General features: G+C 36.9%; 106 protein-coding genes, 2 pseudogenes and 1 other annotated feature (1 of these 109 running past the window's edge). Of the genes and pseudogenes, 82 read left to right on the top strand and 26 right to left on the bottom strand.

Annotation, left to right across the window (positions count from 1 at the left end; translation table 11 throughout):
• The first annotated feature begins 380 nt into the window (after nucleotides 1–380).
• The 6 genes and pseudogenes from ltrA to AC2CGN_RS15970 all read left to right on the top strand — a co-directional run bounded on the left by ltrA (nucleotide 381) and on the right by AC2CGN_RS15970 (nucleotide 9570).
• The gene (gene ltrA, locus AC2CGN_RS15945; protein WP_484515028.1) at nucleotides 381–2219 is read left to right on the top strand and encodes a group II intron reverse transcriptase/maturase; all 1839 of its coding nucleotides are present in this window, start codon (nucleotides 381–383) and stop codon (nucleotides 2217–2219) included.
• Between the two features lie 100 nt (nucleotides 2220–2319).
• Nucleotides 2320–4773: pseudogene (gene addA, locus AC2CGN_RS15950) on the top strand (helicase-exonuclease AddAB subunit AddA); the annotation flags it as partial.
• An 85-nt stretch (nucleotides 4774–4858) separates the two neighbouring features.
• Complete coding sequence (locus AC2CGN_RS15955) at nucleotides 4859–6025, top strand: DUF418 domain-containing protein (RefSeq protein ID WP_484514881.1); 1167 nt, start codon at nucleotides 4859–4861, stop codon at nucleotides 6023–6025.
• 125 nt (nucleotides 6026–6150) lie between these two features.
• Nucleotides 6151–7053, top strand: a complete 903-nt coding sequence (locus tag AC2CGN_RS15960) for a fumarylacetoacetate hydrolase family protein (RefSeq protein ID WP_429980407.1) — start codon at nucleotides 6151–6153, stop codon at nucleotides 7051–7053.
• Nucleotides 7054–7189: 136 nt separating this feature from the next.
• Nucleotides 7190–7558, top strand: a complete 369-nt coding sequence (locus tag AC2CGN_RS15965) for a YisL family protein (RefSeq protein WP_286925374.1) — start codon at nucleotides 7190–7192, stop codon at nucleotides 7556–7558.
• Between the two features lie 518 nt (nucleotides 7559–8076).
• On the top strand, nucleotides 8077–9570 hold the full coding sequence (locus tag AC2CGN_RS15970; protein WP_484514884.1) for an alpha-amylase family glycosyl hydrolase: 1494 nt from the start codon (nucleotides 8077–8079) through the stop codon (nucleotides 9568–9570).
• Between the two features lie 48 nt (nucleotides 9571–9618).
• Here the strand turns inward: AC2CGN_RS15970 and AC2CGN_RS15975 are convergent, their stop codons facing one another.
• Together AC2CGN_RS15975 and AC2CGN_RS15980 are read right to left on the bottom strand one after the other, a co-directional pair.
• Nucleotides 9619–10476 carry a DegV family protein gene (locus AC2CGN_RS15975; protein WP_429980410.1) on the bottom strand — a complete coding sequence of 286 codons (858 nt, stop codon included), beginning with the start codon at nucleotides 10474–10476 and terminating at the stop codon, nucleotides 9619–9621.
• A gap of 125 nt (nucleotides 10477–10601) precedes the next feature.
• Nucleotides 10602–11411 (bottom strand): Cof-type HAD-IIB family hydrolase, encoded by an 810-nt coding sequence (locus AC2CGN_RS15980; RefSeq protein WP_286925372.1) that lies wholly within the window; start codon nucleotides 11409–11411, stop codon nucleotides 10602–10604.
• Nucleotides 11412–11532: 121 nt separating this feature from the next.
• Between AC2CGN_RS15980 and AC2CGN_RS15985 the strand changes: the two genes are divergently transcribed.
• Both AC2CGN_RS15985 and AC2CGN_RS15990 read left to right on the top strand, forming a co-directional pair.
• Complete coding sequence (locus AC2CGN_RS15985) at nucleotides 11533–12297, top strand: serine aminopeptidase domain-containing protein (protein ID WP_484514887.1); 765 nt, start codon at nucleotides 11533–11535, stop codon at nucleotides 12295–12297.
• A 52-nt stretch (nucleotides 12298–12349) separates the two neighbouring features.
• The gene (locus AC2CGN_RS15990; RefSeq protein WP_103117491.1) at nucleotides 12350–12658 is read left to right on the top strand and encodes a metal-sulfur cluster assembly factor; all 309 of its coding nucleotides are present in this window, start codon (nucleotides 12350–12352) and stop codon (nucleotides 12656–12658) included.
• A gap of 219 nt (nucleotides 12659–12877) precedes the next feature.
• Here AC2CGN_RS15990 and AC2CGN_RS15995 read toward each other — a convergent pair whose 3' ends face one another.
• Entirely contained in the window at nucleotides 12878–13564 is a 687-nt protein-coding gene (locus AC2CGN_RS15995) for a Crp/Fnr family transcriptional regulator (protein WP_429980414.1), read from the bottom strand.
• A 267-nt stretch (nucleotides 13565–13831) separates the two neighbouring features.
• On the opposite strand from AC2CGN_RS15995, the gene AC2CGN_RS16000 reads away from it, so the two are divergent.
• Nucleotides 13832–15958, top strand: a complete 2127-nt coding sequence (locus AC2CGN_RS16000) for an ATP-dependent Clp protease ATP-binding subunit (protein WP_484514890.1) — start codon at nucleotides 13832–13834, stop codon at nucleotides 15956–15958.
• A gap of 44 nt (nucleotides 15959–16002) precedes the next feature.
• Here AC2CGN_RS16000 and AC2CGN_RS16005 read toward each other — a convergent pair whose 3' ends face one another.
• The gene (locus AC2CGN_RS16005; RefSeq protein ID WP_286925368.1) at nucleotides 16003–16197 is read right to left on the bottom strand and encodes a YjzD family protein; all 195 of its coding nucleotides are present in this window, start codon (nucleotides 16195–16197) and stop codon (nucleotides 16003–16005) included.
• 448 nt (nucleotides 16198–16645) lie between these two features.
• On the opposite strand from AC2CGN_RS16005, the gene AC2CGN_RS16010 reads away from it, so the two are divergent.
• From AC2CGN_RS16010 to AC2CGN_RS16020, 3 genes are all read left to right on the top strand, one after another.
• Nucleotides 16646–17584, top strand: coding sequence for a beta-ketoacyl-ACP synthase III (locus AC2CGN_RS16010; RefSeq protein ID WP_484514892.1), 939 nt, complete (start codon nucleotides 16646–16648; stop codon nucleotides 17582–17584).
• Between the two features lie 30 nt (nucleotides 17585–17614).
• Complete coding sequence (fabF, locus tag AC2CGN_RS16015) at nucleotides 17615–18856, top strand: beta-ketoacyl-ACP synthase II (protein ID WP_484514894.1); 1242 nt, start codon at nucleotides 17615–17617, stop codon at nucleotides 18854–18856.
• A 107-nt stretch (nucleotides 18857–18963) separates the two neighbouring features.
• A complete protein-coding gene (locus tag AC2CGN_RS16020) occupies nucleotides 18964–19194 on the top strand; it encodes a YuzI family membrane protein (RefSeq protein ID WP_484514895.1) in 231 nt (76 codons plus the stop codon).
• A gap of 42 nt (nucleotides 19195–19236) precedes the next feature.
• Here AC2CGN_RS16020 and trpS read toward each other — a convergent pair whose 3' ends face one another.
• Nucleotides 19237–20226, bottom strand: a complete 990-nt coding sequence (gene trpS / locus AC2CGN_RS16025) for a tryptophan--tRNA ligase (RefSeq protein ID WP_429980418.1) — start codon at nucleotides 20224–20226, stop codon at nucleotides 19237–19239.
• 115 nt (nucleotides 20227–20341) lie between these two features.
• Nucleotides 20342–20566 (bottom strand) — a binding site (T-box leader).
• A 516-nt stretch (nucleotides 20567–21082) separates the two neighbouring features.
• Here trpS and spxA point away from each other — a divergent pair.
• The 4 genes from spxA to pepF all read left to right on the top strand — a co-directional run bounded on the left by spxA (nucleotide 21083) and on the right by pepF (nucleotide 25709).
• Nucleotides 21083–21478, top strand: coding sequence for a transcriptional regulator SpxA (spxA, locus tag AC2CGN_RS16030; protein ID WP_025116803.1), 396 nt, complete (start codon nucleotides 21083–21085; stop codon nucleotides 21476–21478).
• 430 nt (nucleotides 21479–21908) lie between these two features.
• A complete protein-coding gene (gene mecA, locus AC2CGN_RS16035) occupies nucleotides 21909–22577 on the top strand; it encodes an adaptor protein MecA (RefSeq protein WP_283870878.1) in 669 nt (222 codons plus the stop codon).
• A gap of 150 nt (nucleotides 22578–22727) precedes the next feature.
• Nucleotides 22728–23849 (top strand): competence protein CoiA, encoded by a 1122-nt coding sequence (locus AC2CGN_RS16040; protein ID WP_484514897.1) that lies wholly within the window; start codon nucleotides 22728–22730, stop codon nucleotides 23847–23849.
• A gap of 48 nt (nucleotides 23850–23897) precedes the next feature.
• Nucleotides 23898–25709 (top strand): oligoendopeptidase F, encoded by a 1812-nt coding sequence (gene pepF / locus AC2CGN_RS16045; protein ID WP_286925361.1) that lies wholly within the window; start codon nucleotides 23898–23900, stop codon nucleotides 25707–25709.
• 410 nt (nucleotides 25710–26119) lie between these two features.
• Here the strand turns inward: pepF and AC2CGN_RS16050 are convergent, their stop codons facing one another.
• From AC2CGN_RS16050 to AC2CGN_RS16065, 4 genes are all read right to left on the bottom strand, one after another.
• The gene (locus tag AC2CGN_RS16050; protein ID WP_283870881.1) at nucleotides 26120–26929 is read right to left on the bottom strand and encodes a DsbA family protein; all 810 of its coding nucleotides are present in this window, start codon (nucleotides 26927–26929) and stop codon (nucleotides 26120–26122) included.
• Nucleotides 26922–27329 (bottom strand): globin domain-containing protein, encoded by a 408-nt coding sequence (locus AC2CGN_RS16055; protein ID WP_054770130.1) that lies wholly within the window; start codon nucleotides 27327–27329, stop codon nucleotides 26922–26924. The genes AC2CGN_RS16050 and AC2CGN_RS16055 overlap by 8 nt, the downstream gene beginning before the upstream one ends.
• Before the next feature lie 305 nt (nucleotides 27330–27634).
• Complete coding sequence (locus tag AC2CGN_RS16060) at nucleotides 27635–28387, bottom strand: lytic transglycosylase domain-containing protein (RefSeq protein ID WP_484514900.1); 753 nt, start codon at nucleotides 28385–28387, stop codon at nucleotides 27635–27637.
• 32 nt (nucleotides 28388–28419) lie between these two features.
• Nucleotides 28420–29019 carry a CYTH domain-containing protein gene (locus AC2CGN_RS16065; protein WP_484514902.1) on the bottom strand — a complete coding sequence of 200 codons (600 nt, stop codon included), beginning with the start codon at nucleotides 29017–29019 and terminating at the stop codon, nucleotides 28420–28422.
• 187 nt (nucleotides 29020–29206) lie between these two features.
• Between AC2CGN_RS16065 and AC2CGN_RS16070 the strand changes: the two genes are divergently transcribed.
• From AC2CGN_RS16070 to AC2CGN_RS16095, 6 genes are all read left to right on the top strand, one after another.
• Nucleotides 29207–29590 (top strand): UPF0738 family protein, encoded by a 384-nt coding sequence (locus AC2CGN_RS16070; protein WP_286925358.1) that lies wholly within the window; start codon nucleotides 29207–29209, stop codon nucleotides 29588–29590.
• A gap of 62 nt (nucleotides 29591–29652) precedes the next feature.
• Nucleotides 29653–30324 (top strand): GTP diphosphokinase, encoded by a 672-nt coding sequence (yjbM, locus tag AC2CGN_RS16075; RefSeq protein ID WP_283870885.1) that lies wholly within the window; start codon nucleotides 29653–29655, stop codon nucleotides 30322–30324.
• Nucleotides 30321–31115, top strand: a complete 795-nt coding sequence (locus AC2CGN_RS16080) for an NAD kinase (RefSeq protein WP_286925356.1) — start codon at nucleotides 30321–30323, stop codon at nucleotides 31113–31115. Before yjbM ends, AC2CGN_RS16080 begins: the two co-directional genes overlap by 4 nt.
• A gap of 1 nt (nucleotide 31116) precedes the next feature.
• Entirely contained in the window at nucleotides 31117–32025 is a 909-nt protein-coding gene (locus tag AC2CGN_RS16085) for an RluA family pseudouridine synthase (protein WP_484514904.1), read from the top strand.
• Nucleotides 32026–32379: 354 nt separating this feature from the next.
• Nucleotides 32380–33756, top strand: a complete 1377-nt coding sequence (gene mgtE / locus AC2CGN_RS16090) for a magnesium transporter (protein WP_429984434.1) — start codon at nucleotides 32380–32382, stop codon at nucleotides 33754–33756.
• Nucleotides 33757–33809: 53 nt separating this feature from the next.
• Nucleotides 33810–34211 carry a hypothetical protein gene (locus tag AC2CGN_RS16095; protein ID WP_484514906.1) on the top strand — a complete coding sequence of 134 codons (402 nt, stop codon included), beginning with the start codon at nucleotides 33810–33812 and terminating at the stop codon, nucleotides 34209–34211.
• A 65-nt stretch (nucleotides 34212–34276) separates the two neighbouring features.
• On the opposite strand, the gene AC2CGN_RS16100 is transcribed toward AC2CGN_RS16095, so the two are convergent.
• Nucleotides 34277–34801 carry a CotY/CotZ family spore coat protein gene (locus AC2CGN_RS16100; protein WP_286925353.1) on the bottom strand — a complete coding sequence of 175 codons (525 nt, stop codon included), beginning with the start codon at nucleotides 34799–34801 and terminating at the stop codon, nucleotides 34277–34279.
• 133 nt (nucleotides 34802–34934) lie between these two features.
• Here AC2CGN_RS16100 and AC2CGN_RS16105 point away from each other — a divergent pair, with 133 nt between their 5' ends.
• The 6 genes from AC2CGN_RS16105 to AC2CGN_RS16130 all read left to right on the top strand — a co-directional run bounded on the left by AC2CGN_RS16105 (nucleotide 34935) and on the right by AC2CGN_RS16130 (nucleotide 37790).
• Nucleotides 34935–35336, top strand: coding sequence for a YhcN/YlaJ family sporulation lipoprotein (locus AC2CGN_RS16105; protein WP_286925352.1), 402 nt, complete (start codon nucleotides 34935–34937; stop codon nucleotides 35334–35336).
• The gene (gene spoVAC, locus AC2CGN_RS16110; protein ID WP_286925351.1) at nucleotides 35337–35792 is read left to right on the top strand and encodes a stage V sporulation protein AC; all 456 of its coding nucleotides are present in this window, start codon (nucleotides 35337–35339) and stop codon (nucleotides 35790–35792) included. It abuts the gene before it with no gap.
• Entirely contained in the window at nucleotides 35786–36781 is a 996-nt protein-coding gene (locus AC2CGN_RS16115; RefSeq protein WP_286925350.1) for a stage V sporulation protein AD, read from the top strand. Before spoVAC ends, AC2CGN_RS16115 begins: the two co-directional genes overlap by 7 nt.
• Nucleotides 36782–36797: 16 nt before the next feature.
• The gene (spoVAE, locus tag AC2CGN_RS16120) at nucleotides 36798–37157 is read left to right on the top strand and encodes a stage V sporulation protein AE (RefSeq protein ID WP_376781232.1); all 360 of its coding nucleotides are present in this window, start codon (nucleotides 36798–36800) and stop codon (nucleotides 37155–37157) included.
• A 65-nt stretch (nucleotides 37158–37222) separates the two neighbouring features.
• Complete coding sequence (locus AC2CGN_RS16125; protein WP_286925349.1) at nucleotides 37223–37414, top strand: YjcZ family sporulation protein; 192 nt, start codon at nucleotides 37223–37225, stop codon at nucleotides 37412–37414.
• Between the two features lie 127 nt (nucleotides 37415–37541).
• Nucleotides 37542–37790 carry a stage VI sporulation protein F gene (locus AC2CGN_RS16130; RefSeq protein WP_283870892.1) on the top strand — a complete coding sequence of 83 codons (249 nt, stop codon included), beginning with the start codon at nucleotides 37542–37544 and terminating at the stop codon, nucleotides 37788–37790.
• A gap of 85 nt (nucleotides 37791–37875) precedes the next feature.
• Here the strand turns inward: AC2CGN_RS16130 and AC2CGN_RS16135 are convergent, their stop codons facing one another.
• From AC2CGN_RS16135 to AC2CGN_RS16145, 3 genes are all read right to left on the bottom strand, one after another.
• Nucleotides 37876–38304 (bottom strand): GNAT family N-acetyltransferase, encoded by a 429-nt coding sequence (locus AC2CGN_RS16135; protein WP_286925348.1) that lies wholly within the window; start codon nucleotides 38302–38304, stop codon nucleotides 37876–37878.
• A 3-nt stretch (nucleotides 38305–38307) separates the two neighbouring features.
• On the bottom strand, nucleotides 38308–38823 hold the full coding sequence (locus tag AC2CGN_RS16140; RefSeq protein WP_427538538.1) for a YjcG family protein: 516 nt from the start codon (nucleotides 38821–38823) through the stop codon (nucleotides 38308–38310).
• A gap of 83 nt (nucleotides 38824–38906) precedes the next feature.
• Nucleotides 38907–39626 carry an alpha/beta hydrolase gene (locus tag AC2CGN_RS16145; protein WP_286925347.1) on the bottom strand — a complete coding sequence of 240 codons (720 nt, stop codon included), beginning with the start codon at nucleotides 39624–39626 and terminating at the stop codon, nucleotides 38907–38909.
• A gap of 112 nt (nucleotides 39627–39738) precedes the next feature.
• Between AC2CGN_RS16145 and AC2CGN_RS16150 the strand changes: the two genes are divergently transcribed.
• Nucleotides 39739–40320 carry a phosphatidylglycerophosphatase A family protein gene (locus tag AC2CGN_RS16150; protein ID WP_283870896.1) on the top strand — a complete coding sequence of 194 codons (582 nt, stop codon included), beginning with the start codon at nucleotides 39739–39741 and terminating at the stop codon, nucleotides 40318–40320.
• A 289-nt stretch (nucleotides 40321–40609) separates the two neighbouring features.
• A complete protein-coding gene (locus AC2CGN_RS16155) occupies nucleotides 40610–40816 on the top strand; it encodes a transcription initiation factor TFIIIB (RefSeq protein WP_429988696.1) in 207 nt (68 codons plus the stop codon).
• A 220-nt stretch (nucleotides 40817–41036) separates the two neighbouring features.
• Here AC2CGN_RS16155 and AC2CGN_RS16160 read toward each other — a convergent pair whose 3' ends face one another.
• From AC2CGN_RS16160 to AC2CGN_RS16170, 3 genes are read right to left on the bottom strand one after another with little or no spacing between them, the layout of a single operon-like run.
• The gene (locus AC2CGN_RS16160) at nucleotides 41037–42836 is read right to left on the bottom strand and encodes an ABC transporter substrate-binding protein (RefSeq protein WP_429980426.1); all 1800 of its coding nucleotides are present in this window, start codon (nucleotides 42834–42836) and stop codon (nucleotides 41037–41039) included.
• Between the two features lie 15 nt (nucleotides 42837–42851).
• The gene (locus AC2CGN_RS16165; RefSeq protein WP_484514912.1) at nucleotides 42852–44348 is read right to left on the bottom strand and encodes an ABC transporter permease; all 1497 of its coding nucleotides are present in this window, start codon (nucleotides 44346–44348) and stop codon (nucleotides 42852–42854) included.
• A 13-nt stretch (nucleotides 44349–44361) separates the two neighbouring features.
• A complete protein-coding gene (locus AC2CGN_RS16170; protein WP_484514914.1) occupies nucleotides 44362–45792 on the bottom strand; it encodes an ABC transporter permease in 1431 nt (476 codons plus the stop codon).
• Between the two features lie 222 nt (nucleotides 45793–46014).
• Between AC2CGN_RS16170 and AC2CGN_RS16175 the strand changes: the two are divergent.
• The 4 genes and pseudogenes from AC2CGN_RS16175 to AC2CGN_RS16190 all read left to right on the top strand — a co-directional run bounded on the left by AC2CGN_RS16175 (nucleotide 46015) and on the right by AC2CGN_RS16190 (nucleotide 49747).
• A pseudogene (locus tag AC2CGN_RS16175) lies at nucleotides 46015–47754 on the top strand (ABC transporter ATP-binding protein).
• Between the two features lie 158 nt (nucleotides 47755–47912).
• Nucleotides 47913–48530 (top strand): thermonuclease family protein, encoded by a 618-nt coding sequence (locus AC2CGN_RS16180; RefSeq protein WP_484514916.1) that lies wholly within the window; start codon nucleotides 47913–47915, stop codon nucleotides 48528–48530.
• A gap of 81 nt (nucleotides 48531–48611) precedes the next feature.
• Nucleotides 48612–48743, top strand: coding sequence for a hypothetical protein (locus AC2CGN_RS16185; protein WP_484514918.1), 132 nt, complete (start codon nucleotides 48612–48614; stop codon nucleotides 48741–48743).
• Nucleotides 48744–48898: 155 nt separating this feature from the next.
• On the top strand, nucleotides 48899–49747 hold the full coding sequence (locus AC2CGN_RS16190; protein WP_286925339.1) for a CPBP family intramembrane glutamic endopeptidase: 849 nt from the start codon (nucleotides 48899–48901) through the stop codon (nucleotides 49745–49747).
• Nucleotides 49748–49880: 133 nt separating this feature from the next.
• Here the strand turns inward: AC2CGN_RS16190 and AC2CGN_RS16195 are convergent, their stop codons facing one another.
• On the bottom strand, nucleotides 49881–50744 hold the full coding sequence (locus AC2CGN_RS16195; protein ID WP_429988700.1) for a glycine betaine ABC transporter substrate-binding protein: 864 nt from the start codon (nucleotides 50742–50744) through the stop codon (nucleotides 49881–49883).
• Nucleotides 50745–51084: 340 nt separating this feature from the next.
• Here AC2CGN_RS16195 and AC2CGN_RS16200 point away from each other — a divergent pair, with 340 nt between their 5' ends.
• From AC2CGN_RS16200 to srtB, 8 genes are all read left to right on the top strand, one after another.
• The gene (locus AC2CGN_RS16200) at nucleotides 51085–51654 is read left to right on the top strand and encodes a manganese efflux pump (RefSeq protein WP_429980432.1); all 570 of its coding nucleotides are present in this window, start codon (nucleotides 51085–51087) and stop codon (nucleotides 51652–51654) included.
• 277 nt (nucleotides 51655–51931) lie between these two features.
• On the top strand, nucleotides 51932–52531 hold the full coding sequence (gene isdC, locus AC2CGN_RS16205; protein WP_484514921.1) for a heme uptake protein IsdC: 600 nt from the start codon (nucleotides 51932–51934) through the stop codon (nucleotides 52529–52531).
• Entirely contained in the window at nucleotides 52531–54027 is a 1497-nt protein-coding gene (locus AC2CGN_RS16210) for an NEAT domain-containing protein (RefSeq protein ID WP_484514923.1), read from the top strand. Before isdC ends, AC2CGN_RS16210 begins: the two co-directional genes overlap by 1 nt.
• Nucleotides 54028–54108: 81 nt before the next feature.
• Entirely contained in the window at nucleotides 54109–55374 is a 1266-nt protein-coding gene (locus AC2CGN_RS16215) for an NEAT domain-containing protein (protein ID WP_484514925.1), read from the top strand.
• 27 nt (nucleotides 55375–55401) lie between these two features.
• Entirely contained in the window at nucleotides 55402–56313 is a 912-nt protein-coding gene (gene isdE / locus AC2CGN_RS16220; RefSeq protein WP_484515031.1) for a heme ABC transporter substrate-binding protein IsdE, read from the top strand.
• A gap of 96 nt (nucleotides 56314–56409) precedes the next feature.
• On the top strand, nucleotides 56410–57375 hold the full coding sequence (locus tag AC2CGN_RS16225) for a FecCD family ABC transporter permease (protein WP_484514927.1): 966 nt from the start codon (nucleotides 56410–56412) through the stop codon (nucleotides 57373–57375).
• A 6-nt stretch (nucleotides 57376–57381) separates the two neighbouring features.
• Complete coding sequence (locus AC2CGN_RS16230) at nucleotides 57382–58152, top strand: ABC transporter ATP-binding protein (protein WP_429980437.1); 771 nt, start codon at nucleotides 57382–57384, stop codon at nucleotides 58150–58152.
• Between the two features lie 12 nt (nucleotides 58153–58164).
• Complete coding sequence (srtB, locus tag AC2CGN_RS16235; protein WP_484514929.1) at nucleotides 58165–58935, top strand: class B sortase; 771 nt, start codon at nucleotides 58165–58167, stop codon at nucleotides 58933–58935.
• Nucleotides 58936–59165: 230 nt separating this feature from the next.
• Here the strand turns inward: srtB and AC2CGN_RS16240 are convergent, their stop codons facing one another.
• Nucleotides 59166–59429 (bottom strand): hypothetical protein, encoded by a 264-nt coding sequence (locus AC2CGN_RS16240; RefSeq protein WP_484514931.1) that lies wholly within the window; start codon nucleotides 59427–59429, stop codon nucleotides 59166–59168.
• Nucleotides 59430–59714: 285 nt separating this feature from the next.
• On the opposite strand from AC2CGN_RS16240, the gene AC2CGN_RS16245 reads away from it, so the two are divergent.
• The 7 genes from AC2CGN_RS16245 to AC2CGN_RS16275 all read left to right on the top strand — a co-directional run bounded on the left by AC2CGN_RS16245 (nucleotide 59715) and on the right by AC2CGN_RS16275 (nucleotide 66013).
• On the top strand, nucleotides 59715–60242 hold the full coding sequence (locus AC2CGN_RS16245; RefSeq protein ID WP_286925326.1) for a YceI family protein: 528 nt from the start codon (nucleotides 59715–59717) through the stop codon (nucleotides 60240–60242).
• Between the two features lie 154 nt (nucleotides 60243–60396).
• Nucleotides 60397–61323, top strand: a complete 927-nt coding sequence (locus AC2CGN_RS16250) for an NAD-dependent epimerase/dehydratase family protein (protein ID WP_429980440.1) — start codon at nucleotides 60397–60399, stop codon at nucleotides 61321–61323.
• A 154-nt stretch (nucleotides 61324–61477) separates the two neighbouring features.
• Nucleotides 61478–62755 carry an AAA family ATPase gene (locus AC2CGN_RS16255; RefSeq protein WP_429980441.1) on the top strand — a complete coding sequence of 426 codons (1278 nt, stop codon included), beginning with the start codon at nucleotides 61478–61480 and terminating at the stop codon, nucleotides 62753–62755.
• Nucleotides 62752–63327, top strand: coding sequence for an RloB family protein (locus AC2CGN_RS16260; RefSeq protein WP_484514934.1), 576 nt, complete (start codon nucleotides 62752–62754; stop codon nucleotides 63325–63327). Before AC2CGN_RS16255 ends, AC2CGN_RS16260 begins: the two co-directional genes overlap by 4 nt.
• Nucleotides 63328–63505: 178 nt before the next feature.
• Nucleotides 63506–64276, top strand: a complete 771-nt coding sequence (locus AC2CGN_RS16265; RefSeq protein ID WP_484514936.1) for an ABC transporter ATP-binding protein — start codon at nucleotides 63506–63508, stop codon at nucleotides 64274–64276.
• A 15-nt stretch (nucleotides 64277–64291) separates the two neighbouring features.
• Nucleotides 64292–65245, top strand: coding sequence for an ABC transporter substrate-binding protein (locus tag AC2CGN_RS16270; protein ID WP_484514938.1), 954 nt, complete (start codon nucleotides 64292–64294; stop codon nucleotides 65243–65245).
• Between the two features lie 12 nt (nucleotides 65246–65257).
• The gene (locus tag AC2CGN_RS16275) at nucleotides 65258–66013 is read left to right on the top strand and encodes an ABC transporter permease (RefSeq protein ID WP_484514940.1); all 756 of its coding nucleotides are present in this window, start codon (nucleotides 65258–65260) and stop codon (nucleotides 66011–66013) included.
• Between the two features lie 72 nt (nucleotides 66014–66085).
• Here the strand turns inward: AC2CGN_RS16275 and AC2CGN_RS16280 are convergent, their stop codons facing one another.
• Nucleotides 66086–66514 (bottom strand): winged helix-turn-helix transcriptional regulator, encoded by a 429-nt coding sequence (locus AC2CGN_RS16280; RefSeq protein WP_429980445.1) that lies wholly within the window; start codon nucleotides 66512–66514, stop codon nucleotides 66086–66088.
• A 126-nt stretch (nucleotides 66515–66640) separates the two neighbouring features.
• Between AC2CGN_RS16280 and AC2CGN_RS16285 the strand changes: the two genes are divergently transcribed.
• From AC2CGN_RS16285 to ssuE, 5 genes are all read left to right on the top strand, one after another.
• Nucleotides 66641–67159: a DUF4242 domain-containing protein gene (locus tag AC2CGN_RS16285; RefSeq protein ID WP_429980446.1), complete on the top strand. Its 519-nt coding sequence runs from the start codon at nucleotides 66641–66643 to the stop codon at nucleotides 67157–67159.
• Between the two features lie 44 nt (nucleotides 67160–67203).
• Complete coding sequence (locus tag AC2CGN_RS16290) at nucleotides 67204–68262, top strand: acyl-CoA dehydrogenase family protein (protein ID WP_286925316.1); 1059 nt, start codon at nucleotides 67204–67206, stop codon at nucleotides 68260–68262.
• Between the two features lie 152 nt (nucleotides 68263–68414).
• Nucleotides 68415–70496 carry a catalase gene (locus AC2CGN_RS16295; protein WP_429986662.1) on the top strand — a complete coding sequence of 694 codons (2082 nt, stop codon included), beginning with the start codon at nucleotides 68415–68417 and terminating at the stop codon, nucleotides 70494–70496.
• Between the two features lie 272 nt (nucleotides 70497–70768).
• Nucleotides 70769–72106 carry a dihydrolipoyl dehydrogenase gene (lpdA, locus tag AC2CGN_RS16300; RefSeq protein ID WP_429984453.1) on the top strand — a complete coding sequence of 446 codons (1338 nt, stop codon included), beginning with the start codon at nucleotides 70769–70771 and terminating at the stop codon, nucleotides 72104–72106.
• A gap of 275 nt (nucleotides 72107–72381) precedes the next feature.
• A complete protein-coding gene (ssuE, locus tag AC2CGN_RS16305; RefSeq protein WP_429980449.1) occupies nucleotides 72382–72915 on the top strand; it encodes an NADPH-dependent FMN reductase in 534 nt (177 codons plus the stop codon).
• 63 nt (nucleotides 72916–72978) lie between these two features.
• On the opposite strand, the gene AC2CGN_RS16310 is transcribed toward ssuE, so the two are convergent.
• Nucleotides 72979–73131 (bottom strand): hypothetical protein, encoded by a 153-nt coding sequence (locus tag AC2CGN_RS16310; RefSeq protein WP_283870940.1) that lies wholly within the window; start codon nucleotides 73129–73131, stop codon nucleotides 72979–72981.
• 208 nt (nucleotides 73132–73339) lie between these two features.
• Here AC2CGN_RS16310 and AC2CGN_RS16315 point away from each other — a divergent pair, with 208 nt between their 5' ends.
• From AC2CGN_RS16315 to AC2CGN_RS16345, 7 genes are all read left to right on the top strand, one after another.
• Nucleotides 73340–74728, top strand: a complete 1389-nt coding sequence (locus tag AC2CGN_RS16315) for an aldehyde dehydrogenase (RefSeq protein ID WP_484514944.1) — start codon at nucleotides 73340–73342, stop codon at nucleotides 74726–74728.
• A 327-nt stretch (nucleotides 74729–75055) separates the two neighbouring features.
• Entirely contained in the window at nucleotides 75056–76522 is a 1467-nt protein-coding gene (locus tag AC2CGN_RS16320) for a UDP-N-acetylmuramoyl-L-alanyl-D-glutamate--2,6-diaminopimelate ligase (RefSeq protein ID WP_286925311.1), read from the top strand.
• A 205-nt stretch (nucleotides 76523–76727) separates the two neighbouring features.
• Nucleotides 76728–78305, top strand: a complete 1578-nt coding sequence (locus AC2CGN_RS16325; RefSeq protein WP_286925310.1) for a peptide chain release factor 3 — start codon at nucleotides 76728–76730, stop codon at nucleotides 78303–78305.
• A 263-nt stretch (nucleotides 78306–78568) separates the two neighbouring features.
• On the top strand, nucleotides 78569–81622 hold the full coding sequence (locus AC2CGN_RS16330; RefSeq protein WP_484514947.1) for an efflux RND transporter permease subunit: 3054 nt from the start codon (nucleotides 78569–78571) through the stop codon (nucleotides 81620–81622).
• A 19-nt stretch (nucleotides 81623–81641) separates the two neighbouring features.
• Nucleotides 81642–82727, top strand: coding sequence for an SDR family oxidoreductase (locus tag AC2CGN_RS16335; RefSeq protein ID WP_484514949.1), 1086 nt, complete (start codon nucleotides 81642–81644; stop codon nucleotides 82725–82727).
• A 496-nt stretch (nucleotides 82728–83223) separates the two neighbouring features.
• Nucleotides 83224–83988: a TerC family protein gene (locus AC2CGN_RS16340; RefSeq protein WP_429980453.1), complete on the top strand. Its 765-nt coding sequence runs from the start codon at nucleotides 83224–83226 to the stop codon at nucleotides 83986–83988.
• Between the two features lie 98 nt (nucleotides 83989–84086).
• Nucleotides 84087–85442, top strand: coding sequence for a TrkH family potassium uptake protein (locus AC2CGN_RS16345; RefSeq protein ID WP_283870947.1), 1356 nt, complete (start codon nucleotides 84087–84089; stop codon nucleotides 85440–85442).
• A gap of 395 nt (nucleotides 85443–85837) precedes the next feature.
• Here AC2CGN_RS16345 and AC2CGN_RS16350 read toward each other — a convergent pair whose 3' ends face one another.
• The gene (locus tag AC2CGN_RS16350) at nucleotides 85838–87577 is read right to left on the bottom strand and encodes a B12-binding domain-containing radical SAM protein (protein ID WP_484514952.1); all 1740 of its coding nucleotides are present in this window, start codon (nucleotides 87575–87577) and stop codon (nucleotides 85838–85840) included.
• Nucleotides 87578–87836: 259 nt separating this feature from the next.
• Here AC2CGN_RS16350 and AC2CGN_RS16355 point away from each other — a divergent pair, with 259 nt between their 5' ends.
• Nucleotides 87837–89258: a PAS domain-containing sensor histidine kinase gene (locus AC2CGN_RS16355; RefSeq protein WP_484514954.1), complete on the top strand. Its 1422-nt coding sequence runs from the start codon at nucleotides 87837–87839 to the stop codon at nucleotides 89256–89258.
• A 121-nt stretch (nucleotides 89259–89379) separates the two neighbouring features.
• Nucleotides 89380–89826 (top strand): MarR family winged helix-turn-helix transcriptional regulator, encoded by a 447-nt coding sequence (locus AC2CGN_RS16360; protein WP_054770115.1) that lies wholly within the window; start codon nucleotides 89380–89382, stop codon nucleotides 89824–89826.
• A 186-nt stretch (nucleotides 89827–90012) separates the two neighbouring features.
• On the opposite strand, the gene AC2CGN_RS16365 is transcribed toward AC2CGN_RS16360, so the two are convergent.
• The 3 genes from AC2CGN_RS16365 to AC2CGN_RS16375 form a co-directional block, all read right to left on the bottom strand.
• Entirely contained in the window at nucleotides 90013–90690 is a 678-nt protein-coding gene (locus tag AC2CGN_RS16365) for a hypothetical protein (RefSeq protein WP_484514956.1), read from the bottom strand.
• Nucleotides 90691–90751: 61 nt separating this feature from the next.
• The gene (locus AC2CGN_RS16370) at nucleotides 90752–91369 is read right to left on the bottom strand and encodes a CPBP family intramembrane glutamic endopeptidase (RefSeq protein ID WP_484514958.1); all 618 of its coding nucleotides are present in this window, start codon (nucleotides 91367–91369) and stop codon (nucleotides 90752–90754) included.
• Nucleotides 91370–91449: 80 nt separating this feature from the next.
• A complete protein-coding gene (locus tag AC2CGN_RS16375) occupies nucleotides 91450–91638 on the bottom strand; it encodes a YkvS family protein (RefSeq protein ID WP_054770113.1) in 189 nt (62 codons plus the stop codon).
• Between the two features lie 125 nt (nucleotides 91639–91763).
• Between AC2CGN_RS16375 and AC2CGN_RS16380 the strand changes: the two genes are divergently transcribed.
• The 3 genes from AC2CGN_RS16380 (at nucleotide 91764) to AC2CGN_RS16390 (ending at nucleotide 93363) form a co-directional block, all read left to right on the top strand.
• Nucleotides 91764–91952, top strand: coding sequence for a hypothetical protein (locus AC2CGN_RS16380; RefSeq protein ID WP_054770112.1), 189 nt, complete (start codon nucleotides 91764–91766; stop codon nucleotides 91950–91952).
• A gap of 116 nt (nucleotides 91953–92068) precedes the next feature.
• A complete protein-coding gene (locus AC2CGN_RS16385; protein WP_414674127.1) occupies nucleotides 92069–92221 on the top strand; it encodes a Spo0E family sporulation regulatory protein-aspartic acid phosphatase in 153 nt (50 codons plus the stop codon).
• A gap of 275 nt (nucleotides 92222–92496) precedes the next feature.
• Complete coding sequence (locus AC2CGN_RS16390) at nucleotides 92497–93363, top strand: NAD(P)-dependent oxidoreductase (protein ID WP_429984458.1); 867 nt, start codon at nucleotides 92497–92499, stop codon at nucleotides 93361–93363.
• A gap of 760 nt (nucleotides 93364–94123) precedes the next feature.
• Here AC2CGN_RS16390 and AC2CGN_RS16395 read toward each other — a convergent pair.
• A complete protein-coding gene (locus AC2CGN_RS16395) occupies nucleotides 94124–94516 on the bottom strand; it encodes a DoxX family protein (protein WP_283870955.1) in 393 nt (130 codons plus the stop codon).
• 150 nt (nucleotides 94517–94666) lie between these two features.
• Here AC2CGN_RS16395 and AC2CGN_RS16400 point away from each other — a divergent pair, with 150 nt between their 5' ends.
• The 6 genes from AC2CGN_RS16400 (at nucleotide 94667) to AC2CGN_RS16425 (ending at nucleotide 103352) form a co-directional block, all read left to right on the top strand.
• On the top strand, nucleotides 94667–94984 hold the full coding sequence (locus AC2CGN_RS16400) for a winged helix-turn-helix transcriptional regulator (RefSeq protein WP_054770108.1): 318 nt from the start codon (nucleotides 94667–94669) through the stop codon (nucleotides 94982–94984).
• A gap of 150 nt (nucleotides 94985–95134) precedes the next feature.
• Entirely contained in the window at nucleotides 95135–96457 is a 1323-nt protein-coding gene (locus AC2CGN_RS16405) for an MFS transporter (protein ID WP_286923886.1), read from the top strand.
• Between the two features lie 68 nt (nucleotides 96458–96525).
• Nucleotides 96526–97428, top strand: coding sequence for a chemotaxis protein (locus tag AC2CGN_RS16410; RefSeq protein ID WP_286923887.1), 903 nt, complete (start codon nucleotides 96526–96528; stop codon nucleotides 97426–97428).
• A 191-nt stretch (nucleotides 97429–97619) separates the two neighbouring features.
• On the top strand, nucleotides 97620–99173 hold the full coding sequence (locus AC2CGN_RS16415) for a Ppx/GppA phosphatase family protein (protein WP_286923889.1): 1554 nt from the start codon (nucleotides 97620–97622) through the stop codon (nucleotides 99171–99173).
• Complete coding sequence (locus AC2CGN_RS16420; RefSeq protein WP_429983937.1) at nucleotides 99163–101316, top strand: RNA degradosome polyphosphate kinase; 2154 nt, start codon at nucleotides 99163–99165, stop codon at nucleotides 101314–101316. The genes AC2CGN_RS16415 and AC2CGN_RS16420 overlap by 11 nt, the downstream gene beginning before the upstream one ends.
• 29 nt (nucleotides 101317–101345) lie before the next feature.
• Nucleotides 101346–103352: an EAL domain-containing protein gene (locus AC2CGN_RS16425; protein ID WP_429980460.1), complete on the top strand. Its 2007-nt coding sequence runs from the start codon at nucleotides 101346–101348 to the stop codon at nucleotides 103350–103352.
• A 1037-nt stretch (nucleotides 103353–104389) separates the two neighbouring features.
• On the opposite strand, the gene AC2CGN_RS16430 is transcribed toward AC2CGN_RS16425, so the two are convergent.
• Entirely contained in the window at nucleotides 104390–105016 is a 627-nt protein-coding gene (locus AC2CGN_RS16430; RefSeq protein ID WP_484514963.1) for a TetR/AcrR family transcriptional regulator, read from the bottom strand.
• A 290-nt stretch (nucleotides 105017–105306) separates the two neighbouring features.
• Between AC2CGN_RS16430 and AC2CGN_RS16435 the strand changes: the two genes are divergently transcribed.
• The 10 genes from AC2CGN_RS16435 to AC2CGN_RS16480 all read left to right on the top strand — a co-directional run.
• Nucleotides 105307–106821: a CoA-acylating methylmalonate-semialdehyde dehydrogenase gene (locus tag AC2CGN_RS16435; protein WP_429980463.1), complete on the top strand. Its 1515-nt coding sequence runs from the start codon at nucleotides 105307–105309 to the stop codon at nucleotides 106819–106821.
• Nucleotides 106822–106843: 22 nt separating this feature from the next.
• Complete coding sequence (locus AC2CGN_RS16440; protein ID WP_484514966.1) at nucleotides 106844–107605, top strand: 3-hydroxybutyrate dehydrogenase; 762 nt, start codon at nucleotides 106844–106846, stop codon at nucleotides 107603–107605.
• A gap of 17 nt (nucleotides 107606–107622) precedes the next feature.
• Complete coding sequence (locus AC2CGN_RS16445) at nucleotides 107623–108807, top strand: iron-containing alcohol dehydrogenase (RefSeq protein ID WP_484514968.1); 1185 nt, start codon at nucleotides 107623–107625, stop codon at nucleotides 108805–108807.
• Nucleotides 108808–108994: 187 nt separating this feature from the next.
• On the top strand, nucleotides 108995–109762 hold the full coding sequence (gene fadH, locus AC2CGN_RS16450; protein WP_484514970.1) for a 2,4-dienoyl-CoA reductase: 768 nt from the start codon (nucleotides 108995–108997) through the stop codon (nucleotides 109760–109762).
• A gap of 67 nt (nucleotides 109763–109829) precedes the next feature.
• Entirely contained in the window at nucleotides 109830–110069 is a 240-nt protein-coding gene (locus AC2CGN_RS16455; RefSeq protein ID WP_283870965.1) for a short-chain dehydrogenase, read from the top strand.
• A 199-nt stretch (nucleotides 110070–110268) separates the two neighbouring features.
• The gene (gene cbpB, locus AC2CGN_RS16460) at nucleotides 110269–110709 is read left to right on the top strand and encodes a cyclic-di-AMP-binding protein CbpB (RefSeq protein ID WP_054770762.1); all 441 of its coding nucleotides are present in this window, start codon (nucleotides 110269–110271) and stop codon (nucleotides 110707–110709) included.
• Nucleotides 110710–110778: 69 nt separating this feature from the next.
• On the top strand, nucleotides 110779–111666 hold the full coding sequence (ccpC, locus tag AC2CGN_RS16465; RefSeq protein ID WP_283872744.1) for a transcriptional regulator CcpC: 888 nt from the start codon (nucleotides 110779–110781) through the stop codon (nucleotides 111664–111666).
• A gap of 172 nt (nucleotides 111667–111838) precedes the next feature.
• Nucleotides 111839–114235, top strand: coding sequence for a hypothetical protein (locus AC2CGN_RS16470; RefSeq protein WP_484514973.1), 2397 nt, complete (start codon nucleotides 111839–111841; stop codon nucleotides 114233–114235).
• On the top strand, nucleotides 114228–115163 hold the full coding sequence (locus AC2CGN_RS16475; RefSeq protein WP_484514975.1) for an ABC transporter ATP-binding protein: 936 nt from the start codon (nucleotides 114228–114230) through the stop codon (nucleotides 115161–115163). The genes AC2CGN_RS16470 and AC2CGN_RS16475 overlap by 8 nt, the downstream gene beginning before the upstream one ends.
• A protein-coding gene (locus tag AC2CGN_RS16480) for an ABC transporter permease (protein ID WP_283870968.1) crosses the window boundary here: on the top strand, nucleotides 115160–115343 show its 5' end (the start). The gene runs 662 nt beyond the window's last position; the window shows 184 of its 846 coding nt (coding positions 1–184); its start codon is at nucleotides 115160–115162; its stop codon lies beyond the right edge, outside the window. The genes AC2CGN_RS16475 and AC2CGN_RS16480 overlap by 4 nt, the downstream gene beginning before the upstream one ends.

Consider the following 115343-nt stretch of genomic DNA (forward strand, 5'->3'; position numbering starts at 1 on the left):
GTAAAATTTGTCTTTATGAAACACCTTATAGTGTTACAGGCACTATCCAGCTAACAGGGTTAGAGGAATGACCTAAAAGTATTATATGTACAGATATGATTTCTTGGAACGTGGTAAGCCAACTACTTGGAGAGATTGCACTCGATGAAGGGGTATAAGGGAAAACAATTTGTATAACCTTATTTTAAGTTGGTGAAAGTGATGGCACAGTACCGTTGAAGCCGTAATAATAAGCGGTGGAGGGATAGCCATTAGTCAATTTATGGATAACTAAAACAATATTTTATAATATCAGGTTCTCGTATGACTAAAAGAAATGCAATCACCATAAAAAAGTAAGTGTGGTGAAAGTGTTGACTGATACAGCAAACGAAAAAGTTTTGAAACGACAGTCTTTACGAAATAATGAGTATTACGGTATGCAAGAAACCTTCGATAAGCTTTACAAAGATAGTCAAAGCAATAAGAAATTCAAAAATCTCTACGAACTCATAGTAGATAGGGAGAACATCTTACTAGCATATAGAAACATTAAGAAAAATAAAGGGTCATTCACTAAAGGTGTAAACGAATCTACAATCACTACTGTAGGTGAACAAGAACCTGAAAAACTTGTGAGCTATGTTAGAAAAAGATTGGAAAACTTTATTCCACATAAAATTAGAAGAAAAGAAATACCAAAAGCTAATGGCGGAGTTAGACCGTTGGGAATACCGACAATCGAAGACCGAATTATACATCAATGTATTAAGCAAGTTCTTGAACCAATATGTGAAGCGAAATTTCATAATCACAGTTATGGGTTTAGACCAAATAGAGGTACACTTCACGCATATTCAAGGGCAGTTACATTAGCAAATATTAATAAGTTGCATTATGTGGTTGATATCGACATTAAAGGATTCTTTGATAACGTCAATCATGGCAAACTTCTAAAACAAATGTGGAGTATGGGAATCCAAGATAAGAAAGTAATCTCTATTATGGGCAAACTATTGAAAGCAGAAATAGTGGGGTTAGGAAAGCCAGAAAAAGGCACTCCACAAGGTGGAATCTTATCACCATTACTATCCAACATCGTTCTTAATGAACTAGATTGGTGGATAAGCAATCAATGGGAAACGTTTGAAACGGAAAAGAACTATGAGAGAGAACGCATTATAGGTGGCAAAAAACGACTAGATCGTTCAGTAAAATACGCCACTTTAAAAAGAATGACAAATTTAAAAGAGATGTTTATCGTTCGCTATGCAGATGATTTTAAAATCTTCTGTCGTGACCATAAAAGTGCATTCAAAATATTTGAAGGCGTGAAAAAGTGGTTAAAGGAGCGACTGCATCTTGATATTAGCAAGGAAAAATCGAAGGTAATCAATTTAAGAAAAAACTTTTCAGAGTTCCTCGGATTTAAAATGAAAGTAGTGAGGAACAAAGAAAAGCATACTGTAAAATCATTTATGACTGACAAGGCTAAACAGAATGCAAAACAAAAAATTAAAGAAAACATTAAAAGAATTAAGAAAAATACCAACGCCTCAGAAGTATCCAAACTTAATGCAACAATATTAGGACTTCAAAACTTCTATCAGCAGGCGACAATGGTATCAAAGGATTTTAGTGAAATTGCATTCTCTGTCAAACGAACCTTATATAACAGCTTAAAATTTGTGTCATCTGAAAACGGGGAACTTAGTAAATATTACAAAGCACATTATAAAGACTATTTAGGCAAGAATAAAGTTTTCGTAGCCCGAGTAGCCATTTTCCCAATTGATGGCGTCAAACACAAAAACCCGAAGAACTTTACGCAAGAAATAAACAACTACACGATTGAAGGTAGAAGTCTCGTACACAAAACACAGAAGTCAGTATCAGAAAGAATTATTAGGCAACTAGTAAAAAATCCTGTAATTAATCAAAGCATTGAGTATAATGACAATCGCATCTCAAAATATATCGCTCAAAAGGGGATATGTTTCGTTACAGGTGAGCCACTTCTTCTAAATAATATGGAATTACATCATAAGAAGCCAAGAGCATTAGGTGGAAAAGATGATTATAACAACTTAGTTTTTATAACTAAAATGGTCCATAAACTGATTCACGCAACAAAAGAAGAGACGATTGAAAAATATCTTCAATTAGCAAGACTGACACAAGAAGGTAGAGACAAAGTAAATAAACTTCGAGTTATGGCTGGAAATGAAATATTAGTTTAAAGATTCATAATTGATGGAACGCCGTATGAGGGGAAACCCTCACGTACGGTGTGAATGGGGGGAAAAGCAGGAGATTACTTCAAATGCTTACCTATCCATATCAAATATGCTGCAGGAAACAATTTTACAGCTTGTGAAAACAGGTGAGGAACTAGATGGAAATCTCTTTATGGTGGGAGACGTTAAGCAAAGTATATATCGCTTCCGTTTAGCAGAGCCAAAGCTCTTTATGCGCAAATATGGGGAGTTTTTGGAGACTCCTGATACGACTGGCATGCGCATTGATTTAAATGCAAACTTCCGAAGTCGGAAAGAGGTATTAAACGCTACAAACTATATTTTTGCACAGATTATGGGTGAGCGTGTTGGAGAAATTTTATATGATGAAAAGGCCTCGTTAAAACCAGCGGCACCTTATGATGATCAGGAGGTGCCGGTAGAGCTTGTTATCATGCATCCCCCTCTGGAGGAGGAGCTGGATGAAGAGTCAGAGGATACTACAACAGAAGAAGCCACAGAACTTGAGGAATTAAAAAATTCACAGTATGAGGCTCGATTTATTATTGATCGAATTCGGCAGATGATGGAGGATGGAACGACTGTTTACGATACCAAAACAAAGACTGAACGTCCATTAAAATATAGTGATATTGTGATTTTAATGCGTTCCATGACTTGGTCAACCGACTTGGTGGAGGAATTTAAGCTTGCTGGAATTCCGCTGTATGCAGAGTCCTCTAAAGGTTATTTTAATGCGTTAGAGGTTATGATTATGCTAAATGTACTGAAAATCGTCGATAATCCCTATCAGGATATTCCTTTAGCCTCTGTACTCCGTGCCCACTTTGTTGGCTTAACAGAAAATGAACTGGCGAAAATTCGGTTAGCGGATACTAAGGCTCCATTTTATGATGCATTAAGGCAATTTATTCGCAGTGAAGGGCATGGTGTACAATCTGTCACATTTGAGAAGCTTCAACGTTTTATGCTGGCATTTGAAAACTGGCGAGATTTAGCACGGCGCGGCTCATTATCCGATCTAATTTGGAAGATTTACTTAGATACGCATTATTATGAGATGGTAGGTGCTATGCCAAATGGCAAACAGCGTCAGGCTAATCTACGAATTTTACATGATCGAGCTTTAATGTATGAGCAAACTTCTTTTAGAGGGCTATTTCGTTTTTTACGCTTTATTGATCGAATGCGTACACGTGGCGATGACCTAGGAACAGCCAAATCAATCGGAGAAAAAGATGATGTTGTACGTCTTGTTACGATTCACTCTTCAAAGGGATTAGAGTATCCAGTAGTGTTTGTTGCTGGGATGGGCAGACCATTTAACAAAATGGATTTCCATCTACCTTATTTATTCGATCAGGATTTTGGTCTTGCTGTAAAAGCAATTGATCCAGACAATCGTATTATGTATACATCCTTACCATTTTTAGCATTGAAGGAGAAAAAGGAGCTTGAAATGCGTGCGGAGGAAATGCGTGTATTGTACGTTGCGATGACACGTGCAAAGGAGCGATTAATCTTAATAGGCTCAGTGAAAAATTGGCATAAAATACGTGATAATTGGCAGGATGCACAAAGTCTATCCTTGGATGCCCCGCTGCAGGAGTATTTACGCGCAAGGGCAAATAGCTACTTTGATTGGATAGGTCCTGCAGTTGCAAGACATGCTGATTTTGCAACGATTGCGACAACTCCCTATCAACCATTGGAAGATGCCTCGCATTGGTGGATTCGTCCGATTAAAACTAGTCATTACATGTACGATATACATGCGCTAGAAAATGAGGTACAACAATTACTTGAAACGCCAGAAGATGAAGCCATGCTAACAACAATTACGACACGCTTTCAAGCACAGTATCCTTTTCAAAAATCCACAAGGAAGCGTTCGAAAACATCTGTCAGTGAAATAAAACGTTTGGAAAATTTACAAAGGCAAAATGAGCCTGAATATTATTTTACTTCACCTTCTAGGCAGCAATCTGTTGCACCAAGACCATCCTTTTTACAGCATCAGCAGCTCACAGGTGCAGAAATTGGAACAGCCATTCATACGGTTATGCAGCATATCCCTCAAAATGGTTTTCTGAATATCCAAGAGGTACAGAGGTTTGTTGCTGATTTAGTAACAAGGCAGCTGCTGACAGAGTCTGAGGGACAAGTGGTTTCTGCAGAGAAAATTTTAAATTTCTTTACAACAGAGATTGGACAGCGCTTTAAAAAAGCACGACAACTCAGAAGAGAAATGCCGTTCACCATTAGTAGAGTAGATGAAGATGGTGATGCTCAAATTGTACAAGGAATAATTGATTGCTTATTTGAGGATGAAAATGGGAATTGGGTGTTATTAGATTATAAGACAGACCGAATTCAAGCACATTTTGCAAAGGAGCCTGCGTTATCGAAGGAATTATTAGATCGATATGGCGTTCAGCTAAAGGTTTATAGTGAAGCGATTGAATCCATTCTTCAGATTCAAATTAGTGATAAAGTATTGTATTTATTTGATATTGAACGATCCATACATGCATAAACATGGCCATTGCAGTGAACAGAGCTTTCCAAGTAGGAAGTGGCTCTGTTTCACTACAGGGCAAAAAGAAAGAGGAGGTTATGTGGTGGATTTCAAACCGACAATGTTGCAGGAGCGTATTGCAACATTAGATATTTTACGAGGTATTAGCTTGTTAGGGATCCTACTCGTTAATATGTTTGCTTTTTATTTACCGATGCCATATATTGACCTGGCATCATGGTTTACAACACCGTCAGATATCGTTTGGCAGCAAAATTTAGATATATATGTACAAAGTAGCTTTTATCCCCTATTTGCAATGCTATTTGGCTATGGGCTCGCTATGCAATGGCAAAAAGCACAGAGTCGTCAGCAAAATTTTTATACGATAGGGCTACGACGACTAACAGTACTATTTGTATTTGGATTGCTGCATGCTTTGTTAATTTGGTGGGGCGATATTTTAATGATGTACGCTTTTTGTGGCGTGTTTTTATTACTATTACTGCGTCTTCAGTCAGTTTGGTTAGTAACAATCAGTGCGATCATTTTTGGTGTTTTCCAAGCCTTTATGTTACTCGTTGTAGGATTTATTCATTTTGATGCAAAGGTGGATGAATATTTAGATATTACATCCGTTGAGAAGGCAATAACGGCTTATGGTACGGGGAATTGGGTAGATGCCTTTATGCAGCGTCTAACTGATTTATCGATCCAAATGAGTATTGGCATGTGGTTTGTCTCTTTATTTACAATTTTACCGTACATGCTATTAGGTGCAGCAGCGTCCAAATGGCGTTTAGTGGAAAGAGCAAGAGAACTTAAGTGGCTATGGATGACGTTAGCGATAGGTGGGTTGGCAATTGGTATTTTTGTGAAGAGTTTACCTGTTATGTTTACGCGTACGTATCTTTTCGATTACTTAAAGGTTTACATAGGTGGCCCGATTTTATCTATCGGTTATATAGGGCTTATTGTATTACTTTGCTTACTCCCTATTGTTCCAAAGCTTCTAACTCCCTTCGCAAAAATTGGACGAATGTCGTTAACAATGTACATACTTCAATCCCTTATTGGAACGATTTTATTTTATCAGTTTGGATTTGGGTGGTATGGGAAAGTAAGTGTTGCAACGGGTGTGTTAATTGCACTAGGTATAATAATTGTGCAAATGATACTAGCGGAAATTTGGCTAACAAAATGGAGGCAAGGTCCTTTAGAAGCGATTTGGCGTAAATTAACATATAAAATAAAATTGAATGAAAGTTAAGTATTTTCTACTTCAATAGCATAAAGTATGTAGAATTAACAACAATAAAAATTGTTATCGCAAAAGTAAGGCAATTTCTATCATATTGTTGTATTATGTAGAAAAAAGAAGGAGCTCTTTAAATCATGAAAATTTTATCGTTTAAATTAGGTGGACATGTTAGTTTTGGACCGAAAGTAAAAAAAGAAGAAGCGGTATGGGATGTACTAGCTATTCAAAATGAACTTCAAGTTCTCCCTTCTTTTTCAAGTTCAATCGTGGATGGTATTGCGTTAGGCTTTGATTTTGTTGAACAGATTCGTAAATTAGTAGAAGCGGCTGAAAAATCAGACCGTGCAGATAGCTTTAAACGTGAATTCACAGTGATAGAATGGTTATCACCAATTCCGCGTACGCCGAAAAATATTATGTGTGTTGGTAAAAACTATGATGAACATGCAAAAGAAATGGGGGCAGAGGCAGCTCCGACAGATTTAATGGTATTTACAAAATCTCCAACAGCAATTGCAGCTGATGGTCAAACAATTTCGATACATGCAGGTCTTTCTTCAAAACTAGATTATGAAGGTGAGCTTGCGGTCGTTATTGGTAAACGTGGTAAAAATATACCGAAAAACTTAGCATATGATTATGTATTTGGCTACACAATTGCTAACGATATTACAGCTCGTGATTTACAAGAAAAACATAAGCAATTTTTCTTAGGAAAAAGCTTAGATGGAACTTGCCCACTTGGACCATACCTTGTGACAAAAGATGAAATTCCAAATCCACAAGATTTAACAATTGTCACAAAAGTAAATGATGAAGTGCGTCAAAATGGCTCCACTAAGGATATGATGTTCACTGTAGAATCGCTCGTATCTATTTTATCTCAACATGTAACTTTAGAGCCAGGTGATGTAATATTAACAGGTACTCCAGCTGGTGTTGGCAAAGGCATGAATCCGCCTCAATTTTTACAAGCAGGAGATACTGTAAAAGTATCGATTCAGGGCATTGGTACATTAGTAAATCATTTTAAATAATTTTTTTAATCCGCGTGAGTTTTTTTCTCCGCGGATTTTTAAGTATATTATGTGAACACTATTGTAATGTTTGAAACCCTTTCCATCCCATGATAGGATAGAATTTGATAGAAAAAAGAATATGAGGTGAAAGAAAATGAGTTTTTTAACAAGCCAAACACATGTGCATATTACAACTTGGGTAATTGCTATTGTCATCTTTTTAATTGCTTCATTTACGGGCAATAAGTCAAAGGGCTTACATATGACATTACGTTTATTCTACATTTTAGTTATCATTACTGGTATCGCACTCTTTAATGAGGGAAGAAATTATGGCATGGGAATGCTTTACGGCTTTAAATTCCTAGGCGGTATTTTAGTTATCGGTATGATGGAAATGGTATTAGTTCGCCAAAAGAAAAACAAATCAACAGTTATGTTCTGGATCTTATTTGCATTATTCCTATTCATCACATTGTTCCTGGGCTTCAAGCTGCCAATGGGTCAAGATTTCTTAGCATAATCTTTGTAAGAGTCGTGAAGTTTTCGCTTCCCGACTTTTATTTTTTGTAAAAAATCATAGAAAGTTTAGCTGAAAAATCGCTCGGGTTGGACGAGAAACTGCTCGGGTATAACGAAAAAGTGCTCGGGTTGGATGAGAAAACTGCTCAGGTATAACGAAAAATCGCTGGGGTTGGACGCGAAACTGCTCAGGTATAACGAAAAATCGCTCGGGTTGGACGAGAAACTGCTCAGGTATATCGAAAAAACGCTCGGGTTGGACGCGAAACTGCTCAGGTATAACGAAAAAACGCTCGGGTTGGACGAGAAACAGCTCAGGTATATCGAAAAACGCTCGGGTAGAGTAAAGAACAGCTTTGGTATGCCAAAAATTTGCTCAGCCAGGAAGAAAACTGCTTAGCTCCCCATTAAAGGATCTCATAAGGGAAAGTTGACACCTTTTTGTCGTAATTCATTTTGCATTTTCGGAAAATATTTTGAAATGATAGCTACGTAACTGTTTTATTTGGTAAAATGACGATGGATTGGTTTGAAAGAGAGGGAATGAAAGTGAAATTCAAGAAGTGGATAAGTGCAACAGCTGCAACGCTTTTACTAGCAACTTCGTTAATAAGTGCAATACCAGTGGCACAGGCTGATGAAGTGTCGACAAGAACAATTGCAGAAGAAAGCATCTATGATTTACTCGTTGACCGTTTCTTTAATGGTTCGGGCACTAACGATTTTGATACAAATACGCAAGACCCTTCGAAGTTTGCAGGGGGCGATTTTACAGGTCTACAAGATAAGCTGAATTTCATTGGCGAAATGGGCTATACGATTGTTTCTATTGGTCCTATTTTTTCTACGGAGAAATATGATGGTTCAATGCCAACAAGCTACTCGACAATCGAACGACATTTTGGAACTTCGGAAGAATTTCAAAGTGTTGTAGAAGCCTATAAAGCTAAAAATATGGCCATTATGGTTGATTTTCCACTCAACAATGTAAGTCCCAACCATGAGTGGGCAAAAGATTCTGCGAAACAAAATTGGATTGCTTCCACAAATAATGGGCAAGTACAGTGGGACTTAACGAACAAAGAGGTGCAAGAAGCGCTTATTAAATCAGCAACAGACTTTGTCTCTACATATGATATTGGTGGAATTCGTTTAACAAATATTGCAGGTGCTGATACAGCATTCGTTGATAAAGTTATAGCAGCATTAAAAGATGCAAAAAAGTCTCTCTATATCATTTCAAATGAAGCAAGTGATGCCAATTTTGATGCAAGTTTTTCACCTGAAACAGCCGATATTTATCGTAATATTTTCAAAAATGTTGATATGGATTCGTCCAAGCTAATGGAGCCTTTTACAGGTGATAAACCAACACAAATAATGGTGGATTCTTTAGAAACACATCGTTTTACATTTGATTCTGCAAATGAAAATATGTTCCCGCCAACTCGATTAAAAATGGCAATGGGTACTTTATTTATGTTACCAGGAACTCCTATTGTGCAATATGGTACAGAAATTGCAATGAATGGTGAAGCGAAGCCAGATACGCATCAAATCTTCAACTTTAAAACAGATGAAGAACTTATCAAATATATTAAAAATGTCCAATCATTGCGCAATAAATCTGCCACATTACGTAAAGGTGATTTTGAAGTCATCACGAATGAAAATGGTTTACTTGTGTTTACACGTACATCTGATGAAGAGAAGTGGGTCATCATGGTCAACAATACGGGGAAAACACAGCGTGTGGATTTAACACCAACCCAGCTAGGCGAAGGTAAAATGCTAAATGGTATTTTACATGAAGAAAAGGTCCGTATTAATGAAAAGGATGTTTATCCAGTTATTTTAGATCGTGAAATGGTTGAGATTTATCAAGTTAAAAATGATGAAGGATTCAATATACCCTATATGATAGCACTTGGATTAGTATGGGTAATATTTATAGGGTTTGTCTTTGTAATCATTAAACGAGGTAAAGTCCGTCGTCAGGAGCAAGATGCATAATATTAAAGACCCCTCTACACAACTTTTCGGTGTAAAGGGGTTTTTGTCTTAAGCATGATAGCTTTTATTCGTAAAGAAGATAGCGATTGTACCTGGTCCTACATGGGAACCGATAGCTGAACCAATCATTGTTACTTGTATTTCTTTAGGAGAAAATCTTTCTTGGATGGCGGCTTTTACATCGCTTGCAAAGGCAGCATCATCACTATGGCTAATACCAACAACTTTCTCAGAGAAATTCCCACCGCGCTCTTGCATTAATTCTAACATACGAGCAATTGCTTTTTTGCGCCCACGCGATTTTTCAATAGGAACAAGCTTACCATCTTCTACATTTAAAATAGGCTTAATACTTAGAAGTCCACCTAAAAAAGCACTTGCCTTTGATACACGCCCACCCTTGGCAAGATAGTCTAAATCCTCAACTGTAAAAAGGTGCTCTATTTGAGGGGCTAGGGTAATAATTCTAGCTTCGATGTCCTCAAATGGAGCTCCTAGGTCTCGAAGACGAACCGCTTCTTCGATCACTAGCCCATGACCCAATGAGGCACATTTAGAGTCAATAATCGCCAATTTAAGTGATGGATATTGCTCTTGTACTTGATTGCGAATCATGACCGCAGTACTATAGGTGCCAGATAATTCTGATGAAAAGGCGATATAAATACCTTCCTCCTCATTTTTTGCTAGATCTTCAAAGTGCTTCAGGAAAAGCTCTGGTGATACTTGAGATGTTTTTGGGCGAGCACCTTGACGAATAGCGTTGTAAATCTCTTTTGAATCAATCGACATGACATCATCATATTCATTGTTGTTCAAATGCACTCGTAATGGTAGCAGAACGATATCATTTTCTTTGTAGTAAGACTTTGGTAGATCACATCCGCTATCAGTAAAAATCTTCATCATTTTGTCCCCCTACATACATTTTTTTACTTTAATTTGAGTAACACTAGCATTTTAATAAATAGATTAACATTGCCCAAATAAATGAAGTCTATACAGTACATGTTTTTGTGAAAACTTACTAACTATGATAATTTTAAGCGTTCAATGAGTAATTTAGCAATACCGTCATCATTATTGGATGTTGTAATTTCATTAGCGATATTTTTTAAGGACGCAATCCCATTACCCATTGCTACACCTACTCCAGCATATTCAATCATTTCTAAGTCATTATCTTCATCACCGAATGCGATAATCCGATCACGTGGAATCCCTAAATCCTTAGCCACATGTGCAATTCCTACTGCTTTATTTAAGCCGCGTCGAACAATCTCAATAATATGAAGTGGTGCACCCCAGCGACGGTGCTCAATAACCTCTGCATGTACAGCCTGCAAATGATCACGTATAATCATTGAGTTTACCTCATTTGCTTGAATCAGAAGGCTTGTTGGATTTTCTAATAAGTGTGTATAAAGATCGCCAAGCGTAATTTTTGGATTCCCCATATTAAATATATTTAATATCCGCTCATCCTCTGTATGCACATAAATATCATCCTTTACTTCAGCAATAATATTTTCGTATTCATAGGTATTAATTGAATCGACGACATCATGTACAACCCCTAAATCGATTGGTGTATGCACAGTCTGCCATGCAGCATTTTTTGGATGATGAACGTAAGCACCATTAAAATTTACGATAGGTGTTGTAAGACCAAGCTCATGATAGTAAATATCACTTGCACGATATGGTCGACCAGTAGCAATCATAATCTGGTGACCCTGTTCCTTAGCCTGGAATAATGTTTTTTTTGTTTTTGCTGAAATTTGCTGTTGATCAGTTAATAAAGTACCGTCTAAATCTAAAACGATTAAATGAGGTTTCATAGCTCGTTGCCCCTTTCCTATAGTTTGAATAGTATCTCTTTGTTATCCATTCGTCAAAATTTTGTCACAGTGAAAAAAGTTTGCTAACATAAAGAGGAGACAAAAGTTGGGAGTGACAAAAATGATTGTAGAAAAAGAAGTGTGGGGAAAAATTCCGTTATTGCATATACATAATGATGATATGAATGAAGAAACCCCCGTTGTAATTTTCTTACATGGCTTTATGAGTGCGAAAGAACATAACTTACATTATGCATATCAATTAGTCGAAAAAGGGGTGCGTGTCCTTTTACCGGATGCAAAATTCCATGGTGAACGTAGTGAGGGTCTAAGTGAGATGCAAATGAACATACATTTCTGGGATATTGTTTTAAATTCTATCCATGAGATTGAACAATTATATAATGGATTAAAGAATAAACATTTATTAGTGCATGATAAAATTGGTATTGCTGGTACGTCGATGGGAGGAATTATCACGTCTGGTTGCTTAAAGCGCTATGAGTGGATACAAACCGCGGCAGTATGTATGGGGGCACCCGGCTTTGTAAAATTAGGTGAATACCAGCTACAGCAGTTTGCGAAAAACGGGGTGCAATGGCCAATGTCAGAGGAAGAAATACAGCAGGCGAATGAGCTTCTTGCCACTTATGATATCACTCTAACACCAGAAAAATTTGCGCGTCGCCCAGTACTTTTTTGGCATGGAGAAAAGGATAAAACCGTCCCTTTTAAAGAAACGTATGATTTTTATTTAACTTTATGCAAATACTATGAGACAAACCCTGAGGACCTAAAATTTATTGCAGATAAAAAAGCAGGACATGCAGTGTCACGAGAGGGCATGTTAGCAGCGACTGAATGGCTTGCACAGCATTTGGCATAATAAGATGCATCTGCTATGATAAGGTTAACACTACGCCGAAAGGAGAAATAAAATGGATCAAGATATGAAAGATAGCATGTTAGGTGCATTAGAGAATGTAATTGACCCTGAGCTTGGTATTGATATAGTCAACTTAGGTTTAGTATATGATGTGGATTTAGATGATGAGGGTGTGGCGACTGTTACTATGACATTAACATCTATGGGGTGCCCGCTCGGACCAGTCATTGTGGACCAAGTTAATACAGCTCTAGGTGAACTTCCAGAAGTAAAATCAACAAATGTCAACATTGTATGGAACCCACCATGGTCAAAGGATAAAATGTCACGCTATGCCAAAATGGCGTTAGGTGTTCGATAAATCAATTTCGCCTTGGCGTAATTGTAGCTGTCGCTTTGCTTTCGCTACAGAAAACATTTGTAGCTGTCGCTTCGCTTTCGCACAGATAAATAGCCACAGGACGTTGCGTTTTTAGACTGAGTTCCGCTATTTCAGTAGTTGTTTGGACACCTACTGAAATGAAAGAAGATAAATAAATCCCCGCTTATAACGGTAAGCGGGGATTTAACTTGTAACGATTTAATCGATACGGCATATTTGCAATGGACAATTCTCACAGGCAATTTCATCCTTTAAAAATTGTAAATCGTGAATGGTAATATAGCCTTTATCAAAAGATAAAATATGATGCTTTTTTAAATCATTGAGCATGCGATTAATCATTTCTCGGCTCGTTCCACACAAATTTGCAATTTCTGTATTGGTTAAAGGGCAATCGATAAAAATAGTGTTATTTTCTAAAAGTTTGCCATAGGTATTCGAAAGTCGAATTAGGGTTGAAAATAAAGCGCCTTTTTTACCATTTAACACTAAATCGCGTAAACGACTTTGATGCTTTAAATTTTCTGCCTGTAGCCACTTCATATACTCCACCATAAGAGTAGGTTGTTCTACTAATAAGAGCTCTAACGATTGGCGGCTTAAAACATATAGCGTAGAAGACTCTAAAACCTTTGCAGTCATAGAATTATAAGAAAGATTACAAAATAATGAACCCTCTCCAATAATGCTGTCTGGACCACATATCCGAATGGTTAATTCCTTACCGCTCTCCGTTTCTTGGCTTATTGACACAACTCCCGTTTTAATATAGTAGATTTCCTTTGCCCGTTCACCCTCTAAAAAAATTTTATTCCCTTTATTTACTTTAATAAATATTCCATGCTTTTGAAAAAGATCATGAATTTTCTCATGCATATTATCCATTAATACCATATCTTCTACACATCGCTTTCTTTTTGTAATAATTGGCTATTATCACAAAAGAATGGTGGATTTCGATATAAAAACGAAGAAACATACTATTATTATAACGCAATTTCAATTTTTAAGTGTAAATTTTTAGTGCTTTTCCTTTGTCATATTTTATAGGTTCATGTAAAATAAAGTTAGTCAAAAAAGGTCAAACATTTTTAAGGTTAAAAGAATGGGTATAGAAATTATGCTAAACATTATTGAAAAGGAGTGCTAATTATGCAGTTTCAACAAACAGATAACCAAAAGCCCTTAGAGCAATTTGGACGAAATTTAGTTGAAGAAGTTAAAAATGGCAAAATGGACCCTGTTATTGGTCGTGATGAGGAAATTCGCAATGTTATTCGTATTTTAACACGTAAAACAAAAAATAATCCTGTGTTAATCGGAGAGCCTGGTGTCGGTAAGACAGCTATTGTTGAGGGATTAGCACAACGTATTGTAAAAGGGGATGTCCCTGAGGGTTTAAAAGAATGCGTCTTGTATGAGCTTGATATGAGTGCTCTCATTGCTGGAGCAAGCTATCGAGGTCAATTTGAAGAGCGCTTAAAGGGCGTTTTAAAGGAAGTAAAGGAATCTGAAGGACGGATTATTTTATTTATTGATGAAATTCATACCATTGTAGGTGCAGGAAAAACAGATGGAGCAATGGATGCTGGAAATATGCTGAAACCAATGCTTGCACGTGGGGAGCTTCATTGTATTGGTGCCACAACATTAGATGAATATCGAATGTATATTGAAAAAGATCCAGCTTTAGAGCGACGCTTCCAGCAAGTACTTGTGCGTGAGCCTTCAATAGAAGATACAGTTTCTATTTTACGTGGCCTTAAGGAGCGCTTTGAGCTACATCATGCGGTACGTATCCATGATCGTGCTATTGTAGCGGCGGCGGAACTTTCAAATCGTTATATCACAGAGCGTTTTCTACCAGATAAAGCTATTGATTTAATCGATGAAGCATGTGCCATGATCCGAACTGAAATAGATTCTATGCCACAAGAATTGGATGCTGTGACACGTCGTATTATGCAGCTAGAAATTGAGGAGCAGGCACTGCGTAAAGAAAAAGATGAGGCAAGTAAAAAACGGTTAGAGCAATTGCGCGGGGAGTTAACAAAGCTCAAGGAATCCTCAGAAGGCATGCGCAAACAATGGGAAGCAGAAAAAGAAGCTTTACATGGTATTCAAAAGAAGCGTGAAACACTAGACAAATATCGCCGTGATTTAGATGAGGCGGAAAGCAAATATGATTTAAATAAAGCTGCTGAATTACGTCATGGGAAAATACCTACTTTGGAAAAGGAAATTCAGGAAATGGAGAAACAATTAGAGAGTGGTACGGAATCACGCATCTTGCGTGAAGAAGTAACTGCTGAAGAAATTGCTGCCATTGTTTCTCGTTGGACAGGGATACCCGTGACGAAATTAGTGGAGGGTGAGCGTGAAAAGTTATTGCGCTTAAAGGACACATTGCATGAGCGTGTCGTTGGACAAGATAATGCTGTTCAGCTTGTTACAGAAGCGGTATGGCGTGCAAGAGCAGGTATCAAGGATCCGCATCGTCCAATTGGTAGCTTTTTATTTCTTGGACCAACAGGTGTTGGTAAAACTGAGCTTGCCAAAGCTTTAGCTGCTCAGTTGTTTGATTCAGAGGATCACTTTATTCGTATTGATATGAGTGAATACATGGAGAAACATAGCGTATCACGTCTTGTAGGTGCACCCCCAGGTTATGTTGGTTATGAGGAAGGGGGACAATTAACAGAGGCTGTTCGTCGTAATCCGTATTCTGTTGTCCTTCTAGATGAAATTGAAAAAGCACACCCAGATGTAGCAAATATTTTATTGCAAATTTTAGATGATGGTCGCATTACGGATAGCCAGGGTCGTATGGTTAACTTTACAAACACTGTAGTGATTTTAACATCTAATATTGGGTCTAATTATTTAATGGAGGCGCAAGAAGGAGATGTAGCAGTTGAAGATTTAGTGATGGCAGCATTGCGTCAGCACTTTAAACCAGAGCTGTTGAATCGTATGGATGATATCATTATGTTCCACGCACTATCAGATGACCATTTCACTGCCATTGCTTGGAAATATGTTGAACAGCTGGTCAAACGAGTGGCAGAACAGGAGATTACTCTACTGGTGGATCAAGAAGTAATTGACTGGGTTGTCCAACAGGGTGCAGATGCACAATTTGGTGCAAGACCATTAAAACGCTTCGTTCAACGTTATATCGAAACGGCCGTAGCGAAGGAATTACTACGTGGTGAGGTTTTACCAGGAGAAACATTGCATGTTAGAATGCATGATGGCCAATGTGTCGTTGAAAAATAAACAAGAAAAAACCTGTTTCACGTAAAATGAAACAGGTTTTTTAATTAATGATGGTCTGTCGCTTCTGGTGTTGGCTCGTTTGGTAAAATTGCACCAATAATAAAAATTAAAATGGAGAATACAACAGAAACGATTGCACCTGATTTAAAATCAAATGGTGCACCAAGTACAGAGCTTACTACATAGTTTAACATTGATACTAGTATAAATGACCATATGAATGTTATGATATATTGCATTAATTTCACCTCAACCGAACTTTTTATATTATAAAGTTTTACTACATATTCATTATCATATCATAACATAAATCGAAAAAAAAAGAAGCTTTTCTGTGAAACATGGCGAAATTGTCACAACAAGTGTTTAGAGTTTTTTTAGTAGTATTGATTGTTCTGCTTGCATAGTGTGGTAAGTTACTTCATCACATATTTCAAGTGCTCAATAAGTGGGGGTCACATTCAAATAGAGTGGAGAGAGAAGTTACTCAACAAGAAATGTAGACGACCCATATAATAAAAGAGAGCCACTATTATTAAGACCCCATTCCAACATCTACCAGTCCCTTCCATTCATATTAGGGCAATGGGCATTAATTTTAATTCATCTTGCACCCCTCCTTCATTATGAGTTATAATTATGACCAGTTACTAATAATTGATAGTAAGAAAGCAGAGGGGTTGCTAAATGAACGCTGGTATTATAGGAATAGGCAAATACGTTCCAGAGAAGGTTATGACAAATTTTGATTTAGAAAAAATTATGGATACTTCAGATGAATGGATTCGAACTCGAACAGGGATCGAAGAGCGTCATTTTGCCGCAGACAATCAGGAAACTTCAGATTTAGCAGTTGCTGCAGCAAGAGAGGCTATTGCAAATGCAGGTATTACACCTGAAGAAATCGGTTTAATCCTAGTAGCCACAGTAACACAAGATCAAACATTTCCAAGTGTAGCATGTATGGTTCAGGAGCAAATTGGTGCAGTGAATGCAGCAGCGATGGACCAGGCTGCAGCTTGTGCAGGATTTATATATAGTTTAGTGACAGCAAAGCATTTTGTAGAAGCAAATGCTTATAAATATGTCTTAGTAGTAGGTGTTGAAAAGCTATCAAAGGTTATCGACTGGAATGATCGTAATACGGCTGTGTTATTCGGTGACGGAGCGAGTGCAGCGATAGTTGGCCCCGTATCAGAAGGTAGAGGCATATTATCATTTGAACTCGGTGCTGATGGTACAGGTGGAAAGAATCTGTATTTAACACAGCAAGATACTATTGCCATGAATGGTCGAGAAGTGTTTAAATTTGCTGTGCGCCAGATGGGTGAGTCTGCCGTTAATGTACTAGATAAAGCAGGCTTAACAAAAGAAGATGTGGACTTCTTAGTGCCACATCAGGCAAATATCCGAATTATGGAGTCTGCTCGAGAACGACTGGAGCTACCACCTGAAAAAATGTCAAAAACCATTCATAAATATGGTAATACTTCAGCAGCATCCATTGGCATTTCCTTGGTTGAAGAGCTTGAAGCAGGTAAGATTAAAGATGATGATTTATTGGTACTTGTTGGATTTGGCGGCGGTTTAACATGGGGCGCTGTTGCAATTCGATGGGGAAAATAATAAAGAAAAATGCTTGAGGGGAGTAAGACAATGAGTAAACGACGAGTAGTAATTACAGGAATTGGCGCAGTTACACCACTAGGAAATAGCATCGAAGAAACTTGGACTAACATTAAAGCTGGAAAATCTGGTATTGGCGAATTAACACGTTTAAATAAGGATCTTTTCGCAGCAAAAATTGCTGCTGAAGTGAAAGACTTTGATATTGAAAAATATATTGATCGTAAAGAAGCTCGTAAAATGGATCGCTTTACACATTATGCCCTTGCAGCGTCTATCATGGCAATGGAAGATGCACAATTAACAATTGATGAGGAGCTAGCACCACGTGCAGGTGTTTGGATTGGCTCTGGTATCGGTGGTATGGAGACATATGAACAACAATTTTTAACGTTCCAAGAGCGTGGTGCAAGACGTGTAAGCCCATTCTTTATTCCGATGATGATTCCAGATATGGCTTCAGGTCAAGTGTCGATACATTTAGGCGCAAAGGGTATTAACTCTTGCTCAGTGACTGCATGTGCTTCTGGTACAAACTCAATTGGTGATGCATTTAAAGTAATTGAACGTGGTGACGCAGATGTAATGATTTCGGGTGGAGCTGAATCACCGATCGTGACGATGGCTGTTGCAGGCTTCTGTGCCAATACAGCACTATCTTTAAATACAGATCCAAAAGCAGCTTGCCGTCCATTCGATAAAAATCGAGATGGTTTTATTATTGGTGAGGGTGCAGGTATTGTTATTCTAGAGGAATACGAGCATGCCAAAGCACGCGGTGCAAAAATCTATGCAGAAGTACTTGGCTACGGTGCAACAGGAGATGCTCATCATATTACGGCTCCTGCACCAGAAGGAGAGGGTGCTGCACGTGCAATGCTACAAGCGTTAGCGGATGGAGGCGTGGAACCTTCACAGGTTGATTATATTAATGCACATGGAACAAGCACACCTTATAATGATTTATTTGAAACACAGGCAGTAAAAAAAGCCTTTGGTGAGCACGCGTATCAACTAGCAATGAGTTCTACAAAATCGATGACAGGGCACTTATTAGGTGCTGCTGGTGGTATTGAAGCTATTTTTACAGCGTTAGCACTGAAAGAAGGTATTTTACCGCCAACAATTAATTTACATGAGCCAGACCCAGAATGCGATTTAGACTATGTTCCAAATGAAGCTAGAGAAGCAAACATTGTGTACGCAATGAGTAATTCACTTGGCTTTGGTGGGCATAATGCTAGTATTCTATTTAAAAAATACGAGGGATAATTACTAAATTTTAAAAAACGTCAGCCAAATTTTACAAGGCTGACGTCTTTTTTTCTTTTTTTTCGAATAGATGATAATGAGAAATAAATTGAAAGGATGCTGCGACCATGTTCCGTCTCTTTTTATTTTTAATGAGCTACGGTTTACTAATTCTCTCAGTAGGGAATCTTATATTGTATTTGAATTATCGAACACTTGGGTACTCCTGGATCGTTGTCTTTAAATTTATGATGCATACAACAGAATTTTATATAGCTCTAGGATCAGCTATTGTGCTAGGAGCTATTGTCCTTGATCTTCGTTTTGAAAAAATTTCTAGCCAAGAAGATAAAGTATGAACTTTAGTATACCCTAAATTTGGTCAAGCATTAAATCCATTTTTATTTACGTGTACGGCCAAGGCCCATTGCTTCTTCCATGCGTTTTAATGTAGCACTTGCAATAGCATTTGCCTTTTCGGCACCTTCATCTAAAATAATATCTAATTCGGAAGATTCTACCAAATGATAGAACTTCTCTTGAATTGGTGTCAGGTGATCAATAACTGCTGTGGCAACACCCTGTTTGAATCCACCATAGCCTACACCTTCATATTTTTTCACAAGATCCTCGATAGCAATGCCTGAAATAGCTGATTCGATTGTTAGTAGGTTAGAAACACCAGGTTTATTTTCCATGTCAAATGCGACAATACCATCAGAGTCAGTGACAGCCGATTTAATTTTCTTTTCAATATCTTTTGCTGTATCTAAAAGCTTAATGGTTGCTTTTGTATTTGGATCAGACTTACTCATTTTTTTCGTAGGCTCCTGCAATGATTTAATGCGGGCTCCTGCCTTTGGTAATTGGATTTCAGGAATCGTTAAAACGTCACCATAACGTTTGTTAAAGCGCTCTGCAAGATCACGAGTAAGCTCAATATGCTGCTTTTGATCATCACCTACAGGTACAATATTTGTGTTATATAGAAGTATGTCAGCTGCCATTAATGGTGGGTATGTTAAAAGAGCTGCTGATACACTCTCCTTACCTTGAGATTTATCCTTGAATTGGGTCATACGTTCAAGCTCTCCAATTGATGCAACACATTGTAGCATCCAGCCTGCCTGTGCATGAGCTGGTACCTCTGATTGAATAAATAGTGTAGATTTTTTAGGATCAATGCCAGTAGCGATATAGGTAGCAGCTAGATTACGGATGTTTTGACGTAATTCTTGAGGATCCTGTGCCACTGTTATAGCATGTTGATCTACGATACAGTAGATTGCATTACCCTCATCCTGTAATGCAGGAAATTGCTTGAACGCACCTAAATAGTTCCCTAAGGTTACAATTCCTGTTGGCTGTACGCCAGAAAAAATAGTTGTCATGTCATTTCCTCCTTGAATTCATTACCTCAGAGTGTTGTCTATTACATAATTACTTAGCTGAGGCTTCTTTTTTTATTCAATAAAAAAACATCATGCGTCCTCATTAGATTACTAATGAAGGGACGAATGATGTTTGAATCCGCGGTACCACCCAGCTTGCCAATTAAAGGCCACTCTACTTCGTAACGTGAAGGGACGAGCATTGCTAATAAACATACTTAGTCGTTCGCAAAGCTAACTCGGAAGTCCATTCCAGATGCTTACACGATCTGTTTACAGCAACCACAGACTCTCTAAACGTGTAAAATGCATATGTACTACTCTTCGTCAAAGTTTTTACTTCATTCAAAAAAAGTCTTTCATCTCTCTAAAGACTTATTTGATGTATTGCAAAAAATTATATTATAAAGACTTAGTGAATTGCAAGTATGTAAAGTCAGACTTTTGGCGGTGTTTTTTTGCAGAAAAAAATTATATGCTTACTAAGCATGTTTTTTATTAGAAATTGCAACCAAAATTATGCAATAAACGTCTAATTTGTACACACTGAATTGACAATATTCTCGTTTAAAAATTTTAAATGAGAACAAAAACAAGGGAAAATGGAAGGTTTAAAATGCTTTGTAAATGGGAATATTAATAGTAGTTGTTAGACATGTAAAGAAGAAGTTATTATAATGAAAGCTGTATAAATAAACAGAATATTTCGAGATAAAGGTTTGTCTTTTTTTTTATTGGAACTATATTCAAACACCATAGAGTACTGTATAATGGTTATGTAGTTTTACATTACATTAATTCTAATTTAACACACTAGTTTATAGATAACGATTAAAAGGAAGGATGTGTCAGTATGATAGTAACATTATTTACTTCACCAAGTTGTACGTCTTGTCGAAAAGCGAAAGCATGGTTAGAGGAGCATGAAATTCCATATACAGAACGGAATATATTTTCTGAGCCGTTAAGCATTAGTGAAATTAAAAAAATTTTACGGATGACTGAGGATGGTACAGATGAAATTATTTCAACGCGTTCGAAGATTTTCCAAAAATTAAATGTAGATGTTGAAAGCTTACCATTGCAACGTTTATATGAATTAATTCAAGAATATCCAGGTCTATTACGCCGTCCCATTATTTTAGATGAAAAACGTTTACAGGTTGGCTATAATGAGGATGAAATTCGACGTTTCTTACCTCGTAAGGTTCGTGCTTATCAATTACAAGAAGCACAGCGCATGGTGAACTAATTTTTCCCTTTACTGCATAGAATAAATAGTAGATGTTACAAATCCTATTGTGACATCTATTTTTTTGTGTTTTACTTATGTAAAATCCTCTATATAAAGTATAATAAATAGTAGGGAAAAGTCATATATTTCCGTTAAAGTATGTTAAACTTGATTTAAGATAAATAGTTTACTACAATTTCAATAATTCAAATATCTTCTGTGAAACGGTGTATATCCTTTTCATTTTATGACGGAACAGCATACAATAGAATTAGAGACAACTGTGAAATAAAAATTGATCGATTCATCGGTTGCTCAACAGTTTTACTGTAGTGTAGTCAAAGGTTGAAAAACAAATGGAGTATGAAGGTTAAAAAAGATGAATAAAAGCATACTAATGAAACAAAACTGTTTTTCGACAAATGACAGTGAAGGGAGATGAGGTCTAGTGGACATCGAACGTGTAAATGAAAATACACTCAAGCTCTTTATTACGTACAATGATATAGAGGATCGCGGCTATAGTCGTGAAGAAATTTGGTACAATCGAGCAAAGGGTGAACAACTTTTTTGGGATATGATTGATGAAGTAAATACGGATGATTATTTTGATGTTGAAGGTCCGATTTGGATTCATATCAATGCGTCTGAAGTAGGCTTGGAAATCATTGTCACACGTGCACACATATTAAAAGACGGTGAAACATTAGATGGTCATTCGCATTTTGATGAACAAAAAGATATGTATGCCCCTTTTGATGAAGTTGGAGAGGATCTTCTTAGCCAGCTAACTCAATTTGGTGACATAGATGAGTCAGAATTATTTACGGATACAGATATTTATGTTTATAAATTTAAAGATATTGATGAGTTAATCCCTGTAGCGAAACGTATGACAGACGAATTAGTGGATTCCTCATTGTTCAAATATGAAGGTTGGTACTATCTAGTAGTTGATTTTGCAAACGCTGACGAAGATTTAAATCGTCACGATAGAAATGCTGTTATCAAAGAATTTTTAAGTCCATCAAATTTCACAATTCATCGCTTAGAGGAATACGGTGAAAAAATTATGGAATTTAATTGCTTTGAAACAGTGCGCAAATACTTTCATTAAATAATTTACCTTTTAGGCTGTAAACCCTTGATTCAATCAAGTTGTTTACAGTCTTTTTTGAGTTTAATTTTTAAATTTCAAGAAAAAGCCGTTAAAAAGTTGTTGCTAGATAAGTACTTCCTTACAATTAGGCAAAAAGGAGACGATTTTATGTTAATTGCCTATAATGAGGAGCGGCAGCTTTTTCTCCCATATCAATATACGAGGGAAGATTTACAAAGATATAGGCGATTTATGAAATTTTATTGCCCACAATGTCAGCATCCTGTTCACCTTAAAATCGGTAAATATAATATCCCTCATTTTGCTCATCAATCAAAAAATAACTGTGCCCAGTTATTTGCCGAGGGTGAGTCACAACTTCACTTGCAAGGAAAACTACAATTATTCGAATGGCTAAAAAAGATAGGGCATAGAGTAATGCTAGAGCCTTATTTAAAAAAGCTTTCGCAGCGGCCAGATTTACTTGTAACGAGTGATCGAAGGCAGGTTGCTATTGAATTTCAATGTAGCACAATCACTCATGAAAAATGGTTATCACGTACATTGGGATATAAGAAAAATGCTATCCAGGTATTATGGCTTTTTCAGACACCTCTAAAAAATTCATCCCTACAAGGCATTCAAAAGCTCAACATTTCCCCTATTTTGCAAAAAGTCATTGCATATACAGCGCAAGACCAGCCCTATTTAATAACCTATGATGCAAAAACGGCTAGATTTATTTATTGGACGAATCTTTTGCCTGTTTATGGATATACTTTTATAGGAAAAGTTCAAGAAATAACTACTAATAAGCAGCACTTTCCATTTTATGATCCTGTAGTGATTACACTAGAAGAATTCAGGCTATATTGGCGGCTTTATAAAAGATACTGTCGGCAATTTGCCTATCAGCGGCTACTACATAATCATAAGGGTGTACAGGATGCATTTTTACGTAGTTGCTATGAATTAGGTTTTACTCTTACTGCTATGCCTGAGTACGTAGGTATACCTGTAAAAGCTAGTGAGGCAATTCCTATGTTCTCTCTCGAATGGCAAACCATTTTACATTATTTTTGCCGGGGTATTCAGCAATTGCCTCATGAACTAAATAAAAGCGAGATTCGATATTTTTTAAGTGAACAAAATATAGATATTACAGATCAAGCAGTGAAGGCTATCCAAAATTATGGAGCCATATTTGCGAAAAATTATCAAAACCATTATATTCCAGATATATGTGAGCATGTGTATGCACATTTATTTGCAATTGCCACAATATACTGAGAAAATATGAGAGTATAGGAAAAACTCACATAATAAGGGGGCTGGCACATGGCTAGTAACAAAGTTTTAGTAAGAAATGAAGTTCCAGAAGAGCTAACTTGGCGTTTGGAAGACATATTTGCAACTGACGCTCTTTGGGAAGAAGAGTTTAAGGAAGTCGCGGAAATTGCCAAGAAAGCATCTAGCTATGCAGGTACGTTAAAAAATGGAGCAGATGCTTTATTAGCAGTATTATCTTATCATGACCAGATTTATGAACGAGCAATGAAGCTTTACACTTATGCCCATATGCGTTATGACCAAGACACAACAAACAGCGTCTATCAAGATATGAATAGTCGTATTCAAACACTAGCGACTAGTATCTCAGCTGCCCTATCGTTTTTAACACCTGAGATTTTATCATTAAGTGAAGAAACAATAGAACAATATCTAAAGGAAAATAAAGACCTACAACTATATAAACAATCCTTAAAAGAGATAACGATGGCTCGTCCTCATATTTTGCCGGCGGAACAGGAAGCATTACTGGCACAAATGACTGAGGTAACAGGTACAGCTTCAAATACATTTGGGATGTTAAACAATGCTGATTTAGTTTTCCCTAAAGTGAAAAATGAAGATGGAGAAGAGGTTCAGCTTACACATGGAAATTATATTAAGTTTTTAGAAAGTAAAGATCGCTCTGTTCGAGAAAATGCTTTTAAAGCAATGTACGAAACGTATGGTAATTTTAAAAATACATTTTCTGCAACATTAACTGGGAATGTGAAAAAACACAATGTAAATGCACGTATTCGAAACTATGATTCTGCTCGCGAGGCAGCAATGTCCAATAACTTCATTCCAGAAAATGTTTATGATCAATTAGTGGAAACAATCCATAAACATTTACCAGCTATGCAACGTTATATTTCATTACGTAAAAAGCTATTAGGCGTTGATGAGTTGCATATGTGGGATTTATTTGTACCTCTTGTTAAGGAAGTAGAGATGAAGGTCACTTATGATGAAGCCAAGGATATTTTAGTGAAAGCTTTAGCACCACTTGGTGAGGAATACCAAAGCATTGTACAGAGTGGTTTTGATAATCGCTGGGTAGATGTTTTAGAAAACAAAGGGAAACGCAGTGGTGCCTACTCATCGGGTGCATATGGAACAAACCCATATATATTAATGAATTGGCAGGACAATGTGAATAACCTCTTCACCTTAGCTCATGAATTTGGTCATAGTGTACACAGTTATTATTCACGTAACAATCAACCCTTTGTCTATGGAGATTATTCCATTTTCGTGGCGGAAGTAGCTTCAACATGTAATGAGGAGTTATTGAATGATTATTTACTGAAGACTATTGAAGATCCTCAACAAAAAATATATTTATTAAATCATTGGTTAGATGGCTTTAGAAGTACTGTTTTCAGACAGACAATGTTTGCAGAGTTTGAACATCGCATTCATCAAATGGATAAGAATGGTGAATCTTTAACGGCAGATCGTTTAACAGAGGTTTACTATGATTTAAATAAACAATACTTTGGTGAGGATATTGCTTTAGATGAGGAAATCGGCTTAGAATGGGCACGTATCCCACATTTTTACTACAATTATTATGTTTATCAATATGCTACAGGAAAATCAGCAGCAACGGCATTAAGCAAACAAATTTTAGAAGAAGGGGCACCTGCTGTTGAACGTTATATTAATAACTTCTTAAAAGCAGGTTGCTCTGACTTCCCAATTGAGGTATTAAAGGCGGCAGGTGTTGATATGAACGTGGCAAAACCAATTGATGATGCATGTAAAGTATTTGAAGAACGTTTAGATGAGTTGGAAAAATTATTGTTGAATAATTAATTAGCGAGGCTGTAGGAAAATTTCTACAGCCTTTTTTTGATCATTCGCCTACCAATAAAAAAGAAAAGAATAATGATTTTTTTTGATTTCTATATGTTTGAAAGTGCACATCTTGGAAAAATACTGTCTGTAATCGCTTTCTATTTGACAAATTTGTGAATCTACTATCGGTATCATTGCTAAATTTATTATTCCATGATAAAGTAAATCTTGTGAAATAAATCACAAAACAAACATACACCCCTTTGTTTGAACGTGAACATTTCTCCCATCCCCTTTGTGAAAAAGAGGCGTCTCTATCTGTCGAGGATAGAGGCGCTTCTTTATTTATATTTAAAAATATTCATTAAAAAATAGGGACCCAACAAAAAATGTCGAGTCCCTATCTTTATGATAATAGTATAATTGCATTATTTAATACGCCAAAGTGTAGCGTGATCTGTCTGAATTCGTTCAATCTTTTGTTGCAGCATACGTTTCTTTAATTCACGTTCAGCTGCTTGCTCAGTTAATGAGTAGATAAAAGCTACTTCATTTGTTGAGATTGTATGAAATTTGGAAAATAACTCTTCTATTGTTGGTAAGGGTTGACGTACAAGTTGTTCATCTAGCATCTCTTGTAAAATATGTTCATAAACTTCATAGGAATAGCTACCGCTAACTTTAAGCCCCTCATCTTCAATGCACTCATTAAAAAATACAATACTCGGCACTTCATCTACTTCCATTTCGCGTTTTATATATAAATCGCATTGGAAGGCACGTGCAGCTTCCTTTGAACCAAAATCTGCAGTGAATTCATTCATATCTAATTGAACATCCTCTGCAATTTTTAATAGTGTAGCATAGGAATTTACATCTTCATGACTTAGTAATACATATTCTTGTAATTTCGACAAATAGCGTGCACCTGAACGTTTGCCCTGTAATTCAGCTGCTTTAATAGCGATAGAAGGCAAAACAGGGTGATTTATGTCGAGTTCAATACCTGAAATACATCCCTTTACACGCTTACTGAGACAATTTAATGACGAAAGCTCTGTGCTTAAGACAAAGCGCCATGTAAAGTAATGGTTGTATTCAAGTTGTAATTTACGAAGAATAGCATGCATACTGTAAGCTTCAGGACAAAGTGGATCTACGAAAATATACAATTCAATAGGCTTATTAGCAGTCGTAATCACTGGAGTTGGCTCTTGCAGCATTTGAATATTATTCACGTAACAATTCCCCCTCATCGTCATTTGGCGTATTAATCATGTGATGAGCTGTTAATACTAAACGTTGATAATAAGTTTCGCGGAACTTCCCTTCCAACCCAACTTCATCCATTGCTTCGGACATACATTCAAGCCATGCTTGAGCACGATCAGGTGTAATAGCAAAATTCATATGCCGTGCACGCATCATTGGATGTCCATGCTCCTCAGTAAAAAGATTCGGACCACCTAAATACTGTGTTTGAAATTGAATTTGTTTGCGGGCTGTCTCTGTCAAATCTTTCGGAAAGATTGGAATAAGATCAGGATGCTGTGCAACTCTTTTATAGAACGCATGAATAAGTTCTGACAGTTTTTCAGCTCCCAGCTCCTCATAAGGAACAGTGTATTTTCGAGTCATAAGTTAAATGCTCCTTTAATTCTTTATATCGTAAAGTACAATTTTTGTATCTTCATTCACTAGAAGACTCTCAACTCTAAAGATGATGAGATGAAAGTTTGAACGCAACGTACGATCGCCAAGGCAGAAGTAATACTTTGTCATCAGGAAAATATGAAATTCTTGTGACTACCTTCATTCTATCAACGTCTTTTCGTTAACACAAACAAAGCGCTCTTTCGAAAGGTTTTTTGCTAGAAAAGCACAAATTTCACCAGCGTGGGTGAAATTTGTTGAAAAAGACCGTAATAACAGTGATTATGCTATTAAACTGTAAAGTAATTCATTACTTTTTTGACATAATTCTGTGTTTCTTTGAAAGGTGGAACACCACCATATTTTGTAACACGTGATGCTCCAGCATTATAAGCAGCTAAAGCAAGTGTTGGATCATTATCAAATTTATCTAGCATTTGGCGTAAATATTTAGCTCCAGCCATAATATTTTGCTCAGGATCAAAGGCATTTGAAACCCCTAAATACTGAGCTGTTTTTGGCATTAATTGCATTAAGCCTTGCGCTCCTGCATGACTTAGCGCTAAAGGATTAAAATTAGACTCTTGTTTGATAACAGCAGCAATAAGCTTTTCAGGTACATTATACGTTGCTGCTGCCTTCTCAATGATTGAAGAATATTGATTTGCTCCTGATAATGAATTAGCATACGCTGTTGAACCGATCACATCATCTGAAACATATGAATCAAGCTTTGTACTAGATTGTGAGCTTGCTAATGCTGCTTGCACATAGGGAGGTATGAAAACGGCGTTAGAGCCCTTATATAATAAGGCTTGTGCGTTTTCAGATACGTTATTTTGAAGTGCAGAGGAACCATTTAATCCAAGTAGACTAGAAAGTTTTGCATGACTAGCCGTCGTAGCATCTCCAAGCAATTCGCCAATCATATTAGAGAACATCGAGCTACTGTCTGTTACAGAGTTGGAAGATGTGTTTTCTGTCGCTCCTAGTGTTTGCAATGCTTGAATTTCAAGTAACGTTTTAATTGACTGGATATCCAAGAAATTGGTCACCCTTTCCTGTTGATATTAGTTTAGCTATTCGTATTATTTTTTTCTGCTTGTAAAGCCTTCATAAAGCGTGCGATTTTCTTATCTGAAGCTTTTTTTTCAATTTGATATTGCTGTAGAAATTCGTCGAAAATCACATTTCCTTTTGTTGCATCTTTTGATTCATATTCTACCTCATAATCGTCACACTGCAAATAGAAAGAATGATCAAAAACTAGAAGACCGTCTTTATACGGTATTTCAACACGATCAGTTGTCAATGATCCAAAAACGGCTAGTTCATCAAGGGAAATATGATATTGAGCAAGTCTTTTTGCTACTTCGTGTGCATAAAAACCTTTACCCTCTATCGTTAGTTGAGCTTGCTCAGCAGTTAACACATCCGTTGTTTCTATGTGTGTGTGTGCCGCACTTTTTTCCTTTAACGTACACTCATAATAATTGTCAATTTGTCTAATTCGTAGCCCGCTTTGTCTATTTTTTATCGCTTGAGAGGGCGTGTCGAAATAATGATTAGTTTGACGATGAATAGCATTTTCTTGAATGTGAAATTCTTGTAGTAAATGCTCATATTGTTGCTTTGTCAAAAGGTTTTTAAATTCAATTTCAAGTTGTTGTGCCATTTTTGTTCACCTATCTATTTTTATTTTTCTAGTTTTGTTCATAGGGCAATTTAATTTGAATCACATTGCTGCTTAACATAGCTATTTTGAACAAAGTATTATTTCTTGATTTAACATTTACACACTGCAACTATTTACCCTGTATGATAAAATAAGAGGAAGAGTACGACGAAAAGGGGAACCGCATGTGCGTAAAATTTATACAATTGAAACATTGAATTTTGAAAACGATCATCTTCATTTTAGTTTAAACGACAATGAAGAAAATTTACAGTTAAAACCTGCTGCACAATTGATAGCAGATTCTGATGACTTTGCATTTATTTATTTACTTGATGCAGGAGAGGACTATCATTACTTGCGTTTTCCACCGAGTAGTTGGGAGAATCTTGTACATATTTTACAAAAAAAGCAAAATCCAAAGCTACAGCTAGGTGAAAAAGTGATTGAGCTTACAAATTTCTACGATGAATTAGAAATGCTCGTGTATAATATTGAAGGAAATTACAATTATGGAGCAGAATTTGTCCAAGCAGTGGAGCAACACTTTAAGACAATTCTCGCTGAATAAAAAGACAAAACGAACAGACGGTGTTGGTTTTGTTCGATACCGAATGTCGGGAGGTTTTTGCGATGGGACAATGGGAAATATTTTTAAGTCCTTATAAACAAGCAGTAGATGAATTAAAAGTGAAGTTAAAGGGTATGCGTTCCCAGTTTGGCATTGTCAATGCAAATTCACCAATTGAATTTGTCACTGGACGTGTAAAGCCTTTAGCTAGTATATATGACAAAACATTAGAAAAAGGACTAGCCTTTGAGCCCTCTAAACAATTAGGCGATGAGCTGGGAGATATTGCTGGCCTTCGAATTATGTGTCAATTTGTAGATGATATTTCGACAGTGACGGAACTTATACGCCAACGTAAAGATATGCGTGTAGTAGAAGAGCGCGACTATATTACACATAATAAACCAAGTGGGTATCGTTCCTATCATATGATTGTAGAGTATCCTGTAGAGACGATTCAGGGGAAAAAAGTAGTTTTGGCTGAAATTCAAATACGAACACTAGCCATGAATTTCTGGGCATCTATTGAGCATTCATTAAATTATAAATATAAAGGGATGTTCCCAGAGGAAATAAAAAATCGTCTTCAAAGTGCTGCAGAGGCCGCTTTCCGTTTAGATGAGGAAATGTCATCCATCCGCAGTGAGATTCAGGAAGCACAGGCTTACTTTAGTGAATACAAAGAAGCATCGAATCCTAATTTACTATCTGAGAAGGAGCGTGACACACAATGAAATTTTCCATTCAATCACGTAGAGATGCACAATCGAACGAATTAATGGAGCTAGCCAAAACATATTTACAGGATTTTGGCCTAACATATGAGGAGGAATCACCAGAAATTGTTGTTTCTATTGGTGGGGACGGTACGTTATTACATGCTTTTCACCGCTACTCACATTTATTAGATCAAGTTGCATTTGTGGGTATCCATACAGGGCATTTAGGTTTTTATGCTGACTGGAAGCCGTCTGAATTAGAAAAGCTTGTTCTCTCTATTGCCAAAAAGGATTTTAATGTAGTGGAGTATCCTCTATTAGAAGTAAAAGTAGAGCATCATAATGCGGAATCCAATACGTATTTAGCATTGAATGAAGCAACAGTAAAATCACCTGATGTCACATTGGTAATGGATGTAGAGTTAAATGGTAATCAATTTGAACGTTTCCGTGGAGATGGCCTTTGTGTATCAACGCCTTCTGGTAGTACTGCCTATAATAAAGCCCTTGGAGGAGCTATTATCCACCCAACACTAGCGGCACTTCAAATCACAGAAATTGCATCCATTAATAATCGCGTTTTCCGTACAGTTGGTTCACCGTTAATCCTACCAGCGCATCATCACTGTATATTACGTCCTGTTAATGATCAAAACTTTAATATGACTGTGGATCATTTGCAAGTCACACAAGGCGATGTGAAGTCAATTGCCTTTAATGTAGCAAATGAACGTGTCCGCTTTGCCCGTTTTCGTCCATTCCCATTCTGGGAGCGAGTGCACGAATCATTTGTCGCAAATGAATAAGATGGATACAAGATTTACGCTACGTTTTATTGCAGAAAAGGAAGGGCAAATATTGCGGGAAGCCTTACAAGAGTGGCGAATCTCAAAGCGAGCGTTAACAGCCATTAAATTTGATGGTGGCTTAATAACTGTCAATAAAGTGGAATGCAATGTCAGACATATCTTACACATTGGCGATCAGGTTGAGGTGAAGTTTCCTCCTGAAGAGAAAAGTGAAGGTCTAGCTGTTGAATATGGTAATCTTTCCATTATTTATGAGGACGATGTTATTTTAGTCCTTAATAAACCAGCCTATCAAAGTACCATTCCCTCAAGGGAGCATCCTTCTAACAGCATAGCCAATCTAGTATGCGGTCACTTTCAACAACAAGGTCTAGCATCTACTGCTCATATTGTGACGAGGCTTGACCGTGACACCTCTGGTTTACTATGCATTGCTAAACATGCTCATATCCATCATTTAACAGGACTTGCACAGCGCAGTGGGGAGATTTCCCGTCAATATGAAGCAATTGTGCATGGACATGTTGGTCAGGATATACAATCCATTATTATGCCTATCGGACGGAAGGATACAAGTATCATTGAACGAGAGGTTCGTGAGGATGGTCAATTTGCTCATACAGATGTGACCGTTTTACAGCGTTTTAATTTTAATAATAGGCCCATGACTCATATAAGATTAAAGCTTCACACGGGTCGTACACATCAAATAAGGGTGCATATGGCCTATCTAGGACATCCACTTATTGGGGACGAACTTTATGGTGGTAGTCGAGAACAGTTAAATAGACAAGCTCTACACTGTGTCTCCTTAGCTATGTTCCACCCGTTGACTGGAGAAAGTCTTCACTTTACAAGTGCATTAAATGAAGATATGCAACGATTAATTCGTGACTCCTTGGCTTGACCATAATCAGTCATAGTGTCAGTTATTTTAAGTGAAAACTATTGCTGAAACATGTTAAATAATCAAGGAGATGTTCGCGCAATCGGGCATCTCCTTATCGTTTTACTGTAGCGAGAAAGTGAACGATACGGTGAATAATTTTTTTAACGTTAGGTTTACAGAAATTATAATCATTGTAGGGTATAGTAAGATAGAATCTTCTATAAACCGGAATTGAAGTTTTCGCTTAAGATTAGTTTCAATTGTTTGAAATAAAAAAAGGGTTTGCAGAAAAGGCATCATACACTCTATTATATAGAAGGTAGATTTGCGGCAACCTATTAAAGATTAAATGCTCGGAAGGAGGGGACAAGCATGATAGAGGAAAGAAATGAAAAGGATGATGTGCAATTCGACGAAGCACATTTACGAGAAATGCTGGAAGCACATGATATTGATGCATTCCGTGAAGAGTTTTTAGAGCTTCATCCATATGATCAGGCAACGTTTTATGAGAAGGTGGAACCTGATATAAGGAAGATCATCTATTCATTCTTGGCTCCGACTGAAATGGCTGATATTTTTGAGGCAATTGATATAGATGATGATGAATATACTGCATATCTAGCAGAGATGGAACCTTCTTACGGTGCTGAAATGCTTTCACATATGTATGCAGATGATGCGGCAGACGTATTAAATGAGTTAGATACTGAGCAACGTGAAAGCTATTTAGGCATGATGGATGAGGAAACGGCTGAAGAGATTAATGAGCTTCTTAGCTATGATGAATATACAGCCGGTTCAATCATGACAACAGAGTATGTTGCAATTCCAGAAAACTCGACAGTTCGTTCAGCTATGACCATCCTACGGAAAGAGGCGCCAGATGCAGAGACTATTTATTATATATTTGTTGTCGATGAGGCGCATCGTTTAACAGGCGTTATTTCCCTTCGTGACTTAATTATTGCAGATGAGGATACGTTAATACGCTCTATTATGAATGAACGTGTTGTGATGGTACATGCAGGAGATGACCAGGAAGAAGTTGCTCAAATTATGAAGGATTATAATTTCTTAGCAACGCCAGTTATTGATGATAAGGGCGAATTACTTGGCATTATAACAGTTGATGATATTATTGATGTTATCGATGAAGAAGCTTCAGAGGATTACTCGAAATTAGCGGGTATTTCCGATATGGATAAATTCGATACGACTTCCTTACAGGCTGCAAAGAAACGCTTGCCATGGCTTGTGATACTACTTTTTTTAGGTATGCTAACAGCAAACTTAATGGGGCAATTTGAAGCAACATTAGAAAAGGTTGCGTTACTTGCAGTGTTTATTCCACTTATTTCAGGTACTTCTGGAAATAGTGGTACACAGGCTTTAGCAGTAGCAATACGAGGAATCGCAACAGGTGATGTAGAAGAACATAGTAAGCTAAAATTGCTAGCACGTGAGGCAGGCACAGGCTTAATGTCTGGGGTTGTATGTGGTTTGATTGTTATTGGCATTATCTATATTTGGAAGCAAGAGCTCTTATTAGGAATGTTGGTAGGGGCAGCGTTATGTGGTTCAATTTTAGTAGCAACACTTGCAGGCTCTTTTATTCCACTTCTAATGCATCGCTTGAAAATTGATCCAGCCGTTGCATCAGGTCCTTTTATAACAACATTAAATGATATTACAAGTATTTTAATTTACTTAGGTTTGGCAACAGCATTATTAAGTCAAATAGGCTAAGAACCAAATCACTCACCTTTGCATATTGTATGAAAAAAAGGGAAGTGAGTAATGTGGATCGTGAACCACGCTTATTTATAAAATCACCATCATATTTCCTAAATATTTCTAAGGTGTTGCATGAACTCGAATTGGAAGAAAGTACATCTGTGTATGTAAGGGATGGCTATTTTAGTGTGCAGCCTGTGGAAGAAAATGAAGAAGTGATTGAAGAAGTCCAAATAGATCCCTATTTACTAAAGCAACTTCGATTTTTAGAAAAACCATTTCGACAAAAAGCATATCAGCCATTATTAATTTGTTTAAAAGATGGTAGAAAATTAAGCGGTTCAGCGTCAGAGGTACAGATCGATTCATTAAAGCTTACTTCTTTAGAATTGAAGACACAAGAAATTATTTATTTTGAGGATATTGATCAAATATTTTGGCGAGGAAGAAAATTGCCGACTCTATGAAAAAAGTGTACAGCAGAGGATGCTGTACACTTTTTTTATGTGTAGTGTGTCAAAGGAGAAAAGATTTAGTCACATATCCCTAAGTCAACATCAGCGATACATTGTACTGCGCAGAAGCAAGATAAATCTACAGTAATACAGCTCTCAGTAGAATTCCAATCATCTACTTTACAGATTTTTTTCATGTTGACACAGCAGCCATCCCGGCTTAATAAATCTACTGTACTTTCGCTAGAGTCAAAAGAACATAAAGGCTCTAACACACGTAATGTAGCACAGCACTCATCAAACATATCTTCTACACGGAAGAAGACAGATGTACAAATACATGGATCTGCTGTTGGAGAATTAAAGAATGCTTTAAAAGGAGTACCATCTTTTGTAATTAACATGAATACACGTGTATCTGCATGAGAGCGTGCAGGACTTACAATGCCTCCAAGTGGTTCTAAGAAGCAGTTAGCTGTACATGGTTGACACTCTTCTCTCACCGCTTGATTTTGAATATCTAATATAGCGCGAACTACGTCACAAACGCAGCCTGCTGAATGGATTGGTCCAATAGGATTTGTTGGCTTACCACAACCCATATTGTCACCTCCTTTCCTCGTTACTACTTCTACAATATGTCCTTATGAAAAATGGACACGGGCTTTTGTATGTATCGGCAAATGAATAGTTTTTTTATGTATGGAGAAACTTTAAACAAAAGGAGGGAGAGACTTGAAGCTACTCGGATTAATGGTACCTCTATTAGTCAGTTTGTCACTATTAAGTGGTTGTGGTGAAAAAGAAAAATTCGTTATCTACGGTTCGTCAGAAAACAAAAAAGATGTTGAATCCATTTTAAAAGAAGACTATGTGGAAAAAACAACGGTTATTCAATATGACGATAGTATGCTTGTAGCAGTTCAAATTAAACCATGGGATAAGTGGAGAAAGACTAAATTAGAGAAAAAATTACAAAAGAAATTTGATAAAAAATTCCCAAATAAAGAAGTTTTCGTTTCAGCTGATTATAAAATTTATTATGAAGCCAATAAAATAAAAAAGGATAAAGTTGAAAATAATATACTTAGCGATAAAATCACTGAACTGAAAAAACTTGCAAAGGAGGAGACATAAGTGGAAAAAGAGCAATATAAGCAACTTGAACAAAATGTTACACCAAAGCCACCCATTTTAAAGAATGTTGTTAAGGCATTTTTTGTCGGAGGTCTCATTTGTACAATTGGCCAAGCTGTGTCATTGTTTTACATCATTTTCTTTAATTTTACGGAAGCAACAGCAGGAAATCCTACAGTTGCTACAATGGTCTTTTTTGCCATGATTTTAACAGGCTTTGGCTTATATAAAAGAATTGGTCAATTTGCTGGTGCAGGATCTGCCGTGCCTGTCACAGGTTTTGGTAATGCTGTTATATCGGCAGCTATTGAGCATCGATCCGAAGGGTTAGTACTTGGTGTTGGTGGGAATATATTCAAATTGGCTGGATCTGTCGTGTTATTTGGTGTAGTATCTGCCTTTTTTGTTGCACTTATTAAATATATTTTAGTGACGATTGGAGTGGTTTCATGGTAATTGTTTTTCAGTCGAAGCCATCCTTAATAACAGGTGGTGTTGTAGCAGGTCCACTTGAGAAGCGAAGCATATTTAGCCAATATTTTGATGCAATTTATGATGATGAGCGATGGGAAATGAAAACCAATGAACAGGGACACCGAAAAATGGTGGAGGAGGCCTGTGAATTTGCCATAAAAAAAGCAGGGGTGCAGAATCCAGATATTGATTATTTAATGGGTGGTGATTTAGTCAATCAAATGACACCAACCAATTTTGCGGCGAGAGATTTAGCCATCCCCTTTGTTGGGTTATTTTCTGCATGTGCGACTTCCATTTCTTCAGTGATTATAGCGAGTCTTTTAACAGAGGTCGGTGCAGCTAATTTATCATTAGCAGGTGCATCTAGTCAGCATAATGCTATAGAGAGGCAATTCCGTTATCCCATTAATTATGGCTCCCAAAAACCTCAAACTGCACAATGGACAGTAACAGCTGCAGGGTATGCCCTAATTGGTAAGCACCGTGAGGAGTACCCTTCTATAGAGGCAGCAACTGTCGGAAAATCTATTGATTATGGGATGGACGATCCTTTTCATATGGGTGCAGCAATGGCGCCAGCTGCTTTCCAAACAATCCAATCTCATTTAGAGCAGCGTAATCAAAAAATGTATAATTATGATCTAATTTTAACAGGCGATTTAGGTCAGCTTGGCTTGAAGCTATTAAAGGGAATGCTTGTAGATAGTGGCATAAAAAATGAAGAACTCACGATATTACGTGATGCAGGTGCAGAGTTTTACGGACAGGATGAATCATTCCAATCTGGTGCAAGTGGTGCAGGCTGTTCGGCAGCTGTTTTTTTTAGTTATGTTATCCAACAAATGCGAGCGGGTGCCTATAAGCGAGTGCTTCTTGTCGCAACAGGGGCATTACTTTCTCCACTTTCATTTCAGCAAGGTGAAACAATCCCATGTACGGCACATGCAGTTGAAATTACAATGAAATGAGGCAAAAACTATGGTAATGACATTTGTGTTTGCATTTATTGTCGGAGGTATTATTTGTGCTATTGGTCAATTAATGATGGATGTTGGTAAATTAACACCTGCTCATACGTTAAGTACATTAGTTGTGGTGGGCGCTATACTAGACGGTATGGGATTGTATGAACCCCTTATTGATTTTGCTGGAGCTGGAGCTACTGTGCCAATTACATCTTTTGGAAACTCATTAACACATGGGGCAATTGCAGAGGCAGAAAAACATGGGCTTGTAGGTGTATTAACGGGTATGTTTGAAGTAACCAGTTCGGGTATCAGTGCAGCTATCGTCTTTGGCTTTATTGGAGCATTAATTTTTAAACCAAAAGGAAATATCGACTAGACGAATAACCCTCCCATTTCTACACCGAAAACATATTATAGGTTGTAGAAGGGAGGGTTGCTTTTATGGGATATCAAGGCTGGTGCGCTCAACCATATGGAGGTAATGTTGGTAGCTGGAACAATAATTATTGCGGAGGCAATGACTATGGTGGCTATTGCTATGGAGGCTATGGCGGTGGCAATAGTTCAACATTTGTTCTAATTGTTGTTCTTTTCATCCTGTTAATTATCGTAGGCGCTACTTTCGTAAATTAATGTGGCATTAGATAAAGGGCTTTAACTTTTCTTTGGAATTTCTAAAATAAGTTAAAGCCTTCACTAGTTGCTTTGACATGCATACAATAGTAGAAACTAAACTGATTTTAATGATAGGAGGGGAAACATGAATCGCTCGTTTTTTAATTCAATTGAACAAAAAACAGGAGTATCAATGGAGGAAATTTTCGCATTAGCAAACGCTATTCAACATGCTGATTTTAAAAGTGAAAAACAAGTAAGAAAAATCGTAAGACGTGTAGCTAAGGTGTCCAATAGACAAATAACTCAAGAGCTAGAAGATAAATTAGTACAATCTATTATTCAAGATGGAGCTTCACTAGATTTAGATAAAATTACTAGAATGATGAAGTAAGATGAATGTACTATTAATCAAAGAAATATTTGTAGACAAATAAGGGTGTTACGATATGCCATGGCATTATCGTAACACCCATTTGTTAAATCTCTTTTTCCATAGCACGATGCGGAATGCCAGCATCCATAAATTCAGGTGAAGTGACTGTGTAGCCAAGCTTCTCATAAAAAGGGATAGCATAGCTCTGGGCATGAAGCTTTAATTTTTGTTTATTCATGGAAATGGCGTGTTTCTCCATTTCCTTCATAATTAAAGCACCAAGTTTTTTTCCACGTTGGTCTTGCAAAATGCAAACACGTTCAATTTTAGCAGCTTCATTTTCGATACTACGTAAACGTGCAGCACCAACAGGTTTGTTGCCCTCATACATAATGAAATGCGTTGCAGTTGCATCCTCCGCATCACATTCAAGATGAAGCGGAACACCTTGTTCTTCTACAAAAACTTTTTTGCGCACTGCAAACGCATCATCATGTTCTTCCTTTGTCTCCACTATCTTAACGTTGTACAAAACTTACTCAGCTCCAGTCAATCGGAATGTTTCATAAGTTGTCCATGAGCCGTCTTCTAATTGATAAAGTAAATGAATGCGGTCAATCGTATCTTTTTCATCAACGCCCGTCATACGTAATTGTCCAAAAATATCATCGTGCTCAGAGTCCGTCATTTTTTGTGCAATTGTAATATGTGGTACAAAGACATGCTTTGGTTCACCAAATGGTACTTTTTCTTGTATGGCTTCGTTGAATGCTACTAATTGTTCAGTGGGTTCAATGCGGAAATAAATCGCATTGGTTGTTGGGAAAAACGAACTTATGCGTGATGCATGAATGTTTAAAGGTGCATAATTGGCAGTAAGCTCATCTAATTGCTTTACGATGGATTGAATATCTTCTTCCGTAGCATCAAAGCTGTCTTTTAATGTCATATGCGGAGTAATCTGCGCATAATGAGGATCGTAACGTTTGCGATAAGTGTTCGCTAAATCTTGCAATTTTTTTGATGGAAATGCCACAATACCGTACTTCATAGTCCATTACCTCCCGAAAATAAACAATTTTTCTATTTAAGTATAACAGAAATTTTCCTTTTCGTAATTTGAATCGCCTAAGATTAATTGAAATTTTCTATCAATGCACGTCTTAAATCAGGCTTCCAGTATTTCCACGTATGATTGCCTTCAAATTCATCATAAAATGTAGAAAACCCTTTGCTAAGCAAGAGGTTATGCAGTTGACGATTAGGTGTTAAAAAATCTTTTATAGTTTTGTCCATCGTTACAACCTTATCTTCTCCCTTACCAATAATGTGATAGATAGAGATTGCCCCAGGATCTTTAAAATTTTCTACCGCCTTAAGAACATCCTCATCTACATAGGGTGATTGCATGATGACCTTGCCAAAAATACTTGGATATTTTAATGCAGCCATTAAGGAAGCGGTTGCAGCCAGCGAATCACCAATTACTGCACGACTCATTCCCATCTGGTAGGTTGCATATTCAGCATCTAAATATGGCACAAGCTCATGGGCTAAAAAACGTAGATAGGCTTCGTGCTGTTCTCCACTCGGAATATATTTGTGGCGCCGATCCTTAATATCTTTATAAGGAACGAATGCAATAATTAAATTTTCGATTTCATAGTCATCAATCAGTTCATCTGCAAGTTTTGTAATACCTCCAAGCTGGAAGTAATCCTTGCCGTCAGATGCAATCAAAATGTTATATTTATAAAGTGGTGAATAATTAGCAGGAACATAAATATAAAGCTGTAATTCCTCCTGCAATGCTTCACTATAGAACTTTAAATCCTCTACAGTTCCCTTATCCAATGGTGACACTCCTTCTTGTGTTTGTAACAAAATTGTACCATATTACCAAAGTAAAGGTATAATAGGTTGGGCTAGACCTATACTAGCAATAAAAACGAAATGAGGGTTAGTTATGCATGATAAAAGTATTCGAATACACTCTGATGAGGTAGCGAAGGCAGCCCAAGCTGCACTCATTCGTCGCGGTGTATCACTGGAGGATATTGCAGAGATTGTTTATGAAATGCAAAAATCCTATAATGAAGGCTTAACATTAGAGCATTGTGTTCATTCTGTCGAGCGGGTTTTACGTAAGCGTGAAGTTCAACACGCCTTATTAGTGGGCATTGAATTAGATGAACTTGCTGAGAAAAAATTATTATCAGCACCATTACAGCAAATAATTGAATCCGATGAGGGCTTATTTGGTGTAGATGAAACAATTGCACTCGGATCTGTTTTTACATATGGTAGCATCGCAGTAACAACATTCGGACACCTAGACAAGCAGAAAGTTGGTATTATCAAAAAACTAGACACGGAGCCTGGGCACCATGTCAATACGTTTTTAGATGATTTGGTCGGGAGCATCGCAGCATCTGCCGCATCCCGTATTGCACATCGTATGCGCGATTTAGAAGAAGAGGGCGAGACATTTGCAGACATTGAACCCGAGGAACTAGGACCAAAACCAAAATCACATAATGAAATTTAACAAGTGTTTATGAAATAATAAGGAGCCTTCTCAAATTTAATTGAGGAGGCTCTGTTTTAGTATGGTTAAAAATTCACGTTGTATGTTTATTTAAAGGGATAAAAAAGTTGTTTTAAGAATGCAAGATATTCTGTTCAACAATTGGCTATGTTTTTTAGGAAGAGTAAGAACTAGTAGCAGTAAAATGAAACTCTCAAATGAATAAAATGGAACTATTTCACAGGTTATTCGTATTATAGATAGCGGTTTATCAGAAAAATAGTTGTCTCATAAAGGGGAGGGCTTCAATTTGAAAAATTCTACGAAAATAACGGAATGTCCAAAATGTGGCGGGAAGGAGCTGGGGAGAGGTAAGCATAGTGGATATGGAACTATGTACCCAGATGGTAAGATGAGTTTAGGGTCAGATATTGAATATATTATTTGCACAGAATGTGGTTTTATAATCGAGAGCTATGTCAAAAAACCAGAGAAATTTAAGGATACACTTTTTTAAGGGAATATCGGAAATAACATAACAAAAATATTGTTGTATGAATATTCCAATATCATTCTAAACATAAAGGAATACCCTTAATGGAAGCTGAAATTAATCAAGTAATGAAAGCTAATTTTGATAATCTCCAAAGTTAAAGAACTATATGTCAAACCCCGTCCTAAATTTAGAACGGGGTTTGAGCTAATTAAATGGCTTATTTAGTTGATAGCTGAAAAATCTACTTTGCATCTTTATATGCTTTTAAAAATTCTTTTACTTTTTCGCTGTCAGCCTTAAGCTCTAATCCAGTGTTAACTAATGTTGAAACAGTGGATACAGCGGGTTTTTTATTGCCTTGATAGTAGCTTATAAATTCATCCTGGTTGATCGAGTAAAGTATCGCTTTACGTAAGTCCACTGAATCCGACACGGCACGTCCTGATGTATTCATTTGTAAATATGCTACAGCGTTACTATCAGCGGTATTTAAAGTTAATTTATTATCAGACTTTACTATATCCAGTTTTGTTTCTGGTACTGTCTGGAGTATATGGATTTCCCCATTACGTAATGCAGATAGGGCACTATCATTATCCGCGATGAAACGAACATTGATTTTCGTAATTTTTGGTTCATATTCGCTACCAACACGGTATGCAGGATTTTTCACGAATTGTGCTTCATAATCATTTTTCTTCACAAGAATGTAAGGTCCGCTTGCATATAAATGATTGTTATATGTTGCTGTACCCTCTGTTACGGTTGCTTGATCCCCATATGCGATATCCTTGTCTGGATCATAGCTAGCTACATCATAAGTATTGATACTTGTTACTTGTTTCTCAGATACAATACCGCCAGATTGGTGAGCTAAATAATTTAGCACCTGTGGGAATGGTGTCGGTGTTGTAACCTTTACAACCTGATAACTACCTGCTGTATTCTTAACAGCACCTTTATCTTTTGCTAATTTTGTTACAGAAGCAGGCAGGTTCTGAGAAAGGACATCTAAAATAGATTGATCTGATCCTGCCACTTTTTTATTTTGTAATTCAGCTAAATCTGAAACAATTTCTACAGATTCAATATTTTCATGGATACTATAAGTACGGTGATCTGGTACTGATGTTGAATCTTTTGCACGATTTAATGAGAATACAACATCTTCCCCAGACACCAATTCACCTGTATCAACGGCAGCACCATCCTTGATAGCTGCAAAGTGAATATCATCACGTAAAATAAAGTAATATTCTTGGTTACCTTCAGCAATTGCATGGTTATAAGATAGTGAACCATCTGACACGACTTCATCTGTATCCGTTAAGTTAACCAGTCGAACATACATATTAGTATTCAATGTATTAATGGAGCCATCATTACCTTTAATCGGATCAAGGGATGTTAAAGAATCTAGTGTTTGGTGTAAAATCAACGGTTCTGTCGCATTTTTAGATGCATCATTAAATGCAATGCTTTCCCAAACTTGTGCACGTGATTTCGGTAAATGAACAGTTTTTGGATTTACTAATTCTGAATAAATCCCTTGGTATTTATTAGAAATATATAAAGGGGCAATATATGCCTGATCGAAAACTAATAGCTGTTCTAATTCTTTATATTTCGCAGCAGCTTCATCACCTGTTAGTGTACTTGCTTCATCAATTAAAGCATCTAATTTCGAGTCAGCAACAACACTGTAGTCTCCACCCGTTTTAAATAAACCACGTACAGCATAATCAGGATTTCCTGTAACTGTCGTCCAGCTAGAAAGTGCTAAATCGTAATTGCCCGCCTCTTTTTGGGCAGAAAATGAACCATAATCAGGCTGAATGTTAAGTTTTACATCAAAACCATTTTTCACTAATTGATCTCGCACAATATTCATATCCTCTTCAGAAGCGGACATGCCTAAAAGTTCAATTGTTGTACTGCCTTTACCTTTCGAATCTTTACTGCCTTCAACGTCCTTTTTTGTTTGAACACAGCCGGATAGTGCTAATACTGCTATGAATAACAATATAAGTAATCTCTTCATGTAAGAACCTCCATCTTAATTTGTTTTTGGATCTAAAGCATCCCGTAATCCATCCCCTAAGAAATTAAAGGACAGAACGAGCAGCATAATACAAAGACCTGGGAAAATCGCAACATAGGAATGTGTTTCCAGGTACGTACTACCAACCTTTAAAATATTGCCCCATTCAGGGATATGTGGCTCAATGCCAAGCCCTAAAAAGCTTAGACTACTTGTTGAAATTACAGCTCCACCAATTGTTAGTGTGGCTTTAACAATCATTGGTGCTAATGAATTAGGGACGATATGCTTAAAGATGATTGCAGCATCAGAAGCACCTAATGCTCTAGCTGATTCTACAAATTCAAAATTAGCGAGTTGCATAACATTCGCCCGCATTGTACGAGCGTATGTAGGAATAGCTCCAACACTAAGAGCAATGATTAAATTAACCGTATTGGCTCCAAACGCAGCAATTATTGCAATAGCTAGTAAAATACCAGGAATCGCATATAAAATATCAAGGCTACGCATGATGATGTTGTCTGTGGCTTTGCCATAAAAACCTGAAAACGCTCCAAGCACTCCTCCAATAAGTGCTGGAATAATGGTTGAGAAAAAGCCAACAATCAACGATATTTGTGCACCGAAAATAATACGAGAAAATAAATCTCTACCATAATTATCAGTGCCTAGTGGGTATTCCAGTGACGGGGTTTGTAACAAAGCCCCGTAGTTATTTTCGGTAGCCAAATCATAGTCGAATGTCCACGAACTTGTGACAGATAATGAAAACATTAAAACTATGAAAAATAACCCGAAAACGGCCATTGTATTACGCAAAATCTTTTCCCAAATGTTTTGCCATTTTTCTATGGATGATGGATTTGTCTTTCGTGCCTTTTGAATAAGGCAATAACCTAGTAATGTGGCAAAAAGATTGCCAGTAAAAGTCGCAAATAATAACAATATACCAGGCAACAGCATCCATTTTGGAGCAGATTTTGGTGTAACAAATTTGGTACATAAAATTAGCATTACAATATAAAAGAGTGCAAGGCATAGGAAAAGCCCCATTGCTAGTAAAAAGGTATCTGTCACATACGGCTTAAACAGGTTTAGTGCTGAAATACCTATGATGAATAGTTGTGTAATAAATGCATACGCAGCAAAGGTATATTCAGCTGTCTTTTTCTTAGACACAAGCATAAAAGCAAATGACGCTGAGAAAATATTGCCCGTAGCTACTGTTAAAAATAATGGATATCCAAGGAGACGAGTGCTTTTTGGGATATCTCCTAGCTTTGCTAAATTATGTTTGATTCGAACAGTAAGAAAACCGACATAAGCGGTGGTAATCGCATTAATTATAAAAAAGGCACATACAATTGGGCGCCAGCTTTGGCTAGAGAAATTATAGCTATAAGCTAGAAACAATAAAGAGAACAGGAAGGAAAAGACAAATGTAAAATGAGCATTGACATATTCCTGTGTAATCTTCAAGAGTAGTTTGACATGTAAGTTGTTTTTCAAAGATGCTCCCCCTTTAAGACTTCTTCATTTTTGAGCGGATGCGTGGATCGAAAAATGCGTACAAAATATCGATGAAAAGGTTAACAATCGAAATTGTAATAGCAATGTATACGACCCCACCTAGAATCGCTGGGATATCGGGGATAAACTGTTTGTCAACGATATAGCTACCAATACCACTAATATTAAAAACCTTTTCTGTAACAGATGCCCCTCCCAACATGCCGCCGAAGAGAAGCCCGATCACTGTAATAATAGGGATCATGGCATTACGAATCGCATGCTTTGAAATGACTTTAAATTCATTTAAACCTTTAGCCTTTGCTGTAATAATGTAATCCTCATGTATAACCTCAAGCATGCTCGATCTAGTCATACGGGCAATAGAAGCAGTAATGGATGTACCCAAAACAATTACTGGCATAATTAGAGATAACCAGCTTTGCGGATTATACGTAGCTGGTAACCACTGTAGCTTTAGCGCGAACGTCAAAATAAAGATCAAGCCCTGCCAGAAGCTTGGAATGGATAATCCGATTAAAGCGATGAACATAAATGTATAATCCAAATAGGAATTTGGACGAACCGCTGAAATAATGCCAACCGGAATGGCAATAGCAATAGCCATTAACAATGATAGGACAGCAATTTCAAGTGTGATAGGAAATTTATTTGCAATACTATGAGTAATGTCTTCTTTCCCTGCAAAGGAAGCACCTAAATCGAAGGTGAATAGGCCAGATAAAGCATTCCACAACTGAGAGAAATAAGGTTGATCTAAGCCGTGAATAATGTTGAAATTTGCAATTTGCTCAGCCGTTGCCTCGACCCCTAGTAAATTTCTTGCGGGATCAAATGGAGACAAATACAAAATTGTAAAAACTAGTGTAGCCACTCCTACAATAACAATGAAGCTTTGTAGTATTCGTTCAATGATGAATTGTAGAAATGGATTCGCATATAAAAGGAGTACTACATAAAATAAAGCAGCAGGTAAAAACGTAAAAGTCAGGAATTTTCTATTTTTTAGTTGCTCACTAAAATACTCTAAATAGGAGAGATCCTCTATGCCTTCCTTTAATAACTCCTGCTCAATAGATTGCTGAATTTTTGCTTGGGCTAACTTAGAAGCTGTCTCCTGTATTTGCTTTTCAGATACAGTTTCATGAAAGAAAGTAGCCTTTGCTAATTCTTGTTCTGCAAATGTAGATTGCCATTTTGCCATTAAACCTTTTTCCTCGTAGTACAGCCACCGTTGTTCAAAAGCTTGTTTGTATTGTTGTGATTGTTTTCTTTTTTGATAGAAATAGTATGTAATAGGATGGACCAAGATACTTAAAAGAAAGAGCAACACATTATAGAGTTTTTGAGTTTTGAGCTTTTGATAAACCGCGAAAAAGAATACATGTTCTGTAGTTGCTGAATGATTGTTTGATATATCCATGCATTTCCTCCAAACGTAAGTTAAGTAAGGTTTAAGCAATTAAGCCTTCATTACTGATTAGTTTATGCAATATCTCGCTGACTCGTTATAGAAGTGATTGTCCTACTGACTGGATGCGGGATGACATGTTTTGTAGGATATTGTATAATTCCTATCAGTATTGTAAAGTATGGATTATACTTGTACTTAAGTCAATCACAAAATTTAAAAAGGGTGGATGGAATGAGTGAAAAGCTTCTAGAAATCAACAATCTTCGTGTGTCCTTTCTGACAGGCGAGACAGAATTTGAAGCAGTTAAGGGTGTTAGCTTTCATCTAAATAAAGGTGAAACGCTCGGAATAGTAGGAGAGTCAGGTAGTGGAAAAAGTGTTACGGCTCGTTCAATCATGCGGTTATTACCAACACCCCCTTCATTTTTGAAGTCAGGCAGTATTTTATTTAAAGGACAAGAAATAACCTCTTTGAGTGAAAAACAAATGGAAGCAATTCGCGGACAAGATATTAGTATGATTTTTCAAGACCCTATGTCATCCACAAACCCAACTATTCGAATTGGGGAACAAGTAGCTGAAAGTTTAATCAAGCATCAGTCAATGTCCAAAGCTGAAGCCTATAAACAAACAATTGAACTATTAAAGCTTGTAGGTATACGGGAGCCCGGAGAACGCTATAAGCAATATCCACATGAATTTTCGGGAGGGATGAGGCAACGTGTCATGATTGCTATGGCATTAGCCTGCAATCCGTCTTTACTCATAGCAGATGAACCGACAACAGCACTTGATGTAACGATTCAAGCACAAATTTTAAAATTAATGCGCAATATGCAAAAGAAAATGGGTACGTCGATTATTTTGATAACGCATGATTTAGGCGTTGTGGCTGGTATGTGTGATCGATTAATTGTCATGAAAGAGGGAGAGATTGTCGAGCAGGGAACAACAGAGGAGATTTTTGCGAATGCTCAACATCCATATACAAAAAAACTATTGAATGCTTTGCCAAAACTCCATGAGAAAAAGCAGCCAAAACCGAATGTAAATTGGCAAACTAGTAGCAATCAACATAAACCATTAATTGAAGTGACACATCTTTCAAAGGAATTTGAATTAGGTCGTGGTCAAACAGTAAAGGCTGTTAATGATTTATCATTTCATATATACCCAGGAGAAACATTGGGATTAGTGGGCGAGTCGGGCTCAGGCAAATCTACGACAGGACGAACGATTTTACAGCTCCATCAGCCTACACATGGAGAAGTCATATATCAAGGAATACCCATTACAAGATTAACGAAGAAACAGCTAAAGGCAATGCGTCGTCATATGCAAATTATATTCCAAGATCCATATTCCTCGTTAAATCCCCGAAAAAAAGTCGTCGATATTATTGGGGAGGCATTAGATATTCATAAGTTGGTCAAAACAAATGCAGAACGTCAACATCGTGTCGAGGAATTACTTGAGCTTGTAGGCTTAAACAAAGAACATGCAATGCGTTATCCACATGAATTTTCAGGTGGACAACGACAACGTATTGGCATTGCAAGAGCTTTAGCAGTGGAGCCTAATTTTATCGTTTGTGATGAACCACTATCAGCTCTGGATGTTTCTATTCAAAAGCAAATTGTTGATTTGTTAAAAGATTTACAGCAACGACTGGGCTTAACATACTTATTTATTGCCCATGATTTGTCTATGGTGAAGCATATTAGTGATCGTGTAGCGGTCATGTATGGTGGTAAAATTGTCGAGCTTGCAGAAAGTGAAGAGCTCTATGCAAATCCTCGGCATCCCTATACACAAGCTTTATTGCGCTCCATTCCAATTCCTGACCCAGCAATCGAAAAGCAAAAATATGTGGACACTGAAAATTAAGAAACACAACCAAGCTATGAGATTGAAAATAGTCAGCTTGTTGAGGTATCTCCAAATCATTGGGTTGCCGTTGCAGCTACATAGCTTGAATGTAGAAGCTTGATATTTTACAATAGAAGCAACGTGAAACTTTTAATTGATAGGGTTTCTTCTTTCCTAGAGATAATGAGTGGAACTAGTTGTACTTTAGGGAGGTTCCTTAAAGTGTAATGTAAGATGAATAGTTGTGAGGGACCTATAACATGAAGATGCAGGATATAAAAACGTTAATAACAAGTGGTACCATCATTTTAGCTGTTGCACTATATATGATTTTTGGTAGATCACCAGCTGAAGAAAAGGATGCAACATCGACAGACCAAAACGGCATCATTTCCATTGAACAGGTTGAAGAAAAAACCGAAAATAAACGTTTTACAGTCGATTTTATTAAAGCATACGATGGCGATACGATTCAGGCAACAATAAATGGCCAGAAGGAAAAAATCCGCTTATTAATGGTCGATACACCAGAAATGAATTACAACAAAGGTGAAGCACAGCCTTTTGCTGAAGAGGCAAAAGACTATACGATTAAATTGTTAGAAAACGCTAAAAAGATTGAAGCAGTTTACGATGTAGGACCTGAAACGGACAATTACGATCGACTGTTAGCCTATGTTTTTGTGGATGATGTGTTATTACAGGAATCGTTATTGAAAGAAGGGCTTGCGGCAGTACGTTTTATCCATAAACCAAATAATACGTTTGAGGATGAATTCAGAGATATTCAACAGGAAGCCGAACTAGAAAAATTAAATATTTGGTCACATGATAATTACTTCCAAAAAGATGGATTCCATCCGGAAGTATTGAAGTAAAGGTTAACAATCAAGGGACAGTCCCAAAAGGCAATGATTAATGCCTTTTGAGGGCGGCCCTTTTTTCGATCGTATGTAGAAATGATGGATAGAATTGCTGAGGGATTGGCGGATAGAGCAGTCGATGTAGCGGATAGAATGATTGAAGTGACGGATAGAGCAGTGAGTCGAATGTGGAATGGATCTTTTAAAATGGAAACATGGGATTTTTAACAATCTCATGTTTTTTTATTTTCAAAAAAACAAGCTTGCAAAATTCATGAAATATGTATATATTGTATATAAAGTATATATACAATGTTATGAACAGAGGTACAGAAGTTTTAAAGTACATGTACATTAAAGTTCTCAGGAAAGGAAATTTATTTATGAAATGGATAAAACTTTTATTAATAGGATGGTTAACGTTAGTTGTTAGTCTATCCCTAGCTTCTCTTTCAGGTGAAATTTCTGCACAGTTGTTTGATGCATCAAGGGATTTTCAAAATTTTATAAAGGGTCTTGTGATGAGTGGGCTGGTCGTTCCTATTGTTTTGTATTTATATCAGCATGTCTATCGAATGACTGGTAATAAACCCAGTACCCCGGTATATTCATGGAAAAGGCTGTATCACTTTTTTACTGGGGTTTTCTTGGCAATTGCCCTGGCTTCATTGGGTATCATAATTGCTGGTTATCAAGGATGGCTAATCATTGAAGACTGGCATGCCCCTAATCAGTGGTATGGTCCGTTACTGATCAATATTACTTTTGCTTTCTTTTATGAAGCTTTGCCGGAGGAATTGGGATTACGAGGATTATTATATGATGTCTTACGTTATCGATTCGCCACTTGGCTTTCAGTTTTATTGCAAACCCTACTATTTGTATTAGTTACTATTGCAGTTGCCTTGATTCAAGCACTTGTGGGATTAACCCCAGGAGTATCCATTAACATCGGTTATATTATTTTAATTCTATGCTTTGGATTATGTTTGCAGCTACTTCGTCTATGGACTGGGAGTCTTTGGACATCAATTGGTTTTCATCTAGCATATTTAGAAATCATGAGATTTGCCATCTCACCACAGCAATACGGTGTATCACCAATCATAACCTACGACGGATCAATGCCTGAGCTCGGTGCCTTAATCTGTGTCATTATGATGGTTATTGGGGGTATCATTGTCTCACTCGCTATACTAGGTGCTAAGCGTTTTATACAGAAAAGTACATAATTAGCGCGACTTACTACGATTATGACTTAAAACAAATTAAAGAAAGTCGATTCCTTTTTATACAGGGAATCGACTTATTTAGATTATATCTGTTTAGCGAATGTTTTTGGCGTTTTATATGAAACAACTGTAATTATTTTACACCCTTTGACCACTCTGTAACTTTCTCTTCATTATTTTCAATCCATTTTTTTGCTGCCTCTTTAGGATCAGCGCCTTCCATAATATCAAACATCACGCTTTCTATATCTTCAGCAGTCCAGTGGAAGTTTTTAAGAACACTGTATGCGTCTGGATTATCCTCTTTTAATCCTTTACGTGCGAATGTGCCAATATATTCCTCAGCACCATAAATACCTTTCGGATCGTCTAAATATTTTAAATCAAAAGCATTAAAAATCCAGTGAGGGGACCAACCAGTAATAATAATTTCCTCGTTTTTAGCTAATGCCTGACTAAGTGCTGCAGTCATGGCACCTGCTGATGAGGTAAGGACATGCCAGCCTTCAAGGTTATGATATTCCTTATAAGCATTTTCTGTTGTAGCCATCATATTTGCCCCTGGCTCAATACCTGTAATTGTTTGATTCGCCTCGCTTGTTAAATCTTCAATAGAATTTACATCCATATAACTTGGGACAACTAAGCCAATCTTAGCTCCTGTTAGATTTTTTCCCAAATTTTCAATTTTATTTTTATACTTTTCAACTTGAGGGGCATGCGTTTGTGGTAGCCATGCTGAAACCATACCATCAACCTCACCATTGGCAAGTGCCTCCCACATAATGCCATTGTCAAGAGGGGTTAATGTGACATCGTATCCCAAATTCTCTAAAACTTGTCCTACTACGTGTGTAGAGGCAACTTCAGTATCCCATTCAACGTAGGCTAAATTAATCGCTTTATTTTTGGAGTCATCGCTAGCTGAGCCACACGCTGTTAATAACAGCATGATTCCCAATACAAATCCCCATTTTAATAATTTATCGAACTTCATAAAATCTCTCCTTACTATAAAGTTTTATATTTTAGATAAACTGCATGAATAGTTACTTCTATTAAAATCAAAATAATATAAACTAAAAATTAACAAGTAACAACTTAAAATTAACAAAGAGTTGTTACTTTTGTCAAATCACTAAAATAGAAAGAAATGCAAGCTTACTAGCAACCTAAACTTTTTGTCCATAGGATTTTTAGGAATGAACAGGGAGAAAAGTGGGATGGGAGAGATATCTAATGACTCGCCATCAAATGCATTTAGAGAAGCCCAAAAATCAAATTTTTGCCCACATATGATAGGTGAAAATGGATACTTGGGTTTGAGGAGGCTTAGAATGCATTGGATATCCATCATTCTTATTGGTATTGCTGCTAATTTAGATAATTTAGGAATAGGTCTTGCTTACGGTGTGAAACGGGTAAAAATTCCAGCCCTATCTAACGCAGTTATTGCTATTATGTCAATGATTGTCACATTTGTTGCAGTAACAGCGGGGGGTACGATTGTTGAATATATATCCCCTCATATCGCAAATTTGTTGGGAAGTCTATTGCTTTGTACGATTGGATTGTGGACATTAGTGTCTAATCGTTTTTCTCAGCAAGGGATTGCAGAACAGCCTGAATTATTTGATGAGGATAAAAACTATATTATTTCATTTAGAGAAGCAATAACACTTGGTTTTATCTTATCTGCTAACTGTTTAGCGGGGGGTATTGCTATTGGTGCTCACGGTATTTCAGTCATCTGGACAGTGATTTCTATTGGAACATTTTCATTTATTACAGTTGCAATCGGCAGCCATTTTGGAAATTTACTAACTAAAACATTTATTGGAAAATACTCAGCGGCTATATCAGGCTGGTTACTCATAATGATTGGGGTATTGGAAATTTTAGGATAACAATGGCAATTTAAATAGAATTGTTTAAGGGATATCACAAATTTTTCATGTGATATCCCTTTTATTGTAGAAAATTTGACATATTAAGGACGAATTTGGTTTAGCAGTTGACATACGTTGGTATCAACGATTATTCTTGGAAATAGAAGTGTAATTGAGAATAATTTTCGTTTACGTGAAAATGCTTTCAATCTGAATATTGTGAACGAAAATTTTTTCAATTATAATGTTCTGTGGAAATTAAACGAATATATTCCAATAAGGAGGAGTTCAGCACATGAAGAAATTAATGATGTTCGTCATGCTAGTAATGGTATTTACCTTCAATTTAGGGTTACCACAAGCATCTGCCCAACTATCTGACGGTACTCATTCCATAAAATATCAGGTCAATAAGCCTGAAAGCAACTCGGTATCCATTGCCAATGATTATTTTGTAAAACCAGCAAAGGTCACTGTGAAAAATGGTACGGCGACAGTTCAAATTACCTTGAAAAATAGTAAATGGATTACTAAATTTCAGCCACCTGGTGGAGCAACCGTAGTAAGTGAAGATAAGGCAGCAGATACTCGAATCGTGCAATTCACAGTGAAAGATTTAACGAAACCTCTTGTGACTTCAATGAAAATTGATATTGATGATATTAATTATCACCATGAATATAGTGTTGCACTAGTTTTTGATGCGGTATCTACTGAAGGCTTAGCAGCGCCAAAAACTAATGATGTAAAAGCTTCGACAAATTCAACTGCCGAAAGTCAAGTGCCCAATCCACAAACAAGCGATACAACACCCTATCTATTAATCGTTGCATTAGTGGGATCAGCATTTTTACTTTATAGAAAAAAATTACAATCCAAAACGGAGGGTCAATAATGACTAAAAAACGTCAATCACGCGCAACAAAAATCGTCCTAGCTTCATTGCTAGCAGCATCTTTAACAGTTCCATCATTTGCATCAGCAGCAGAGGTAGTTACGACAAACACGGAAGTAAAGGCAGGTAATAAAACAGAGCAGAATGGTTCACAAGTAACTTTCCAAACATTTAAAACTGGATCAGACGAAACTGGTTATATGGATAAATATTTTGCTGAAAAAGCTGTTCTTGTTAATAAAAATGGTACATACACTCTGCAAATTGCAGCAGTTGCTGAATTTAGTAAAATGATTCCTGGATTTCAAGTAAAACAAGGTGATAAATTTGTAGATGCAAAAATTGAAGCACAAGATGATGGAACAAGTAGTATTTCATTTCCAATAGTGCCAAACGTGAAAACTCCTGCAAAAGTACATGTAGTAACACCTCAAGGTACGATGGATAAATGGTATGAATTTGATTTAAAAGCAGTAGAAAATAAAGAAGCAACGACTACAGAAGAAAATGGAAAAACTGAAGAAGTAAAAGAAGCAGTTAAGGAAGAAGTAAAAGAAGTAAAAGAAGTAAAAGAAGAAGTTAAAGTCAATGATGTAGCAATTACTGTTTACAAAAATGGTACTTCTGAAGAATCTATGATGAAGCAATATATTGCACCTAAAGTAGGCATCTCAGTAGTAGATGGTAAAAACATCGTAACGATGACATTCCCGCAAGGTCAATATGTTAAAGGATTCACAGTGGAAGGAAAAAAAGCAACTTTAGTAAGTGAAGACAAAGCAACAAATGCAAGTACGTATTCATTTGAAGTGAAGGACTTAAAGAAACTTGTGAATGCTCAACTGCATATTGTTGTGAATGAGCCAGGCGTGAACTATGATACTAACCACCAAGTACAATTTAGCTTTGCTGTGGAAGGTGCGGTGAAGCCAGTGGTTAATCCATTTAAAGATATTAGCAATGATGGGAATAAAGAAGCTATCTTAGCATTATACAGCAAGGGAATTGTGAAGGGGCAAGATAACTTCAAACCATACGACAATATTACACGCTCTCAATTTGCGTTAATGATTGCTCGTGCATTAAATTTATCATCAACAACAGATGCTGGATTTAAAGATACAGCCGCACTTGACGCTGAACGTAAACAAGCTATCAATGCTTTAGCTGAGGCTAAAATTGTTGTGAAAGCGGAGAACTTTAATCCAAATGGGACACTTACTCGCCAGCAGGCTGCTGTAATGATTTACCGTGCTGTAGCACATGTTGCAGGGAAAGAAATGAACTATGGTGACCCAAGCCTATCCTATTATGCGGATGGTGCAACTGTAACAAGCGAAGAAGCAAAAAAAGCATTTGCCTTTTTAAATGAAGGTAAAATTATGACTGGCTCTGCCAATGCTAAAGGTAAAACAGTGATTAATGCAAACAGTCCTTTAAAACGCACACAAATGGCAAAAATTTTAAATGGTGCATTACAATACATGAATAAATAGTACTATTACAGCAACTTCCTTTCTCACTTCTTTGAGGAAGGAAGTTACTGTGCTTTTCAAGAATTTGGGGGGATTTTCATAGTGATTAGCAACAAAAAAATATGCCAAGCATTTCTATTCAGCACTATTTTGCTGATGTTTTTCCCTCCCTTTAATTGGCTTCAGGTCAATGCTGAAGAAACTATAATTGAAAATGGAAGCTATCAAGTTGAACTAAGTTTTTCATCTATAGAAGGATTGGGAGAAAATATTTTTAGCGAAGTGGCAACTCTAGAGGTAAAGAATGGTCAGTATAAACTAGAGCTAACACTGGAAAAGCCATGGATTGTAACAGACATCCAAATGAAACAGCTAGATGATGAAATAACTTCCACTGTTGTGCGCGAAAATTTAGTTCAGTTTGATGTCAAAGATATACATCGGCCAATTAGGGTAAACGGTGTAGTATACACAACTACAGAGGAGTCCCTCCCTTTTTCGCAGGAACTCCACATAAATGCTCAAACACTTACGCAGCTAAATAAGGAGAATGTTCCAGATACAGATAACGAAAAAGCTACTTCGAAAGATACGGTATCTGAGGAACGGACATTGAATTATGTATTGCTGGTAGATGGCAAAAATGAGCCTTCTATAATGAATACCTATGTAAATCCACAGGCAAAGATAATAGAAAAAGATGGTATATACTATGCCCAAATGACAATATTAAAATCAGCATGGGTGACAGGAATTACTGTAGATCAACAAGGAAATCAGATAGAACCAAAGGTAGTCTCAATTGTTGATAATGTTAAAATTGTTGAATTTGCAGTGAATGATTTTGAGCAACCTATACGTATGTGGGTTAAAGTTGATATTCCTGAGCTCTCTTATTATCATCAATATTTCGTTAATCTAAAGTTTGATCAGCAGCAAGTTGCCAAACTTTTCAGTAAGCCTTTTGAAGTGAAGACTTCTGAGCAAGCTAAAGATGTGAAACCACTGGTAGTTGATAAAGAAGTTAAAAGGCAATCTCCAATAGTAATGGTAGAGGAAAGCATCTCCAAGCCAGCTCTGTCAACGCTGCCATCCGTTCAGCCAATTATGCCAAAGGAGGAGCAATTAGCATTTGACCGTACACTAGATGCTCCAACTGAAGATGATGTAAAAGAAGAAGCTGAGGAGGCAGAAATAAAGGAAGAAATCACTACTAAAAAACCAATGCAAGATTCAAAAACTGATCAGCAGCTTGCACAGCTAAACGTAGTAAAGGTTATCTTGCTTATTGGAGTTTGTATTTTATCGGGCTTACTGCTCGTTCGCCGTATCAAATATTCAAAAAAAGATGTGACTGAACAGAAATAAATAGGAGATGACAGTATGCAAAAGAAACTGAAATGGTTGCTGTTAATGGCAGCTTTGATGTCATTGTTATTACTAGTTGTTGGCTGTAATGATAGCAGTAATCAAGAAAATAAGGGAGATTCGAGTGAAAAAGAGCAAGTTTCTGCAGAGGCTACTGAGAAGGCTGAACAGCGTATCATCGCTGGTACTGTTGTTATTGCAGAAATTATGGATAAGCTTGGGTTGGACGCTATAGCAGTACCAGAAACGGAGAAAAAATTAGCAAAACGTTTTGAAGGACTACCAACTATCGGTAATGCAATGGAACCGGATATGGAAATTGTGAAATCATTAAACCCGACAGATGTGTTATCAGTATCTACGTTAGAGTATGATTTACAAGATAAATTCAAGCAATTAAATATTCCAGTCAATTTTTTAAACTTTCAAAGTGTAGATGCGATGCTTTCTGAGATTCAAAAACTAGGAGAACGCTATAAACGCGAAGCACAAGCTGAAGAATTAGTGAAGGAACTCCAAAAAAATATTGAGGCTGTTCAAAATGTAGCTGGCAATAAAGAGGGACCTCGCGTCCTCATTTTACTTGGAATTCCAGGTAGTTATTTAGTGGCAACAGAAAATTCTTATGCGGGTGATCTGGTGAAACGTGCTGGTGGTATCAATGTGATGGAAGGACAGGAAGCTGAATACTTAGCATCAAATACTGAGTATCTCCATAACAGTAATCCTGACATTATTTTACGTTTATCTCACGGTATGCCTGACGAAGTAGTAAAAATGTTTGATGAGGAATTTAAAACAAATGATATTTGGAAGCATTTTAAAGCAGTTAAAAATGGCAAGGTTTACGATTTGGAGGAGGAATTATTTGGCACTACAGCCTCCTTACAAGTACCACAAGCTTTAGGACAACTGATGGAAATTTTCTATCGAGAATAGCAATCTGGAAATGTCGCTCGTATCACAAGCATAGTCTTGTCATAGAGCGCTTTTCTTATAAAATGATGGAATTTGAAATGATAAAGGAAGTCCAATATGACAAAAAAAATAGTTAGTTTTTCAATTGTAATTGTATTATTACTTGTCTCAGCAGTTTATGCAGCGACAACAGGTAGCATTAAGATGGGCTTTTTCGAATTTATTGCAGCATTGTTTGAGGATGGAAATAATCAAATGGAAGCAATCCGTGATTTGCGATTTCCACGCATTATCGTTGCCCTGTTTGCCGGAGCGGCATTATCTGTTTCAGGGGTCCTGTTACAATCTGTGATGCGTAATCCATTAGCAGATGCCGGCGTTATCGGTATATCTTCAGGAGCAGCGTTTGTACAGCTCTTTATAATTTCCTTCTTTCCCGCATTATTTTTCATGACGCCTGTATTAGCCTTTATAGGTGGGGCATTTGCCTGTGCACTCGTATTTGCGCTGTCATGGAAGTCTGGGTTAAGTCCTTTAAAACTCATTTTAGTTGGGATTGCGATTAATGCTATGTTTACAGGACTGACAGAGGCATTTATAAGTCTAGGTGGCTCTTTAAATACATCAGTCTCAGGTGTTATTGGCTCTAACCTAACGATGCGTACATGGAAAGATGTTTCGACAATTGTTACATATGGTACTGTGGGATTAATAGCAGCTTTCGCGTTGTTTAGTTGGTGTAATCTCCTTGTCTTACAAGATAAAACAGCGAAAAGCTTAGGCTTTCCTGTTGCACGTGCTCGACTGATCATTGCTGCTGTAGCAGTATTACTATCGGCTGTTTCTGTTGTCGTAGCGGGCGTTATTTCATTTGTTGGTTTGTTAGTGCCACATATTGCTCGTCGTTTAGTTGGACATGATCATAAAGTGCTGATTCCCTTTACAGCATTAGCTGGAGCATTACTGATATTAGTGGCTGATACGATTGGGCGTACAATAGTAGCTCCTATTGAAGTACCAGCTTCAACCATTATGGCAATTATCGGTGGGCCGTTCTTAATATTCCTATTACGAAAAGAGTGACGAAACATGGACATACAAAATATTATCGTATCGCATGATAATACTCGAAATCATTTAGATGGTGTATCAACAATGATTCAAAAGGGAAAAATCACGACGATTATAGGTCCTAATGGCTGCGGAAAATCAACATTATTAAGTGTTTTATCACGCAATAATACGCCAAAGTCAGGGAATGTGTCATTAGAAAACAAGGATTTGCTGCATTACAAATCAAAAGAGTTTGCTAAAAAATTAGCCATTGTTTATCAGCAAAATGAAATTCCAAAGGATTTAACGATTGAAAAATTAGTAAGCTTTGGACGTCTTCCATATCAAACAATACTGAAAAGAAATCACGAGGAGGATGCTAAAGCTATTGAATGGGCACTAGCTTGTACAAATTTACTTGAAAAACGCAATACCGATTTAGAGGCTCTATCAGGTGGAGAACGTCAGCGCGTATGGATTGCCATGGCTTTAGCGCAGCAATCTGAAATATTATGTTTGGATGAACCAACAACCTATTTAGATATTTTCTATCAAATTGAATTATTAGAGCTTGTAAAAGCATTAAATAAGGAACATGGCTTCACAATTGTTATGGTCCTTCATGATATTAATCAGGCAATTCGTTATAGCGACCAAATTATCTTGATGAAGGCAGGACAAATAGTAGCTGAGGGAGCACCAAGAGAGGTCATTACAAGGGAAGTTATTAAAGAGGTGTATGGGGTCGAGTCGATTTTTCACGAGGATAAGCAGCTAGGATTCTACATGGTTCCCCTTGGTATTTAAGTAGGTGACAGCATGAAAAAATGGACTTCTAAGTTATTAACAATTGTATATTTAGCTATATTTCTATTTTCAGGATTTTCTTTAGCAAAGTATTTATACACGTATTATGAAACCTCTAAATCTCTGGAGGAAGTACAAACGATTTATGAATCTTCATTGGCTGCTCATGATAAAGTATCTAAAGAAGAAAAGACTGTGGAGCCTCTATCGCCCTATACTATTCGACCACAATTTGATGATTTGCTTGCTGTCAATAAAAATATCGTTGGATGGATTTCTATCGATGGTACAAAGTTAAATAACCCCATTCTTCAAAGTAACAACAATGATTTTTATTTAAATCATAATTTTAAAGATAGAGAAAGCCGTGCGGGGAGTGTCTTTATGGATTACCGCAATGATGTACAGGCTATCAATCGAAATACTATTTTGTATGGTCATGCAATGAAGAATGACACAATGTTTGGCAGTCTCAAAAATTATTTAAAGCAGGACTATGCAGATCAATATCCTATTATTTACTTAGACACACTATATGAAGGATACGATATTGAAGTCTTCGCTGCTTATGAGACAACCATTGATTTTTATTATATTGAAACAGAATTTGATAGCGATGAGTCTTTTCAAACATTTTTACACGATATTCAAGCACGATCTGTCATTAATATGAATGTAGATGTTGGCCCAGAAGATAAAATACTAACTTTGTCTACATGTAAAGATGCTGTCTTAAGTGATGATCATCGTTTTGTTGTTCAAGGTAAATTAGTAAAACGCTGATAGATAGAAGTTTTCTCAATTTAAATGGGGGAAGCTTCTTTTTGTTTGACGAAATACTTTAGAAATAAGAAAAATGCCCAGGTTGAGATAAAATTGCTCGGGTCACGAGGAAAATCGCTCAGATCGAGCCCGAAATCGCTCAGGTCCCAGTGAAACCCGCTCAGGTCGAGCCCGAAATCGCTCGGGTCCAAGAGAAAGCCGCACAGGTCGAGCCCGAAATCGCTCGGGACTCAAAGAAACCTGCTCAGGTCGAGCCCGAAATCGCTCAGGTCCCAGTGAAATCCGCTCAGGTCGAGCCCGAAATCGCTCGGGTCCCAGAGAAAGTCGCTCAGGTCGAGCCCGAAATCGCTCGGGTCCCAGAGAAAGCCGCTCAGGTCGAGCCCGAAATCGCTCGGGTCCCAGAGAAAGCCGCTCAGGTCGAGCCCGAAATCGCTCGGGTCCCATAGAAATCTGCTCAGGTCCCAAACAAAACCACTCGAGCTACTGAAATTCACCCAGCGTAGGAAACCTCCATTACGCAATTAATAAAAACTTTACCATTCATGTTGTATTAGAAAAAATTAAAATAATTACTTGACGTAAATTATTTATTAATATATAGTAGGTTACATAAAGTAATTGATTACTTTTAGTAACTATATAATATAGGATGTATAAATAAGGTAACTACAATGTTTAATCCATATTTTCTTGGGTAACATAATTAATGTAGTTGCTTCATATTTTAACTTATATCTCGAAATCGAGATAAATAATAATTCAATTGGAGGAAATTTAAAATGGCAAAATGGAATATCGATTTAGGACATTCAGCAATTAATTTTCAAGTAAAGCACATGATGGTATCAAAAGTAAAAGGTGTATTTGATAGTTATACAGCAGATATTGAAGCAGCAGATCTTTCAGATTTAACAACAGCAAACATTAGCTTCACAATTGATGCAACAAGTATTAATACACGAAGTGAAGATCGTGACAATCACTTAAAAGCGGCAGATTTCTTTGATACAGAAACATATCCAACGATTACATTTAAATCAACAAATATTACTAAAAAATCAGCTGATCAATACGCACTTACTGGTGATTTAACAATTAAAGATGTAACAAAACCGGTAACTTTCGAAACTGAATTTAATGGAAAAGGGACAAATCCATGGGGCCAAGAAGTCTATGGTTTTGAAGCTGAAACAACAATTAATCGTGAGGAATTTGGTCTTACTTGGAATGCTGCATTGGAAACAGGTGGTGTGCTAGTTGGTAAAGATATTAAAGTGACAGTTGAATTAGAAGTTAATCCCGCATAATTTTATAAACTGTGTCTGAGTAGTATACTTGGACACAGTTTTTTTGATTCAATGTTCCCCAAATCTATAAATAAAATAATCCATAAATAAGTTGCTTGCATATTTTTAGCAATAATTGCATATAAAACACCATATTGTTTTTGGGGGCGATGGGATGAATGTGTTAGTGACGGGTGGCTATGGTTTTATCGGTAGTGCTGTGGCGAGGCGATTTCATGATGAAGGTGCAAATATATATATCATTGATAATTTAAGCACTGGTCATTTACGCAATGTCGAATTTGAACATAAATCCTATCTTTTGAATGTAGAAGATGAGGTGTGTGAGCATTTTTTTAAGGAAATTGCATTTGATGTTGTTGTGCATTGTGCAGCGCAAACGAGTGTTCAAAAATCAATGCAAGAACCAGTGAAGGATATATTGACGAACATTATCGGGCTTAGTCAGATGCTTTTCTTATCGTCAAAATATAAGGTAAAGCATTTTGTTTTTGCTTCGTCAGCGGCTGTTTATGGAGATAGTCATTATCCGCCACTAGAAGAAACAGATATGAGTGAACCCATTTCTATGTATGGGCTAAATAAAAGCATTGGGGAAACATATTGCGAAAAATGGCAAAAGGATTATGGCTTACCAACTTTAATTTACAGATTTGCGAATGTATTTGGTCCAAGGCAATATATGCAGGGAGAAGTGGCTGTTATTCCTAGTATGCTAAAAAGCAGTATGGAAGGAAAACCCTTTACGATTTATGGAGATGGGGAACAGACACGTGATTTCATTTATGTGGATGATATTGCAGATGCAATTTATGCTGGTGTTCAAGCGAAATTACAAGGAATTTATAATGTATCAACGAATGAGGCATGGTCAATTCATCAAGTAATTTTATTACTACAGCATTTAAACCATCCATTAGAAATACAATATGCTCCTGCAAGAGAAGGTGATATCGAGCACTCATTTTTAAACAATGAAAAGCTTGCAAATGCAATAGGATGGAAGCCTAAGATATCCTTTGCAGAGGGAATAGAGCGTACATTGCTAGCAATCCAAAATGAAAAGATCATTGAAATTTAAATATTTCGAGATGATTGTAGACAAAATTGCATGCTCTATTTGTCTACAATTTTTTATTAAACATGGAAGCGATGTTTCACCTTTTATAGCTTTTCACGTCTATAGTATAATAATCTTTTAAAGGAATGTTGTGGAATTGAACGGGGGCTTACACATGCTTGTAGATTTTAGAGTGAAAAATTGTTTAAGTTATAAAGATGAAACACTATTTTCAATGGTAGCGGGAAGCCGCATTCGAAAATTAAAGGACTCACATACTATTCAGCTGGACGCCTTTCGACTTGTAAAAAGTGCCTTTATTTTCGGACCAAATGGCAGTGGAAAATCAAATTTGTTTACAGCTATTAAAGTGTTGCGTACATTATTGTTTAATTTTGAAAACCTTAATAATGTTAAACAACTTCGCTTGCCCTACCAACCATTTAAGCTCGGGGGACAGCAAGAGCAGCCAACTGAATTTATGATTTCATTATTATTAGATGGGATTCTATATGATTATGAGGTACAGTATAATGCTACACAGGTGCTTTATGAGAGTCTCACGAAGACAACGAAGTCCACAAAGGAGCAGCTCTTTAGTAGACAGTGGGATGGGACAGAATATTCATATGAAACGGCTCAACACACTGCTCTTGAATTGACAAAATATACGAGGAATAATACCGCTTTTTTGTCTGTCTTAAATGTATTTAATGATCCGGATGCGACGAAAATATTTGATTGGTTTTTACATAAAATTCTGTTCTTAGATGAGGCAAATCGGTTATCAAGTCACCCTCTTATTCGTAAACTTGAAGAGGAGCCATTTAAGAGAGAGGTAATTAAGCTACTAAAAATTGCTGATTTTTCTATTCAGGATGTAACAGCTAGACGGGTTGAACGTAGAGAGAAAAATACTATAGGCTATGAATTTGACTCACCCGAAGTTATCCAAGAGGTTGATATTGATTTGCACTATTTATCGTTTGATGAAGCAGGTGCGCCAATTGGAACAGAGACGATTAATTGGACGATGGATTCTAAGGGAACTGTTCGAATGCTACATTTAGCGTGTGTTATGGTCGATGCATATAATAAAGGAAAGACTATTTTTATCGATGAATTTGATACAGCCTTTCATGTATCCATTTGCGAATTTTTAATGGCTATCATGAACAGCAAGAGAAATGTCTGCAATCAATTTGTTGTCACTAGCCATGAAATTGATTTACTAGACCAGCCACTCCGTTCTGATCAAATTTGGTTTGTCAATAAAAGCTTTAAAAATGAATCAGAACTATACTCCTTATTTGATTTTGCGGATTTGCAGAAGAAGCGTGGAGATATTTCCTATGCAAAGCGCTATTTAAAAGGGGAGTTTGGTGCGACACCAGTTATTAATGAATATTTATCAGATCAATATTTAGGTGAAGTGGAGGTATCTGAGCAGTGAGAGTACGTCAACAAGGAAATCGAACACTGCGCAAAACCATTTTAATTTATTGTGAAGGTGAAACAGAGCGCATTTATTTTGAGCAAATGCGTATTTTAAAGCGCTCTAAGATGGTAAGTGTCAAAATAAAAAATGTTAAGCGTTCAGCAATTAAGCTAGCCCAGCATGCCTATCGAGATTCTAGTTATCAATATTTTGATGAGGTGTGGATTGTATTTGATAAGGATGATTTAACGGAAAGACAATTAGAGGAAGTCAATGCCTTTTGTGAGGAGAAAAAGATTCACATCGCTTATACAAATGAAGCATTTGAACTATGGCTACTCTTGCATTTTGAGGAGGTCGATATTTCAGAAAAGTATCCTCGTGCTGTATTAAATGACAAAATGGAGCAGCACCTAGGTGTCTCTCGCTATTTTCGTCATAAGGCGGACGAATCAGTTATTGCACCCATCGCATTGCGTCATGAGGTTGCGATAAAAAATTGTTCAGATATGATGGCATTTCGGGAAACACAAAGTCGTGATAATCCATATTGCAATATACATGAAATGATAAAATACATATTTTAAAGTAGAAAGGCAGATTTTCTTCAAAATCTGCTTTTTATTGTTCTCAAGTAGTAAATTATCTGAATACAATTTTTTTTCATAAAATTAGGTTGTAATTTTGGACTAAGTATAATAAAATAACTTAAAACATATTAAACCTAGTAAAATTATAAGAATAAAACGAGGTGACAAGATTCAAATGACAGCACCGTTAATTTCCATCCAGCAGGTAAGTAAAAAATTTATCGAACAAGAAGTACTAAATCAAATTTCATTGGATATTCAAAAGGGTGAAATAATCGCCATTTTAGGTAAAAGTGGTTGTGGTAAAAGTACACTTTTAAATTTAGTTGGAGGCTTTGAACAACCAACAGCAGGACAAGTCTTGCTAGATAATCATATCGTAACTAAGGCAAGTAAACGTTGCATTATGCTGATGCAAAATTATGGGTTACTTCCTTGGCGATCTGTCCAAAAAAATGTGGAATTGGCTTTAGAAGGGGAGGAATTGTCCAAGATAGAGCGTCAGCAGCGTGCCCAACACTATCTCAAGCTTGTAGGTTTAGAAGATCGTCTTTCGGCATTACCGAGTGAATTATCAGGAGGAATGCAGCAGCGTGTAGCAATTGCTCGTGCACTGGCGATACACCCTGAAGTAATTTTGATGGATGAACCATTTGCAGCGCTTGACACATTTACTCGTTATTATTTGCAGGATGAGCTTCTTGCCATTCAAAAGGAGGAGCGAACAACGATTTTATTGGTAACACATGATATTGATGAAGCAATTTATTTGGCAGATCGAATATTTATCATGAGTCCCAACCCTGGGCGTATACACCGTGAATTACATATACGAAGTACCAAGCCTAGAGATCGGGCAGATTCGGAATTCCAACATTTCCGAGAAGTTATTTTTAATGAATTCCATTTTACACAAACGCAGGACACGATTGAATACAACATTTAATACGGAGGAAAATTGATGAAGAAATATTTATCGTTGTTTTTGATATTGACTTTATTACTGATTTTATCAGCTTGTGGAAAAAGTGAAGAGAATAGCAGTTCAAACACTGTAGATGATAAAAAAATCATTAAAATTGGCTACCTGCCTATTACTCATGCGGCACCATTATATATGCAAACAGACAAAGAATACGAGGGCTATGCTATTGAATTGGTGAAATTTGGGTCTTGGCCAGAGCTAATGGATGCATTAAATACAGGAAAAATAGATGGAGCATCCGTGCTAATTCAGCTTGCAATGAAGGCAAAAGAACAAGGAATCGATTTAAAGGCTGTGGCACTAGGTCATCGCGACGGTAATGTAGTTGTAGTAGCACCAAATGTACAAAAGGTTGAAGATTTAAAGGGGAAAAGCTTTGCTATCCCAAATAAGTACTCCACACATAATATTTTATTGTATCGAATGCTTCAGGACGCGGGGATAAATTATCAGGATGTGGATGTTGTGGAGCTTCCTCCAGCGGAAATGCCAGCTGCTTTAGCGGAAGGACGAATTGCAGGATATGTGGTTGCAGAGCCATTTGGTGCGATTTCTGTATCACTTGAAAAAGGAAAGGTATTATTCCAGTCTGAAGATATCTGGCCAAACTCTATTGACTGTGGATTAGTATTACGAAATGCATTTATTGAGAAACACAAAGATATTGCTAACCAATTTGTAAAGGATTATGCGGCTGCAGGTGAACTGATGAATACCAATGATGACCATGCTCATGAGGTAGTGGCGAAGTATATAAAAGTGGATAAAGAAGTGTTAGATTTATCGTTGAATTGGATCTCTTATAATAATTTAAAAATTGAAAAAGATGCCTATAAGATTTTAAGAGATTCACTAATAGAAATGGGCTTATCTGAAAATCCACCGACATATGATGAATTTATAGATTCTTCATTAATTGAAGAAAAGTAGGGTGATAGTTGAATGAAAAAAATAGGACCTATTTTACTTGGATTAATACTATTACTTTGTATCTGGCAACTAGTCACAGTAATTGGGGGACATGATGCCGCTTTATTTCCTCCGCCATTAGATGTTTTGACAGCTTTATATGAAATCATCAAGGATGGCACTATTTTTGAGCATATACAAATTAGTCTATTTCGATTTTTTAGTGGTTATTTTTTAGCAGTGCTAGTAGCAGTTATTTTGGGACTTTTCCTAGGTAGGTGGACGAAGGTTTGGTCTGTTTTAGATCCAATTGTGCAAGTACTACGCCCTGTTTCACCAATTGCATGGTCACCATTTATTGTCTTGTGGTTTGGCATTGGGAATATGCCAGCTATTGTAATTATTTTTATTGCTGCGTTTTTTCCTGTACTACTATCTACCGTGTCAGCAGTGAAAAAAGTGGATAATGTTTATCTACGAGTTGCAGCAAATTTTGAAATGTCTCAGTTCCATTTATTGAAAAAAATAGTTTTTCCAGCTGCCTTTCCAATGATTGCAAATGGCTTGCACATGGCTTTAGGTAGTGCATGGATATTCCTCGTGGCGGGTGAAATGGTAGGTGCACAATCTGGTCTTGGATTTTTAATAGTGGATGCACGAAATTCACTTAGTTTGGATTTAGTCATGGCAGCTATTATTGTGATTGGTCTACTAGGCTTACTTTTAGACAAAGCCATCCGCTATTTTGAAAATTGGGTGACAAAAATCTGGGGAGGACAGGGAGCATAGGATAGCTGCTAGAATTCTGCCGAGGTATGGCAGAATTCATGGCTATGTAGGAGCTAAAAGTGATTCAATTAGCTATTTTGCAATGGGGCGTATTTGAATGGTATCAATACGTTCACCCGTATTTTTTGCATAATAGCCAATCTCTACACGTTCTCCTGTCTTCGCATCAACAATTTCCTTGTAACACTGGTCTAAATGTTCACTACCCCATAAAATCATGGCGTTAAATATTGGCTCCAATGCCTTACCTGCATCTGTTAGTGAATAGGCATAGCGAGGTGGATGTGCTGAGTAAAGGGTTGATGCTACTAATCCAGCCTCCTCCAATGATTTTAAGCGTGCAGATAAGAGATTCGCTGAAAGCCCTGGCAAATTTAATTTAATATCATTAAAATTTGATTGCCCAATTAGAAGCTCGTGCAAAATGAGTAAAGTCCAGCGATCACCGATAATATTTAAAGTTTGTGCAATATTGCATGGTAAGTCATAACGTGTTTTCATTCAATTTCCCTCCATGCAGTAGTGTAGCACAAAATATAATTTTTAGTAAATTCAGTTGTTTTTATTAAGTAAGTATAATAAAATAACTCACATAACGAAAAAACTAACTATTCGGAGGTATTTACTATGAGTTTATATTTGGTAGAATCAACAGTAAATGAAATTACAAACAAAGAACAATTTTCAGCATTAGTGGAGCGCATTAGTCACTCACAAGATGTAACAGTGATTGAGGTGCAGGTAGCTAAAGATTTCAGCCGCGCTTACTTCATTGTAGAAGCTAATGAAGAAGCACAAGCAAGTGCGGCATTAACAGCTCAGCATGTACAAGCTGATTTAGTGAAGGAAGTACGTCTTGTCGGTAAAGAGCTTGAAGATGTAAAGAAAAATCAAGAAGTAGTGAATTACTTAGTGGAGTGGGAAATTCCTGCGGAGATTACAATGGATCAATACTTAGCACGAAAAAAGAAAAATTCAGTTCACTACGAAGAAGTACCAGAAGTACATTTTTCACGTACTTATGTTTGTGAGGATATGTCGAAATGCTTATGCTTCTATGATGCACCAGATGAAGCGGCAGTAAAACGAGCTCGGGAGGCTGTACAAACACCAATTACATCGTTAACAGAATTAGCAGATAAGTAAAAGTAAGAAAATAGCAGAATAAGTGAAGGATAGGAGTGGAAGCCATGGCAGAAGAGGCGGTAGTTTTACAGGCTTTAATCGATGAAAAGTTAAAACCGTTGGTAAAAAAGATTGATGAGGAAGCTTATTATGCAGAGGAATATTTATTTGCCCTTGGAAAAGCAGGTTTTTTCCAATCAACACATAAGGATGAACAAAGTACACTTCTAGATGAGCTAACAATTGTACAAGAAACGGCAAAGGTCTGTATGACAACTGCATTCTGCCTATGGTGCCACCTTGCTGCATTAACATATATTCGTAAAACGAGCAATTTTGAATTACGTGCAGCAGTATTACCTTTACTTGAAGGTGGAGAGCTGCTTGGAGCCACAGGTTTATCGAATCCTATGAAGTTTTATGCAGGTCTAGAAAAGCTTCATTTATCAGCTGAACGTGTTGATGGTGGCTATGTTTTAAACGGTGTATTACCTGCCGTTTCCAACTTGGCTGATAATCATTGGTTTGGAGCCATTGCCTGTTATGAAGGAAAAGAAGTAATGCTATTCGTCAATACAAATAATTCAGCAATTACCCTGAAAGAAAAAGTTCATTTCTTAGGGGTAAATGGTAGTGCCACTTATAGCTGTAAATTTGATCAAGTCTTTGTAGCTGATGAATATGTAATAGCACATGATGCAAGTTTATTTGTTGATACGATTCGACCAACATTTGTCTTGTATCAAATACCACTAGGCTTTGGTGTGATGGAGGCATGCATTGAAGGAATTGAAAAAGTGAAAGCAAAGCAGAATGGCTGTAATGAATATTTACAGGTTCAGGCGGATGAACTTGCAAAAGAGCTTCAGCAATTACAAGAAATTTTACAATCAAACGTGCTAGCAGGTGGAATGGATTTATATGAAATTTGTCAGCTTCGCTTACAGACAGTCTATACCACATTGGCGGCAGTACAAGCAAATATGCTGCATAATGGATCTGCTGGTTATATCGTGGGTAGTACACCTTCACGCAAGCTTCGAGAGGCCTATTTCTTCGCTAATTTAACACCAACAGTCAGACAGCTTGAGAAAATGACAAAAGTTTTAAAGATCGCAGACTAACAATGGGAAACCTTGAGAGGCATATGGCCAATCAAGGTTTTCTTGCATTTGATAAGAAAGGCCCGTGCTTTGTCATTCTTTGTGGAATGCAATTGAAAGCATGTTTATTCCAGCCAGACATATAGTGTATATTGAGAATTATGAGTATGGAAATGAAAGGGGATTGTGTGGATAAATCTAAGTCGAATCAACGCAAAGATTTGGAGGAGAATGCAAAGGATCAGCAGCTAGAGCAATTTCGTGTCGATAATAAAGGAACAAAGATGACGACAAATCAGGGACTTAAAGTTTCAAATGATGAGGATTCGTTGAAAGCCGGGGTACGTGGCCCAACAATAATGGAGGATTTTCATCTTAGAGAAAAAATAACCCATTTTGATCATGAGCGTATCCCAGAGCGTGTTGTCCATGCGAGAGGCTTTGCCGCTCACGGTGTATTTGAATTGTACGAGTCGATGAAAGAATATACGAGAGCTAACTTTTTACAGGATACTAGCAAGAAAACGCCTGTGTTTGTTAGGTTCTCCACGGTCGTTGGAAGTCTAGGCTCAATGGATACAGCTCGAGATGTGCGTGGGTTTGCTACAAAGTTTTATACAGACGAAGGCAATTATGATTTAGTTGGCAATAATATCCCTGTCTTTTTTATTCAAGATGCTATTAAGTTTCCTGATTTAATTCATGCAGTAAAACCAGAGCCTCATAATGATATGCCCCAAGCTGCCTCTGCACATGATACATTTTGGGACTTTGTTGCGAATAATCAAGAAATCGCACATATGGTTATGTGGGTTATGTCAGATCGAGCAATACCTAGAAGCTTTCGGATGATGGAGGGCTTCGGTGTTCATGCATTTCGTTTCGTCAATGAAAAAGGGAAATCAAGATTTGTGAAGTTTCATTGGAAGCCTGTGCTAGGTGTTCATTCATTGGTTTGGGATGAGGCACAAATTATCGGTGGGAAGGATTCAGATTTTCAACGACGTGATTTATGGGAGGCAATTGAAATTGGCGATTACCCTGAATTTGAGCTTGGCGTGCAGATGCTTGAGCCAGAGGATGAATTTAAATTTGATTTTGATATTTTAGATGCAACAAAGCTTTGGCCTGAAGAAATAGTGCCTGTGAAAAAAATTGGCAAAATGACCTTGAATCGTAATGTGGATAATGTTTTTGCTGAAACAGAACAGGTTGCCTTCCATCCAGGAAATGTAGTACCAGGTATAGATTTTACCAATGATCCACTTTTACAGGGGCGTCTATTTTCTTATTTAGATACACAGCTCATACGCCTAGGTGGACCTAACTTTGCAGAAATACCGATTAATCGACCAGTTTGCCCAATTCACAACAATCAACGTAATGGCTTTAGTCGACAAACCATCAATTTAGGAAGGGTCAGCTATCATAAAAACTCTTTGGCAAATAATACTCCTTCAACATCTACTGCAAAGGAGGGTGGCTATGTCCACTATGAGGAAAAGGTAGAAGGTCGTATTACGCGAGCGCGAAGTAAATCCTTTAATGATCACTTTTCACAGGCAAGGTTATTCTGGAATAGTATGTCGCTTCCTGAAAAGCAGCATATTATTGAAGCCTTTAGCTTTGAAGTAGGAAAAGTAAAAAGTAAATCCGTACGTCAGCAGGTCGTCGATATGTTTGTTCGAGTGGATAAAGCGATGGCAACGACAATAGCGGATAATGTTGGTGTCAATCGACCAACCGGTGAACAAATCAATGTTACAGCATCTTCCCCAGCACTGAGCCAAGCAAATACGATAAAAGTACCTCAAACACTAAAGGTTGGAGTACTAATTGGTGATGGTTTTGATGCTAATGAGGTGGGAGAAGTGCTGAAGTATTTAACGAGACAAGGCGTGCGATATAGTATTATTTCAGATAGGCTAGGGGTAGTGACTAGTAGTAATGGTGTACAATTAACCGCAAGTGAAACATTTATTACAACCGATGCAGTATTATTTGATTCATTATACGTTGTAGGTGTAAAGGCAAATAATCAGGCAAAGTTCAATACACATATTGTAAACTACATGAACGAATCATATCGACATTATAAGCCAATTGGTATTGCTACAACGGGAACAACATTTTTTAATATGTCTAATGCAAATGTAGGACCAGGGATTGTGCTGGCAACAGGTAATAAAGATTTTGCTAAAAAATATGTAGATGCCATTGCCCAGCAACGTTTTTGGCAGCGCAATATTTATTAACCTATCGAGATTAATCTACAAGAACTGATTTATTCAATTCATGAACGAAAAGTCGAGTAAACCATATTTGCATGTTTCTTTTTTCGATTATCTCCTAATAAGTCTCTCATGTTCAAGCGAGGAGATGAGGGACTTTTTTTACTACTACTTTTCCTATTCCTCACTCTTTGATCGCCAGTAAAAATTCGTCTATCCTTACAGTTCCAACTGCGAATGATATGCCGTTGCATTCAAATTTTGTAAGTGATATGGTGGTACATGAGGTGAAATTTATGGAAAAATTTGATATTGCAATTATTGGCGCAGGTCCTGGTGGCTATGTGGCAGCTATTTATGCAGCTAAAAGTGGCAAGAAAGTTGCTTTAGTGGAACGTCATAAAGTAGGAGGGGCCTGTTACAATGTTGGATGTATCCCTTCAAAGATTTTGCTGGAGCATAGTAAGCTTGTGCAGGAAATAAAACGTGGTAATGACTGGGGAATTGAAACATCTGAGGTAAATGTGAATTTTCCACGGTTAATGCAGCGAAAGGACTCCTTGATTGAAGAACTTTTAGCAAATATTGAGGGTTATATTTTAAGCAATCATATTACATTTTATCGCGGTGAAGCTTCAGTTGCTAAGGATATGACCGTAACTGTCGGAAAAGCAATCTTTACTGCGACGGATATTATTTTAGCGACAGGAAGCAAACCATTTGTACCACCATTCAAAGGTCTAGAGTCAGCTAATTACTATACGACAGATACTTTTTTTAGTATTGATGAGCTACCAAAACAGTTAACTATTATTGGTGGAGGTGTTATTGCAGTAGAAATGGCATTTAGCTTAGCGCCACTTGGAACAAAGGTAACAATGCTGAATCATAGTGAGGATATTTTACAGACAGAAGAGCCAGACGCAAGACCTCTAATTCGACAAAAAATGAAAAAGCTTGGTATTGAGCTTGTCACGGATTTCCAATTTAACCATTTTGAAAACAATGAAATTCATACATCTAAAGGAATTTATACATATGAAAATCTTTTATTTGCGACAGGTCGACGTCCAAATACAGAAATAGCTCAGCAATTGGAACTAGCATTTGATGGCCGTTTAATTGCTGTTAATGAGCACCTAGAAACAAGTCAGCCACATATTTACGCAATAGGTGATTTAGTTGGTGGCTATCAGCTAGCTCATTCAGCTAGTGCAGAGGGTATTCATGTAATCGACCATATTTTAGGGAATAAACCGTTATTCATTGACCAAGATGCTATTCCTCGTTGTGTTTATACACATCCTGAAATCGCGACATTTGGTTTATTAGAAAATCAAGTGAAGGTGCCATGTACGGTTATAAAAATACCTGTTCACTCCAATTCTAAGGCACTAATGGAGGGAAATACAGAGGGCTTTGTGAAGCTTATTGCTACAAAAAAAGAAGGACATATTTTAGGTGCATGTGTAGTCGCTGATGGGGCAACAGAAATACTAAACTCAATTTTAGCAACGAAAAATGCTGGTGGTACTGCACATACGCTTGCAAAAATGATTTTCCCGCATCCAACCGTATCCGAGCATATTGGTGATGCAGCAAAAGGTATTTTTGATAAAGCTATACATCAATAACTTTTAAAATCTACATTCATTAAAAAATAATGAATGTAGATTTTTTTGCTAAAAAAGCCTATTGACTTTGTAGGTTTTTGTGATAAATTAAATTTATAGGATTACTAGGTATTTTAATTTAAGTTGACTAGACATCTAGAGGCTTCTAATACAAAGTGAATTTTCACTTTGTAAATATAGAGGCTTTTTTATTATTTTTGAGTCATTTTCCATTCGATATAGAGGAAAAGTTTAGTCAACATGTTAGGAGATTATTATTAAGGGGAGTGGTCAGGGTGACAAAAGCAGTAATTATTAATGGAAGTAATTCGAAAAGTTCTCGTTTAACGGCAATTCATGATAAAGTAGAGAACTATTTTAAAGCACAGGGGATAGCTGTCCATAATAATTTTATATACGAATTACCTGCAGAGGATTTGATAACAGCCAATTTTACAAGTGAGGCTATTATTTCTGAAAATAAGCAAATAGAAGAGGCGGACATCATTGTAGTTTTGACACCGATATATAAAGCTTCATATACAGGTATTTTAAAAACGTATATTGATTTGTTACCACAAAAGGCATTGCGTGGAAAGCTTATCTTGCCGATTGCTGTGGGCGGCTCTATTGGTCATTTACTTGCATTAGAATATGCGTTAAAACCCATTTTATCAGTTTTAGGGGCGACAACTATTGCACATTCTGTATATATTTTGGATCAACAAATTATTCGACTTGAAAATGGAGGCTTTGCAATTGAAGAAGAAGCTATTCAGCGATTAGATGTAGAGTTAAAGCAAATTCAGCAATTAGTGATAGTTAATTAAAGAAAATGTATGAAGTACGAAAAATAGCGCATTATAGGAAATAAATCCTATAATGCGCCATTTTTAATTTACTTCAGACTCATCATCTTTCTCTGTCGGTGTTGTAGAGAGATATAAGAAAGCCTCATCTTGCAATAGCAATATTTTTTCTTCACAAATACCGTGTGCTAATGGTCCTGAAAAAATTGACTCCCACCATGTTCCTGTTGTTGTCATTCATCTACGCCCCCGTTTCAATTTTCAAATATGTAGTTGTATATTTCCAAAAATCAAAAAAGTAAAACATCCTCACACATCAAATCATTAACACCACCTTTTTAGAAAGAGGAATTTTTGTCCTCAATGTTGTATCGTATAGACAATGATAGTTTGTTTCGAAATGAAAAAACTATGTATGCCATTTTAAAAAAAGGGGTGCGTTAAGGTGAATTTTACGACACAAGATGTGGAAAATATGATTACAGAGCAACGTCAATTTTATTTTTCAAGAGCAACGAAAAGTGCTAAATTTCGAAAAGAACAATTAATTAAACTAAAGAAATCGATTTTAAAATACGAAAAAGAAATTTTAAATGCGCTATATTTAGATTTACGAAAAAGTGAATTTGAGGCATATGCAACGGAAATTGGTATTGTGTTAGATAGTATTTCATATATGGTGAAGCATGTGGAAGAATGGATGGAGCCAGAAGCTGTAAAAACACCCATCCAATATCAGATGGGAAAAAGCTTTATTGTGCGAGAACCTTATGGAGTAACCCTAATTATTGGTCCATTTAATTATCCATTCCAGCTTGTTATGGAGCCATTAGTAGGAGCTATTGTTGGAGGGAATACAGCAATAATAAAACCATCAGAAACATCTGTGCATACGGCGGCAATTGTAAAGAAAATAATTGAAGAAACATTCCATCCCTTTTATGTTCGTGTTGTGGAGGGGGAAAAAGAGGAAGTAACTGCCTTAATTCATGCCTCATTTGATTATATTTTTTTTACAGGTAGTGTGGCAGTAGGTAAAGTGGTTGCCAAGGCAGCAGCGGAAAGATTAACACCAATTGCCTTAGAGCTTGGGGGAAAAAGCCCTGCGATTGTCGATCAAACAGCTAGTTTAGAAGTGGCGGCTAAAAGAATTGTTTGGGGGAAATTTACAAATACTGGACAAACATGTGTAGCGCCAGATTATCTGCTAGTCCATAAAGATATCTATGATCAATTTGTGAAAGTATTAAAGGATACCATTCGTTCTTTTTATGGGAAAAATGCATTGAAAAGTCCCGATTACGGTCGTATCGTAAGTTTAAGACAATTTGACCGCCTTCAGAAAATTTTAAAGGAGGAACGAGATGCTATAACATTTGGGGGAAGAACAGATCGTGATGATCTATATATTGAGCCTACCATTATCGAATACGTGAAGTGGTCAAATCCCTCCATGCAGGATGAACTATTTGGTCCCATCCTACCTGTCATGATGTATGATGATTTACCACTGGTCATTCATCAAATTCGCCAATTACCAAAGCCTTTAGCCGCCTATTTTTTCTCGGAGCATGACAAGGCTATCCAGTATTTCTTAGAGGAACTGCCATTTGGGGGCGGTTGCATTAATGATACAATTACACATGTTGGAAATTTACATCTCCCATTTGGTGGTGTTGGGCCGTCAGGAGTAAAGGCTTATCATGGCAAGGCTAGCTTTGAAAATTTTACACATGCGAAATCTATTCTAAAAAAATCTTCAAAACTGGAAACGAACGTGCTCTTCCCTCCTTATAAACAAAAAGTTAAGATTGTCCGAACAATTATGAAATAGCAGATGGAGGTGTCAGACTATAAAATCTAGACACCTCTCTGCTTTATTTGCTCAATCCTCCAATGACCATTTTTTTCTTGTTGATTTGAATTATTGTTGTCGATAATTGGCGATTCTTAATAAGAAAGGCCAATTTCGACGGATTATTAACTTTATATTAAAATGATAGCGTTTTCATTTAAAAAACGACTCATGAGACATTTTATTTATCGAGAAATAAGTAGTAAAATAAATTCAATAGAATGTGGGGGAATTCATCTTGTCATTTTTTGTCGAAAAAACAAAGGATGATAAAATGAGTGTTGAGATTGATTGGAGGACTATGAAATGTATGCAGAGGAATTGTTAAGTGCATTACCTTTGAAAAAAATAATTGGAGTGTTGCCAGACCAGGTCTGTGATATTGTGGTGGATTCTCGAAGTGTACAACCGAATAGCATGTTTGTTTGTATAAAGGGCTACACAGTGGATGGTCATGACTATGCACAAAAAGCAGTTGAGGGTGGCGCGACAATAATAGTGACTGAACGTGAATTACCATTAGGAGAAGCAATAGCACAGGTCATTGTGAAAGATACTGATAGAGCTGTTGGCTTACTTGCTGCTAAATTCTTTGATTATCCCTCAAAGGATATAACGATGATTGGAGTAACAGGAACAAATGGCAAAACATCAGTTACAGGGATTATTCAGAATATTATGCACGGTATGGGCGAAAAGTCTGCACTAACTGGAACAATTGGCTTTAATTTAAATGGTATTTTATATGAATCTGCTAATACGACAAGTGATGCTTTATCGACACAGCAAATGATTTTCCGAGCCAAAATGGAAGGCTGTCGTCTTATGACAATGGAGGTTTCTTCCCATGGTTTAGCATTAGGGCGTTTGGCTGGCGTTGATTATGATGTAGCTATTTTTACAAATCTTACACATGATCATCTTGATTTCCATGGTACGATGGAGGAATATGGCCATGCAAAAGGTTTACTATTCTCTCAACTTGGACAAGATTTAGAAAAAAATAAATTTGTGGTGTTAAATGCTGATGATGAATGGTCAGAGCGCTATGCTGCAATGACACCCTTCCCAGTGTGGACATATGGACTCATAAATGAAACAGCTGATTTCCGAGCTATTAATTGTGAGTATCATGATTACATGACTTCCTTTGATGTCGAAATGCCGGAAGGGATATTCCGTGTAAAAATGAATTTATTAGGTGAATTTAATATTTACAATGTACTTGCTGCAATGGTTGCTTTTTATGGTCGAGGTTACTCTATGGAAACGATTATTGAACAGATCGAGCAATTGCCGCCAGTAAAAGGACGTATGGAGAAAGTTTGCTCAGATTTACCAGTGCAAATTTTTGTAGACTATGCACATACTCCAGATGCAATTGAAAAGGCGATTGCAGCAGCACAGCCGTATAAAAAAGGGAAGCTTATTTTCCTTGTAGGTACAGGTGGTAACCGTGATAAATCGAAGCGCCCGGCAATGGCGGAAAAGGCATCGGCAGCGGATTATGTGATTTTGACGACAGATGATCCACGCTACGAAGATTACAATAGCATAACAGGTGACCTTGCCAAAGGGATGCTTCATGAAAATTATGCTTGTATTGGAGATCGAGCAGAGGCTGTCCGTCATGCAATTGAAATTGCTGAACCAGGAGATATGATTATTTTTGCTGGTAAAGGTCATGAGGATTACCAGATTATTGAGAATACAAAATATCCACATAGCGATGCAGAGATTGCTATTGAAGCGGGTCGATTAAAATTCGTATAATGGATACCCCATTATCGGTGTTTGTTTGAGATTATTAAAACGATAATCTACCAATTTCAATATCTTAGGCATACTGATGAATGTTAAAGGAACCCTTTTAGTAGTCACTAAAGGGTTTTCTTTTTCGGGAATTCATGTAAAAAGCTTGTACGAAAGGCAAGTCTTCTTTTATTATTAGTAAGTATGAAAAAAGGAGAATGACGAGATGAATTCAAATTTAGAAAAAGATATAGTATCGCGTCGGACATTCGCCATTATCAGTCACCCTGATGCTGGGAAAACGACGATAACAGAAAAGCTTTTACTATTCGGTGGTGCGATTCGTGATGCTGGTACAGTAAAAGGGAAAAAAACAGGTAAGTTTGCAACATCTGACTGGATGGAAATTGAAAAGCAGCGTGGGATTTCTGTAACTTCCTCCGTGATGCAATTTGATTATAATGGCTCTCGCGTCAATATTTTAGATACTCCAGGTCACCAAGATTTCTCAGAGGATACGTATCGTACCTTAATGGCTGTAGACAGTGCTGTTATGGTTGTCGATGCTGCCAAAGGGATTGAAGCACAAACTTTAAAGCTTTTTAAAGTTTGTAAAATGCGTGGTATTCCGATTTTTACTTTTATCAATAAACTGGACCGTCAAGGGAAAGAGCCACTCGAGCTGATTGAAGAGCTTGAGGAGGTACTGGGCATTCACGCTTACCCAATGAACTGGCCAATTGGTATGGGTAAAGAGTTTCTAGGTATTTATGATCGTTATAATAAACGTATCGAGCAATTCCGTACTGATGAAGAAGAACGTTTTTTACCTATTGATGAAAATGGAGAACTTGCAGTTGAGCATCCTATGAAGGTGACTTCTTATTATTCGCAAGCAATGGATGATATTATGCTGCTTGACGAAGCGGGAAATGCTTATTCTGAGGAAAAGATTCGTCGTGGTGAATTAACGCCAGTTTTCTTTGGCTCTGCATTAACCAACTTTGGTGTCCAAACATTCCTTGAAACCTATTTACAATTTGCACCAACACCTCAGCCTAGAATTACTGAAGATGAACAGTTTATTGATCCTGTTGAATATGAGGAATTTTCAGGCTTTATTTTTAAGATTCAAGCTAATATGAATCCTGCCCATCGCGATCGTATTGCTTTTGTTCGTATTGTATCTGGAAAATTTGAACGTGGTATGAATATGACACTATCTCGTACAGGTAAATCGTTCAAGGTGACACAATCTACACAATTCCTTGCAGATGATCGTGAAACAGTAGATGAAGCTGTAGCTGGCGATATTATCGGTTTATACGATACTGGAACATATCAAATTGGGGACACTGTTGTAGGTGGAAAGAAAACATTCCAATTTGAAAAATTACCACAATTTACTCCTGAGTTATTTGTGCGTGTAACAGCGAAAAACGTGATGAAATCAAAGCAATTCCATAAAGGGATTTTGCAATTAGTTCAAGAAGGCGCTATTCAATACTATAAAACATTGCATACCGAAGAAGTCATTTTAGGGGCTGTTGGTCAGTTGCAATTTGAGGTTTTTGAACATCGCATGAAAAACGAATACAATGTTGAAGTGAAGATGGAGCCAATTGGTTCAAAAATAGCACGATGGATTGAAAATGAAGAGGATGTAAAGGAATCTATGTCTTCAGGGCGTTCCATGCTTGTAAAAGATCGCTTTGATAATTTTGTTTTCCTCTTTGAAAATGAGTTTGCTATGCGTTGGTTTGCTGATAAAAACGAAAACATTAAACTATATAGTCTCTTATAAATAACTAACACGAATCGACAATTTTGCGATTCGTGTTTTTTTACAAGGAAAATTAGAGCAATGTGTAGAATATATACAGTATTAGGAAATGTAGTGTATCACTAAAAGTCGAGCGACATGTTTTTAAGCGAAAATTAACCATCCTTTGTAACTTCTAGCCTTTACTAAGAATCGGCAAAAATGGATTTAGATTTTTCTAATTTATAAAATATTCTCCTTTTCGGTTATCATAGGAAGGAAGATAGAGAAGGAGTTTGTAAAAAATGAACATTAGTGATTTTTCAATTAAAAGACCCGTTTTTACAATTGTTACGATGCTATTTGTCATTATATTAGGTGGGGTTTCATTATTAAAAATACCAATTACGCTAATACCTGAGCTACATCCACCTATAGGTGTCGTTGTTACTTCTTATCCTGGTGCGAGTCCAGCAGAAGTCAATGAAAAGATAACCAAGCCTTTAGAAACAACGCTCGCAACCCTACCAGGTATAAAAAAACTACAGTCTACCTCGCAAGAAGGATCCAATTTAATTGTACTTGAGTTTAATTGGTCAACCAATATAGAAGATGTACAGCTTGATATTTTACAGCGAATTGATATGACCCCCTTACCGAGTGATGCTGAGAAGCCTAGCTTTTTAAAGTTTGACCCATCCCAATTTCCGATTATACAGCTTTCGCTTCGTGCAGAAAATGATGATGTAGACGTACGATTATTGGCGGAGGACTTAGAAAAAGAGCTTCGTCGAACAGCAGGAGTCGCAAGTGTAAATGTTTCTGGTAAGCTTGTAGAAGAAGTTCAACTAACTTTAGATGAATCAAAGCTAGTTGAAAAAGGCTTAACGCAAGCGGATATAATCCAAATCATTCAATCCAACAATGTGTCTCTTCCAGGGGAGCCCGTGTTAACTAACGATGGAAAAATGCTAACTACACGTATCCTGAGCACATTAAGTACACCTAAAGACATCGCTGATTTAATTGTTTCAGTAAATCCATTAGATGGTAAAGCCTTGACAGTTGGGGAGGTAGCGACTGTTGAACGTGTAGAGCAAAGATCCATGACGACAACGCGAGCAAATAACCATCCAGCTGTATTAATGTCTGTTTTACAGGAGTCAGGTGCGAATACAGCAGAGGTATCAAAGGCCTTTCAAGATGCGTTAAATGAATTATTGGCAAAGAAGCAGTATGAGGGCATTGTTGCTGATGTACTAACAGATCAAGGAAACTATGTAGATTTAGCGATTAGCAATATTGGGTCCTCGTTACTTTTAGGTGGCTTATTCGCTATGTTCGTGCTTTTTGTCTTTTTACGTAGCGTGAAAAGTCCTATTATTATAGGTATTGCTATTCCATACTCAGTAATTGTCACATTTGTTTTAATGTATTTTGCGAATTTCTCCCTCAATATTATGACATTGGGAGCATTAGCGCTTGGGATTGGGATGCTTGTAGATAATGCCATCGTTGTGATTGAAAATATTGAGCGTCATCTAGGAATTGGCAAGAGCCCTATAGTAGCAGCTAAAGAAGGAACGAAAGAGGTAGCACTTGCTATCACCGCGTCCACTCTTACTACAATTGCGGTATTTATTCCTGTCATGTTTATTGAGGGATTAATAGGACAGATTTTCACAGAATTTGCCTTAACCATTTCCTTTAGTTTAATTGCATCTTTAGTGGTTGCATTAACGGTTGTTCCAATGCTTGCTAGCCGTCTTTTAAAAATAAAAGCTGTTAGCATTTATGAGAAACGTAATGAGTCAATCTTATATAAAAATTATAGAGCTTCCATTGTTTGGGTATTGCGACATCGCATGCTTGTCCTTATCTCAACAATCGTCTGCTTTGGCATCGCACTGTTTGGTCTTATGCGAATCGGTACAGAGTTTTTACCATCGACCGATGAAGGATTTACTTCAATTAGTGTAAATCTAGAGAAGGGTGTTGCTGTATCAGAAACGGAGAAAATAGTTGCGAAAATTGAAGATCGGCTAAAACAGGAGAAGGATGTGGATGTTTATGTCAGCTTAGTCGGTGGTACACAGCAATCACAGGCTCGCGGACAAACAAGTGCCAATCAGGCAGAGCTTTATGTAAAGCTAGTTCCTTTAGCAGATAGAAAACGTTCAATTTTTGAATTTGTTGAGGAGCTTGAGCAAGATTTACATACTGAGCTTGGTGAGCAGGCAGAAATCACCTTTAATGTCTCCACATCAACTGGCTCATCCCCAAATACATTGACATTTAGATTAACCGATTCTGATGAACAGCGACTTCATAGTGCAGTCAATAATGTGCAACAGGAGCTTTTGAAGGTAAGTGCTGTCACAAATGTTTCCACAGATTTAGATAACACTGTAAAAGAAATTCAAGTCGAGGTGGACCGAGAAAGGGCAAAAGATTACGGATTTGTTCCTGCACAAATAGCACAACTGGTCAATCAAATGACTAAGGGTCAACTTACAACACAAATCATTGCAGAGGATGGTGCGGTACTACCGGTTTATACAGGCTTTGGACATGTCTTTAATAATAGTATCGAATCTTTAAAATCTATGCAGTTACGTTCTCCTGCAGGCTTATTTGTAAAGCTTGAGGATATAGCTACTGTTGCTGTTCAAGAAGGACCCGTATCGATTAGACGTTCTGATCAAGCGGCTGCTGTAGCATTTTTTGTGGAGTATGAAACGAAGGAATCTTTAGGCGGTATTTCGGCTAAAGTTGACCAAGCATTACAAAAGGCTAAGTTACCTTCTGAAACCCAGGTAGTCTTTAGTGGAGATCGTGAACTTTATGATAGTGCTATCAATGATATGCTTTTAGCCGTTGCACTAGCTGTAGTGCTCGTATATATCGTAATGGCAGCACAATTCGAATCATTTAAGCATCCATTTGTAATCATGTTTACGGTACCGTTAATGATTATTGGTGTTGCCATAGCAATGTTTATGACGAATACGCTTATTGGAGTGACCTCTGTTATCGGTATATTAGTCCTTGTAGGGATTGTCGTTAATAATGGAATTGTGCTTGTAGATTATATTAATCAGCAAAAGTCTAAAGGAATGGGGACCTATGATGCGATCTTACTTGCTACTCAGGATAGACTTCGCCCAATTTTAATGACGGCGCTCACGACCATTTTAGGTTTGCTGCCACTTGCACTAGGCTTTGGTGAAGGAACAGAGATGAATCAGCCTATGGGTATTGCAGTTATTGGCGGCCTTGTCACATCGACTTTGCTGACATTATATATTGTACCGACTGTTTATAGCTTAATGGATAAAGAAACTCGGAAGATACGGTAGGCTCAGGGGGAATTGAGAGATGGGAGTTCATTTTTTTACAGGTTTTCCAGGATTCATTTCAAGTCAATTGATAAGGGAGATATTTCGAAAAAATCAGGCACAGGAAGTTGTAGTTATCGTTTTAGCAGGAGAATTAGTGAAGGCTAATATTGAAAAAGATTCTATTATTGCGGAGTTTCCAAATGGTTTGATTCGTATAGTAGAGGGAGATATTACATTACCGAATCTTGGACTAGAAAATCAAACAGTACAGGAAGTAGTGCCTCAAATAGAAGTGCTTTGGCACCTAGCAGCCATATATGATTTAGCAGTCCCACGTGATACAGCCTGGAAGGTAAATGTGCATGGTACAACAATGGTCAATGATTTTGTTCGAAGTCTTCCAAATTTAAGACGTTATATGTACTTTAGTACAGCCTATGTGGCAGGTACACGTGAAGGTGTTTTAAAAGAAAATGAACTCGTTCGTCCTCCTGCATTTAAAAACTATTATGAGGAAACAAAATATGAAGCTGAACATCGTGTAGAAGATTTAAAATCAGAAATTCCATTAACGATTATTCGACCTGGTATTGTGCGTGGTCATTCCAAAACAGGAGAAACAATCAAATTTGATGGACCTTACTTCTTTTTAAATATGGTAGATAAATTAAAATGGTTGCCTTTTATTCCGTATATCGGTCAATCTACATCAACAATTAATGTAGTTCCAGTAGATTATATTATTAATGCTTCAACGTATCTTGTTGATGAAAAATGTGCTGAAGGGAAAACCTTGCATTTAACAGATCCGAATCCACATCCTGTTCAAGAAGTATACCAGACAATGGTGAAATTATTAACGAGTCAATCTCCTAAGGGACAATTACCATTGATTCTAGCAAAAGTATCTTTGCGAGTGCCATTTATTCGAAAAAAACTTGGGGTAGAGCAGGAAACGTTAGACTATTTAACGTGGAATGCTCACTTTGATACAACGGAAGCAGTAGCAATTTTGACAAAGGGTGGGATTACATGTCCTGATTTTATAGATACGATGCCTATCATGATTGATTTCTATTTAGCGCATAAAGAAGAAAAAAACTATCAAATTCAGATAAAATAGAATTAGTCTTTTATCTTTTTTGCTATGAAGATGAATTAGTAGATAGATCATTTTGCCACGCTTTCATGTTAGTGCTATAATATTTTTTACAGAAGAACACCTTCGACATTTTGTCAAAGGGGAGTAGCTAACAGATACGAGCGTTGTAGCTGGTTTCACATTCGTCAAGACATGGTATTTACCATCGGGTGTGATAGTAAATAACTCTATGCTTTCTAGCTTGGAGTTGAAATTTTCTGATAGAAGGGATTTATCTTCATTCAGCAAATGTTTTTTGTATCGAAAGTTTTTGCGCGTAAGCATTGCGGCAGATACAGAAGACGCCACCTCTAAAGGTGGTGAGATGAAATGAAAATCCGTGACATCTGCCAATTACGCCAAGGCGTAATTGATTTACTTAGCGAGACCTTTGCCTTTTCATAGGGCAGAGGTCTTTTCTTTTGTACCTGTATAGTAATGACTAATTTGGGTATACAGAGGTAGAGGAGGCACTTACATGGAGGCAATTTTATTACAGTATGGGTGGGTACTTATTGTACTGATTGTTTTAGAAGGATTATTAGCAGCAGATAATGCAGTTGTAATGGCTGTAATGGTGAGACATTTACCGCGTGATCAACAAAAAAAGGCTTTATTTTATGGATTATTTGGCGCATTAATTTTCCGATTTTCAGCGCTTTTTATTATTACAGTGCTAGTGAATTATTGGCAGATTCAAGCACTAGGAGCAGCATATTTATTATTCATGTCAGGGAAAAATATATATGATTTACGCCATAAAGAGGATTCAACAGACGAAACGAATGAGAAAGTAACAAAAAGAGGCAGTGGTTTCTGGATGACGGTGCTTAAGGTGGAGGCTGCGGATATTGCATTTGCTATCGATTCGATGCTTGCAGCAGTAGCTATAGCGGTCACACTACCAGAACTAGGGCATTTTGATATTGGTGGTATCAATGGCGGTCAATTTGCAGTGATGCTACTTGGAGGATTTATTGGTGTAATCATGATGCGATTTGCTGCACAATGGTTTGTAAAAGTATTAAATGACTATCCTTCACTTGAAACGGCTGCATTTTTAATTGTTGGTTGGGTAGGTGTCAAGCTTGTTGTGTTAACATTGTCACACGAAAGAGTAGGTATTTTACCAGTAGAGTTCCCTCATTCTACAGCGTGGGAGGTAACTTTTTGGGTTGTACTAGTAGCAATTGCACTAGTTGGTTACTTAGTAGGTGTAAGGAATAAACAACATACACATTAACTTTTTGAGGAATAGTCATATCTATTCCTCTTTCTTTTTTGACGTATTTTTTCTATACTAATATCTATCGAGTTTAGAGTATGGAAGGAGTTAAGAAAGTGCCTTGGAAAAAATCATCGAATAGGCTTGTAACGCCGTTTCAGGTACTAGTATCTTATTATTTTATAGCCATAGCCATTTCCTTCCTGTTACTACGACTTCCGGGCGTTCATCAAGAAGGTGTGAAAGTTTCGTTATTAGATAGCTTGTTTACAGCAGTAAGCGCAGTAAGTGTAACGGGTTTAACCACATTTAATATTTCAGAGACGTATACAACCTTTGGACTCGTAATGGTGCTTGTTATTCTGCAGCTTGGAGCCATTGGCATTATGTCACTCGGTACCTTTGTTTGGTTATTGGTTGGGAAAAAAATAGGCATGCGTGAGCGACAATTAATTATGATAGACCATAACCAATATAATTTATCTGGCGTAGTTCAATTAATACGGGAAATATTAAAAATCTTAATCGGTATTGAGGTTGTAGGTGCATTTATACTAACACTACACTTTACGAATTATTTCGATACGCTAGAGGAAGCTTTTCTACATGGTGTCTTTGCTTCTATTTCCGCCACTACTAATGGTGGTTTCGATATTACAGGAATGAGCTTGCTACCGTTTCATAATGATTATTTTGTTCAATTGATTACCATGGTATTAATTGTCCTTGGCGCAATAGGCTTCCCGGTACTTATAGAAGTAAAAACTTTTTTAATGAATCGTCATGCAAATTTCCGATTCAGTTTATTTACAAAAATTACTACCTCCACGTATGCAATTTTATTTGTAGTTGGTGCTGTCGTAATTTTTCTGCTTGAATCATTTCATTCATTTAAGGGAATGGCTTGGCATGAGGCGCTGTTTTCTGCTATGTTTCATTCAGTTTCGACACGCTCAGCAGGGCTTACAACATATGATGTAACAACATTTAGTGAAGCAACAGATATTTTTATGAGTTTCCTAATGTTTATCGGTTCTTCACCTAGCTCAGTTGGTGGTGGGATACGTACAACAACATTCGCCATGGCTATCCTATTCCTTATTACCTTTGCAAGAGGAAGAGAGGATATTCAAGTGTTTGGACGTGAAATACATTTAATTGATGTCTTTCGCTCGTTTGTTGTTATTTTGTTAGCTTTCTTTATGGTCTTGGTTGCGACTATTATTTTACTTATTACTGAGCCACATGCATCACTGATACAAATCATTTTTGAAATTACCTCAGCATTCGGTACATGTGGCATGTCATTAGGAATTACTTCTGATTTATCAATAGTCGGCAAAATTATCATTATTATTTTGATGTTTGTTGGTCGTGTCGGCTTAATTTCCTTCCTTTATACTCTTGGTGGTGGAGGAAGAGGTAAAAAATCAAGCTATCATTATCCAAAGGAACGTGTAATTATTGGGTAGTAGGGTTTTGTCATAACCTGAGTGTACGTTAAAAAGTATATTTAACGTGTATTCGGGTTTCTTTTTTAACTTGGTAAAGGCGATAGAAAAATCGCTAAAAAACAATTTTCATTAAAATGTCAAAAAATTTAAAATTATTTATCCCGAATGTATTATTATCGAAATGGGTATTAATTACAAGATGATTATGTTCTTCAGCTAAGAATTTAGCACTAAGAATTTTTGGGTTATTTGTGCTACCCTTACTAAGGGAAAGTAACAGAAGTGAACTTCCTGTTTGTCTGTTCATTATGGTTTACTTTTGAAGAGTTAAATAGGTTTGGGAAATTTAAGAATTCTTTAAGAATAGAAAAACGCCAATCCTAATGTTGATTTTATAGGATTAGCGTTTTTAATTATATAGAATGGATGGACGCAAAGTACGGGGCTTGTCCATGACGGAAATATGTGAATAGATAGCCGTTTTTTTGTACAATTTTGCCCTTTGTGAAATTTTGGTAATCCAAGTGGTGTGGTACTACAAGTGTATGTTTAAATAATTCTTTTTCTGATAAATCGAAATTAGCGAATGCTTCTCCCGCTATTGAAGGGTTTTCACGCAAGGCATTGTAAATTGCTTTTTGCTGTTCTTCAGTAGGACGTTCCTTCCACCATAGTTTACGAGGCTGGAATTGCTGTACCATCAGATAATCAAGTTGCATTAAGCTTTTAACAATATCTATATTCACACCCTCTATTGTTTCTAAAAACATTAATAAACGACGGAATAAATCCTCAAGTTGATGGCCAATTCGGGACCATCCCTTTGATTCCCAATAAGTTCCGAAATTTTGGAAGAAATCAAAAGGTGTTTCAAAAACTTCCGTTACTAGATATTCAACTGTATGATCCATACGATGATCATTCCAATACTTCTCAAGTACATCCTCTGCATGTTTAATACGGACAATATCATCGAAGTTTAAGACATTATTAGAGAAAATCTCATAGGGTGCTAAATCCACATAAGTATAGCCGAATTTTTCAGCTTCAAGGCGAAGCCCTGTCCCGCGCAGAAGCTTTAGGAACCCAAGCTGTAATTCCTCAGGTCTCATTGCAAAAACATCATTAAAAGTTTGTCTGAAGCTACCATAATCCTCTTCAGGCAGACCAGCAATTAAATCTAAATGCTGATCAATTTTCCCACCATCTTTTACCATGGTCACTGTGCGCTTTAGCTTTTCAAAATTTTGACGGCGTTTGACGAGTGTATTTGTTAAATCGTTTGTGGATTGTACGCCTATTTCAAAACGGAATAAACCTTTTGGGGCGTTATCATTTAAAAATTGGATGACCTCTGGACGCATAATATCTGCGGTAATCTCAAATTGAAAGACAACACCTGGCTTATGCTCATCGATTAAAAATTGAAACATTTCCATAGCATAGCTACGACTAATATTAAAAGTACGGTCAACAAATTTAATTGTACGTGCACCATTATTCATTAAAAAACGAATGTCTTCTTTTATTTTTTCACGGTTAAAGTAACGAACCCCTACTTCAATAGAAGATAAACAAAATTGACAGCTAAACGGACATCCTCTACTTGTTTCAATATACTGTATTCGTTTGCTGAGGTGTGGAATATCCTCTTCAAAACGAAATGGACTAGGCAATTCTCGTAAGTCTATCTTTGGAGGCTGAGCGTGAATTCTTACTTTACCATCCTCTAAATAACATATCCCTGGCACATCCTCTAATGAAATATCTCCATGTAAATAGCGAAGTAATTGTTTAAAAGATGTCTCGCCCTCACCCATGATAATAAAATCAATTTCTTCAACCCTACGTAACCAATAGTGGACATCATAAGAAACTTCAGGTCCTCCCAGCAAAATTTTAACATCAGGGCAGACAGTTTTTAACATTTTAATAACATGAATAGTTTCTTCAATATTCCAGATGTAGCAACTAAATCCTACAATATCAGGTTTTTTTTGAAATAAATCTGATACAATATTAAAAGAGGGATCTTTAATTGTGTATTCTGCAATAATTGGATTGAATTCTGGTAAAGCAGCTCCTTTTAAATAACGCAATGCTAAATTTGTGTGAATATACTTTGCGTTTAAAGTAGTTAAAATAGTATTCATTCAATAATCTTCCTTTCAACATCTAATTGTAACAGTCAAGTAGCTATCATACAATATAATCCTTTTTACCTATTTATTTTGTGAACGGTTCGTGAAATAATTTTAAATACTTAAATTTACTAAATTTTGTAATAATAGAATCGTACAGTCATAAAGTATAGTAAAGGCTCAAAATTCAATTTAGAGGTTTTTTACTCTTTTGAAAGGTTCGGTGAGAAAGTTGAAGCAAAATGATATTAATCAATGTTTTGGAAATCTTATGAAAAGTACTTCGTCACCAACACTTATTCTGAATAAAGCAGGAAAAATTTTAAACGTTAATGAAGCTGCTATAAAACTTTTTAACCTGAATTTAACGTATATTGGCTATTTAGCAATGGACGAGCCATCCAATTTAAAATGGGCGAAGTTTGTCAAACAACTACAAAACGACCTGAGATCTGAAGAAATCTTTAATATTCGTATTGCAGGTAACGAATTTGAGATGATGTCCTTCAAATGTTTTTATGATCCAAATACAGGGGAAATCGTTGCCCAAATATCAACATTAAATAATGATGTTGCCCATAGGTTATATGTTAGTCAGGAGCAGGAAAGGTCACAGTCTTTCAATGCATACGACCACTTACCATATGCTGTCATAGTAAGTGATGCTAGCGGGATAATTCTTGGGCTCAATAAGTATGCAGAAATGTATTTAAAATTAGAAAAAACGCAGCTTCTTCATAAAGCACACCAGCATATTTTTGACTCATTTACAATGAAAAAGGGACAAATTACATCCTATCTTTCAAAGTTAATGGGTGAGAAACATGCAAGTATTCATGTTGTTGATGAAACGCAAGTTAGTAGAACATGCTATTATGAAATCTCTAGTGTTTTTGATGAATATAACAATATTATTATCACAGTTATTAATGATGAAACAGAAAAGAAACAACTTCAACATAAAGTGGAGCATCAGCAGGCTTTAAATGTGGTTGGCCAAATGGCAGCTAGCATTGCCCATGAAATTCGGAATCCATTGACTTCACTCAAGGGCTTTACGGAATTATTAAAGCTAAATGCTGATGAAGAATCGCGAATGTATTTATCTGTTATTGACAGTGAGCTCCAACGGATGGAACAAATTTTATCCGAGCTTTTAGTATTGTCCAAGCCAACAAGTATGAAGGTGGAATTATTAGATTTGGACAATATTGTGAAGCAAGTGATTGAATTTATGCTTCCGGATGCTTTGATGAAAAATATTATGATTCAATATATTTCTTCTGCTAATCAAGCAGCTTATATTGGCGGTAATGAAAATCGTTTAAAGCAAGTTTTCATGAATCTCATCAAAAATGCGATGGAGTCCATGAATAATGGTGGAACAATCACGATAGAAATGAATGTCATTGACTGCACGATGGTTGAACTAATGATTAAAGATGAAGGCAATGGTATGGATAGCAGTACCCTTCAAAACTTATTCCAGCCTTTTTACACGACTAAATCAACAGGGACAGGACTAGGCCTTGCTTTCGTGAAAAAAGTGATAGAAGAGCATGAAGGGTTAATTGGTGTGAATAGTGAGTTACAGAAGGGGACATGCTTCCACCTGCAATTCCCCATTTACACATTTAATCAAATGGATGCAGTGGATGTACCGTCGAAGGACTCCGCTTATTTAGTAACATAAGGAAAGTATAAATGGTTGCATAAATGCTTTAAAATGCACGAATTTAGATATTGCTTTTGACAATGCTTTTCTAAAATCGCTATAATGGCATGTATAAAGAGCGAATTGAGAGGAAAAGGATATGACGTCAGAAGATTTAAAGCAATCTTTAAAATTATATATTGTATTATCACGTGCACATAAAGCGATTAACGAGACAACTCATTCATTCTTTCAAGAGAATGGATTAAATCCTACTGAATTTGCCGTATTAGAGCTTCTTTATCATAAAGGAAGACAACCTTTACAGCAAATTGGCAATAAAATTTTGCTAGCCAGTGGGTCTATTACGTATGTCATTGACAAGCTCGAAAAAAGAGGATATTTATTACGTGTCTCTTGTCCAGCAGATCGCCGAGTTACCTATGCAGAAATTACTGAGAAGGGTGAGGCGTTTATGAGTGAGTTATTTCCAAAGCATGAGCGTCATTTGCATGAGCTAGTGAGTGTGTTATCTGTGGAGGAAAAAGATCAAGCCATCAATTTGTTGAAAAAATTAGGGCTGTCCATTAAAGATTTATCTTATTAAGAAGTACCCGATTGTTAAGGGCACTGAAAAAGTCGATTTGCCGTAAAAATTGTCATGCAAATCGATTTTTTTAATTTTAAAAAGACAAAAAGTGAATTTTTTAGTTCTTTATTGCTTTGGGGTGTTTTTATGAACAAAGAGACTGTAGGCAAACTTTTTAGTTCGTCTACAGTCTTATTTTCATATTTATTGTTTTGAAATTGTTGCCGCCATATTAAGCATAGCATCTGTTAAGTCTAATTCATCATTATCATGGATTATTAGTTTTGTAATTAAGCCATCTTTTTCAAAAACAACCCCAACTACTTTTTCTGTATCGAAATCAACCACATAGCCTTCGATATTTGTTACATTCTTAAATGCTGAAAGTTCCTCAGATGTTAATGCTACTGTTTCCCCGACAGCATTCATATGATCCTGCAAAGAAGTTTTAACATCATTAAAGTTTGCCTGAGAAGCATCTACAGTTTCAATACGCATAAATACTTCATCATTTTCATTTGAGACTAACATATCTTTACCTGGTTCTTCTTGAGTAAGTGTGAATCCAGGTAGCTGTTGCATTTTATAGCCTTGTTCAACGCTTTTAGATTCACTTGCCTTTTCAGTTTTATCTACACCTTTTTGGACGTATTTAACCTCTTGTTGTGGACTAGTAGAAGTATCTGTGTTTGAATCATTTGATGTAGGCGTTTCTTGCGCTTCACCTGCAGTGTTATCCTTAGATGGTTTTTGTTCATTGGAAGTATTTGATGGCTCATTATTTTGAGCACCTGAACTCTCTGATTTGTCAGTAGTATTACATCCTACAAATAAAACGGCTGTTAGTAATAATGCAAGTAATGAGAATAATTTTTTTTGCATGAAATGCCCTCCTTTTCTAAATTAAACGTTGGTAAAGATAAAATGTTTCCAATTTTTAATGTTATGATGTTAAAGGTAACACTAAAAATAATAATAGTACAAAAACTACATGGGCTACAATAACAAGTGGCATACTTTTACGCCATTCATATAAAAAGCCCCAAATGAGGCTTGCTATGAGTGCGGCAACCATACCAAGTATAAAACCGCTTAGGGCAATGGAGATGGCACATAAAACAGCTGTTACAATAACTGCTACAGCAGGACGCATAAAGCGTTTTAACTGTTGTTGAACATATCCGCGCCAAAATAGTTCTTCACCAATAGCTATAATGAATACAAGTAAAATATAGTGCCAAATATTTTGTGGTCCATAGTTTGTTAAAAAATTTTGAACAGATTGTACTAACGAATCATTGATGTATGGTGCAAGCCAATAACCCAAGCGAATGATACCATATGTGATTGTACCGTATCCAATACCAAAGAGTAGGAATTGCCATGTAGGTAATTGATCTTCGATTTTACCGGCTAAAATGGAGATTGCAATACATACAAGCAAAATAAATGCATACAAGTACCAAAATACTGCTTGATTAGCAAAGGTAAAAGCCAGCATGCCATAAACGAATAATAAAGAAAGGAGAAATAATATTGTTTGTTTCGAATTTGTAAGCATAATTCGACCTCCATGCTTTAATTTTATCAAAAAAAAAGTCCCATATCATCTATAAAGACAAATAGGGACTATTCAGACTATTAAGCTTCATTAGTATATAAAATTTTGTATCGTTTATGGTTAACAACTGTTTTCTCTTCAATCTCTAGAGAATCGAAATTCTCCATGTATGTTAAATCTACAATTACCGAATTTTCATTTACCTTTTCAACAATACCTTGCAGACCATTTTTAAACTCGATAATATTTCCAACTTCAGCTATTTTCACAGACAGTCAGCTCCTTCATCGACTAATAATATACAGTTTGCATTAAAAAAAGGGAAACGTAAAGCTTTTTTTGAATAATTCATAATTTATTACACAAAATGATTTAGAAGAAAGGAATAGAATAAATGGATAAATACGAAAATATGCTTAAACAATTACAAAATGGGGAAATTAACAGTATAGAAATTGATAAGGAACAATTTTATGAATTCCGAGAAGTACTGGTAAAACACCCTTTATTCAAACATTTTCGTGGAGAGGCCAAACAAAATGGGCTAGTGATTTACACTTATCAGGAAATTCCTAGAAGTTAATTTGTCGAACATTGTCGGAAGTTAATGCTGTAAGAAATGAAATATAAATGTATAATAATGGTATGATTATTTGTATGTGGAGGGTTGTATGAATGGTCAATCTACTCTTGAAACAAATGGAACAAACTCGTGAGATGATGATTCGCTCAGGTGTAGAAAACGGGTTACAAAACGCAAAAACCATTCAACTGAGTCGCAGATTAGATCAGTTAATGAACACTTATTATAGACAGACAGCATTTGAGGAAGAAGAAGATCAAGAAGAATAAAAGAATGTTCCAGTATTCAGAGTATAAACTTTAAAAAAGATGTTTAAAAAACATTTAACGGGGAATACTTATATTGAACACAGCAACATTCTCATTTCCCCCTTTAGAGCAGTGATACCCCATCACTTGCTCTCTTTTTTGTTTAATCGTATAAATGGACATTAAGAAGAGTTTGAATTATTGCACTTATTCCACTACACTGAAAAGATAACAATTAGTGTTAATCATTCATTTTCAATGGATGGCTAGCATGGAATAAGAAGGAGTCGCTACATATGGGAAAAGAACGTATTGCATTTATTGGTACAGGCGTTATGGGCGCTAGTATTGTTAAGCATTTATTACACAATGGTCATGAAGTAACGGTTTATACTAGAACTAAAGAAAAAGCAGAACCACTTGTAGCATTAGGTGCAACTTGGGCTAGCTCTCCAGCAGAGGCATTTAAAAATAAGGATTTAGCTTTCACAATGGTTGGATACCCTTCAGATGTAGAGGAAGTATATTTTGGAGACAATGGATTATTTCAATCTGCTGAAACAGGCAATATCTTGATTGATATGACTACTTCAGAGCCAACATTAGCGAAGAAAATTTTTACTCATGCTCAAATGCTTGGGATAGAAGCGTTAGATGCACCTGTTTCTGGAGGGGATATTGGTGCTCAAAATGGTACACTATCCATTATGGTTGGCGGCAGCAAGGCTACATTTGATAAAGTATTAGCAGTCATGAAACATTTTGGTGAGAATATTGTTTATCAAGGTGAAGCAGGTGCAGGACAGCATGCTAAAATGTGTAATCAGATTGTTATTGCTTCTGGGATGATTGGTGTATGTGAATCATTAGCTTATGGTTTAAAAGCTGGACTTGACTTACCAACAGTATTACAATCGATTGCGTCTGGTGCTGCTGGATCCTGGTCTTTAAGTAATTTAGCACCTCGTATGATTAATGATGATTACGCACCCGGTTTTTATATTAAACATTTTGTCAAGGACATGAAAATTGCTTTAGATGAATCTAAAAAAATGGGGATATCGTTACCAGGTTTAGCACTTGCTTATGAAATGTATGAGAAGCTTATTGAAGAGGGCTATGGTGAATATGGTACACAGGCACTTTTAAAAGCTTATCAGTAATATTATAGAAAACCCGAAGTATAGGTTACTTCTGGGTTTTCTTATAGTGTTGAAAAACTAAATGGTCAAAGGATTCTTTGTGAACACTACTAAGTCAAATAAGGTGATTTCCGTTCCAGGCTACTCGCTTTCCAGTGGGCGAGCGACGAGCCGCTTCCTGCGCTGACGCTCCGTGCAGGGTCTCGTCTGTCTCGCTATCCCACGGGAGTCGAGTAGCCTTGCACTCCAATCTGCAATAGTGTAGAACTTTAAATATTTTCTTCCCTCAAAAGTAAAGTAAAAGCATATTACTCACCAACATTAAATGGATAGAATAGTAGTACAATTCTATAGCTGTCAACCTACATTTTTGTACATAAAACTACTTTATAACTAAACATAAAGCTACTTATTGCTGGACTTCTTTCGCATAGAAAAATGTTATCAGCTTCATTTTTGCATAAAATAGTGATGGCTAAGACTTCAATTTATCACTAATGGTTGATTGGAGTGTAGACTGAGTGACTCCTTGGGGATTCAGCGTCACAGATGAGACCCTGGAGCGCGAGTGAAGCGGCTCATCGGACGCCCCCAGGAAAGCACTCAGTCGGAACGGAGATCAACCCCTCGTTTTGAAAAAGGGTTATACTTTTTTATTTGTCACATTGATTTCATTGACATAATAGTATTTCAACATGAAAACCCGAAGTATAGGTACTTCGGGTTTTCTTTTTATAAAGCTGCTCACTACCACACAGAAAATAGAGAGCTGCGGAAAACATTACTCTTTTTTGAAAAGTTTTGCATCTAAAGAGTAGCTAGATGCTCCAGCAAGGGCAAAGTATAAAGCAATGGCACCTAAAGCTAGGTCTAATTCATAGCCTGCCAATCCATTCTCTCCGATAAAACCAACACTAAGCTTCGCTGTAAAAATAGCAACAACCATTGTTGCAGTCAATAAAGCCCCAAAAAGTCTTGTACCCAAGCCTAAAATAATCGCAGCACCACCTACTAATTCGATGATAGCTACAACATAAGCCATAAAGCCGGGGATTCCAAGGGAACTAAAATAATCAGCTGTAAAGCTAATACCACCCTGAAATTTTTGATATCCATGAACTGCAAAAATAATGCCAAGTACGACACGTAAAATAGTTGATCCAATATTTTGCATTTTTAATGATCTCCTTTCGCTTACATTTCGTAACTTAGTTTATTTTTAAAAATAACTTTTGTCAAGTAACTAAGTTTTATTTTTTAAAACAGATTTTGAAAAAATGATATACTGTTAAATAAGAAAAAAATGACGATGGAGGCAGGTAGATTGGAGCAAAAAAAAATTTGTCCACGCTTTGAAAGGGCGCTAACCATATTGAATCATCGCTGGAACACCTTGCTTATTTATCAGCTATTAGAAGGTCCTAAAAGGTTCTCAGCTATCAAAAATCAATTAGGAATAAGTAGCAGAGTGTTAACAGAAAGATTAAAAGAATTAGAGATTGAACAAATTGTCACACGGACAGTTATTCCTTCAACCCCAGTAGTGATTGAATATGAGCTAACAGCAAAGGGGCATGCACTTGCGCCAGTTCTTCAGGCAATTGAAGAATGGTCTTCCATGTGGGTAAATATCGAGGAATAATGGAGTGAATATCCAAGCGAGGGGGCTTGGATATTCTTTTTGCTAGTCGATAATAATTTGTAAATAATATTATTTTTTTTTTAACAAAAGGTATTATTTATTACAGAGAGAAATTAATTTAATATTATAGAGAATAGGAGGAGGGGGTTTATGAAGAGGGGCTCAGCAGTAGACACACAACATAGAAGTCAATTTGCACTTTATTTATCGCTGCCAATACTTTCATGGGCATTTTATGATTTTGCAAATACAATTTTTTCTTCAAATATTAATACAATATTTTTCCCGTTTTATATGGATGAGGTTTTAGGAACAAATGAAGTTATGCAGCAAGTTGCAAGTACATTTATTTCTTATGCAAATGCCATTGCCAGCTTTTTACTTGTTGTGTTTTCACCATTGTTTGGCGTATGGATTGATAATACAGGCTATAAGAAGAGGTTTATCGTATGGTTTGCATCCATTTCTATATTCTTTACCTTTATGATGGGGATCTTTGCAAACCTACAGACGACCACGAATTTTTCAGGTGTGTCACTAAGTTTATTTTTAGTTGTAGCTAGTTTTGTCATTGCAAAATTTTTCTTTAATTCTAGTCTAGTATTCTATGATTCAATGATGGCAGATTTAGGAACAAAAGAGGAGATGCCTCTTATTTCTGGCTATGGAGTAGCAATTGGTTATTTAGGGACAATTTTCGGTTTACTCGTTTATTTGTATGTAGGAAACAGTGATTTTCATCGAGCATTTATTCCAACCGCAATTTTGTATTTATTATTTTCATTGCCTTTATTTTTTATTAATAAAGATACACCGTTTCCAAAGTCTCAGCGGAAGCCTATAAAGTTCCTAGAAGGCTATAGGGAAATTATTCAGACCTTTAAGGATATGAAGCAATATAAGGCAATTTTCACCTTTATGATTGCTTATTTCTTTTTAAATGATGCTATTGCCACAACGATTGCTATGATGGCTGTTTATGCCACAACAATAGTCGGCTTTACGTCAGGTCAGTTTATCGTTCTATATTTAGTATCGACTGTTTCAACAATTATTGGCTCACTTGCGTTTGGCTATATTACAAAGGCAATCGGAGCAAAGCGTGCCATCACTTTAGTGGCGATATTAATGATTGTCGCTTTAGCATTTGCTGTCTTTGCTACTGCACAATGGATGTTCTGGATTGCTGGTAGTATGTTTGGTATATCTTTAGGCTCAATGTGGGTGACCTCAAGAACCTATATTATTGAACTTTCTCCAGATGAAAAACGTGGACAATTTTTTGGGTTGTTTGCATTTTCAGGTAAAGTATCCTCCATCATTGGACCAGCAGTCTACGGGACCGTTACATTATGGATGAAAGATTATGGCACATTAGCAAGTAGGGTGGCACTTTCCACATTAATTGTAATGACGGTAATTGGTCTATTTGTACATTTAAAAGTTCATGATAAAAATGGAAATAGCAAGTAGGAGAAATGTATTGCCTATGATACAATTGAATTATAAAAAGAAGTTGAACAGAAAGGAGCGGGGTTGCTTTGGAACAAAAAGGTATATTATTAGAAAGTGGCACAAATGAGCTAGAAATCGTTGAATTCGAAGTGGCTAACAATAAATTTGGTATTAACGTTATTAAAGTAAAAGAAATTATTCAACCGATTCCAGTAACATTTATTCCACACGCGCACCCGCATGTAGAGGGGATTATTCAATTACGAGGAGAGGTACTACCAGTAGTTGATATGCTTCGTGTTTTAGGGATTCAACATGCAGAGCGCAATCCTCAACAAAAATATATAGTTGCAGAATTTAATAAACAACGCGTTGTATTCCATGTTGATAATGTTACACAGATTCATCGAATTTCATGGAATCAAATTGAGAAGCCTTCAGATATGTATCAAGGAGGTACCTCACAAGTAATTGGTGTTATTAAACAAAATGAGCAGATGATTCTGTTACTAGATTTCGAAAAAATTATGGTGGACATTAATCCAGATTCAGGTATTAGTGTAGAATCTGTTAAAAAGCTTGGTCAACGTGAGCGCTCTGAAAAACGTATTTTGATTGCGGAAGACTCACCATTATTACGGAAGCTATTATTTGATACGATGAGCGAAGCAGGCTATGTTAATGTCGAATTTTTTGAAAATGGTCGTGATGCCTATGAATACTTAGAATCCATTGTTAAAGGTGGAAGCGATGTATCAGAGCATGTTCAATTAGTGGTGACTGACATTGAAATGCCACAAATGGATGGACATCATCTAACACGAAAAATCAAGGAACATCCGGATCTTAAAAAGCTCCCTGTCATTATTTTCTCAAGCTTAATTACAGATGATCTTCGACATAAAGGTGATAAAGTAGGCGCGGAGGATCAAATCAGTAAACCAGAAATTGCTGAGCTTATTTTACGTGTAGACCAGCTGATTTTATAGATTTACTGTCAATATTGGATAGAGTAAAAAGGTACTTCACAATATTAATAATGGGTATCCTGAACGTATCATTAATAACTGAAAGAAAGTCGGATGCCTAGTAAAGGAGTCCGACTTTTTTGTATAGATAAATGTGCCAAAGACAAAATAAGACTGTGCATATGCATGTAGGCATTTAAGGAAGTGATTATTTGAATGAATTAAAAACGGCAATTATCGATATTGGTTCTAACACCATTCGATTAGTACTGTATCTATATGATAAAGAAGAGGGACTTCGTGAACTTGGGAATATTAAAACAGTTGCACGTTTACGTACATATTTACAACCCTCTGGAGAAATGTCTGAAGAAGGCATACAAGTATTGACCGATACGTTATTAACGTTTAAAGCAATGCTTGATGATTTTGCAGTAACAGATGTTAAAGCTGCTGCAACAGCTGCTATACGACAAGCTACGAACAGAGCTGAAATTATTGACCGAATGAAGGCAATAACAGGCATACAAATAGACCTTTTATCTGAGGAAGAAGAGGCTTATTTTGGCTTTGTTGCTGTAGCCCATTCAATGGGTACTAAATCTGCTGTAACTATTGACATTGGAGGTGGGAGTACTGAAATTACACTATTTGAAAACAAAGAACTTCAGAAATCTTACAGTTTCCCATTCGGTACAGTGTCTTTAAAGCAGCGCTTTGTTAAAGGTGACATTATTAATAGCGGTGAAAAAAAGGAGCTCATTGCATTTATCAAAGAGCAATTTAAAGCACTTCCATGGATTCAAAACGTTGGATTACCGATTATCGCCATTGGTGGAAGTGCACGTAATATTGCTCAAATTCATCAACAAAAATGCGACTATCCAATTGCAAGTATCCATGGCTATGAAATGTCAAAGGAAAATTTAGATGACCTTAGTGTATTTTTAGGAGAATTGAGCTTCCATGATTTGAAGCAATTAGATGGGCTTTCAGCGGATCGAGCAGATATTATAGTCCCAGCTTTGGAAGTTTTTCGTGTTTTAATGGAGGTAGCTGGAAGTGAAGTGTTCCAACTAACGAAAAAGGGCTTACGTGAGGGGCTTACTATTCAACGAATTTTACAGACGGACCCAAGTGCTTATGATAAATACAATGTATTTGAGGGAAACGCTAGAAGATTAGCTCGTCAGTATGGTCGAACAGAAGACGAGGTCGACTATTTAATGCATTTAGCTGATCAATTATATCGTGAGTGCTGTCATTTGAAATATTTGCAATATAATCCAAAAGATTTGCAATTATTGACGAAAGCGGCGAAAGTATTCAATATTGGCGAATATATTGAGCTAAGCTCTGCAAGTCAACATACTTTTTATTTACTAGCAAACCAATCTATAGACGGATTAAATCACAAGGAACGCGTAAAATTAGCACTTCTTGCTTCTTATAAAAATCGAGATTATTATCAGCGATTTGCAGCTCCATTTGAGGACTGGCTGGGACGTGAGGAATATCGGAAAATACGAGACTTTGGAGCACTTTTAAAATTTATTTATGCCTTGAATGTCTCTAAAAGAAGAATTGTACATGCTATTGAAATGCACAATGAAGAGGATTATGTACAGCTTGGTATATACGTAAAAAATCATGCTGCTGCCGAAAAATACCAAGCAAATCGACATAAAAAACATCTTGAACGTGCATTAAAGATACCAATAAAAATAAACTTTATTGAAGAAGGGTTGATTAATGATGACAACTGAATTGACGAATAATCAGCTAGAAGAGGAAGTTTCAGAAACACAAAGTCGATTATTAGAGGAAATTGCCAAGCCTCAATATTATAATAATCGTGAATTAAGCTGGCTTGCCTTCAATGAACGAGTTTTAGAGGAGGCAGAGGATATTAATAACCCTCTGCTAGAACGTCTAAAATTTTTAGCCATTTTTAGCTCAAATTTAGACGAGTTTTTTATGGTTCGTGTAGCAGGTTTGCAGGATCAGGTACGTGCAGGATTCCATAAGGCTGAAAATAAGTCTGGTTTAACACCGAAAGAGCAACTTGCTAAAATTGCAGAGCGTACTCAAGCATTAGTGCGTCGCCAAACAGAGGTATACAGACATTTAATCTATGATTTATTACCCCAACACAATGTACATATAGCAGACATCAAAGATTTAAATAGTACACAAAAAGCATTTATTAATGAAATGTTTGCAGAAACAATCTTCCCTGTCCTGACACCTGTTGCAGTAGATGCCTATCGTCCTTTCCCAACATTGCTTGGTAAAACATTAAATTTACTTGTATTATTGGAGCAAGATGAGACAGATCTAGAAAGTCGTGAAAAAGTTGCGATTGTACAGGTACCATCTGTATTAGATCGTTATATTAAAGTTCCTTCAGCAGAAGGGGAATCCGTAGTTGTTCTTTTAGAAGACGTGATCGTAGCCCATATTGAGAAGCTCTTTTATGGCTATAGTGTTAAATCAGCACAGGCTTTCCGTTTAACACGTAATGCTGATTTAACCATTCATGAAGAAGGGGCAAGGGATTTATTGGTTGAAATTGAGAAAGAGTTGAAAAAGCGTAAATGGGGCGTTGGAAGTCGTCTTGAAGTACGTGAGGGTGAAATGAACGAAGAAGTTCTCAATTATCTACTAGATGAATTTGAAATTGAGGAATCGGATGTCTTTCATATTGATGGACCATTAGATTTAACATTTATGTTTTCCTTTGTAAAGGGCATATCAGTTGGTAGAGAGCATCTGGAATATGAGAGCTTTATCCCGCAGCCTCCTTTAGATTTACAATCTGATGAAAATATTTTTGAAAAGGCATTGCAGCAGGATATCTTTTTCCACCATCCATATGAGTCCTTTGCTCCTATTGTCGATTTTATCTCAGAAGCGGCAATAAATCCGAATGTATTGGCTATTAAACAAACATTGTATCGAGTAAGTGGAAATTCTCCAATCATACAGGCATTAAAGCTCGCAGCTGAAAACGGCAAGCAGGTAACGGTTTTAGTTGAATTAAAGGCTCGCTTTGATGAGGAAAATAATGTGCATTGGGCAAAGCAACTGGAGCAGGCTGGCTGTCTCGTTATTTATGGTATGAATAATTTAAAAACACATTCTAAGATAACGCTTGTTGTGAGTCGCCGTAACGGAAAAATTGAACGCTTTGTCCATTTAGGTACAGGAAATTATAACGATGCTACTGCAAAAATTTATACAGATATGGGCATAATAACGACAGATAAGGAATTTGGTATTGATGCTACTAACTTCTTTAATTATTTAAGCGGCTATACAGAGAAGCCTACTTTTAATCATTTAGTTGTGGCACCGTTTGATATTCGAGATGAATTTATACGATTAATGGATGAGGAAATAGCCTGTCATAAGAAGTATGGGAATGGTTTTATTCGTGCAAAAATGAATTCACTCACAGATAAAGATTTAATGATGAAGCTATATGAGGCGTCCATTGCAGGTGTCAAAGTGGAGCTAATTATTCGTGGCATTTGTTGTATTCGACCTGGAATTCCTGGCATTAGTGACAATATCACTGTAACGAGCATTGTTGGCCGTTTCCTTGAACATTCCCGTATTTATTGGTTCCATCATAATGGGGAAAACAAAGTCTATTTATCTTCAGCGGATATGATGACACGCAATATGATTAAACGTGTAGAAATTTTATTCCCTGTATATGCAAGTGAAGCAAAAGCTCGTATTATTAACATCATGAATTCACAACTTGAGGATACTGCCAAAGCACGTATTCAAGATTCTAATGGCAAATATCATTACAAAGAGTTTGATCGAAGTGAAGATCCTATTAATAGTCAAGAAATGTTCTTAAAGGATGCACTAAAACCTACGCTAGACGAAGAATAAAGCAAACACGCTACTTAGTGAGGGATATAATGGAAAAATATAAAGAGAGTGTAGCGCCATTTGCAGACTATCACCAAGTCATACAGCTTAATCCATTTGATGCAGTTGTATGTTTAAGAAAAGTTGATACAAAAGCATTTGAAATCGTTAATTTTAACGATAAACTACCATCATTAATTGAGCTACAGGATGTGGATGCCACCAATGCCGAAAATTTTTTTCCAGAGCAATGCTGGCTACAGGTATCAAAAATATTACAGCGAGAACTAAATATGGATCATAAGCTAGAGATTTGTACAGGGAACAAAGTAAAAACATTTATAGCCAATGTACAGCATCTAGAAAAATCAGTTGTTGCAGTTATTTTACGAGAGACACATAATGATGTGGCCCCTTATTTACAATTTGTGGAACAATATGTAAGTCCTGTGTTAACAACTGATGTTCAAGGTCGTATTATACATCAAAACTTTGCCGCCACTACTCTATTATCAAGTGGGCATCACAACCTGATAGGACGAAATATTTTTTCATTATTAGAGAGTAAGTATAGCGATGAATTCAAATTATTATTTGCAAAAACGATTGAGGGTTCTGCTTTTGGTATGCCTAAATGTTTATTTAAAGACCAGTTGCTTAGCCATGAACCTTTTTACTTAAAGACTCATCCAACCTACTTTAATGGTGAAATTATTGGTGTCCATTTATTTGTAAAAGATGCCAATAGCTTTATGAATGATCAAGAATCCTTTTATTATTTAGCATTAATGGATGAACTGACAGGTATTTGGAACCGTAAAGCATTTAAAGAGCATTGGCTGCATCATTTAAATGATAAAAAGCATGAAAGTAAACAAGCAGCACTTATTTTAGTGGATATTGACCGCTTTAAAAAATTTAATGAATCCCTTGGTGAAAGTAAGGGAGATGAGCTGATGCGCATGTTTAGTCATAGACTTCGTGAACTGTGCTACTCAAAGTGCTCTCTTTATCGTTATAACAGTGATGAATTCATATTTGTTCTAAAAGATGCAACCATCAATAAAATAGAAAAAACAGCAAATGCTATATTAGATGCTCTCAAACAGCCGTTTATGATTGATGGGCAGGAATATTTTATTAGTGTATCAATTGGTATTTCTCTTAGCCCTGCGGATGGCAAGGACTTAGAGACTCTTGTGCGTAAAGCGGATAAAGCGTTATTTTCTGTAAAGGAACATGGACGTTCACACTATCGCTACTATCGTGAAGATATGATCACTGTTTTTCCTAACGAGGCATTAATGGAGGCACACTTAAGACGTGCTATTGAATTTAATGAGCTAAGTATTCATTTACAGCCGCAAATGGATTTAACGAATAATAGTATCAATAGTTTTGAGGCATTGTTACGGTGGAATAATCGTAAATTTGGCTTTGTATCACCTGCGCAATTTATACCTATTGCAGAGGCATCAGGCTTAATCATTGAAATTGGCGATTGGATAATTGATGAGGTATGTCGCTATCAAAAAGAGTGGCAAATGAAAGGCTATCGTCCTGTACGAATAGCCGTGAATATTTCACCAAAGCAATTTAGAAAGGAAAATTTCGCCCGAAAAATTGAGGCAGCCCTGAAAAAGTATAATGTTCCACCTAAATTACTCGAAGTAGAAATTACGGAAAGCTCTATGACTAATGTCCACGAAACATTTTCCATATTAACGGAATTAAAGCAATTAGGTGTCTATGTATCGGTGGATGATTTTGGTACTGGCTATTCCTCTTTAAGTTATTTAAAGCGCTATCCGATTGATATTATAAAGATTGATCAATCATTTATTGCTGACATTGCCAAGGATGATAAGAACGAGGCCATTATCAAGGCTATTATTTCAATGTCTCATAATTTGGGCTTAGAGGTCATCGCAGAAGGAATCGAGGAACCATCTCAAGTCGATTTCCTCAAGCGCCATCGATGTCAAAAGGGGCAAGGCTATTTATATAACAAGCCTTTACCTGTAGAAACCATAGTTGAACAATATTTTGTTAGTTAATCATGTCATTAAGTAGCACTTCACGAATTGTGAAGTGCTACTTTTTTAGGTTAAGGAAAGCAGGAAAGTGGGCGAACTGATTAAAGGGGATGAAGCTAGGAAAAAGGTATGGTTCAAGTCTAAGAAGCGGAAGCCGAGCGAAAAATGTGTGGCTTGGGTGAAAAAGAGTGGGACGGAGCAGAGCAGAGCAGGAAAGAGGACAAGCCGAGCGAAAAAGTACTGAGGCGGAGCAGAAAAGCGAGTAAGCCGAGCGAAAAGGTATCAAGGCGGAGCAGGAAAGCGAGCAAGCCGAGCGAAAAGGTACTGAGGCGGAGCAGAAAAGCGAGTAAGCCGAGCGAAAAGGTACTGAGGCGGAGTAGAGCGAGTAAGCCGAGCGAAAAAGTATCGAGGCGGAGCAGAAAAGCGAGCAAGCCGAGCGAAAAGGTACCGAGGAGGAGCAGAGAAGCGAGCAAGCAGAGCGAAAAGGTATCAAGGCGGAGCAGAAAAGCGAGCAAGCCGAGCGTAAAGGTATCGAGGCAGAGCAGAAAAGCAAGCATACCGAGCGAAAAGGTATCGAGGCGAGCAGGAAAGCGAGCAAGCCGAGCGAAAAGGTATCGAGGCAGAGCAGAAAAGCGAGCAAGCCGAGCGAAAAAGTACTGAGGCAGAGCAGAAAAGCGAGCAAGCCGAGCGAAAAGGTACCGAGGCGGAGCAGAAAATCGAGCAAGCCGAGCGAAAAAGTACTGAGGCGGAGCAGAAAATCGAGCAAGCCGAGCGAAAAAGTACTGAGGCGGAGCAGAAAAGCGAGTAAGCCGAGCGAAAAGGTATCGAGGCGGAGCAGAAAAGCGAGTAAGCCGAGCGAAAAGTTATCGAGGCAGAGCAGAAAAGCCAGCAAGCCGAGCGAAAAGGTACTGAGGTGAGCAGAAAAGCGAGCAAGCCGAGCGAAAAGATACCGAAACAGAACTGAAAAAATGGAGTAAACCATCAATTTAGTAAAAATGAAGCTCAAGCGAAACTGAAGTCCAGAGACGCCTAAGCTTTCTATGACAGATATGTGATGACTAATTGTTTTTTAATTTCATTCCATCCAAGACGATTGCTGTGAATTGTGCCATTTGGGTAGCTAAATCAAAGTTTTCATTATGGATTAACCAATCGAAGACATTTGCCCGCATGCAGCGTTGAATGATTGCCTGCATTTGTGTTATTTGTAAATCTGGTCGAAACTCTCCTTGCTGAATTCCTTCTTCAATGTATGAATTAATAATTTGAAAAATTTTTCGCTGTGGACTGATTAAATAATGTTCTTGTTCTACATGATTTGTCATCGCAGCAGTATATACTGTCCGTAGTAAATCTTTTCCTACCACATTTGTTAAATAGTTCATTTGCTCTTCATACAGTATTAATATTTTTTCACTAGCTGGTAAGGAATGGTTAATGGTCTTCTCTACAGTACTATAAAAACTATCCAGTTCTTTAAATTTTTCTAAAATCACATCGTATTTAGATGGGAAATGCGTGTAAAATGTTCCTTTTGATACATGACATGCCTTTGTTATTTGATCAATGGAGACGTGCTCAAATCCATGTTTATTAAAGAGCTCTAAAGAAGTTTTTAATAATTTCTCTCTTGTTTCCAGTGCCTTTTTTTGTCTATTAGTTAGTGATTCCATAGTTTCTTGCATTTCCTCCGTAAAATATGTTCCGTCTAAAAAAATAGAAAAATTAAATTTATAATTGACGAAGTGGGATTTATTTGATTATGATTTAATTGACCGTAGTCAATGACTTTGGTCATCCAATATATCTTGTTATTCATGTTACGATAAATTGCTTCAATTGGCTAGTGCACAGTTTATGAACAACAAAATATTGTAGAAAATTGATTTATTGAAAAGTCAATCTAACATCTTTAGTTTTTGAATTTTTGGAATAATTAGAAATAAGAGCCGAAATTTTAAAGGGGGATAACAATATGACAACGGTACAAGAGGTTAAAACATTAACGCATTTTATTGGTGGGGAGCTAGTTGATGGGAAAAGTGGGCGTTTTGGTTCAGTATTCAACCCAACTACTGGAAATATTATTGCAAAGGTGCCATTAGCGACTGCTGAGGAAACGCGTGAGGCTATTGCAAAGGCACAGGCAGCATTTCCGCAATGGCGAGATACATCGGTGTCTAAACGTGCTGAAATTGTCCTAAGATTCCGTAATCTTATTACAGAAAATATTGAGGAGCTGTTGCAAATTATTTGTACAGAAAGCGGAAAAACTTTGGAAGATGCCAAAGGGGAAATTACACGAGGTTTAGAGTCCGTTGACTTAGCAATCGGTGCACCACAGCTAATGAAGGGGGAGTATTCCGTAAATGTGGGCGGCCAAATTAATGCTTATTCGGCAAAGTATCCTTTAGGTGTAGTGGCGGCAATTTCACCCTTTAACTTTCCAATTATGGTGCCTTTAGCACAAACAAGTATGGCTATTGCTGTTGGGAATGCTGTTGTGTTAAAGGCATCCGAACGTGTTCCGATGACTGCTTTATATGTCAGTGAGCTGTGGAAAAAGGCTGGATTACCTGATGGGATATGGACTGTGGTAAATGGGGATAAAGATGTAGTGAATGAACTATTAGAAAATCCAGCCGTACAGGCAATTTCTTTTGTTGGATCAACACCAGTTGCTAAATACATCTATGAAACAGGTGCTAAATACGGGAAAAGAGTGACAGCACTAGGCGGTGGTAAGAATAATATGGTGGTTATGCCAGATGCTGATCTTGAGCAGGTTGCGAATGCTTTTATTGGCGCTGCATATGGGGCAGCCTCTCAACGCTGTATGGCTATCTCAACAATAATGCCTGTTGGAAAGGATACGGCAGATCGACTTGTTGAAATTCTAAAAAAGAAAATTGCTAACTTAAAGGTTGGATCCTATACAAATCCAGAAACAGATTTCGGTCCAGTTATTTCACAGCAATCAAAGGAGGCAATAATTGCTGCGATTAATCGAGGAGAAGCGGAAGGTGCCACGGTAGTTTGTGATGGGCGAGACCTCGATATTGTAAAAGAATCAGAAGGATTTTTTGTTGGGCCAACATTACTTGATAATGTAAAACCAGGGATGGAAATTTATGAGCAGGAAATATTTGGTCCAGCTCGTAATGTTGTACGTGTGGATTCTTTAGAGGAAGCTATCCAACTTATTAATCGACATGAGCTTGGGAATGGTGTAACAATTTTTACGAATGATGGGCTTGCAGCTCGAAAGTTTACAACAGAAATAGATGTTGGAATGGTCGGTGTAAATGTACCTATCCCAATCCCTGTTGGATATCATAATTTTGCTGGATTTAAAGGCTCTCGTTTTGGTGAAGGGCATATGTTTGGACCAGATCAGGCACGTTTCTTTACAAAAACAAAAACAATTTCAGAGCGTTGGATGACTGGCCATACTACTTCTACATTTGCGTTCCCAAGCAATAATGATTAGAGCAGGAATTGGAGGGGCTATAGTGAAAGAAAAAACTGTCTTTATTACAGGTGCAGCTCGTGGCATTGGTCTAGCAATCGCGCAGGCATTTGCAGAACAAAGTGCACATGTAGTCATTACTGATAAGAATACAGAACTTCTACAAAAGGCAATCCAACAAAATCCTCAATTGACAGCCTATACATGCGATGTGACAGATGAGCAGGCCATATGCGATGCGATTGATTTTACTGTTAAAAAATTTAAGACTATAGATATTTTAGTGAATAATGCTGGGTTTCAACATGTTTCTTTAATAGAGGATTTCACTACAGAAATTTTCGAATCCATGCAAAAAGTAATGCTAGTTGCACCGTTTGTAGCTATGAAGTACGCATTACCACATATGAAGAAGAATAATTATGGACGTATTATTAATATGGCCTCTATTAATGGAGTTATTGGCTTTGCAGGTAAAGCAGGATACAATGCAGCAAAGCATGGTGTGATCGGTCTTACGAAAGTAGCAGCGCTAGAGGTTGCTACCAATGGGATAACAGTGAATGCAATTTGTCCAGGATATGTGGATACAGATTTAGTACGTCAACAATTTTCGGATTTAGCTAAAACGAGAGGGATAGAAGTAACCGAAGTATTGGAGCAAGTGCTTTATCCCCTCGTTCCTCAAAAACGTCTACTCGATGTAACTGAAATTACAGGTCTTGCCCTTTATTTAGCGAGTGATATGGCAAAGGGTGTCACTGGGCAAGCACTAATCTTAGATGGTGGATATACAGCACAATAGCATAGGGAGGGAGAACTATGATTCAAACAAAAACAATCTTTACTGTCCATTCGCCAGCAACTATTGTATATGGACGAGATGCCTTTGAGGAAGTTAGGGTGTATGCAAAAAAATTAGGGAATAAAGCACGTATTATAAGTGACCCTATTATGGATAGCTTAGGTTTTGTCAACCAATGTCGCACATATTTAAAGGCGCAAGGATTGGAAGCTGTGTCATATTTGGGTGTAACAACAGAGCCAGTAGATACGTATGTTGCTGAAGGACAAGATGTTTTGCAAGCTGAAGACTGTGATGTCATCATTTCGGTTGGGGGTGGAAGTTGTATTGACACTGGGAAAGCGATTGCTGTTGTGGCGACTAATGGTGGCTATATAGGCGATTATATAAAAATGCAAAAAATCGCAGACCAAGCACCTATCCCTCATATTGCAATCCCGACTACAGCAGGCACTGGCTCTGAGGCAACGGATGCAACAGTTATTACAAATACGCAAAATGATGTAAAAATGATGATCAAGCAACCCGCCTTTATGCCTACCATTGCAATTGTTGATCCCGTATTAACGGTTACCTCTCCCCCTGCTATTACTGCAGCGACTGGTATTGATGCTTTGAGCCATGCGATTGAGAGTTATTTATCTCGCTTAGCACATCCCTATTCGAATGTGCTAGCATTATCAGCGATGGAATTAATCGTCAATAATCTGTTTAGGGTATATGAACATGGTGATGATCTTGATGCTCGGGAGGCCATGTCGCTAGGCTCCTTGCAGGCAGGCCTATCGTTCTCTAATGCGTCTGTTGCTTTAGTGCATGGAATGTCTCGACCAATTGGAGCTTTATTCCATGTACCTCATGGAATATCCAATGCTATGCTTTTACCAGTAGTTTTGGAGTTTTCTAAGGATGCCTGCATTCATCAGCTTGCAGACCTCGGCGAATTTTTCAATAAGGATGGTAGATTATTATCGAAGGAAGAGCTTGCAGATCTAGCGATAATTTCTATTAAAGAGATGTGTAAAAAAATGGGCATCGGTAATTTAAAACAATGGGGAATTGAGGAAGATGCCTTTTATGCGGCTATCCCAAAAATGACCGTTGATGCAATTGCTAGTGGAAGTCCAGGCAATAATCCTAAAATACCTACAGAAGATGAGCTAAGAGAACTTTATAACATAGCCTATCATTATGAGTTTTAGTTAATCAAGTGATTGAGAGAGTTTTAAATTAAATGCTGAATGACGAACTATTCAAGAGTCTTGAATGGTTCTTTTTATGTAAAAGAACAATTTCCCCTGACTATTTGCAGAATTAATATGACATATCCGAGAAAATATAGTAATATTTATATGAATCATCATTCATTTTTGTGAAGGGGGAAATGGTATGTTGCAGGGGAAAACAATTATTATTACGGGTGGATCTAGTGGAATGGGGCTATATATGGCTAAGAACTTTGTTGCCGAGGGAGCGAATGTTGTTATCACAGGCCGCAATGAAGAACGTTTAGCAGAGGCAAAGGCCTTTATTTTAGAGGCTGGAACTTCAATTGAGACTTTCCAAATGGATGTTCGAGTTCCAGAGCATGCAGAGGCGATGCTAGCATTTGCTGTTGAAAAATTTGGACAGGTTGATGGGCTTGTGAATAATGCTGCTGGCAATTTTATCGTACGCGCGGAAGACTTATCACCGAATGGCTGGAAGGCTGTTGTTGATATTGTGTTAAATGGTACATTCTTTTGTTCTTCTGTTGTTGGTAAGTATTGGATTCAGAATAATATAAAAGGATCCATTTTGAATATGGTGGCAACTTATGCATGGAATGCTGGCGCTGGCGTTGTTCATTCAGCGGCTGCTAAAGCGGGCGTTTTATCGTTAACGAGAACACTAGCTGTTGAATGGGGAAAACAATACGGGATTCGAGTGAATGCAATTGCACCAGGTCCAATTGAGCGTACAGGTGGTGCAGAAAGGCTTTGGGAGTCAGAGGCTGCAGCTGCTCGTACATTAGATTCTGTACCATTAGGTCGTACAGGAACCCCTGAAGAGATTGCTGACTTGGCAACATTCATGCTGTCTGCTAAAGCTAGCTATATGAATGGTGAATGTGTGACGCTTGATGGTGGACAATGGCTTAATCAGTATCCATTCTAAACAAAATAATTTGCATAATGAAGAGTCGGATTGACGCATACTAAGGGTAAAGAAAGGAGTTTTGCCAATGGGTATGTGGTTAATACCGGCTCTTATTGCCATTACAATCATTTCCGTTATTTCTTTTGTGTCAACACTAAGGATTGCGAAAATGACCTCTGAACGAAAGTCTGAAAATGATACACCAATTTCAGAAACGGTTGAAGAGTATGCAACAATGCTAAATCCTATTGTATGGGTTTATCTCATTTTTTTACTTTTTTTAGGTGGTATGATTTTTTATTACTGGAGTCAGGCAGGCTATTAAAATTGGTATCTTCATTCAGATGCATGTCTGAATGAAGGTCCCCATTTTACGACTTAGTTTAGTTCAAAACATTAAAATCATTCGTGGTTCTTTAAAAACTCTTCTCTACCTTGTCGTGGTCATAAAAGGAAAAGTTATGATATGATAAAAAGGAAGCACCCTGTTCTTCATAGTAAGAACAGTAAAGGAGAAGAAGTTCATGATTTCAACTAACAGCAAAGACTTATTAGCAATGCCAATTAGTGATTTTATTATTTCATCTGAAAAGGTTGCACATGTACAAAGTGGGAATAGTGCAGAGCATGCACTCCTTGTACTTACACGTACAGGGTATTCGTCGATACCTGTTTTAGATTTGAAATACCGACTTCAAGGGCTACTAAGCATGAAAATGATTACAGAATCCATTCTTGGACTCGAACATATTGAATATGAAAAGCTTCCTGATATTAAAGTGGATACAATTATGGAGAAAGATATTGCCGTATTAAAGTTAACAGATACTTTTCAGCGGGCTCTCGATTTAGTGATTAATCATGCCTTTTTATGTGTTGTGGACGAAGAAGGTACATTTGCAGGGATTTTAACGAGACGTGTGATTTTAAAGCAATTGAAAAAATATATTTATCTAAAAGAGTAGTAGGGTAAGAGGGGGACTCAGATGAAAATCATGAGACCCTCTTTGCTTGTATTGGAGGTTTACTGATTGATGGCAACAGAAGCTGAAATCTTAAAAGTATTAGCTGAGGAACGCAATATGCGAAAGGCAGCAGAACGTCTTTTTTTATCCCAACCAGCGCTTTCTCAACGTTTGCAAACGATTGAAAAGGATTGGGGAGCACAGCTATTTATTCGTTCGCAAAAAGGATTGACGGCAACACCTGCTGGAGAGCTAGTGATTGGCTATGCCACAGAAATGCTAAGTAAAAAAGAAGAGATTTTTGAAACAATCCAATCATTGACAACAAAAGTAAATGGGACATTGAAAATCGCCTGTGCTTCGATTGTTGGGCAAAACTGGCTACCTAAAATATTGAAGGATTTTGTAGCGAAATATCCTGAGGCGAAGATCTCGCTTATGACAGGCTGGAGCTCTGAAATTGTGAAAGCACTGTATGAAGGAGAGGCTCATGTGGGGATTGTTCGTGGACAGGTTGATTGGAAGGGAGAAAAAATTCATCTTTTTCGGGATACCCTTTATTTAGTTGATAAGGAATTAAAAACAATTGAAGATGTACTTTCTACAGAGCGACCTTTTATTCAATTTAAAAGTGATTCTAATTATTATCAGGAAATTCAACAATGGTGGCAGCAGCATTTTGCTTCAAATCCTAGACGACAAATTTTGGTTGATCAAATTGAAATCTGTAAACAAATGGCATTAGACGGCATTGGTTATGCAATTTTACCCTCCATCACTTTAAATGATCATGATGGTATTAATAAAATAGCTCTTACAAATAATGAAAAAGAATTTGGTTTAACGCGCGATACATGGTTAATAGGGTATGAGTCCTCATTTGAATTGCGGCAAGTAGAGGCTTTCGTCGAAGTGGTACAAGATCATGCACGATGCTTGTTTGATTACTTGAAATAGAAAAGATAAAGGCAATCTAAAGTAATAGCGAAATTACTTTCTGGATTGCCTTTTTAATTCTTAAGAGTTTATGAATATTCATGAAGATGTCATAAGAAATGGAACAAAATTCAATTTTAAACGTATAATTATGTAACCATTAATATTTATAGACAAAAAAGGGGTTGAGCTTTTGAAAAAAACGAATATCACGGCACTCGTATTCCTATTTATGCTTGTTATTAGCTTTCTTCTACCTGTAGAGCAGGCAAAAGCAGCTGCAACGTTAGAGGTACAAGCTAAGGTAGGAATTACAGGAAAAGCAAAATATCAATCACTAGTGCCGCTTCAAGTAACCGTAAAAAATAATGGTGCAGATTTTTCAGGAGATATGGCTATTAATGCTTCTAGCTCCTATGCAGCTGCATCCGCACTAGTATTGCCGATTGATATTGCAGCAGGAGAAGAAAAAACATTTGATTTTTATTTAGATGGTTTAGCTGATTATTCAGACGCAGATTTATTTGCCTTTTATGAGGGAAGCATTGAAAAGGGGAAAAAAGTTGATTATAAAGGAACAAAACGAATACAAGGTAACTTTTTAGATCCCTCTTCTGTATTTATTTATACGCTAACAGATAAAAGTGATCGCTTATCAGCATTTTTACGCCTGTCTCAATTTGCTGCTCAAAACAATGTTGAAGTTTTTAATTTAAAGCAAATAAAAAATTTTACATTACCTGAAGATGCGCAAGGCTTTGCGATGGCGAACATTATTGTCATCGATGAAATTGCCATCGCTGATCTATCGGAAAAACAACAACAGGCTTTATTTAAATGGGTACAGGACGGCGGTACTTTGTTAGTGGGAGCTGGTGATCAAGTAAATGCAACAGCCGGCATATTTAAGGATCATTTACCACTCACATTATCACAGCAATTGACAACCGTTTCCGCAGATAGCTTATCAAAAATATCAGGTGGGGGTATTTTTTCACAACCGATATCTGTTTTTGCAGCAACTGGAAATGAAGGAAGTTCACCGATATTAACAGACAATAATACCCTTCTAGCATCTAAGAAAAAGATTGGTAGTGGAGAAATTATTCAAACTGCCTTTTCATTAGGAGATCAACCGCTCGCTTCAATGGATGGCTATGCAACATTAGCAGCAAAATTACTGGATATTCAAAGTCTTTCTCAGCAAGGTATGATGGGGCGCGGTCAGTCAACAATGGATCGACTGTCTTATGAACTGAATGATGTAAACGAAATATTCCCATCCTTCGAAGTATCTGTAAGCTATATGTTAATCGTTATCATATTATATATTTTAATTATTGGACCGATTTTATATTTTATCCTAAAGAAAATAGACAAGCGTGAACAGGCATGGTGGATAATTCCAATTATGTCAGTTGCGTTATCAATTGTTTTGTTCATTTTCGGTGCGAAGGATCGAATTGTACAGCCACAAATTCAGCAATCAGCATTTTTTAAAGTGAATGAAGATAGTAGTTTAAATGGCTATTATGTAGAATCCCTACTAACAAACAGAAGTGGTAATTTTGTTGTGAATGCAGATAAGGATACTAGTGCATTTGCGCTTCGTCGAAATAATGGTTTCACAGGAACAAGTGGAAATTTACATGAATCATCTTACATTAAAGAAAATGCAAATGGCTCTACTTTAACTTTACGTGATTTAAACTATTGGTCCGTTCAATCCTTTGCAGGAAAAACATCGGCGCAAAACATTGGCAAAATGGATATCGATCTAACGTTAAAAAATGAAAAATTAACAGGGACAATTAAAAATAATTTTCCGTTTGCTTTAAAGGATATTACCTTAATCTCTGGTATTAAAGAAGTTAAGCTGGGCGATATAGAGGCGAATGGAACTCTTAAAGTAGATAAAGAGTTTACGGCGACTGTTCTTCAAAAGCCATCTACATTTACGAGCTACAATTATAATTATCCATCGAAGAAGGAAGAAGTAAATCCACTACGAATTGAGCGGATGCAAACTTTAGCACTGCCACTAGTTGAAAATGATAAGAGACCTGTTATAACTGCATGGGCTGAACAAGCCATTGCTGGTGTGGAGCTTGAAACAAGTGCCAAGATGTCACCTATTTCTTATTTTATTCAGCCGTTTGATGGCAAAGTAGAGTTATCAGGGCCATTTACGATGAAACGTAATAACTTTTCGTATTCAGTAAATCCTCAATCCGCTAATGCGTATTACGATAAAATAGATGAACAATTAAATAATTGGTATATGTCAGATGGATTATATGAGGTATCCATTGCAATGCCAGATAACTTTATGAGTTCAGTTCAAACATTAAATGAACTAACTGTTTCAAATAAGGATGTTAAGCGTATGCAATTGTCGATTTGGAATAATGAAACGAAAAATTATGAGCCATTAGTAGATACAAAACAAGTATTTACAGAGAACATATCAAAGTATTTCAATGAAAATGGCGAGTTGCTTATGGAGATTAAATTTGGGCCAGATCAAACAGGTGAGCAAACAAAATTACCAGATGTAGAGCTGAAGGGAGTGGCGAAAAATAATGATTGAAATTCGTGATTTGACGAAAAGATATGGCTCCTTTACAGCTTTAGATCATCTAAATCTAACATTAGAAGAAGGCGTTGTTTTTGGATTTGTTGGTGCTAATGGAGCAGGGAAATCCACTACTTTCTCGATATTAGCGACCCTGTTGTCTCCAACTTCTGGCGATGCACTTATTAATGGAAAGAGTGTCATTAAAGAACCAAAAGAGGTACGAAAGCAAATTGGCTATATGCCAGATTTCTTTGGTGTGTATGATCAATTAAAGGTGGATGAATATTTAGATTTCTATGGTGCTAGCTATGGAATAGGTGCTGCTGAACGAAAGGTCCTTATTCCACAGCTACTTGAACTTGTGAATTTAACAAGTAAACGTTATGAATATGTAGATTTATTGTCGCGTGGGATGAAGCAACGTCTATGCCTAGCACGAGCTCTTATCCATGACCCAAAGGTATTAATATTGGATGAGCCTGCCTCGGGATTAGATCCACGTGCACGAGTAGAAATGCGAGATATTTTACGAAATCTAAAATCAATGGGCAAAACGATATTAATTTCCTCGCATATTCTACCAGAGCTTGCAGAAATGTGTGATGAAATTGGCGTTATTGATAATGGAAAGCTTATTGCTCATGGAAATGTCTCTTCCATCCAGGCCCAGCTACAAGGTGAGAAACGTATTGTTATTAAGGTTACAGATCGAGTAAATGAGGTACGTGCTTTCTTAGAGGAGGACCCTTTAATCTCCTCGATAGATGTAATAGATAATCGCCTAGAAATAGCCTTTAATTATCGAGGAACAGATGCAGATCAAGTAGCACTCTTAAAAAAGGCAATGCTAGCGAATTTACCTATTTTTGCATTAAGTGAAGAGGAAAAAGATTTAGAGGATGTCTTTATGGCGATTACGAAGGGAGCGGACAATCAATGATGGAACGATTTTATAATCCGGTACTCGTAAAAGAATTGAAGTTACGCTTCCGTTCTTTTAAAAGCTTCTCAGGATTGATGTTTTATTTAGCAGTACTTTGTATTTTTATAGCAGGATTTCTTCTATTAACGACTGGATTCACCGGTAGAGGCTTCTTTAGACCAGATACAAGCTTTATGA

It is taken from the genome of Lysinibacillus sp. DFXJR4, from assembly GCF_057196045.1.

What these genes read in the sequence shown, in the direction of transcription:
- AC2CGN_RS15960 (WP_429980407.1), top strand. Translation starts at nt 6,151, where the DNA reads ATGAAAATTTTATCGTTTAAATTAGGTGGACATGTTAGTTTTGGACCG.
- AC2CGN_RS15965 (WP_286925374.1), top strand. Translation starts at nt 7,190, where the DNA reads ATGAGTTTTTTAACAAGCCAAACACATGTGCATATTACAACTTGGGTA.
- AC2CGN_RS15970 (WP_484514884.1), top strand. Translation starts at nt 8,077, where the DNA reads ATGGATTGGTTTGAAAGAGAGGGAATGAAAGTGAAATTCAAGAAGTGG.
- AC2CGN_RS15975 (WP_429980410.1), bottom strand. Translation starts at nt 10,476, where the DNA reads ATGAAGATTTTTACTGATAGCGGATGTGATCTACCAAAGTCTTACTAC.
- AC2CGN_RS15980 (WP_286925372.1), bottom strand. Translation starts at nt 11,411, where the DNA reads ATGAAACCTCATTTAATCGTTTTAGATTTAGACGGTACTTTATTAACT.
- AC2CGN_RS15985 (WP_484514887.1), top strand. Translation starts at nt 11,533, where the DNA reads ATGATTGTAGAAAAAGAAGTGTGGGGAAAAATTCCGTTATTGCATATA.
- AC2CGN_RS15990 (WP_103117491.1), top strand. Translation starts at nt 12,350, where the DNA reads ATGGATCAAGATATGAAAGATAGCATGTTAGGTGCATTAGAGAATGTA.
- AC2CGN_RS15995 (WP_429980414.1), bottom strand. Translation starts at nt 13,564, where the DNA reads ATGGATAATATGCATGAGAAAATTCATGATCTTTTTCAAAAGCATGGA.
- AC2CGN_RS16000 (WP_484514890.1), top strand. Translation starts at nt 13,832, where the DNA reads ATGCAGTTTCAACAAACAGATAACCAAAAGCCCTTAGAGCAATTTGGA.
- AC2CGN_RS16005 (WP_286925368.1), bottom strand. Translation starts at nt 16,197, where the DNA reads ATGCAATATATCATAACATTCATATGGTCATTTATACTAGTATCAATG.
- AC2CGN_RS16010 (WP_484514892.1), top strand. Translation starts at nt 16,646, where the DNA reads ATGAACGCTGGTATTATAGGAATAGGCAAATACGTTCCAGAGAAGGTT.
- fabF (WP_484514894.1), top strand. Translation starts at nt 17,615, where the DNA reads ATGAGTAAACGACGAGTAGTAATTACAGGAATTGGCGCAGTTACACCA.
- AC2CGN_RS16020 (WP_484514895.1), top strand. Translation starts at nt 18,964, where the DNA reads ATGTTCCGTCTCTTTTTATTTTTAATGAGCTACGGTTTACTAATTCTC.
- trpS (WP_429980418.1), bottom strand. Translation starts at nt 20,226, where the DNA reads ATGACAACTATTTTTTCTGGCGTACAGCCAACAGGAATTGTAACCTTA.
- AC2CGN_RS16040 (WP_484514897.1), top strand. Translation starts at nt 22,728, where the DNA reads ATGTTAATTGCCTATAATGAGGAGCGGCAGCTTTTTCTCCCATATCAA.
- pepF (WP_286925361.1), top strand. Translation starts at nt 23,898, where the DNA reads ATGGCTAGTAACAAAGTTTTAGTAAGAAATGAAGTTCCAGAAGAGCTA.
- AC2CGN_RS16055 (WP_054770130.1), bottom strand. Translation starts at nt 27,329, where the DNA reads ATGACTCGAAAATACACTGTTCCTTATGAGGAGCTGGGAGCTGAAAAA.
- AC2CGN_RS16065 (WP_484514902.1), bottom strand. Translation starts at nt 29,019, where the DNA reads ATGGCACAACAACTTGAAATTGAATTTAAAAACCTTTTGACAAAGCAA.
- yjbM (WP_283870885.1), top strand. Translation starts at nt 29,653, where the DNA reads ATGGGACAATGGGAAATATTTTTAAGTCCTTATAAACAAGCAGTAGAT.
- AC2CGN_RS16080 (WP_286925356.1), top strand. Translation starts at nt 30,321, where the DNA reads ATGAAATTTTCCATTCAATCACGTAGAGATGCACAATCGAACGAATTA.
- AC2CGN_RS16085 (WP_484514904.1), top strand. Translation starts at nt 31,117, where the DNA reads ATGGATACAAGATTTACGCTACGTTTTATTGCAGAAAAGGAAGGGCAA.
- mgtE (WP_429984434.1), top strand. Translation starts at nt 32,380, where the DNA reads ATGATAGAGGAAAGAAATGAAAAGGATGATGTGCAATTCGACGAAGCA.
- AC2CGN_RS16100 (WP_286925353.1), bottom strand. Translation starts at nt 34,801, where the DNA reads ATGGGTTGTGGTAAGCCAACAAATCCTATTGGACCAATCCATTCAGCA.
- AC2CGN_RS16115 (WP_286925350.1), top strand. Translation starts at nt 35,786, where the DNA reads ATGGTAATTGTTTTTCAGTCGAAGCCATCCTTAATAACAGGTGGTGTT.
- spoVAE (WP_376781232.1), top strand. Translation starts at nt 36,798, where the DNA reads ATGACATTTGTGTTTGCATTTATTGTCGGAGGTATTATTTGTGCTATT.
- AC2CGN_RS16125 (WP_286925349.1), top strand. Translation starts at nt 37,223, where the DNA reads ATGGGATATCAAGGCTGGTGCGCTCAACCATATGGAGGTAATGTTGGT.
- AC2CGN_RS16130 (WP_283870892.1), top strand. Translation starts at nt 37,542, where the DNA reads ATGAATCGCTCGTTTTTTAATTCAATTGAACAAAAAACAGGAGTATCA.
- AC2CGN_RS16140 (WP_427538538.1), bottom strand. Translation starts at nt 38,823, where the DNA reads ATGAAGTACGGTATTGTGGCATTTCCATCAAAAAAATTGCAAGATTTA.
- AC2CGN_RS16150 (WP_283870896.1), top strand. Translation starts at nt 39,739, where the DNA reads ATGCATGATAAAAGTATTCGAATACACTCTGATGAGGTAGCGAAGGCA.
- AC2CGN_RS16160 (WP_429980426.1), bottom strand. Translation starts at nt 42,836, where the DNA reads ATGAAGAGATTACTTATATTGTTATTCATAGCAGTATTAGCACTATCC.
- AC2CGN_RS16170 (WP_484514914.1), bottom strand. Translation starts at nt 45,792, where the DNA reads ATGGATATATCAAACAATCATTCAGCAACTACAGAACATGTATTCTTT.
- AC2CGN_RS16180 (WP_484514916.1), top strand. Translation starts at nt 47,913, where the DNA reads ATGAAGATGCAGGATATAAAAACGTTAATAACAAGTGGTACCATCATT.
- AC2CGN_RS16185 (WP_484514918.1), top strand. Translation starts at nt 48,612, where the DNA reads ATGATGGATAGAATTGCTGAGGGATTGGCGGATAGAGCAGTCGATGTA.
- AC2CGN_RS16190 (WP_286925339.1), top strand. Translation starts at nt 48,899, where the DNA reads ATGAAATGGATAAAACTTTTATTAATAGGATGGTTAACGTTAGTTGTT.
- AC2CGN_RS16195 (WP_429988700.1), bottom strand. Translation starts at nt 50,744, where the DNA reads ATGAAGTTCGATAAATTATTAAAATGGGGATTTGTATTGGGAATCATG.
- AC2CGN_RS16200 (WP_429980432.1), top strand. Translation starts at nt 51,085, where the DNA reads ATGCATTGGATATCCATCATTCTTATTGGTATTGCTGCTAATTTAGAT.
- isdC (WP_484514921.1), top strand. Translation starts at nt 51,932, where the DNA reads ATGAAGAAATTAATGATGTTCGTCATGCTAGTAATGGTATTTACCTTC.
- AC2CGN_RS16210 (WP_484514923.1), top strand. Translation starts at nt 52,531, where the DNA reads ATGACTAAAAAACGTCAATCACGCGCAACAAAAATCGTCCTAGCTTCA.
- AC2CGN_RS16225 (WP_484514927.1), top strand. Translation starts at nt 56,410, where the DNA reads ATGACAAAAAAAATAGTTAGTTTTTCAATTGTAATTGTATTATTACTT.
- AC2CGN_RS16230 (WP_429980437.1), top strand. Translation starts at nt 57,382, where the DNA reads ATGGACATACAAAATATTATCGTATCGCATGATAATACTCGAAATCAT.
- srtB (WP_484514929.1), top strand. Translation starts at nt 58,165, where the DNA reads ATGAAAAAATGGACTTCTAAGTTATTAACAATTGTATATTTAGCTATA.
- AC2CGN_RS16245 (WP_286925326.1), top strand. Translation starts at nt 59,715, where the DNA reads ATGGCAAAATGGAATATCGATTTAGGACATTCAGCAATTAATTTTCAA.
- AC2CGN_RS16250 (WP_429980440.1), top strand. Translation starts at nt 60,397, where the DNA reads ATGAATGTGTTAGTGACGGGTGGCTATGGTTTTATCGGTAGTGCTGTG.
- AC2CGN_RS16255 (WP_429980441.1), top strand. Translation starts at nt 61,478, where the DNA reads ATGCTTGTAGATTTTAGAGTGAAAAATTGTTTAAGTTATAAAGATGAA.
- AC2CGN_RS16265 (WP_484514936.1), top strand. Translation starts at nt 63,506, where the DNA reads ATGACAGCACCGTTAATTTCCATCCAGCAGGTAAGTAAAAAATTTATC.
- AC2CGN_RS16270 (WP_484514938.1), top strand. Translation starts at nt 64,292, where the DNA reads ATGAAGAAATATTTATCGTTGTTTTTGATATTGACTTTATTACTGATT.
- AC2CGN_RS16275 (WP_484514940.1), top strand. Translation starts at nt 65,258, where the DNA reads ATGAAAAAAATAGGACCTATTTTACTTGGATTAATACTATTACTTTGT.
- AC2CGN_RS16280 (WP_429980445.1), bottom strand. Translation starts at nt 66,514, where the DNA reads ATGAAAACACGTTATGACTTACCATGCAATATTGCACAAACTTTAAAT.
- AC2CGN_RS16285 (WP_429980446.1), top strand. Translation starts at nt 66,641, where the DNA reads ATGAGTTTATATTTGGTAGAATCAACAGTAAATGAAATTACAAACAAA.
- AC2CGN_RS16290 (WP_286925316.1), top strand. Translation starts at nt 67,204, where the DNA reads ATGGCAGAAGAGGCGGTAGTTTTACAGGCTTTAATCGATGAAAAGTTA.
- AC2CGN_RS16295 (WP_429986662.1), top strand. Translation starts at nt 68,415, where the DNA reads ATGAAAGGGGATTGTGTGGATAAATCTAAGTCGAATCAACGCAAAGAT.
- lpdA (WP_429984453.1), top strand. Translation starts at nt 70,769, where the DNA reads ATGGAAAAATTTGATATTGCAATTATTGGCGCAGGTCCTGGTGGCTAT.
- AC2CGN_RS16310 (WP_283870940.1), bottom strand. Translation starts at nt 73,131, where the DNA reads ATGACAACAACAGGAACATGGTGGGAGTCAATTTTTTCAGGACCATTA.
- AC2CGN_RS16320 (WP_286925311.1), top strand. Translation starts at nt 75,056, where the DNA reads ATGTATGCAGAGGAATTGTTAAGTGCATTACCTTTGAAAAAAATAATT.
- AC2CGN_RS16325 (WP_286925310.1), top strand. Translation starts at nt 76,728, where the DNA reads ATGAATTCAAATTTAGAAAAAGATATAGTATCGCGTCGGACATTCGCC.
- AC2CGN_RS16330 (WP_484514947.1), top strand. Translation starts at nt 78,569, where the DNA reads ATGAACATTAGTGATTTTTCAATTAAAAGACCCGTTTTTACAATTGTT.
- AC2CGN_RS16335 (WP_484514949.1), top strand. Translation starts at nt 81,642, where the DNA reads ATGGGAGTTCATTTTTTTACAGGTTTTCCAGGATTCATTTCAAGTCAA.
- AC2CGN_RS16340 (WP_429980453.1), top strand. Translation starts at nt 83,224, where the DNA reads ATGGAGGCAATTTTATTACAGTATGGGTGGGTACTTATTGTACTGATT.
- AC2CGN_RS16350 (WP_484514952.1), bottom strand. Translation starts at nt 87,577, where the DNA reads ATGAATACTATTTTAACTACTTTAAACGCAAAGTATATTCACACAAAT.
- AC2CGN_RS16355 (WP_484514954.1), top strand. Translation starts at nt 87,837, where the DNA reads ATGAAAAGTACTTCGTCACCAACACTTATTCTGAATAAAGCAGGAAAA.
- AC2CGN_RS16360 (WP_054770115.1), top strand. Translation starts at nt 89,380, where the DNA reads ATGACGTCAGAAGATTTAAAGCAATCTTTAAAATTATATATTGTATTA.
- AC2CGN_RS16365 (WP_484514956.1), bottom strand. Translation starts at nt 90,690, where the DNA reads ATGCAAAAAAAATTATTCTCATTACTTGCATTATTACTAACAGCCGTT.
- AC2CGN_RS16370 (WP_484514958.1), bottom strand. Translation starts at nt 91,369, where the DNA reads ATGCTTACAAATTCGAAACAAACAATATTATTTCTCCTTTCTTTATTA.
- AC2CGN_RS16380 (WP_054770112.1), top strand. Translation starts at nt 91,764, where the DNA reads ATGGATAAATACGAAAATATGCTTAAACAATTACAAAATGGGGAAATT.
- AC2CGN_RS16385 (WP_414674127.1), top strand. Translation starts at nt 92,069, where the DNA reads ATGGAACAAACTCGTGAGATGATGATTCGCTCAGGTGTAGAAAACGGG.
- AC2CGN_RS16390 (WP_429984458.1), top strand. Translation starts at nt 92,497, where the DNA reads ATGGGAAAAGAACGTATTGCATTTATTGGTACAGGCGTTATGGGCGCT.
- AC2CGN_RS16395 (WP_283870955.1), bottom strand. Translation starts at nt 94,516, where the DNA reads ATGCAAAATATTGGATCAACTATTTTACGTGTCGTACTTGGCATTATT.
- AC2CGN_RS16405 (WP_286923886.1), top strand. Translation starts at nt 95,135, where the DNA reads ATGAAGAGGGGCTCAGCAGTAGACACACAACATAGAAGTCAATTTGCA.
- AC2CGN_RS16420 (WP_429983937.1), top strand. Translation starts at nt 99,163, where the DNA reads ATGACAACTGAATTGACGAATAATCAGCTAGAAGAGGAAGTTTCAGAA.
- AC2CGN_RS16425 (WP_429980460.1), top strand. Translation starts at nt 101,346, where the DNA reads ATGGAAAAATATAAAGAGAGTGTAGCGCCATTTGCAGACTATCACCAA.
- AC2CGN_RS16430 (WP_484514963.1), bottom strand. Translation starts at nt 105,016, where the DNA reads ATGCAAGAAACTATGGAATCACTAACTAATAGACAAAAAAAGGCACTG.
- AC2CGN_RS16435 (WP_429980463.1), top strand. Translation starts at nt 105,307, where the DNA reads ATGACAACGGTACAAGAGGTTAAAACATTAACGCATTTTATTGGTGGG.
- AC2CGN_RS16445 (WP_484514968.1), top strand. Translation starts at nt 107,623, where the DNA reads ATGATTCAAACAAAAACAATCTTTACTGTCCATTCGCCAGCAACTATT.
- fadH (WP_484514970.1), top strand. Translation starts at nt 108,995, where the DNA reads ATGTTGCAGGGGAAAACAATTATTATTACGGGTGGATCTAGTGGAATG.
- AC2CGN_RS16455 (WP_283870965.1), top strand. Translation starts at nt 109,830, where the DNA reads ATGGGTATGTGGTTAATACCGGCTCTTATTGCCATTACAATCATTTCC.
- cbpB (WP_054770762.1), top strand. Translation starts at nt 110,269, where the DNA reads ATGATTTCAACTAACAGCAAAGACTTATTAGCAATGCCAATTAGTGAT.
- ccpC (WP_283872744.1), top strand. Translation starts at nt 110,779, where the DNA reads ATGGCAACAGAAGCTGAAATCTTAAAAGTATTAGCTGAGGAACGCAAT.
- AC2CGN_RS16475 (WP_484514975.1), top strand. Translation starts at nt 114,228, where the DNA reads ATGATTGAAATTCGTGATTTGACGAAAAGATATGGCTCCTTTACAGCT.